Genomic DNA, 112517 nt, shown 5'->3' on the forward strand with positions numbered 1-112517 from the left:
GCCATCGCTCAACGGATAAAAGGTACTCCGGGGATAACAGGCTGATACCGCCCAAGAGTTCATATCGACGGCGGTGTTTGGCACCTCGATGTCGGCTCATCACATCCTGGGGCTGAAGTCGGTCCCAAGGGTATGGCTGTTCGCCATTTAAAGTGGTACGCGAGCTGGGTTCAGAACGTCGTGAGACAGTTCGGTCCCTATCTGCCGTGGGCGTTGGATGATTGAAGGGAGTTGCTCCTAGTACGAGAGGACCGGAGTGAACGAACCTCTGGTGTTCGGGTTGTCACGCCAGTGGCACTGCCCGGTAGCTAAGTTCGGAATCGATAACCGCTGAAAGCATCTAAGCGGGAAGCGAGCCCTGAGATGAGTCATCCCTGACCCCTTGAGGGTCCTAAAGGGCCGTTGGAGACCACAACGTTGATAGGTGGGGTGTGTAAGCGCGGCGACGTGTTGAGCTAACCCATACTAATTACCCGTGAGGCTTAACCATACAACACCCAAGAAGTGTTCTGGGCCTTGTAGCAAATACCAAGCGAACTACTAACTAATTCAGTGATAGCGACAAGCCAATAGGCAACCTCGTTACTCACGTCAGCTTTCTGGATTAAGAATTTGCCTGGCGGCCATAGCGCCGTGGAACCACCTGATCCCATGCCGAACTCAGAAGTGAAACGCGGTAGCGCCGATGGTAGTGTGGCATTCGCCATGCGAGAGTAGGACACTGCCAGGCACCCAATTAAACAGCGATGTGAAGAATCACGTCACTGGCTGCGAGGATGACACCTCAGAAGAAGCAGCAGAAAATTTAGCGAAAGCTAACCGAATGCGGAGCGGTAGTTCAGTCGGTTAGAATACCGGCCTGTCACGCCGGGGGTCGCGGGTTCGAGTCCCGTCCGCTCCGCCACTAATTTGAAGGCCTTCCCTGATGGGAAGGCCTTTTTGCTATGGGCGATTTTGTCCATAAGACCCACAGGTTTGCATACCAGAACGAACACAAAGCCCAGTCTCACGACCGGGTTTTGATGTTTTAGCCTGCTGGTGAGCTGCCGACATCCCACCACGATGACAATACCTTCCCCTGTTGGCGTTCTTGCTACTGTTTCCACCTCTGTATCGCAGCACATCCCATCTTGGCCATATTGTTCCGCTGCGAGCTGATAGAGCTTGAGGATTAAATCAGGCCATCTTGCAATGGTACGTCATCACTTCCTCTTGTTTGTGTAATCCCCTTGTTTGTTTATAGATTTATTCCATTAAAACAGTCTCTTATCAAGAATGAGCTGTTTTGCAGCAGGAATACCATACGAGGCGAACGATAATGATTATTATTTGAATTGTTGGGATGGGGTAGTTACAATGCGGGCTGATTAATAAAGTGCTTTTCAAATGAGCCTTTTTTGATGCTGCACCTGGCCGGATGCCAAGGCGTTGTAACGAATGAAGTAAGGGAATACGCCACCTTCCTACTAAAAACGTTCAGGCTAAAACATGACAACAGTGAAACCGAACAAGCTTGCCTTGCTGGTCTGCTCCCTTCTTGCGACCCAGGCCCACGCAGCCAAACAAGAGGTGATGGTCGTCACCGCTTCCGGCTTCCAGCAGAAGATTGAAGACTCTGCTGCCTCCATCTCTGTGATTACCCGTGAGCAGCTGGAGAAGCGGGCCTATCGCGATGTGACCGATGCCCTGAAGGATGTTCCCGGTGTTGTGGTGACTGGCGGTGGCAGCAGCAGTGATATCAGCATTCGCGGTATGGGATCGAAATACACCCTGATGCTGGTTGATGGCAAAAAGGTGGATAGTCGTGGTACTCGCCCCAATAGCGATGAAGCTGGTATCGAGCAGGGCTGGCTGCCGCCACTGCAGGCGATCGAGCGCATTGAGGTCGTCCGTGGTCCCATGTCATCCCGTTATGGTTCAGATGCCATGGGTGGTGTGATTAACGTGATTACCCGCAAGACCACCGGTCTGGCCTGGCAGGGGTCGGTTCACGCAGATTCGACCTTCCAGGAGAACAAGGATGCCGGTAATAGCTTCCAGACCGATGCCTATACCGCAGGTTCATTGATCGATGGCGTGTTGGGGCTGCGCTTCAATGGCCAGCTGGCTCATCGTGGCGAAGACAAATTTACCCAGGGTTTTGCCGAGCAGGAGACTCGCAGTGGCACGGCAGTGCTCAGCTTCAAGCCTGATGAGCAGAATCGCTTCGATCTGGAGGCCAGTCGCAGTCTGCAGGATCGGGATCGCACGGCCGGCAATTCGCTGGATGTCAAGGCGACAGATAGCCTCTATCGCTACGAGCGCACCAACTATGCGCTGACCCATGATGGTCAGTATGATTTCGGCTCTTCCAGCAGCTATCTGCAGCAGGAGGCCAACAGTAACCCCGTTCGCAAGATGGAGCTTACCAATACCATCGCCGATACCCATACCCAGTTTATTCTGGGGGATCATTACTTGAGTGTCGGTGGTCAGTATCGTTATGAGGATCTGCACGATCAAGGCAATGCCCTGACAGTGGCCAACCCTGCCGAGCAGCTGACCCGCTGGAGCTGGGCAATGTTTGTCGAGGATGAGTGGTCACTCACTGACAGCTTTGCCCTGACCGGAGGCGCCCGCATGGATCGGGACCAGAACTACGGCTCTCACTGGAGCCCTCGTCTCTACGGCGTCTGGCATCTGGATGATAGCTGGACGTTGAAAGGAGGCGTCTCGACCGGCTACCGCTCCCCTGACTTGCGGATGTCGGCGGCCAACTGGGGCCAGGCTACTGGCGGCCGCAGTCAGGATGGCGTACTGGTCGGCAACCCTGATCTCAAACCAGAGACCAGCGTGAGTGAAGAGATCGGCCTGCTGTGGAACGGTCATCAGGGGCTCAACGCCGGAGTGACCCTGTTCAACACCGACTTCAAGAACAAGATCTCCGAAGTGCGTCGTTGCACCAGCAAGAGCGATCCCGCCTGTACCCTCAATGGTCACAGTTATGACTTCATCAGCGATCGGGTCAACGTCGACAAGGCGAATATGCGCGGGGTCGAGGGGATGATGGATTGGGCTATCAATGAGGATTGGTCGGTCAGCTCCAGCTACACCTTCACCCAGTCCGAGCAGAAGAGTGGTCCACTGGCGGGTCATGCCCTCAACCAGAGGCCCCGCCACATGCTCAACGGTAGTGTTGACTGGCAAACCACCGAGGATCTCAGCCTCTGGTCACGGGTCAACTTCCGTGGCGAGACCTCCGAGTACCTGAGCCGGGTCAAGATGGCGGAGGGGACCCCTTCCTACACCTTCTTTGACATGGGCCTGGTCTACAAGGCCAACAAGCATCTGGATCTGACTGCCGGGGTCTACAACCTCTTCGACAAGACGGTGGATTACAGCAGCTATGGCACTGTGCTGGATGGTCGCCGTTACAACCTGGGCGTGACCTACAACTTCTGATAGGGAACCACTCATGCGGCCGCCATCTTCCGATGGCGGCCGTTTTTATTGCGTGTCCGTCAGAGGGCTATCCCTGATAGGCGGCGGCTTGCCAGGTATTGCGCCCCAGTCCCTTGGCCTGATACATGAGGGCGTCAGCCTGCCGTAGTAGCTGGTCGGCATCAGCCTCTCTCTCTGCGGCGACCCAGACTGCCCCGGTGCTGATGGAGAGGGCCACCTCGCCGCTGCTGGTGTGCAGGGTTTGCCGGTTGCTCTCCAGGCAGATACGCTCGGCCCACTCTTCTGTCTCTGCCAATGTGGCCAGCGGTAGCAGCAGGCAAAACTCTTCGCCGCCGATGCGGGCCAGCAGAGCCTCTTTGGGCAACAGGTTGGTCACAGTCGTGGCCAGCTTTTCCAGCAGCAGATCCCCGATGCCATGACCAAAGCGGTCATTGGTCTCCTTGAAGTGATCCACATCGAACAGCAACAGGGCACAGGGCTCCCCGCTTGCCAGTCGTTGCTCCATGGCGGGCATGAATGCCCGTCGGTTGAGCAGACCGGTCAGGGGGTCGGTACTGGCTTGTTTCTCCAGTCTGGCGTTGGCGCGGCTCAACTCGGTGGTACGGCTGGCAACGGCGCGGCGCAGTTGCACTATGTAGGCCACCATGATCAATGCCCCGGCCAGCAGTAGCCAGGGACCGAGATGGATGGGGTAGACGGTTTCGACATGCATCCATTTGCGGATGATCCGCTCCCGATCGCTCTCTTTGAGCTTGGCGAAGCCCTCTTCCAGCCGGTTTAGCAGGGCAAGGTCACCCTTTTTCACCGCAAAGCGGATCTGGTCGGTATAGAGGTGGCGAACCGGAATAAAGCGGGTGGGATCGTCCGAGGTATAGATGTAGAAGTTGGCGACCTGCAGATCGGCGATAAAGGCTTTTATGTCACCCCGAAAGGCCGCCGCCAGCAGGGTGTCATTGTCATTGAAGGTCTGCAGTCTGGTGCCGGGGAAGTAGCGTCTGGCGTAATACTCCTCGTAGCCACCGACTACCACACCGACCGTTTCATGGCGCAGGTAGTAGTGGACATCGGTGCCGCGCAATTCGCTCGAGAAGAAGAGCTGGGAGTCGAGCTGGGCGAGCGGCCGGCCATAGTCGAACAGTTTGTCCCGCTCCGTTGACCAGAGCAGTCCGGCGTGAACGTCCGCGTTCCCCTCATGGAGCAGATCGAGGGAGCCTTGCCAGTCGACCAGCCTGAACTCGATCTTCTGGCCGGTGACCCGGGCATATTCACGCCACAAATCGATCAGCAGGCCATCCGGCTGGCCCGACTCATTGATATAGGAGAAGGGCTGCCAGGCTTTGGAGTTGGTAATGATGATCGGCTCTTCCGGGGCTTTGGCCCAGGCAGGCAGAGCAAGGGCGAGCAGCAGGAGCCCCCACCCGATACTGACTATGACTCCTGTCTTGGAAGAGGCCATCCTTGCTCCAATCCGTTGCCGTATACCGTCCCGTGGTCATCGATTATCACCGCCTTTCTCATCGAAGAACAAGCGCTCAAATGATGAAGTTTGCATGATGCAAATGGCGCCATGACAAGGCTGGCGGATAGAGTAACTACTTACAGCGGCAGGCTGATCCGCGCCTCCAGTCCCCCCTGTGGCCGATTGAGCAGGGTCAGCTCGCCGCCGTGCTGATGGACCAGAGTGCGGGCGATGGAGAGCCCCAACCCGACACTGCCGGACTCGGTGTTGCGCGCTTCATCGAGCCGCACGAACGGCTTGAACACATCCTCCAGCCGCGCCGGATCGATCCCCGGCCCGTTATCGCAGACCCGGATCAACAGCTCCTCCTTGCGCCGCTCCAGCGACACTTCGGCGCTGCCGGCATATTTGATGGCGTTGCCGATCAGATTCTGCAGCACTCGGCGCAGGGTGTTGGCCCGACAGGCGTAGACCTCTTTGCCCTCCGCCAGACAGGTGACCGGCTGGCCGGTATCGGCATAGTCATCGCACAGGCTGACCAGCAGGCTGACCAGATCCAGCTCGCGGGTAGCCTCCTGCTGTCCCTCCTCGCGAGCAAAGCTGAGGGTGGCCGCCAGCATCTGCTCCATCTGTTGCAGGGTCTGCTGGATGCGCTCCTTGTCCTCACCATCGGCCAGAAACTCGGTGCGCAGCCGCAGGCTGGTGATGGGGGTGCGCAGATCGTGGGAGATGGCCGCCAGCATCCGGGTTCTGTCCTGCACGAAGCGGTCGAGCCGGGTGTGCATCCGGTTGAAGGCCTGAATCGATTCGCGGATCTCGGTCGGCCCCTCCTCTTTCAAGGGCTCGATATCCTCGCCCCGTCCGAGCCGCTCCGCATTGCCTGCCAGCTGCTTGAGCGGGCGGGTGGCACGGCGAAACAGCAGCACCATCAGTCCGATCACCAGACTGGCGACCAGCATCAGGTTGAAGGTAGTCTGCCACGACCAGCTGCCAGCCTCCTTGTCGACCAGCGAACTGAACTGCAGCCAGCCCCCCTGCGGCAGTTCGATGGAGCCATAGAGACGCATATCCCGCGGCGGCGGAGGGCCCTTGCGATCCCGCATCATGCGGGCATGATGTTCCCACGCCTTGCTGCGCTGAGTATCCTCTTTCAGCTCGGCGCTGATCTCGACCGTGAGGCCGGGGGGATAGTTGAGGCGCGAGCGCACCAGCTGCTCGAAGCGGGGGCTGCGGTTATCCGGTTGCAGCGGCTCGTCGGAGAGGCGCAGCAGCAGGGTCTCGCTGCGGCTCGCCTTGAGGATCTCGTCATAGAGGGACGGGGGGAGAGGGAGAGCAGCCTGACCACAGAGATGATCCGCTGCATGGCGTTGCGGCTGTTGACGAAGCCGAGCGCCTCCTCCCGATCCGTGCGGTAGATCTGGATACTGAGCAGCTGGATCAGGATCAACCCCGCCAGCGCCACCAGAATGATCTGGCCGGTCAGCCCCTTGGGCCACATCCGTGCCCATAGCCGTTTCAGTGCATTCACTACTTATACCTGCGTCACATCGGCCGAGAACATATAGCCGCCACCCCAGATGGTCTTGATCAGCTCCGGATTCTTGGGATCCCGCTCCAGCTTGCGGCGCAGGCGGCTCACCAGGGTATCGATGGCGCGATCGAAGGCTACCGCCTCGCGGCCACGGGCCAGATCCAGCAGTTGATCCCGGCTCAGCACCCGCTGCGGGCGTTCCAGAAACACCTTGAGCAGATCGAATTCGGCGGTGGAGAGGCTCAGGCCCACCCCATCCTCATCGACCAGCTCCCGGCGATTGACGTCGAGCAGCCAGCGATCGAAGCGCAGATCCCGGGTCAGGGTCTCGGCGGCGGGTTGGTTATCCGCCTGGGTGCGGCGCATCACCGCCTTGATGCGCGCCAGCAGCTCGCGCGGATTGAAAGGCTTTGCCAGATAGTCGTCGGCCCCCATCTCCAATCCGATGATGCGGTCGGTCTCTTCCCCCATGGCAGTCAGCATGATGATGGGCAGGTTCGATTTGACCCGCAGCTCGCGGCAGAGGGTCAGACCATCTTCACCCGGCATCATCAGATCCAGCACCAGCAGGTCGAACTCCCGCTCCTCCAGCAGTCGCTTCATCTCCTTGCCATCCCGGGCGCAACTGACCCGCAGGCCGTGCTGTTCCAGAAAGCGCTTCAAGAGATCGCGGATCTCGCTGTGATCGTCGACCACCAGAATGTGGGTGTTGCCCTGGTTCATGAATACCTCCCCTGCTTGGCGTTGGCACGAGTATACGAAAATCCGCCCGGCGGTTTGTGTCAAAGTGTGCCAGATCCGCACGATGCCACACTCTGCTACAAAAAAGGGCGATGCTGGCAAAGTTCAGACACCGATAGGGTGTTTACTTGAGGGCAAGGCAAGAGCGCCGAACCAGAATCATCCCTACAGGAGATAGACCATGAAAAAGCTGACCAAAACCCTGCTGACCGCTACCCTGCTCCTTGGCTTGCCGCTGGGTGCCTATGCTGCCAGTGAAGCGGCCCCCACTGGCCAGCCCGGTGCCATGGTGGATTGCCCGATGGACGGTGGTGGCATGATGGGTGGCAAACACCACGGTGGTCGCCACGACAAGATGGCCCGCATGCAGAACATGACCCCGGAGCAGATCCAGGCCAACCTGCAGCAACGTTATGATCGCATTGAAGATCCGGCCAAGAAGGCGGAATTCATCAAGAAGCTCAACGAGCGTGCCGCCGGTATGACCAAGCACGCCGAAGCGATGAAGCAGTTCGCCGAAGCGAACCAGTAACAGCTCCAGCTGTTATCAACCCAAGGGTGGCCGAGGCCACCCTTTTTGTGATCGTATCGATCCATTTTCGCTCGAATCCTTATCTTGCTGTCGCTTATGTGAGCGATGGCAAACGCGCCGTGAGCGAATTGCAAGATAATGCCCGCTCATATAACAAGCTGCAGTTAGCAGTGGCCGAAAACAGGAGAGGGTATGGGTTGGGATCTGGGGACAATCAAGGGGCGATATACCGCCGTTTTTCTGGGATTCATGGTGGCGGTCTGTGTGCTGACCGTAATCGGCATCCAGTTATGGGTCAAACCCGAGCTGCAACGGGCGGGTGAGCAGAATCTGGTGCTGCGGGTCAGCGAGATTGCGACCGACATTCGCGATCAGCTCAACGGGGTGCAGAGCCAGTCACGCAGTATCACTCAGCTGGTTGCCCAACTGCCGAGTGAGCAAATCGATGCTGTTCTCCCTGCTCTGATCGATCAATATGGCAATGCCATGGTGTTTGGTGGCGGCATCTGGCCGATGCCGGATCAGCGGGAAGCCGGTCGCATCAAGTTCAGTACCTTCTTTCATCGGGATGGTGCCAACAAGCTGATCCCCAACACCTACTGGAACTCGGCCGAGGCGCCCAACTATTTCGAGCAGCCCTGGCACAGAGCCGGGCAGCAGGCGGAGAAAGGCATGTGTGTCTGGGCGGCGGCTTACAAGGATGGTGCCAGCCAACAGCCGCGCACCAACTGTGCCATGGGGATCTATCGTGACGGTTCCCTTTACGGGGTGTCCACCATCGATGTGACGCTGGGTTTCTTCAATGATCTGGTCGCCAAAAAAGAGCAGGAGATCGGTGGTCAGGTGATGATCGTCGAGGCCGACGGCAAGATCCTCAGCAAGAATGGTCGTTTGAGCGGGGATGTGGTGCTGGGCAACCTCTCATCTCACGGGGACTATCCCTTTGCCAGCGCCATCGCTAGCCTGCTGGGGCCGGGTAATGGCGCCGCGTTGCAGCGCACTACCTTTCAGGATCTGGGTGAAGAGCAGACATTGCTGATGCAACCCATCGAAGGAACCCCCTGGCTGTTGGCGGCGGCGCTGCCGACCAGCACCCTGACCCACGACAGTCAGGAGGTGCTCAAGACGCTGGCAGCGATCCAGCTACCGCTAGTGGTGCTGCTGTTTGCGCTGATGTTGATGGCCATCAAGCAGCTGGGCTGTCGACTCGACACCCTCAAGCAGAACATCGATGCGCTCTCGGCCGGAGATGCTGATCTGACTGCCCGGATCCGGGTCAAGGGGCACGATGAGCTGGACCATATCGCTCAATCGGTGAACCGCTTTATCGCCTATCTGCAGCAGATGATGTTGCAGGTGACCGAGACCACAGAGCTGATTACTCGTGAATTGGCCCAGCTGGATCAGCAGACGGGGCAGGCCAGACGCATTCTCGGTGAGCATGCCGCCGAGACCGATCAGATAGTGACAGCCCTGACCGAGCTCAGCTCCACTGCCGACAGTGTGGCGCACCACGCGAGCGATTCCGCCAGCTTTACCGAGTCTGCCAATGGTCAGGCGATTCAGTCCCGTCAGGTAGTGGGTCAGGCCTCTGCCAGTGTGGCGGCGCTGATCGATGAAGTGGATCTTGCTGCGACCAAGGTATTGGGGATGCAGGAAGATGCTCGCCAGATCAGCAGTGTACTCAGCGTGATCGGCGATATTGCTGCCCAGACCAACCTGTTGGCACTCAACGCGGCCATCGAGGCGGCGCGGGCCGGTGAGCAGGGGCGCGGTTTTGCAGTGGTTGCTGATGAGGTGCGCGCACTGGCGGCGAGAACCCAGAATAGCACTGCCGAGGTGGGGAGCATGCTCTCCCGGTTGACGCAGGGGGTGGCCGAAGCCGTGGTGGCCATGGAGCACACCAAGCAGAGCTGTCAGGTGGCGACCGAGAATACCGAGCAGGTGACAGGCGGGCTCGACAAGATGGCGGATGCCGTGGTGCAAATAAACGATCTGGGTACCCAGATTGCGACTGCGGCAGAGGAGCAGAGCCGGGTGACTGAAGAGATCAACCGCAACATGGTCACGATCCGCGACATGGTCAATCTGCTGGTGGATAACGGTCAGAATACCGAACAGAGTTCGGCCACCCTGCTGGAGTCCAATCGCCAGCTGGTGGCGTTGGTGCATCGCTTCAAGGTGTAACAAACCGATAATGAAAGAGGGGGAGCCCGGTGCTCCCCCTCTTGCTATCTGCGCCGATACGGGTGTTCAGCCCACTCCACCGGCCGAGCGAACTTAGCCCTGAGCCTTGTCGGTCAGGTCTACTTTCTTGACGGTTTCGCCTTCGAACTTGATGACCACGTTTTTCTTGGCGGCGTCGGTATCTTTCAGCAGGGTTTTGGTGGTTTCTGCCAGCAGCGGAGAGGCCTTGTTCAGGGCATCCAGATCATAGGTCCACACTTCCAGACCGGATTCAGTCTTGGTGGTGGCAGGAGCGCCCAGCTTCTCTTTAATAGCCTGCTTGTTGGAGCCGCCTTCCTTGATATCCAGTGCCTTCTTGATGGCTTCGTTGGATGCGCTGTCCACTGCACCGGATACGGCGGTATTAGCTGCATCCTTGACGCTGCTGGTGACGCTGTCGGTCAGCGAATCCATCAGGCCGGCATTGGCAAACAGGGGCAGGGTGGTGAGGGCAACCAGCAAACTCTTTTTCATTTTCTACAGCTTCCATGGGTTCAATGAGGCGGCTATGAAATCAGCAAAGATATTGGGCGTCAAGTGAGGCATGCAATTAACATTTCTGTTAACTGGATCTCATTTCTCACCAGTCGCAAACAGTTTTGGTATCTCCCGCACCAGCCAGCTTTTGGCCTTGCCCATGGTGTCTCGCCGCCAGGCCAGCACCACCTGCAGCTGATGGCGGTACTCGGGGCTGATCACCTTGAGCCGACCGGCCCGGATGTCCTCCTCAATCCAGCTCTGTGGCATGGTGCCGACCCCGATCCCTGCCAGCAGGGCATCCCGTTTCTCCGTCATGGTGCTGACAGTGAGGCGCGGCTGCTTGTCCAGCAGGCGGTAGGTGAGAACCGGTTTGCGAAGGGCTGTGTCGGCCACCGCGATGGCGCGGTAGCGGCGCAGGGTCTCGTCGGCCAAGGGTTCGGGCTCCTGATGCAGCGGATGATCGGGATGGGCGACGTAGAGCATCACCTCGTCCTTGATCACCTGATGCTTGATGCCGGTCATCATGATGTCCGGGTTGATGGAGGAGATCAGCAGGTCGGCACGACCATCTTCCAGACACTCCCAGCTACCCGCCAGCACCTCGGCCCGCAGCCGCAGTCGGGTATCGGTCTGCTCGGCCAGCTTCTCCACCAAGGGGTAGAGGGCCTGCACCGGGACCAGCGCATCGACGGCGACTGTGATGTCGGTCTCCCAGCCACGGGCCAGCGCCCGGGTCTCTCCCACCAGATGCTCGGCTGCCTCCAGCAGCACTCGGCCGCGCTCCAGCAGCATGCGTCCCGCCGGGGTGAACTTGGTGCGGTGGCCACTGCGGTCAAACAGCATTGCATCCAGTTCGTCTTCCAGCTTCTGCACCGTATAGCTCAATGCCGAGGGCACCTTGCCCAGCTCGTCGGCCGCCGCCGCAAAGCTACCGCGGCGGTCGATGGCATCCAGCACCCGGATTGCCTCCAGGGTCAGCGCCCGTTCCTTGTTCGATTCCTTGGCCATTCCTCACCTTCAATTTTTTTGAATATGTTTGCCAGTTTATCTCGCTAACAAGTTAGGTCATGTCACTTTAATATTCAATCAACGCTTAGGCAGGAACGTCGAGCGGCCAAATATGCGGGTAGTTCCGCACTGTGACACACCAAATCGGTCTGTCTGATGTCGGTGAAAGAACAACACACTATTTGAATAACCTCTTGTATGGATGCATTGATTCTGGCCGAAAAGGCCTTGGCAATGACATATAAAACAAGAGAGTGAATGAACATGAAAAACGTAATCAAGATGCTGGCCGTTGCAGGCCTGATGACCACAGGTTTCGCCCAAGCTTCCGTACCGGCTGACTTCAATGCCATGCCCGGCGTGCTGTTTGTGAACTGGAACGCCACTGCCGCACTGGATGGCAAAGCCAATCCGATGCTGGAAGTGCGTGACGAGTCTGGCGATCTGCTGGCATCAGTCCACGCCAACCTGACTGGCACCCAGCAGGTGCGGATCCCGAGCCGTACCCAGGGCAACCTGACCGTCAGCCTGGCTGACCAGAGCAGCGAATACCGTATTCCGTTCGGTATCGGTAGCGGCAAACAGCGTTAATCAACCGTCCCGGTAGGTGAGGAGCAGACCATGATGCAATTGAGAGCCGCAGAAGCGCGGGGCAAGGCCAACTTTGGCTGGCTGGACGCGCGCCACAGTTTCTCCTTCGGTCACTACTATGACCCGGAGTGGATGGGATACTCGGTACTGCGGGTGATCAATCAGGATCTGGTTGCGCCGGGTGGCGGATTCGCCACCCACCCTCACGCCAATATGGAGATCCTCACCTGCGTGCTGCAAGGCACCATAGAGCACAAGGACAGCCTCGGCCATGCCGAGCAGATCCCGGCAGGGGATTTCCAGCTGATGAGCGCAGGCAGCGGGATCCGCCACAGTGAGTACAACCCCTCGCAGACGGATCCTCTCTCCCTGTTGCAGATCTGGATCGAGCCAAACGAGTTCGGCACGCCACCCGGGTATCAGCAGAAGAAGATCGAGTCCAGACCGGGCATGACGCTGGTGGCGTCACCGGATGGCGAGGCGGGATCGCTGCGGATCCGCCAACAGGCCCGCGTATGGCGGCTGGAGCTGGCCCCGGGCGAGACGCTCGAATGGGCACTGGCTGGCCGACACGGTTACCTGCAGATGATTTCAGGGGAGTTGACCGCCAACGGTCTGGCTGCCCGACCCGGCGACGGGGTACTCAGTCGTGATGAATACCGGTGGGAGCTGGTTGCGACCAGTGCCAGCCAAGCTCTGTTATTTGACCTACCCTGAAGCAGTCAGCGGTGATGTGACACAAACGAGGAATATGAAATGGACAAGATGAAAGATGTAGCACTGCTGGCGGGTCGTGTACTGCTGGCGCTGATGTTCGTAATGGCGGGCTGGAGCAAGATCGGCGGTTACGCAGGTACCCAGGGCTATATGGAAGCGATGGGCGTGCCGGGCTTTATGTTGCCGCTGGTGATCCTGCTTGAGCTGGGTGGTGGCCTTGCCGTCGTGCTGGGTCTCTTTACCCGCAGCCTCTCCGTGCTGCTGGCCGGTTTCACCCTGATGGCTGCCTTTATTTTCCACTATCAGCCTGCCGAACAGATGCAGATGCTGATGTTTATGAAGAACGTCTCAGTGGCCGGTGGTTTCCTGGCCCTGGCGGCGGCCGGAGCAGGGGCTTTCAGTGTGGATGCCCGTCTCGGCAAAAACTGGTAATGCCCTGAAGAGTCAAGTTTTCCAATGCCTTTTGGCCGGTGCAACTGCACCGGCTTTTTTCTGTCTGCGTTTTCCGGATAGGTGAGGTGGCGCGTCAAATCTGCGGAGCCCCTCATGGTTCAGCGGTTTGCCCGCCTGCTGGCCACAAGAGCCTTTTGCATCTTCCCCCTCGATCCCTGACAATTCCCTCTCTTGTGAAGTGACGGAAATGGCTCGCCTTTTCCCTCGCCCCCTCTCATCCACAGGCGGGAATTGCTCATGTTTACCCTCTACCACTCCAATCAGCTGGATCTGCTCAAAGAGCTGCTGGTGAGCCGCATCCGGCAGGCCCCCCTCTCTCACCCCTTCGATCGGGAGCAGATCCTGGTGCAGAGTCCGGGCATGGCCCAGTGGCTCAAGCTGGAGCTGGCCAAAGCCTTCGGCATTGCCGCCAATATCGACTTTCCGCTGCCCGCCAGCTTTATCTGGGAGATGTTCACCCGGGTGCTGGCGGATGTGCCGCGCCAGAGCCCCTACAACAAGGGATCCATGAGCTGGCAGCTGATGACCATTCTGCCTGCCTTGCTGGATCGTCCTGCTTTTGCCCCGCTCGCCGCCTATCTGGGCGGGGGAGATGAGGAGGATCCTGCCAAGGAGCCCGAGCAGGTGCGGTTGTGGCAGCTCTGCCAGAAGGTGGCGGATCTCTTTGACCAGTATCTGGTCTACCGGCCGGACTGGATCGCCCGTTGGGAAGAGGGGGAAGGATTGAGTCAGGAGCTGGCCGGGGTGAGCGGTCAGGATTGGCAGCCCGAGCTGTGGCGCGAGCTGGTGGCCCGCACCCTGGCGCTCTCTCCGAGCGGTTACCACCGCGCCAACCTCTACGAGGAGTTTATCCACGAGCTGGAGCGTACCGCCGATCTGCCGGGCAAGCTGCCGCAGCGGGTCTTCGTGTTCGGCATCTCGGCGCTGCCGCCGCGCTATGTGGAGGCGCTGCTGGCCCTCGGCAGCCGGCCGGAGGTGGAGGTGCACTTGTTCGTCACCAACCCCTGCCGCTACTACTGGGGGGATCTGCTGGATCGCAAGACCTTGGCGCGCCTCGAAAACAAGTTCAAACCCGGCACGGATATCGAGACCCTGCAGGGCCCCGCCAACCCGCTGCTCGCCTCCATGGGCAAGCTGGGGCGCGACTACCTGCATCAGCTGATGGAGCTGGAGGTGCCGCAAATCGAGGCCTTCGTCGATATCGACGAGGTGGATGGCAAGGGCAATGTCAGCCTGCTGCGCGCCATCCAGAAGGATGTGCTGGAGCTGGCCGAGCGAGGCGCCGGTCAGTTCGATCTCGACAGCAGCCATCACAAGAGCCCGATCGATCCGGCGGATGGATCCTTGCAGATCCACGCCTGCCACGGCCCGATGCGGGAACTTGAAGTGCTGCACGACCGGCTGCTGGCGCTGTTCGAACAGGATCCCACCCTCACCCCGAAAGATGTGGTGGTGATGATGCCGGATGTGAACAGCTACGGCCCCTACATTCAGGCGGTGTTTGGCGCGCGCGGTCAGATCCCGTTTGCGGTCTCGGATCGGGCGGCGAGTCAGGAGAGCCCGCTGCTGCAAAGCTTCCTCGCCCTGCTCAAGCTGCCCAACGCCCGCTTCGGGGCAGGGGAGCTGCTCGCCATTCTCGAGGTGCCCTCCGTGCTGCGCCGCTTCGAGCTGGATGACGACGAGTTCAACCAGCTGCGGGTCTGGGTGCAGGAGACCGGCATCCGCTGGGGGCTGGACGACGGTTACCCCGTCCGTTTCGATCTGCCGCCCATGTCCGGCAACAGCTGGCTGTTCGGCCTGCGCCGCATGCTGCTCGGCTTTGCCATGGGGGATGGCGAGCCGGTGGCGGGCATCCTGCCCTACGCCGATATCGAGGGTCAGCAGGGGCTGGCACTCGGCAAGCTCGCCTGGTTTGTCGATTCGCTGGCCGAGTTTTTGCCCCGCCTGCAACAGGCCCAGCCGCTGGCGGAGTGGAACGCCTGCCTGCTGGCGCTGCTGGAGCGCTTCTATCTGGCCGACGAGGATGAAGAGCGTCAGCTTCAGCTGATCCGCAGCCAGCTGGCCGAGTGGCAGACCCGGCTCGGCGAAGCCCGTTTCGAGCAGCCCATTACCGCCGATCTGCTGCAGGATTACCTCGGCAGCGTGCTGGGGGAGTCCCGCTCCAGCCAGCGCTTCCTCGCCGGTCAGGTCAACTTCTGCACCCTGATGCCGATGCGCTCCATCCCCTTCAAGCAGGTCTGCCTGCTCGGCATGAACGATGGCGTCTACCCGCGCACCCTGGCTCCCATGGGGTTCGACTTGATGGCGGTGGCCTCGCGGCGCGGGGATCGCTCCCGTCGCGATGATGACCGCTACCTCTTCCTCGAGGCGCTGCTGAGTGCCCAGCAGGGGCTCTATATCAGCTATCAGGGCTTCAGCGCGCAGGACAACAGCGACAAGGTGCCGTCGGTGCTGCTGGCGGAGCTGATCGACTATGTGCGGCAGGGCTTTGTGCTGGCGGGGGATGAGGATCTGGACGACGAAACTTCCGGCAAGCGGTTGCTCAACCACCTGATGGTGGCGCATCCGCTCACCCCCTACAGCCGCAACTACTTCTACCCGGAGGCGGGTTCGCGCCTCTTTACCTATGCCGCCGACTGGCTGCCCGCTCTCAATCCGGTGCGCGGTGCGGCCAACTTCCAGAGCGGCGAGCTGCCGCTCCCTCCCGAATGGGGCAAGGAGCAGGGGCTGGAGCTGGCGGAGCTGCTGCGCTTCTATCGCCAGCCCACCAAATATTTCCTCAACCGTCGCCTCAAGGTGTGGTTTGAGCTGAACGAAGCCAACATCGAGGACAGCGAGCCGTTCGAGCTGGATGGCCTGCAACATTATCAGCTGAAAGATCTGCTGCTCGATGCCCATCTGGCGGAAGGTGAAAGTACCGAGCGTCGCGAGCGGTTGCAGCTCACCGGCCTGTTGCCGCAAGGGTGGTTCGGCTGCCTGCTGCTGGACGATCTGGATGCCGAGATGGGCAAGCTGGCGGATCGGCTGCGGCCATGGGTTGCTGCCAATGAGTCAGAAAAGCAGGCGGTGGAGATCGATATCTCGCTGACTCAGGGCCAGCTGCAAGGGTGGATCGACACCCAGAAGGGGCGTTTGCTGGTGGTCAAACCCGGCAGCTTCAACGGCAAGGATCTGCTGCTGGGCTGGATCCAGCACCTCTGCCTCTCGTTGAGCGGCGCCCCCGGCGACACCCTGCTATTCGACGCCAAACAGAGTCTGCGGCTGCCCAAGCTCTCGGCCGACGAGGCACGGCCCAAGCTGGCGGCGCTGGTGGTGTGCTGGGCACAAGGGATGAAGCGGCCGCTGCCCTTCTTCCCCAAGACTGCATGGGAATGGCTCAAGGCGATCGAGAAGGATCCCGACAAGCCGGAGGCAGCCGAGAAGGCGGCCCTCACCCGTTTCAACGGCGGCTGGATGATCAAGGGGGAAGGGGAAGACCCTTATGTTGCCCGCTGCTTCCCCGAACTCGATGACGAGGTGCTGGGCCAGTTGCAGGCGCTGGCCCGCGAACACCTGACCCCGCTGCTCAAGACCCTGGAGGAGCTGAAATAATGGCTAACCCGCTCAATACATTGCGTTTTCCCCTCCATGGTGAACGACTGATCGAAGCCTCCGCCGGTACCGGCAAGACCTACACCATCGCCGGTCTCTACCTGCGCCTGCTGCTGGGCCACGGCCCGCTCATTGAAGAGGGGGCTGATGCCGGTCAGCCGAGCGCCCACGAGCGGCCGCTCTCGGTGACTGAAATCCTGGTGGTGACCTTTACCGAAGCGGCCACCGCCGAGCTGCGCGGGCGGATCCGCGGTCGCATCCACGAGGCTCGGCTCGCCTTTATGCGCGGCCATAGCAATGATGCCCTGCTGGCCCAACTGTTGGCAGAGGTGGCGGATCACGAGCTGGCGGCCCGTCGCCTGCTGGCTGCCGAGCGGCAGATGGACGAGGCGGCGGTCTTTACCATCCACGGCTTCTGCCAGCGGATGCTCAAGCAGAACGCCTTCGAATCGGGTGCCCTCTTCGAGACCGAATTTCTTACCGACGACAGCCAGCTCAGGCTGCAGGCGGTGAGCGACTACTGGCGATCCGAGTTCTATCCGGTGGATAAAGCCCTCGCCAGCGCGGTGCGCGCGCTCTGGCCGAGCCCCGCCGCCCTGCTGCGGGAGATGGGTAGCTGGCTCGACAACAGCGAGCTGGAGATCCACCCCGCGTTGGGGGACGAGACCCTCGCCGCCCGTCATCAGGCGGCCATGAGTCGCATCGCGGCAGTGAAGAGCGAATGGCTGGCACAGATGGACGAGATCCGCCGCCAGACCGACGGGCAAGTAAGCCGCTACACCGGCAAGAACTACGAAGGGTGGCTTGCCAAGATAAGCGACTGGGCACAGGACGAGGGCAGTGGCTACGCCATTCCCAAGGAGCTGGAACGCTTTGGCCAGACGGTGCTGGAGGAGAACCTCAAGAAGGGGGGCGCCGTGCCGACACTGCCGCTGTTCAGTCAGATAGACGAGCTGCTGGCGAGCCGCCCCGGTATTCGGGATCTGATCCTGCAACGGGCGGCCAAGGTGGTGCGTAGCCGGATGCAGGCGAGCAAGCGCCAAGCCCATCAGCTCTCGTTCGATGACCTGCTGAAAGACCTCGACGGGGCGCTTGGCTCAAGCCTTGGCGAGCGGCTCTGCGAGCGCATTCGCACCACCTACCGGGTGGCGATGATCGATGAATTTCAGGATACTGACCCCCAGCAGTACCGCATCTTCCATCGCCTTTACGGCGGCCACACAGACACGGCGCTGTTGATGATCGGTGACCCCAAGCAGGCCATCTACGGCTTTCGCGGCGCCGACATCTTTACCTACATTCAGGCGCGGCGAAATGTGAGCGCCCACTACACCCTCGGGCGCAACTGGCGCTCCAGCAGTGCGCTGGTGGGGGCGGTCAACGGCCTGTTCGAGCGGGCCAAGGATCCCTTTATCTACGAAGCGGATATCCCCTTCCTGCCGGTGGAGGCGCAGGGCAAGAGCAAGGCGCTGCTGCTCGATGGCGTCACCGCCCCTGTGCTCCACTGCTGGCAGCTGAGCGGCCAGCCCACCTTCAATCGGGGGGATTACCAGAGCAAGATGGCCCGCGCCACCGCCGCCGAGATCCACCGCCTGCTGACCCTGGCCCGCGAGGGCAAGGCGAAGATAGGCGATCAGGCGGTGAAGGCCGGGGATATCGCCGTGCTGGTGCGCACTGGCGCTGAGGGCAAGCTGGTGCAGCAGGAATTGGCGCGCCTCGCCATCGCCTCCGTCTATCTGTCGAATCGCGAGAGCGTGCTGGAGCAGGTGGAGGCGCGGGAGATTTTGTTGATTTTGCACGCCTGCCAGAACCCGAGCGAGGAGCGGAGCCTGCGGGCGGCGCTTGCGACCGGGCTGTTTGATCTGGATGCCAAGGCGCTCGATGGGCTGGCCAGCGACGAGCGGGCGTGGGAGAGCGCGGTGCAGGAGTTTATGGAGTACCGCAAGATCTGGCACCGCCGTGGTGTGCTGGCGATGCTGCGGGCCCTGCTGCACCGGCGCAATCTCGCCTCTTCGCTTTTGGCGAGCCCCTACGGCGAGCGGCGGCTGACCAACTTCCTCCATCTTGGCGAGCTACTGCAACAGGTGAGCAGCGAGCTGGATGGGGAGTACGCCCTGCTGCGCTGGCTGGGGGAGGCGGTGAGTCGCCCCAACGGGCAGGATGCGGAGCAGGTACTGCGCCTCGAATCCGAGCGGAAATTGGTGCAGATCGTCACCATCCACAAATCCAAGGGGCTGGAGTACCCGCTGGTATTCCTGCCCTTTATCTGCAGCCACAGAACCGCCGAGACCCCGCTCTATCACGAAGCGGATGAGGCGGGCAATCGCACCATTCTCGATCTGACCGGCGCCGACTCGTCGCTCGCCGAAGCGGACAGGGAGCGCCTTGCCGAAGATTTGCGGCTGCTCTATGTGGCGCTGACCCGGGGCGTTTACGCCACCTGGCTGGGACTGGCGCCGGTACGGGCGGGGGCGGGCAAGTCGGAGAAGACCGACCTGCACCACACCGCCATCGGCTACCTGCTGCAAAAGGGCGAGGAGGGGGATGCCGAAACCCTGGCGACCGCGCTGACCGAGCTGGCACAGGCGCTGCCCGGGGTGGCTGTCGGTGAGCCCTCGCTCACCCGTCCGGCCCCGCTGCCGCCAGAGGAGGAGCAGCTGGGCGAGCCGCAGGTGCGCCACTTTAGCGGTTCCCTTGAGCGGGACTGGTGGATCAGCTCCTACTCCGGGCTGGCGGCGCAGGGCCACGGTCACAGCAAGGGAGTCTTGGCCAATCCCGGCTTCGATGACGAGGTAGTCACCGAAGCAGCCGCTGCGCTGGCGGTGGAACAACCGGAAGAGGCACCCCAGCCCTCCATCTTCACCTTCCCGAAAGGGGCGCGCCCCGGCACCCTGCTGCACAGCCTGTTCGAGACCATCGACTTTCAAAGTGCCGCGGGAGAACCGTTGGCAGAGCATATCGCCACCTTGCTGGCGCAGGACGGCTTCGACGAGAGCTGGGCGCCAGTGCTGCAACAGCAGGTGGAGGCGGTGCTGGATACCCCGCTGGAGACTGGCTTTGGCGAGCCGGTGCGGCTGCGGGACTTGAGTGCCGAGCGCAAACAGGTGGAGCTGGAGTTCTTCCTGCCCATGGGGCGGGTGACGGCCCCGGCGCTGACTGCGCTCTGCCAGCAGCACGACTCGCTGTCGCGGGGCAACAAGCCGCTCAGCTTTGCCACCGTGCAGGGGATGCTCAAGGGCTTTATCGACTTGGTGTTCGAGTGGCAGGGGCGCTGGTATCTGCTCGACTACAAATCGAACCACCTCGGCATGAGCCCCGCCGATTACAGCCGTCCGGCGCTGGAGCGGGCGATGGCCGAGCACCGCTACGACCTGCAATACCAGCTCTACTCGCTGGCGCTGCACCGGCTGCTCACCCTGCGCCTGCCGGGTTACGACTTCGAGCAGCACTTTGGCGGCGTTTTCTATCTGTTCCTGCGCGGCATGCCGCAGGGGGGCATTTTCCATACCCGTCCGAGCCGTGAACTGGTGCTGGGGCTGGATAAGTTGTTTCGCGAAGGCAGTGAGCTGCCAGCAGCGGGATCCCAAGAATTGAACGAGGTAGAGGCATGAGCGGCACCATGATCAGCACCGCAGCCAGCGCAATGATGGTTGAACGGTTGAAAACACTGGCGCTGGCTGGCCGCATCCGCCAGCTGGATCTGCAATTTGCCCGGCTGGTGGCCGACCTTGGCGGCAGCCCCGAGCTGGTGCTGGGGGCTGCGCTCGCCTGCTTCGAGCTGGGGCGCGGCCATGTCTGTTTGCCGCTGGAGATGCTCATCGCCGGATCCCTGCGCCCGTTCGGGCTGGATCCCCAGCAGAGCCGGGATCTGTTGGCTGATCTGGCGGATCCTGCCCGCTGGCCCGCTCTGTTTGCGGCTAGTCCCTTGGTTGGAACCGAGCAGGATGAGGGCAACGCCCCGCGCTGGCCGCTGCGGCTGTGGCACGGTCGGCTCTATCTCACCCGTTACCACGATTTTGAACTGGGGGTAGCCCGCCATCTGCGCGCTTTGAGCGAGCGAGCGCCAGAAGAGGGGCATAAGCGGCCGGAGATTGCCCCGGCCCTGTCGCGGCTGTTTGCCCGCGACTACGGGCTGGTGTTCGCGGCGCTGCTCAAGGCCCGCCTCGCCCCCGACTTCTCTACCCGCCACTTTATCGAGAAGTATCTGGATCTGGTGTTCCCGAGCGAGGTGGATTGGCCCGCCATCGAGGCGCTGCTGGCCAGTGCGCAGGCGGCGAGCGACTTGAGCAAGCTGGATACGCTGGTGCCCGAGGCGCTCTGCTGCAACGGCCAGAAACTGGCTGCTGCCACCGCGGCAGCGCGCCCCTTTGCGGTGATCTCCGGCGGCCCCGGCACCGGCAAGACCACCACGGTCGCCAAACTGCTCGCCATTCTGGTGGAGACCGGCCTGCAAGCAGGCAAGGCCCCGGCGATCCGGCTAGTGGCCCCCACCGGCAAGGCGGCGGCGCGCCTCACCGAGAGTATCGGCTCTGCCCTGCAGGCCCTCGATCTGCCCCCCGAGTGGGTGGAGGCGATCCCCACCGAAGCGGGCACCCTGCACCGGCTGCTCGGGGTCATTCCGGGGCGCAGCCAGTTCCGCCACCACGCGGGCAACCCGCTGCACCTCGACTTGCTGGTGGTGGATGAGGCCTCCATGGTCGATTTGCCGATGATGGCGCGTCTGCTCGATGCACTGCCAAGTCACGCCCGCCTGATCCTGCTCGGCGACAAGGATCAGCTCGCCTCGGTGGAGGCGGGGGCCGTACTCGGCGATATCTGCAGCTTTATCGAACAGGGCATCAGCCCGGCGCAGGCGGACTGGCTCTCCTGCCAGACCGGCTACCGCCTGCAAGGCACGCCCGCGGGGGCTCCGGTGCGCGATAGCCTCTGTTTGCTGGCCAAGAGCTGGCGTTTTGATCAGCACTCCGGCATCGGCCAGCTGGCGCGCGCCTGCAACAGTGGCGATGCCACGGCGGTGGAATCAGTCTTGGGCGCAGGATTCGCCGATATCAGCCTGCACCCCTGGGCCGGGGAGGCTTACGACGCCCTGATTGCCCAGGGGGTGGCCGGTTACGGCAGCTATCTGAAGGCGGCCCGCGCGGGGGAATCGCCCGCCGCCGTATTCAAGGCATTCAACAGCTTCCAGATCCTCTGCGCCCTGCGCGATGGCCCGTTCGGGGTGCTGGGGTTAAACGAGCGGCTGGAACTGGCCCTGTCACGGGCTGGCCTGATTGCCCGCGATGGCGACTGGTATGCCGGTCGTCCGGTGATGGTGGTGCGCAACGACCACGGCGTTGGCCTCTACAACGGCGATATGGGGCTCTGTCTGCCCGATGAAACCGGCCGGCTCAAGGTCTGGTTTGAGCAGCCGGATGGCACCCTGCGGGCGCTTTTGCCCAGCCGCTTGCCGCCCCACGAGACGGTCTACGCCATGACAATCCACAAATCCCAGGGCTCGGAGTTTGCCCATACCGTGCTGGTACTGCCCGACAGCCCCAGCCCCCTGCTGACCCGCGAGCTGGTCTATACCGGCATCACCCGCGCCAAGGCGCGGCTCGATCTCTATGGCGATCGCGCCCTGCTGGCACAAGCAGTACGGAAAAAGACCGAGCGTTATTCCGGATTGGCGGAGAGGTTGGGGGAAGTTATATGATATATATCATCTTAAATAGAAAACTTTTATTTAAAGGAGAATGTTATGCTTAACAAAATAGTTGCTTTAGTAGTTGTTACTTTGCTTTCAGGTTGTTCAACCCAAATCGATGGGAGATATAAATCTCAAGTTGATCCAGATTATAGTTTTCTACATGATAAAGTTATGGTAGTTGCAGCATATGAAAAAGGAAATGTATTAGAAACTAAGTTTTATGTAAATAAAGTGACTAACGCCCTAAAAAGTAAAGGTTTTGTCAATGTATTTTCATATAATGAGGTGGATAAGATAAAAAAGCCGATTGAATTGGTTTTATTTGTTGATGTAAGTAAGGAAATGAGTTCATACCAATATAACAGCCCAGACTATGGCATGGTAGATAGTGGCTTTTCCACGGTAAATTGTACAGGGTTTGGTGCAACATTAAATTGTACTGAGAACAGACAGAAAACCCTTGGTGTAGTTGGTTCATCAACCAAAACAGATACAATAACAGGTTATTATTTTATCACATCATGGTTTGATATGAAGAACAAACAGAATGTCATGTTTACATTCTCTTCATCGTTTAAAGAAGGATGTTCAGATCAATCCATGTATAATTTTTTGATTCAACAGTCAATTGAACGATTGAGCTTTGATAAGCCAGAAGAGTATGATTTTTCCGTAGAAATGCCGAAAGATTATAATTGTTCAATATAAATTATTGTTTCTATAGCGTTGTCTTTTGGCTGCGCAGACTAAGCACCAACCTACACGATTGTGTAGGTTCTGGCTGAGCGTAGCGAAGCCCAACGTTTACCGCGTAATCTCTTTTTTCCTCCCCCTCATCCCCAGCCCTTCTCCCGCAAGGGGAGAAGGGAGATTGGGCTTATTTTGATATATTTCACACCACTGCTTTATCAGGCATGTGTAGGTTCGATTAGCGAAGCGTAATCGGACGATCGCGTAATTGAGTAATCGAGTATGTTGGGCTTCACAGGCTCAGCACCAACCTACCGATTGTGTAGGTTGTGGCTGAGCGTAGCGAAGCCCAGCGTTTACCGTGAAATCTCTTTTTTCCTCCCCCTCATCCCAACCCTTCTCCTCCTTTTTAATAAACGGGAGAAGGGATCAATGCCGTTACCGCTGTCCGATTACGCTTCGCTAATCGAACCTACGTGGCTGGCGATCATATTTCCGATGCCGCTTTATCCCCTCTCCCTTTGGGAGAGGGCTAGGGTGAGGGGCGCAGGTTGGCACAATGCCAATTTCGCCCGCTTTGTGAAATCCGGTAGGGTGCAATGAACGAAGTGAATTGCACCGCTGCTATTTATCTGCCAAAAGGTGTAATGCGCTGCGCTTATTACACCCTACATCGAACCAACACACGACAGGATGTCATTGCTTGAAACTTGAATTTAACACCATCGATCTGGATCGGGATTACGAGCTCTGTGTGCAGGCACGCAGGGATGCCTATTTTTGCAGCTTTCATACCCATGATGGTTTTGCCGACTTTATCGACGGCTATCGGGAGCGGATCCGCGAAAGGCTGGGGCAAGCGCAATGGCACTACCTGCATGTCTGGGCGGGTGAACAACGGGTGGGCCAGCTGGAGTTTCGCAGCTTTTCCGATGAACCCGAGACCGGCTATGTGCAGCTGATTTATCTGTTCCCTGAATATCGTGGCCGCGGGCTGGCCGCGCAGTTGCAGGCCTATATTCGCCAGCAGTTGCTGGGGGCTGGCTGCAAATGGGCGATCCTCTCCGTGAGTCGTACCAATGTGCGGGCCTTGAATCATTACCGGCGCTTTGGCTGGGTATTTCTGCGTCCCAATCCGAAACATCAGGAGACGGATTTTTATCGGCTGACTCTGGCCGAGTGACCTCTGTGATGGCCTCTGGGTATCCCCTCATTTATTCCCATCCCCCAAATGACTGAATCGTGAGTTAAATCCGGTAAATGGGGCGCGCTTGAGCCACACTTATGGCCACCCTGATTCAGCCTGCGCCGTGAGTGGCCGATAACCGGGTAAACGTTGGTGCGGTGGGGTTCTGGCTGACAGTTCTGTTGCAATATGCCAAGGTAGCGCCTCACGACAACAGCACGATTCCCCGTGGTGGCGCGGGGCGGAAGAACAAGGATAACTGCTATGGTGCAGGACAGTGACACGATCAGGATCTCGGATGTCAGCGAGGCCGTGGTGCATGGCATTCTGGAGGTGACCAGCGATGGCATCTGGGATTGGCATGCCAATACCGGTTTTGTCTATCGCAACCCCGGCTGGTACCGGATGCTGGGGTACGAGCCTCACTCCCTCGGCAATACCGTCTTCACCTGGGAGAACGTGATCCACCCCGACGATCTGGCGGCAGTGATGGCGAAGTTCGATCTCTGTCTGAGCGGCAGCGCCCACGAATATCGCGCCGAGTACCGTTGCCGCTGCCGGGATGGCAGTTACCTCTGGATTGAGGATTGTGGCCGCATCATTGAGCGCAATCCCGATGGGTCTGTGGCGCGGATGATCGGCGCCCATCGCGATATCCACGCCAGCAAGTTGTTGCTGGAACAGCTGGAGCGGCGCAATCAGTCGCTGGAGCAGCAGGTTGCCGAGCGTACCGCCGAGCTGGTGCGACTCAACGAGGCGCTGCAACAGAAAGCCGAGGAGAACCGTCTGCTGGCAGAGACCGATGCTCTGACCGGCGCCGCCAGTCGCTATCGGCTGGAGCGGGCGTTGCAGCTGGAGTGCGAGCGGGCGCGCCGCTTCCATCAGCCGTTTACGGTGATCGCCATGGATGTGGACAACTTCAAGCAGATCAACGACAGCTATGGCCACAACGCCGGGGATCAGACCCTGATCAACATAGTGGCGCTGGTGCGCCGCCATATCCGCGAGATCGATCTGCTGGCCCGTTGGGGCGGTGACGAGTTTATGGTGTTGTTGCCCAACACCGGCCGCGAGGATGCGCTGGTGGTGGCGAGCAAGTTTCAGGCATTGATGGTGAGCGAGCCCATCTGCCCCCACGCGCCCGCTACCATGAGCTTCGGGCTGGCGGAGTATCAGCAGGATGAGCAGAAGGAGAGCCTGATGGTGCGCGCCGATCGGGCGCTCTATCAGGCCAAGCAGCTGGGTAAAGACCAGATCTGCTAACGCGCAGGGCACGGAAAGAAGAGCAGTAAAAAGGGCCGCAGGTTTGAAACCTGCGGCCCTTTTGCATTGTTACTGACGCGGCGCGACTTAGAAGTGGTAGCGCAGACCCAGCTTGAAGGTATCCAGAGAGTAGTGCTCGTCACCCAGGCTCAGGGCGTTGAACTGGCGCTCGTAACCGATACCTGCAGAGAAGTGGTCGTTGAAGGCGTAGTCCAGACCTACTTCCAGATTGGGGTGTACCTTGCTCTTGGTTGCGCTCTCGTTTACCTGACCGCTGAAGCCGAGGAGGGTGGCGTTGCCGACAACTTCCACTTCGGTGCGGGTGTAGGCGATACCCGGTTTGGCATAGGCGCTGAAGCCCCAGGCCAGCGGCTGGCTCAGCTTGGCGGCCAGGCTGATGCTGCGGGTTTCGATGGTGGTGTCGGCAAAGCCGGTTGCAATCGGGGAGGTCACCCAGGTCAGCTGATCCATCTGTTGGGCGTGCAGGCCACCTTCAACGGCCAACCAGGGTTTGAAGCTGTAACCTACGATCAGGCTGCCGCCGTCGAGTTGGTCATCGATGAGCTTGGCGTCATAAACGCGCTGGAGGTCACCGTCGAGATCCATCTTGGAGGTGGTCAGATCCAGACCTGCATACCAGCCTTCGGCATGGGCGCCGCCATTCATGGCCAGAGCAAGCAGGGAGAAAGCGGCAATTTTATTAAACTTGTTCATGGATAAATAACCTTGTGTTGCGTGAACTGCGTGTGATTTATATTGCTCAATCCATGAAGATTTTTATATTTCCGTCATTGCTCTGCTTTCACAGAGGGGCCGCAGTATAGTCAGCACATTTCTGAATAACAAGAGAGTGATTTCCCCATTCTTCTAAATATTACTGGCTGCAAGCAGGGGCATTTTGTTTAATAAATGGTGTTATTAGAGTTTTAGCTTTATTGAGGTTTAAATAATTAACTGGTGAGGAAAATGACAGGCTGAGAGTTCGGTTTTAATTCTATGCGATTGATTTATATCGGCATTAAATTTTCATTCGAGCGTAGCCGTGATGAGTTGTCTAAAAATTGGCATCTCAGATGTCACTGATTGGCATCAGGTTCTTTTCGATGATTTTTTGAACGCATCACAAGGTGAAACCGTGAAAAAAAAATCTATCTTTTTGCCTGTTTTTTGCTCTTTTGAGGCTTGGGATTGTTCCCATTGAGGGTTTTGGTGGTCTTTTGAGGCTGTTTTGGCGTGGGCCATGCTACCCATCAGATACGCAGATGGGCTCTTGTGGGTGGTTTTTCATTTCTCCCGGCAGCACTCGTTGGGGTGGGCATAAGGTGTGATAAGCAGATATGAGGTGTGCGGTCTGATTAATTTTGTTTGCTTATATATACAAGCCATTTAAAAGATAGGTTTTTGGCGTTTTAAATAACTTTATTATATTCGTTTCCATATTTGGCGAAGCTTTCCAAGCAAGCCATTTAAATATATTGCATAGCAATAACACGGTATTGATGATCGTTTAGGATACCTTGCCAGAGAGATCGTGGTGGCTGGCGCATCAGTGGGCGGCGGGTGGCCGGTGACACTTCCCCTTGCCGGGGCCCTTGACCTGACCTGCGAATTCAGGGAAAAGAAAAGGGCGGTGCTATCAGCGCCGCCCAATGCCAGGAAAGAGAAAAAACCTTACGGTTTAAAAGATAAAAATTTGGAAGCAAACAATCGATTTCTCAACCAGGAAGGGTCTTGAATTCGATACGTTTCGATTATGCGCGATGTTCTATGCAGCACTAGCAAAATGTTTGCGGGTTGAAAGATATGCACTGTCTGGTGTCAGATTTTGCGACCTCATCGTTCAACTGGTCTGTCCTGATGGGCGTTGTAGGCGATTTTTTCTCTAGGCTGTTTTTTCGGTGTCAATATCTGAGCCTTGAAGGTAAAAACAGGTCAGAAGCTGACTCGGCATAACCATGCAATGAAAGTGCGATAACAAGGAAGAGTGGCATGACCTACAGCCAGACCCTGGCCAACAATATTCTCGACACCCTGAAGAAGACCCTGACCGACAAGGGGATCCGCTATCAGACCCTGGCAGAAGCCATGGGTGTCTCCATCGCGACCGTGAAACGGATGATGAACAAGCCCTCGCTGCCGTTCGATACCCTGCTGGAGATCTGCCATCTGGTGGGGCTCTCGTTCGAGGAGTTGCTGGATCGCACTCAGGACGCCCAGAGCCGCCGCGCCGTCTTCACTCAGGAGCAGGATGAGGCGTTTCACAACGAACCGGGGCTCTACGCCTTTCTCGCCAATATCTTCTGGCGCGACAAGACGCTGATCGATCTCAAGCGGGAGTACGGCCTGACCGATGCCTCCTGCTACCTCTATCTGCGCAAGCTGGAGAAGCTCGGCATTTTGCAGCTCGGTATCGACAACAGTTACCACTTCCTCATCAGCGAGCGGATCAGCTTCGAGCAGCACAGCCGCTTCGCCCGTCAGCAGGCACGGCAGGCAATGTCGGTGCTGGGGGAGTATCTGGTGGAGAACATGCACAAGTCGAACAACTATATGGCGCTCTGCCAGCTGCACCTCAACGAGGGAGAGGCGATGGCGCTGATCGACCGGATGAAGGAGTACTGGCATCAGGAGATCAAGCTCAACCGCCCCGCCATCGGCCAGCAGGAGCACGCCAAGACCTACACCATGTCGCTGCAACTGGCCGACTGCGGCTATCAGAGCTTTGACGACATGATCCCCAATATCGACAACTGATCCCGGCGGATCCTGCGGGATCCGCTCTGTTGGCTGGAGTCTAATCGGCGACCCGGGTTTGTTGCAGCTTGCCTGCGAGCGGCTGCAATGCTCGCGTATCCAGACAAATGCGGATGGCATCCGGCCGCCAGTGCTCGATATCGCAATCCACCAGACCGCCTCGCTCGTCGTAGTTGACCCGCACCAGCCGCAGCACCGCGCTCCCCTCCGCCAGATTGAGGGCGCGGGCGATGGCGCCGCGCGCCGCCGAGGGGGTGATCTCGAGACTCGCCCCACCCTGGCCTATGCCATAGCGCTGCTGATAGAGCTCGGTTAGGGAGCTGGCCAGCGGTGCGCTGGCGATATCGGGAAAGCGACTCGCCAGCAGGTGGTGGCTGACATGAAGCACCGGGCGACCGTCGATCAGCCGCTGGCGGCGGATTTCATAAAGTGGGGTGAAGGGTTCCAGCCCCATCCAGCGGCACAGCTCGCTGCTGGCAAGCTCGCTGCCGTGGGCCAGCACCCGGGTTTCGGCGGTGCGCTGCTGTTCGCCGATCCACTGGTGAAAGTGGGTGTGGATGGCGGGATCGTAGGTGAGGCGGGGTGGCGCCACAAACCAGCCGCGCCGCTCGGCCCGGTAGATAAGGCCGTCTGCTTCGAGGCTGGAGAGCGCCTCCTTGATGGTGATGCGGGTGGTGGCGAAACGCTCGCTCAGTGCCCGTTCGGCGGGCAGCTGCTGCCCGGCCCCCAATTGGCCGCTGCCGATATAGCGGCGCAGGGTCTGGCAAGTCTGTTCGCACTTGGAGGAGACGCGGCCATCGGCCATGCTCTGTTCGTTCACTCTCTGCTCGCTCAATCTCGGCTCGGTCACACTCTTGTCCCTGTTGCTTATTCAGAAGGCGGGTGGCTGGCCAATCCCTTACTGGAATAGTCCAGCCTCACTCGGGTTCAGAGTTGTAACTGCTGTGGATGACAGCGCCATGACAGGGTGATTGTCATCAAACTGCCATTAAAGCGCCCCGCCACCGTCACAATTCCCCTCTAGCATCCCTCTCGAACCTTAACTGACCTAGTCCAGAGGGATGGGATGATGAAAAGCGTGATCGCAAGTGCACTGGCCATGGTGGCCATCAGCCAACCGTTGTTTGCCACAAATAGCTATGCAGCCGAAAATATCGCGGATCTCGAAAAGGCCGCCCGCGGTGAAGGCCAGCTCCACAGCATCGGCATGCCCGACAGCTGGGCCAACTGGAAGGATACCTGGCAGCAGCTGGGCAGCATCTACGGCATCAAGCATCAGGATACCGACATGAGCTCGGCGCAGGAGATCGCCAAGTTCGCCGCCGAGAAGGCCAACGCCACCGCCGATATCGGAGATGTGGGCGGCGCCTTCGGTCCGGTTGCGGTCAAGCAGGGGGTCACCCAGCCCTACAAACCCTCCACCTGGGCCGATATTCCCAACTGGGCCAAGGACGCCGACGGTCACTGGATGCTGGCCTATACCGGCACCATCGCCTTCCTGATCAACAAGGATCTGGTCAAGGCCGCCCCCACCAGCTGGCAGTCCCTGCTGGGTGGCGACTACAAGGTGACCCTGGGTGATGTGGGCGTAGCCTCCCAGGCCAACAACGGTGTGCTGGCGGCGGCCTATGCCACCGGCGGCAGCGAGAAGAATCTGAAACCTGCACTGGAGCTGTTCGGTCAGCTGGCCAAACAGGGTCGTCTCTCCCTGAACGATCCCACCATCGCCAACATCGAGAAGGGCGAGGTAGAAGTCGGTGTGCTGTGGGATTTCAACGCATTGAACTACCGCGACCAGATCGACCCCAAGAAGTTTGATGTGGTGATCCCGAGTGACGGCTCCGTCATCGCCGGTTACACCACCATCATCAACAAGTGGGCCAAGAACCCCAACGCCGCCAAACTGGCGCGGGAATACATCCTCTCCGATGCCGGTCAAATCAACCTGGCCCGCGGCTACGCTCGCCCGATCCGCAGCAACGTGACTTTGCCGGATGATGTGAAGGCCAAGCTGCTGCCAGCCGAGCAGTATGCCAATGCCAAGCCGGTTCAGGATCACGCCGCCTGGGAGCAGAGCTCCAAAGCCCTGCCGCGCCAGTGGCAAGAAACCGTCATGATCAACATGCAGTAAGGGAATCCAGTGCAACACAAGGTGATAGTGGTACTTGTGGATGGTCTGGCAGCCGAGGTAGCCCACACCATGGGCTACCTCGGTGGCATGGTGGAGGCGGGGCGGGGCCTGCATACGACCCTGAATGCTGCCCTGCCGTCTCTCTCCCGACCCCTCTACGAGTGCATCCTGACCGGCGTGCCGCCGGTGGTGAGCGGCATCACCCACAACGGGGTGAGTCGCCTCAGTCTGCATGACTCCATCTTCCATCTGGCCCGCGCCGCGGGTAAACGCACCGCAGCGGCGGCCTACCATTGGGTGAGCGAACTCTACAACCGCAGCCCATGGCTGGCTGCCCGTGATCGCTTTACTCACGACGAGCTGCTGCCGATCCAGCACGGCTGCTTCTACTGGGATGACAACTATCCCGACAGCCATCTGCTGATGGATGGCGAGTGGCTGCGCAGCCAGTACGATCCCGATTTTCTGCTGATCCACCCGATGGGGGTGGACGATGTGGGCCACAAGTTTGGCCTCGATTCCCGCCAGTACCGCAATCAGGCGCGCCGCATGGACAGCCTGCTGGCCGATCTGCTGCCCCAGTGGCTGGTGGAGGGATATCAGGTGGTGATCACCTCGGATCACGGCATGAACAACGATCTGAGCCACGGCGGCACCCTGCCGGAAGAGCGCACCGTGCCACTCTGGCTGTTTGGCGATGCCTTTATCGAGCGCTGGCCGGATGGGGTAGTGATCGCCCAGACCCAGCTCTGCGCCCTGATGGCCGATCTGCTGGGCATCCCCCACGACAAGCCGGCTGCGCCACCGCTGCTCAAGGCGGCCTTTATGCGCGAGGTGCACTGATGATGCCTGCCACCACCGAGATCCTCGCGGATCGACCCGTGGCAACCAAGCAGAAGGTGCGCCGCCACTGGCTGCCCGCATTGGTATTGCTGCCGTTTATCCTCTTGATGATCCTATTCCAGCTCGCCCCCATGGTGTGGGTGCTGGTGGGCAGCTTTCAGACCCCCGATGGCTGGGGCCTCGACTACTACCGGGAGATTTTGAGCTCCCCCTTCTACCTGCAATCGTTCGGCAACTCGTTGCGCATTGCCGGTATCGCCAGTCTGGCGGGGCTTGTCATCGGCACCCTCGGGGCGGCGGCGCTGCGCCACAGTGGCGAGCGGGTCAAGCAGCTGCTGCTGGCTTTCGTCACCATGACCGGCAACTTCAGCGGAGTGCCGCTGGCATTCGCCTTTATCATCATTCTCGGCATCAATGGTGCTGTGACCCTGCTGCTGAAATCATGGGGATTGATCGACGGCTTCAACCTCTACTCGGGTAGCGGCCTTATCCTCATCTACACCTACTTCCAGATCCCGCTCGCCCTGCTGCTGCTCTACCCGGCGTTCGATGCGCTGCAGGATGAGTGGCCGCAAGCGGCCGCGTTGCTGGGGGCGAGCAAGGGGCAGTATGTGTGGCATGTAGCGCTGCCGGTGCTGACGCCTGCGCTGCTCGGCACCCTGATCATCCTGTTTGCCAACGCGGTGGGGGCTTATGCCTCCGCCTACGCCCTCACCACCGGCAACTTCAATCTGGTGACCATCCGGGTGGCCAGTCTGGTCTCCGGCGATATCTTCCTCGAGCCCAATATGGCGGCGGCGCTGGCGGTGATCCTGATGGTGCTGCTGGGGGTGGTGACGGCCGCCAACCAGTGGCTGCTGAAAAAGAGCTATGTGAACAAGGGGCAATCCCATGCATGATTTGACGCCGCGCTGGCCCAAGTGGGTGCTGGGTGGGCTGGTCGCCACCCTGCTGCTACCGCTGCTGGCTACCTTTCTCTACTCCATCTCCACCCGCTGGGGGGCGACCCTGCTGCCGGACGGCTTCACCCTCGACTGGTATCTCAAGCTGTGGGGCGACCCGCGTTTTCTGGCTGCATTTGGCCGCAGCCTCCTGGTCTGCTTCGCCACCCTGCTGCTGGGGACCGTGGTGCTGGTACCGACCGTGCTGGTGGTGGCCTACTACTTCCCAAAGCTGGATCCCTGGATGAACCTGTTGATCCTGCTCCCCTTCGCGGTGCCACCTGTGGTCTCGTCAGTGGGGCTGCTGCAGATCTACGCCGATGGCATTCTGCCCATCATCGGCACGCCGTGGATCCTGATCGGTACCTGGTTCACAGTGGTGCTCCCCTTTATGTATCGGGCGCTGGCCAACAGCCTGCAAGGGGTACCGCTCAGGGATTTGATGGATGCCGCCCATCTGCTGGGGGCAAGTAGTCGGCGCGCCTTTCTGTTGGTGGTGATCCCCTGCCTGCGCAAGGGATTGCTGGCGGCGCTGTTTCTCTCTCTCTCCTTCCTGCTCGGCGAGTTCGTGTTTGCCAACATGCTGGTGGGCACCCGCTACGAGACCCTGCAGGTTTACCTCTACAACATGCGCGCCACTTCTGGCCACTTCACCAGTGCGCTGGTGATGAGCTACTTCCTGCTGACCCTGCTGCTCACTTGGGCGGCCAACAGATTTCATCGGTGATCCAAGATGTTTCATTTAGAAGTCAATCAGTTGCATAAATCCTACGGCGAGACCCCGGTGTTCGAGGGGATCGAATTCGGCATCCGCAAGGGGGAGCTGGTGACCCTGCTCGGCCCCTCCGGCTGCGGCAAGTCGACCCTGCTGCGGGCGCTGGCCGGGCTCACTCCGGTGGATGGCGGTCAGGTGCGGGTGGCCGGTGAGGACATCACCTGGCAGGCGCCCCAGAAGCGGGGCATCGGCATGGTGTTCCAGAGCTATGCGCTGTTCCCCAATATGACGGTGTGGGACAACGTCGCCTTCGGCCTCAAGATGAAGCCCCAGCCGGGGCGCGAGCTATCGACCAGCGTGAAAGAGGCACTGGCGCTGGTGGAGCTGACCGGCTTCGAGCGCCGCTATCCGGCCGAGCTCTCCGGCGGTCAGCGCCAGCGGGTGGCACTGGCGCGCGCCCTGGTGGTGCGGCCACGTATCCTGCTGCTGGACGAGCCGCTCTCGGCGCTGGATGCCCGCATCCGCCGCAGCCTGCGCCAGCAGATCCGCGAGATCCAGCAGCGCCTCGAGCTCACCACCATCTTCGTGACCCACGATCAGGAGGAGGCGCTCACCCTGTCGGATCGGATCTTCCTGATGAACAAGGGATCCATCGTCCAGAGCGGCACGCCGGAGCAGATCTACACCCGTCCCGCCAGCGAGTTTGTGGCGAGCTTTATCGGCAACTACAACCTGCTGAACGCAGAGCAGGGCAAGTCCCTGTTCGGCCCCCGTTTTCAGGGCAAGCTGGCGCTGCGGCCGGAGTCCATCACCCTGCTGCCCGCCGGGGCGACCAGCAGCGAACCCAGCCTGCCCGGCATCATTCGTCAGCAGCAGTTGCTCGGCAACGTGATCCGCTATCAGGTGGAGTGCGAGGCGGGGCTGTTGACGGTGGATTGCCTCAACCGCTGTGCCGGCGATCTGCTGTCGGTCGGCAGCGCCGTGACCCTGGTGGTGGCCCGGGATCAACTCTGTGAGGTAGCATGACGCCTCGTTTCATTTTCGTTGTTATCGCAAGGAGCCCTCATGGCACTGGCACTGTTTGATCTGGACGAGACCCTGATTGCCGGGGATTGCGCCAGCCTCTGGCTGGAGTACATGGTGGCCGGGGAGCTGGCCCCGGCGGGCATGGTGGCCGAGGAGCAGGGGATGATGTCCCTCTACCATCAGGGCAAGATGGACATGCATCAGTACATGGCCTTCACCCTGCAGCCGCTGGCGGGCAAGTCGCGCCAGTGGCTGGAGCAGCAGTGCCACCACTTCGCCGAGCAGGTGCTGCGCGAGCGCCTCTACCCGGAGGGGTTGGCGCGCATCGAGTGGCACCGCCAGCGTGGTGACGAGCTGGTACTGATCTCCGCCTCCGGCGAGCATCTGGTGGCCCCCATGGCGAAGATGCTGGGGATGGATCACTGCGTCGCCATCCTGCTCGATGAGGAGGAGGGGATGCTGACCGGCCAGACCCGCGGCACCCTCAGCTTTCGCGAAGGCAAGGTGGCCCGCATCAACCAGCTCTTTGCAGGCAGGGACCATCTCTGGCAGGGGAGCTTTGGCTACAGCGATTCCCACAACGATCTGCCCATGCTGCGGGCAGTGAGCCATCCTCATGCGGTCAATCCGGCCCCCGCGCTCCGTCAGTGCGCCTCGGAGCTGGGCTGGCCGGTGTGGGAGTGGCAGCGCTGAGTCGTGCGCCACACAGGCTTAACGTGCGGCAAGGAGCACGATAAACAAAGAGAGAGGCAGGAGCCTCTCTCTTTGTTTTTGCTGACAGCGTTGTGGTTGATGTTGGCGGTGGTGGCTACCCCTCGTTGGTTTGTTGCCGGGGCTCGCCAAAGGCGGGAATGTCCTCCTCGGCACTCTGGTGAGGGGTGTGGCGCAGCGGGAAGCAGATACGGTTTTTCCCCTCCCGCTTGGCCTGATAGACCCCCTTGTCGGCCAGCTCCACCAGCTCTTTGGCCGAGAGCCCGGAGCGGCTGAAGGCCACCCCGCCGCTGATAGTGATAGTGAGATCGGGTTCGCGCCACTCCAGCTGCTCCACCCCGAGCCGGAACGCTTCCAGCAGGGAGGGGAGCATCGGCTGCTCTTCGCCGTAACGGAAGATCAGCACCAGCTCCTCGCCGCCATAGCGGCAGAACCAGCCCCACTCGTGGAACAGATTCATGCCCAGCTTGCTCACCCGCTTGAGCACCACATCCCCCGCCTGATGGCCGTGGGTATCGTTGACTCGCTTGAAATCATCCAGATCGAACATCACCACCCCGAAGGGAGCGCCACTGTTGAGCTGCTTCTGCAGGCACTCGTCGAAGAAGCGACGATTGTAGAGCCCGGTGAGCTTGTCCTGATTGGCTTGCAGCCGGATCTGGGCAAAGTCCTGGCTGGCGGCATCCATCTCTTCATAGACCTTGGCCAGCTCCAGCATGCGGCGGCCGTTGTAGGCGATACCGCCGGAGCGGCTGGCGCGGATCAGCAGGGTGATCTCCCCCAGCATGCGGCGGAAGTAACGGGACCAGAGCAGGGCCAGCAGCAGATAGAGAATGCAGGCGACGGCAATCATCAGCTGCACGTTGATGGAGACGCTGTCGATCACCTGTTGCATGCTGGCAGTCGGCTCGACGCTGAGCAGGATCCAGCGCTGCTCGGGGATGCGGTAGTAGGAGACCATCAGGCCGCTGGCATCATCGAGGAAAAAGCCCTGCGGCTGTTGCATCCGGGCCAGCCAGTCGGGGTGGGCGAGGGGTTTGAATACCCGTTCGCGATCCGGATGGGCCAGCACCAGCCCGTCATGGTTGAGCAGGAGCTGATAGCCATTACCCAGATGGTGACTCTGAGCATGCCGACTGTTTAGCCAGCTGGCGAGGGGGGTGAGCTGGGTATCCAGCGAGAGTACGCCAACCCGCTTGCCGTCAGGATCTTTAATTACCCGAGCCAGCGCCATGGTGAGAGTGCCCAAGGTGTAGTCGTAATAAGGATCAGTCCAGACAATCTGTCCGGGATGGCTGGCGGCCAGCAGATACCAGGGGCGGGTTCTGGGATCGAACTTCTCGTCGGCCTGCCAGGATGGGTGGATCAGCATCTTGCGATGCTCGGTGCCCACGTAGACGTAATCGAGCTCCATCACCTTGTGATAGGCCTGCCACTGTTGCAGGTAGCGCTCGCCGTTGCGGATCTCCGGACCGCTGAAATCCCGATAATTTACCTGCTGATAAATGAGCGTAAACTGGCGTTTGAGGGTCGCCAGATAGGGTTCTATCAGGGTATGGAAATACTGGGTGTTGCGAGCAATCAGATATTGTTGCTGCTCGTGGCGCAGGGTGCGCTCCATATGCAGGTAGTAGATGCTGCCGAGCAGCAACACAGGGATAAAGAGCAAGAGGAAGCCCAGCCGCATGCGGGTGATCAAAGACCAAGTGTTCTTGGGCTTGGCGGGGGACATGAACAGATCCTTTTCGTCTCGGGTGACACCAGCATATATGATGCTGTGCGGCTCGTCTAAAGGCAGAAAATGAGATGTTTCCGATGCTGAACCACACTCTGCTCTCAATGATTCATTATGGCAGCATAGCGGTGCTGATCCTTGCCCTCTGTGTCGAGTATCTGATCTTTCGGCGCGGCCTGAACATGCTGCGAGTGCGCCGCCTGCTGCTGGCAGATGGGGTGGCGGCGCTGGCGCTCTTCTCCATCTTTGCGACCGGGTGTCTGCTGGCCCTCGAGCATGCCAGCTCGGTGGCAGAGATCTTTGCCCATCCTTCCCACGGCCTCAAGATGGGGCTGTTTCTGCTGATTGTCGGCTCCCTCGTTTATCCCAGCCGCCTCTTCTATCGCTGGCGTCGCGCCCTGCGTCTGGGCAAGGCGCCGATGATCTCCATCCAGCAGCACTTCCGGGTGGTGTGGATCCTGCGGGGCAATCTGCTACTGATTGCCCTGTTGGCCGTGTTCACCAAGTCCTCGCTGCTGTAACACTCGCGGTGCTCAAAAGCAGTGCAAGGCAGAGCGTTGAGAGCGAGAGCGAAGACAAAGAGTGGAGACAAGAGGATAGGGAGGCGGGTATCTTGGATCAGATAACCCGTCACGCGCCGATTTAAGGAAGAATCGCCATGCGCTCCAATCTGATGTTGCTGATGGCTGCCACCATCTGGGGTATGGGCTTTGTCGCCCAGCGCCTCGGGATGGAGCACATGGGGCCCTATACCTTCAATGGCCTGCGCTTTCTGCTCGGCGCCCTCTCCCTGCTGCCGCTGCTCTGGTGGCTCAAATCCCGACAACCTGTTGCCGTCGCGGGTGACCATCGCCAGCTGCTGATCGGTGGTGTGCTGGCCGGGCTGGTGCTGTTCTGTGCCGCCTCCCTGCAGCAGGTGGGGCTGCTCTATACCACTGCCGCCAAGGCCGGTTTTATCACCGGGCTCTACATCATTCTGGTGCCGGTACTGGGGCTGCTGCTGCGCCACAAGAGCGGCCTCAATACCTGGATTGGTGCCCTGATTGCTCTGACGGGACTCTATGTGTTGAGCGTCACCGACGAGTTCACCATCGGCTTTGGCGATCTGTTGCAGGTAGTTGGTGCCCTGTTCTGGGCTGTGCATCTGCTGCTGGTGGATCACTACTCCAACCGGGTTGCCCCCATCAAGCTGGCTGGAGTGCAGTTCGTAGTCTGCGGCCTGCTCAGCCTCGCCACTGCTTTTGTTATCGAAACCCCGACTGTTAGCGGCGCCGTGGCCGGTTGGCAGGCGCTGCTCTATGCCGGGCTGGTGTCGGTCGGGGTGGGTTATACCCTGCAGGTGGTAGGGCAGCGGGGTGCTCATCCGGCCCACGCCGCCATCATCCTCAGTCTGGAGACCGTCTTTGCCGCCGTGGGTGGCGTATTGTTGCTGGATGAAACGCTGGACGAGCGCGCCATCGCCGGTTGCGCCCTGATGTTGGCGGGAATGCTTATCTCCCAGATCAGGCTGCGCTGGTGGTGGAAGTCGCGCCGCGACAAGTTGCCTGCGACCAAGTAAACCGCAGCCCGCTGCATAACAAAAACGCCCCGACAGTCGGGGCGTTTTGCATGATGGCGATTCGGATCAGGGGCGCTGATCCAGCTCGCGCTCCAGCTCCATGGCCTTCTGACGGGCCGGATGGGTGTTGAGGCGTTCCCAGTAGGCTTGCAGGTGCGGGAAGTGGGCCAGCTGACCGCTTTGCGCCAGCAGATCCACCAGGAAGGAGTTCATGATGTCGGCGCCGGAGAGGCGATCCCCCACCAGATAGTGGCGATTCGCCAGTACCTCATTGAGGTAGCCCAGCACCTTGGCACACTCCGCCTTGGCGTAGTCCGGCAGGAAGCGCATCGGGCTGCCATCCTTGCGCACGAACATGTCTAGCAGCAGCGGCAGAATGCCGGAGCTCTCGGCAAAGTGAAGCCACTGCAGGTATTCGGGATACTCCGGGCTATCTGGTGCCGGTGCCAGCCGATCAGCGGCATAGCGGACAATCAGGTACTCGGTGATGGCGCCCGATTCCGCCAGCACCCGGCCGTCGAACTCGATGACCGGCGATTTGCCGAGGGGGTGGATGGCTTTTAGTTCGGGCGGTGCCAGAAAGGTGGTGGCATCGCGCTGATACGCCTTGATCTCATAGGGCTGGCCCAGCTCTTCGAGCAGCCAGATGATGCGTTGGGAGCGGGATTTGTTCAGGTGGTGCAGGACTATCATAACGACCTCGATTCGGTGGCAGGATGGGGTATACGAGCGGACGAGGGGGCGGTTCACCGGTAGTAAAAAAAGAGCGGGCTGATGCCCGCTCCCTCGTTGACTGACTCAGGCCTCCAGCGCCTGATCCAGATCCGCCAGTATGTCCTCGATCGCCTCGATCCCCACCGACAGCCGGATCATCTCCGGTTTCACCCCGGCCTTGGCCTGCTCTTCTTCGCTCAACTGGCGATGAGTGGTGGAGGCGGGGTGGCAGGCCAGCGACTTGGCATCGCCGATGTTGACCAGCCGCTTGAAGATCTTCAACGCATCGTAGAAACGTACGCCGGCTTCATAACCATCCTTCAGGCCGAACGAGAGAATCGCCGAGGGGCGACCTGCCATGTACTTCTCCGCCAGCAGATAGTGGGGGTGACCCGGCAGACCGGCATAGCTGACCCATGCCACCTTGGGGTGATGCTTGAGGTGGTTGGCGACCCGCAGGGCGTTGTCGACGTGGCGCTCCATGCGCAGGCTGAGGGTCTCCAACCCCTGCAGCAACAGGAAGGCGTTCATCGGCGCCAGTGCTGCGCCGGTATTGCGCAGCGGCACTGTGCGTACCCGCCCGATAAAGGCGGCCGGGCCAAAGGCCTCGGTATAGACCACCCCGTGGTAGGAGGGTTCGGGTTTGGTCAGCTGGGGGAAGCGCTCGGCGTGATCCGCCCAGGGGAACTTGCCCGAGTCGACCACCACGCCGCCCAGCGAGTTGCCGTGGCCGCCGACATATTTGGTCAGGCTGTGGACCACGATGTCGGCACCGTGTTCGATGGGCTTGCACAAGACCGGCGTGGCGACCGTGTTGTCGACGATGAGCGGCACGCCGCGGGCATGGGCTGCCTTGGCCAGTGCGGCCAGATCGACGATGTTGCCCGCCGGGTTGCCGATGCTCTCGCAGTAGACCGCCTTGGTCTTGTCGTCGATCAGGGCGGCGATGGCTTCGGCACTGTCATCCTTGGCAAAGCGCACCTCGACCCCGAAATTCGGCAGCATGTGGGCGAACAAGGTGTAGGTGCCACCATAGAGCTGGGGTGTGGAGACAATGTTGTCACCGGCGGCGGTCAGCGCCTGAATGGCGTAGGTGATGGCGGCGGAACCTGCCGAGACCACCAGCGCGGCGATCCCCCCTTCCAGCGCGGCCATCCGCTGCTCCAGCACATCATTGGTGGGGTTCATGATGCGGGTGTAGATGTTGCCCGGCACCGCCAGATTGAACAGATCCGCCCCGTGCTGGGCGCTCTCGAACTCGTAGGCCACCGTCTGGTAGATGGGCACGGCGACCGCCTTGGTGGTGGGGTCGCTGGAAAAGCCGTGGTGCAAGGCCAGGGTCGCATCTTTCATCACACACTCCTTGTTGGATGTTGCTTGTCGCAGTTATAGATGGATAGACGTCCAATCTATCAGGCTCGTGGCCGATGTAAACAGCAAGATCCGGCAAAGCAGTGTCTCCCGCAGGGGATGCGTGTCCCGAGTGGTTGGCATGGCCCTCATTCAGAGGCGACGGCGATACTCCTTGTCATCGATCTGGTTCATATCCCACTGCATCAGGCGGTTGAGCTGCTGCATGGGATCCTCGATGAGCGGCAAGGGGCGTGGCAGGATCCGCTTGAAGTAACGGCGCAAGGTCTGCTGGATCCGGTTCGGTTTGATGGGGTTGGCGTGGCTCATGATGGTGCTCCTGTGCAGTGGTTCTCACGTTCATCAGCAGTATTGAGCTAAAATGCGGAAGTAAAAACTGATGACTTATAGCAACAGGATTTCCTCTTTTATGCCGACCGGTCGCCTCTATCAGCAATTTCAACGACTCGCCCAGCTGCTTGGCTGCGATGAGCGGGAGATCAGCCTCGCCGAGGTGGCGGATCTGCTCTGCTGCACCCCGCGCAACGCCCGCCTGCTGCTGCGGCGGATGCAGGATCAGGGCTGGCTCAGCTGGTCGGCGGAAGCGGGTCGGGGGCGGCGCTCCCGGCTCACCCTGCTCGATAGTCAGGAGAGCCTGACCCGGCGCCGCTTGCGGGATCTGCTCAGTCAGGGCCAGCTGGCGCAGGCGGTGCGGTTGGCCGAGGATCGCCTCGATCTGCTCACTCCGTTGCTGATCGAACAGCTCGGTCAGGCCACCCGCGAGGGGCGCCAGATCCTGCGGGTGCCCTACTACCGGCCGTTGCCGCAGTTGCTGCCCACCGGCCCGATGCGCCGCTCCGAAATTCACCTGAGCCGCCAGATCTTCAACGGCCTCACCCGGCGAAATGAGGAAAATGGGGAAATCGAAGGGGATCTGGCTCACCACTGGGAGTGTCTGGGCCCCTGTCACTGGCGTTTCTACCTGCGCCCGGCGGTGCGTTTTCACCACGGTCGCGAGCTGGTGGTGGAGGATGTGATGGAGAGTCTGTTGGCCCTGCGGGATCGCCCGCTGTTCGCCCATCTGGATCGGCTGGAGAGCCCCTGGCCGCGCACGCTGGATCTCTATCTCGACAGTCCGGATCCCTGGCTGCCCCACCTGCTGGCCGAACCGGTTGCGACCATTTTGCCACGGGAGCTCAAGGGGGAGACGGGCTTTGCCCTGCAACCTGTGGGCACCGGCCCTTACCGGGTGGCCGCCAACGATCCCCTGCATCTTTGCCTTGCGGCGTTTGACGACTACTTCGGCCTGCGCGCCCTGCTCGACGAGATCGATATCTGGATGCTGCCGGAGCTGGCGGAGCGACTGGAGACCCACCTGCAGCTGGGGCGCGACAGCCCTGAGCTCGGTACTATGCGCGGCGAGTCGGAGCTGGAGTCGGGCTGCTACTTCCTGCTGCAGGACGATCGTTCCGGATCCTTGCGGGATCCCGCCCTGCGCCAGTGGCTCGGCCAGCTGCTCAATCCGGTGGCCCTGATGGGGCGGGTCGCCCCCGAGTTGCAACGGGGCTGGACCAGCGCCCTCGGCCTGCTTCCTCACTGGCGCGAAGCGTTGCCCGCGCCCTTGCCCACACCTGCGCAGTTGCCGGGGAGACTGGTGCTCGCCTGCTTCAACCAGCATCTGGAGTTCAACGAGTGCGCCAACGCCATGAGCAGCCTGCTGGCCGAACAGGGGATCAGGCTCGAGGTGCGCACCCTCGATTACGGTCGCTGGGTGAGTGGCGAGGATGAAGACGTGGATCTCTGGCTCGGCACCCTCAACCTCGAACATGCCGGCCCCTTTGCCCCCTACGTCTGGTTGCAGGGCACCCCGTTGCTGCGCAAGGTGTGGAGCAGTCAGCATGAGTTGTGGCAAGGGTTGATGCAGTGGCGCGCCAGCGGTGAGGAGCCTGGCCCCCGCGCCCTGCTGGCAACGGTGCAGCAGCAGAGCTGGTTTGTGCCGCTGTTTCACCACTGGCTGGAGCTGGAGAGCCGGATCGGCGTGCACGGGGTGCGGATGACAGCGCTCGGCTGGTTCGATTTTCGCAGCGCCTGGCTGCGGCCCGAGCCGCCCCATCAGCCCGCAGAGGCGCCATAGTTCGTCCAATTTCTGTCGCGGCCGACGAGTGCTCCGTGGCCGCTTGCGTGAAAGATCCGTAAATCGGCCGCTGCTGCACAGTTTGTGTCACGCCTCTGTGCCATGCTGTTTCAGGTTATGGACAGCAGAGCAAATGAGGAAAACGATGAGCAACAATTCAGACAGTTCCGCAGGAAAATGCCCGGTCATGCACGGGGGAACCACCTCCGTCGAGACGTCCAGAATGGAGTGGTGGCCGAAGAGCCTCAACCTCGACATTCTTCACCAACACGATACCAAGACCAATCCGCTGGGGGCCGGTTTCAACTATCGGGAAGCCTTGAAGGGGCTCGATATGGCGGCCCTCAAGCAGGATGTGACCGCCCTGATGACCGACAGTCAGGAGTGGTGGCCCGCCGACTGGGGCCACTACGGCGGCCTGATGATCCGCATGGCCTGGCACTCGGCCGGGACTTACCGCATCGCCGATGGCCGCGGCGGCGGTGGCAGCGGCAACCAGCGCTTTGCCCCTCTCAACTCCTGGCCGGATAACGCTAACCTCGACAAGGCCCGTCGCCTGCTGTGGCCCATCAAGAAGAAGTACGGCAACAAGATCAGCTGGGCCGATTTGATCATTCTGGCGGGCACCGTGGCTTATGAGTCCATGGGGCTCAAGACCTTCGGCTTCGCCTTTGGCCGCGAGGATATCTGGCATCCGGAGAAGGATATCTACTGGGGATCGGAGAAAGAGTGGCTGGCGCCCAGCGGCAAGCCGGGCGGTCGTTACTCCGGCGAGCGGGATCTGGAAAACCCGCTGGCGGCGGTGATGATGGGGCTTATCTACGTCAACCCGGAAGGGGTGGATGGCCAGCCCGATCCGCTGAAAACCGCGCAAGATATGCGAGTCACCTTCGCCCGCATGGCGATGGATGATGAAGAGACGGTAGCGCTGACCGCCGGTGGCCACACCGTCGGCAAGGCTCACGGCAACGGCGATGCCAAACAGCTTGGGCCCGAGCCGGAAGGGGCCAGCCTCGAGGAGCAGGGGCTCGGCTGGATTAACCACCACAACCGCGGCATCGGCCGCAACACTGTGACCAGCGGCATCGAAGGGGCCTGGACCACCCACCCGACCCAATGGGACAACGGCTACTTCGAGCTGCTGTTCAAGTACGACTGGTGGTTGCAAAAATCACCGGCGGGGGCCCATCAGTGGGAACCGATCAATATCGCCGAAGAGGATATGCCGGTGGATGTGGAGGATCCGTCGATCCGCTGCAAACCCATGATGACGGATGCCGATATGGCGCTCAAATTCGATCCCGAGTATCGCAAGATTGCCGAGCGCTTCCGCGATGACCCGGCGGCCTTCTCCGACGCCTTTGCCCGCGCCTGGTTCAAGCTGACCCACAGGGATATGGGGCCGAAGAGCCGCTATGTCGGCCCCTATGTGCCGACAGAAGATCTGATCTGGCAGGATCCGGTGCCTGCCGGACGTGCCGATTATGACGTGGCGACGGTGAAGGCCAGGATCGCCGCCAGCAGCCTCTCCATCAGCGAGCGGGTGAGTACCGCCTGGGATAGCGCCCGTACCTTCCGTGGCTCTGATAAGCGGGGCGGTGCCAACGGCGCCCGCATCCGGCTGGCACCGCAGAAGGATTGGCCGGGCAACGAACCGGCGAGGCTGGCGAAGGTGCTGGCGGTCTATGACAAGCTGGCGGCCGAGTGTGGCGTCAGCGTCGCGGATCTCATCGTGCTGGGGGGCAACCTCGCCATCGAGCAGGCTGCGCAGGCCGCCGGAGTGACGGTGAGCGTGCCGTTTGCGCCGGGCCGGGGAGACGCCACTCAGGCCCAGACCGATGTGGCCTCGTTCGAGGTGTTGGAGCCGCTGGCCGATGGCTTCCGCAACTGGCTCAAGCAGGACTATGTGGTAACGGCGGAGGAGCTGCTGCTGGATCGCGCCCAGCTGATGGGGCTCACCGCCTGCGAGATGACGGCGCTGGTCGGCGGGATGCGGGTGCTCGGCACCAACCACGGCGCTACCGGGCACGGAGTCTTTACCGATCGGGTCGGGGTACTCAGCAACGACTTCTTCGTTAACCTGACCGACATGGGCTACCAGTGGCTGCCGAAAGCGAGCAATCTCTACGAGATCCGCGATCGCCGCAGCGGCGCCCTGAAATGGACGGCCACCCGGGTGGATCTGGTGTTCGGCTCTAACTCGGTGTTGCGCGCCTATGCCGAGGTCTATGCCCAGGATGACAACAAGGAGAAGTTTGTCTGTGACTTCATCACCGCCTGGAACAAGGTGATGAATGCGGATCGCTTCGATCTGCTCGGCTAGTCCCCAAGCCGTTTGGTTATCTGCACCAGCCCCACACAGCCAAGATGTGCGGGGCTTTTTACTGCCCGCTTTTCTGTGCAGCCCTACAATCCGCCGCGCTGCGACACCCGCTGGCCGGTCGCGCAGGGCCGTGGGCATCCCTGTGCTTGGGCCAGCAGTATCATGTAACATGCTGATCCGCTGGTGATGCCCGGCGGCCACCCATTGGCCACTGATGTCCCATGAACGGACAAGGACAGAAACAAAGAGACAAGGAGTCAACCCATGCTGGAAATGCAGATCCAACCCCGCTTTCAGGAGACGGATGCCCTCGGCCATATCAACAATACGGTGCCGGCGGTCTGGTTCGAATCGGCGCGGGATCCCCTGTTCCGGATCTTCTCCCCCGATCTGGATGTGCATAACTGGCATCTGATCATCGCGGGCTACACAGTGCAGTTCAAACGGGAGCTGTTCTACGGCCAGCCGGTCACCATCAAGACCGGCGTACGCCGCATCGGCACCAGCTCATTTACGGTCTGGCAGGAGGCCTGGCAGGGCGGCGAACTGGCCGTCACCGCCGAAACGACCCTGATCCATTTTGACTACCGGGCCCGCCAATCCCTGCCCCTGAGCGATGCTCACCGGGAAGGACTGCGGGCCTGGCTGACAGAGAGTTAACCACGGGCCGGATGGCCCATCACAGGAGTGTTATGTACAACTCAATGCGCAACACAGCGATCGCGCTGACCCTGGGATTCTGCTCCCTCCCTTCTCTGGCCGCTTCTCTCGCCGAGCAGTTTACCCTGATGGAGAAGGGGGCCGAGAGCGCCCTCGATACCCGTCAATTCAGCCATGACGGCGTCGATATCAAGGCCTGGATCGATGGCGCCCCCGTTATCATCGCCGTGCCCATCATGAACGAGCTGGGCAAGCTGGAAGGGGAGAGCCGCTACTACTTCAAGGGCGGCAAGCTGTTCGGGGTCAAAGAGCCCGCCGCCCAGTTCGCCTTTGACGACAGCGGCAAGCTGACCCAATGGCTGGACGAGAAGGGGCAGCCCGCCGAGTTCGTCAGCAAGATGAGCATGCAGCAGCGTCAGGAGTGGCTCACCAAGCGAGCCGCCGAGTTGAGCAAGCTGTTTGTGGTGAGCGCGACCGAACAGAAGGCGGCCAAGGGGGGCGTCAAGCTGAAGGGGGCGGATCTCGCTCACTGGCTCTGCAACGGCAAACTGATGGATCTCGCCCACGGCGACAAGGTGATCTTCGAGCAGGATAAGCTGAAGATTGGCGAGCAGGGGATCGAAGGGGAGGTCTCTCTGCGTCAGGAGAAGGGGTGGCAGGAGCTGAGCCTCAAGTGCGAGGTGCAGGGCACTCAGGTGACCCGCCTCACCTGGCAGCCGCTGCCGGGGGCCAACAAGCCGCAATAAGCGCAATAGCAAGGGGGCCCATCACGGGCCCCCTTCTCATTCGGTGTGTGGCTCCCCCAGCTTGAGCCGGGTGAGTGCCTCGACCCGGCGCCACTGTCCTGGCTCGAACCAGCGTGCCAGCAGTTCCTGCTGCTGTTCGGCCCGGGCCTCGTTCGGCAGTTGTCTGAGCTCGGCCAGAAAGCCGCTGAGCTGCTCCTCGAACCCTTGCCGGTTCTGCTCCAGCTGGCGCATCCGATCCACCGCTTCCGGCCCCCCCGTCTCCAGCAGCAGAGCCTCCCGTTTGGCTGGCTCCATCTGCGCCAGCTCTTGCAACTCCTCAAGCAGGCGGCTGTTGGCCTCCGCCTCGCGAAACCAGCCCGGTTGCTCCGCCAGCCAGAGATCCAACTCGCTGGCCAGCTGCGACTTGTCGCTGTCTCTTGCCTCCGCCAGCGCCCTGCGGCGCAGGGTCAGCTGCTCCATCAGTCGATCCTCGGCAAACAGCTGGGCCTGCTCCGCCGGGGTAAAGCTCTGCTGGCGCAGCTGCTCCCGCTCGTCAAACAGGATCTGCAGGCTGGCGAGGGAGATCTCGGTGGGCACCGTCAGGCTGCTCTGGGCGGAGACAAAGGTGCGATAGCGCGCCTGCAGGGCATCGGCGGTCTCCTGCTCGGGATCGTGCGGGTGGCTCTGTGCATGCTGGCTGGCTTGAGCGGGGGATGAGTCTGCCGTCGGTGCCGTGGGCCAGAGCAACACCCCGCCAAGCAGCAGGGTGATGGCGCAGGGCACGACGAGCAGGGTGGCTATCTTCATAGTCCCAGCTCCTTGAGACGGTTGGCATGCTGGCGATAGAGGGTGACCGGATCGGTCTCGAACAGATGGTGGATGCCGAAGGACTGGTTCACTTCGTCCAGATGGTTCATCCGGTAGTCGGTGCCGATCACCTTGCCGAGGTGGCTGCTGCAGACCCCGACCAGTCCGTCATTGGGCTCCTTGAAGAAGGCGCCGGTCAGCGCCAGCGCCGGATCCACCGGATCCAGCAGATTGGTCAGGTTGCCGCGCCCGCTCCAGGAGAAGTAGTAGACGCCGTTGCTGGCCTGCATCGGCCCCTCGCCGCAATAGCGGCTGGGCAGCCCCTCCGGGTAGCGCTGGTTGAACTGGCTGGCCCCCTTGCTGGTGAGGGCATCGAGGGCGGCGACCGGATCTGCGGCAGCTGGCTTCCCCCCGAGAGCAGTGAAATCATGCCGGAGAGGGCGTGGGCCGCGGCGGCAGCCAGCTTCTCGGCGGCGCTGCCGGGGGCGGCATTGGCCCGCACCAGATCGGCAATCTCAGAACCGTAGTTGACGCCGCCGACGCTGGTGGCGGAGGCGACCAGCTCGGGGGCGACCGAGGCGACATAGCGGATGGTAGGGCCGCCGTGGGAGTGGCCGATCAGGTTGACCTTCTCGGCGCCGGTGGCAGCCAGCAGCAGCTCAACCTGGGCGAGTAGCTGCTCCCCCCGTTGTTCCGAACTGGCGGTGGCCGATACCTGAGCCACGTAGACTTTGGCACCATCCCGGCTCAGGGCCTGGGGAATGCCGTAGAAGTAATCGACCCCGAGCAGCTTGTCGAAACCGAACAGGCCGTGCACCAGCACTATGGGGTAGCGGGTCTGGGTGTATCCGCTGGCGTGTGCCAGCATGGGCAGGGTGCAGAGCAGCACCAGAAGCCATCTCTTCATCATCAGCATCCTTGTTGATTCGTGAGGAACAGATTGTGTGGCGTACTCCATGTTCGCCGGTGCCAGTATGGTGGCTGCTGACGGGAGAGGCTGTGAGGGGGATCGCAACTCGGGAGTCAAAAGGGATTCAAGGGGCGGGCAGGGAGGCTGTGCTCCCCGCCCTGTGGCTTATTGCCACTCCACCAGGTGATACTGCTTCTTGCCCCGGCGCAGCAGCAGGTAGCGACCAAACAGCCGATCAGTGGCGCTCAGCTGATCATCTTGCTTGAGCACACCATTGAGACTGATGGCGCCCGCCGCCAGCAGCTCGCGGGCGATGCGTTTGGAGTTAGCCAGACCGCAGCTGATCAGCAGGCTGACCAGATCCGTCTCGCCGTTGACGGTGCTGCTCGGCATACCATCCTGCGCCAGCTGGGCCAGATCGCTCTCGCCGAGGCGAGCCACATTGCCGCTAAACAGCAGCTCGCTGATGCGCTGCACCGCCGCCAGCGCCGCCTTGCCGTGCACCAGCTCGGTCAGCTCGTTCGCCAACACCTGCTGGGCCTGCTTGCGCCCCTGCCGCTTGGCGTCTTCCGCCTCCAGTGCATCAATCTCGCTCAGCGACATAAAGCTGTAGTAGCGCAGGAAGCGGTAGACATCCTCATCCGCGGTGCCGAGCCAGAACTGGTAGAAGGCGTAAGGGGAGGTGAGCGCCGGATCGAGCCAGACCGCGCCCCCTTCGGTCTTGCCGAACTTGGTGCCGTCTGCCTTGGTGATAAGGGGCAGGGTCATGCCGTGTACCTGCGCCTGATGGAGGCGACGGGTCAGATCCATGCCGCTGGTGATATTGCCCCACTGGTCATTGCCGCCAATCTGCAGGGTGCAGCCGAGCCGCTGGTGCAGCACTGCAAAATCGTAGGATTGCAGCAGAGCGTAGGAGAACTCGGTGAACGAGATGCCCTGATCCGGACGGGCCAGCCGCTGGCGCACCGATTCCCGCGCCAGCATGGCATTGACCGAGAAGTGCTTGCCGATATCCCGCAGAAAATCGAGGGCGGACATCTGCCCCATCCAGTCGCCATTGTTGACCAGTTGCGGGGCCGACAGGCCCTCATCGGCGGGCAGCAGCGCCCTTATTTGGGCAGACAGGCTGGCGACCCAACCCTGCACGGTATCGGCACTGTTGAGGCTGCGCTCGGTCGCCTTGAAGCTGGGATCGCCGATAAGGCCGGTCGCCCCGCCCACCAGAGCCACCGGGGTGTGGCCCGCCAGTTGGAAGCGGCGCAGCATCAAGAGCGGCACCAGATGACCGATATGCAGGCTGCCGGCAGTGGGATCGAACCCGCAATAGACGGTGCGCGGGGTGGCAAGATGATCGGCCAGGGCCGCGGGGTCGGAATTCTGGGCCACAAGGCCGCGCTCAGTCAGCTCATCGAGCAGGTGGGGGTTGATCATGGGTGCTCCAACAACAGGGGGAAAAGCCGTCATCCTCGCCGTTCTGGCTGGTGGCAGATATGTCCCCTGAGGGACAGTTTTGCCACTCTCGTGCTAGCATGCAGCCATAGCGGGGAATCGCTCCCCGTCACCGGAAACGAGCCACCATGACCCAGCCATTCACCACAGATGCCTTGACCCGCCGCATGACCGAGGTGGTCGATGCCCTGCACAGCAGCGCCTTTCCGGCGGCGCTGGTGCGGCTGATCCAGCAACAGGTGGTGTTTGATTGCGCCCTGCTGCTCGGGGTGGGGCTGCGCCCCGTCTACCTCTACGACAACCTCAACCATCAGCGTGCTCTGTTGTTTGACCGCTACCTCACCAGCCACTTCAGTCAGGATCCCTTTATGCAGGCGCTGGAGCAGGGCTTGCCTGCCGGCGTCTGGACGCTGGCGCAGGTCTCCCAAGGGCGGCTCGATCCCGAATATCGCCACCACTTCTATCAGGCCACCGGCTGGCAGGAGGAGGTGGGGCTGATCCTGCCGGTGCGGGACGGGCTGACGCTGATGCTGTTTCTGGGGCGACTCGACAAGCGCAGTACCCTCAGCCGTGACGAGCAGGCAAGGCTGGAGCAGCTGTTCCCGCTGGTGCATTCGCTCTGTCGTCAGCAGTGGCGGCAGAGTCAGCCACTTCTGGCCCAGAGCACTGCGCAGCCAGACAGCGCCAGCCTCCGGAGTGCGGTGGAGCAGGCTATGTCGAGTGTCGGGGGGGATCGGCTTACCCGGCGCGAGCGGCAGGTGGCGGAGTTGCTGCTGCAGGGGCTGGATACCGAGGCGATTGCCGCGGAGCTCGGGATTGGCAGCGGTACGGTGAAGAATCACCGCAAGCACCTCTACGGCAAGTTGCGGCTCGGCTCGCGGGCCGAGCTGTTCAATCTCTTTCTGAACCACCTCATTACGGCTCCGGTGGAGGCATCACAGGCATCATCGGCGGGAGATAGAGAGGGCCCGCCATAGGGCGGGCCGGGGTTACTCGAGACGCGGGAGGGTGGGAGTGGTTTCGGGCAGGATACTGAGCAACTGGTAGCGCTTCATCAGCTGCTTGTATTCATCCCCCTGTCTGACCTTGTCCAGCGCCTGTTGCAGGCGGGCAACCTGTTGCTTGTTTGCCCTCAGGTTGAAGGCGAAGCAGTTATCCTGCTCTTCAATAATCGCGACGGTGACAAAATCCTCGCTGGGGAAACCCAGCTCCTTGGCCTGATGGCGCAGCATCACCTCGTTGCCCGCCACCAGATCGGTGCGTGCCATGATGAGCTGGCGCACCACCTGATCCATGCGCTCTACCGACATCATATTGCCCGGGCTGATCCCGCGGTTGAGCAGCAACTGCTCCCCGACATCCGCCTGCATCACACCAATCTGCAGCTTGGCGAGATCCGCTTTGCTGGCCACTTTGGGGGCATCCTGCTTGCGGCCGACCAGCGCGACCCTGGAGTGGCTGATGGGGCAGACCCAGAGGAAGTGGGGATCCCGCTCCTTGGTATGCGCTGTGGTAAAGAGCACTGCCTCTTGCTGCTGGGTCAGCAGATACCAGCCGCGGGCCCAGGGCAGAAAGTGGATGGGTTGCTCCGGCTCCCCCATTTCGCGCCACATCAGGCGCAGCAACTCGACCGCTAACCCCACAGGCTGACCATTTTTATCCTGGCCATTGAGTGGCATGTTCTGCTCCGAATAGTAGATAAGTGCCGGAGCAGGGAGCGCGATAAACAGGGCGAGAGAAGCGAGAGCAGGGAGCAGACGACGCATGATGTACTCCTTGTGCGGGTAGTTACCTAACAGTCTATGTGGCCTTTTCCATAACGTCATGATCCGGTAGCGGGATAAAAAACAGGCCACCTTGCGGTGGCCTGTCGGTTTATTTGAGCAGGGCTTCCATCTCCGCCTCTGCCTTGGCGCGAGCCTTGGCCTCCGCCGCTCTGGCGGCATCGGCGACGCTCTCTCCGGCCGTATGGGATGCGGCACTGACGGCCTGCCGGGCTGGTTCTGCAACGGCCTTGGTTGCCTCTTGCGTCGCGGTTGCTGCGGCACTGCTGACTGCCTGTTTGGCAGGAGCTGTAACAGCCTTGGTGGCCTCTTGCGTCGCGGTTGCAGCGGCGCTGTTGACGGCTTGCTTGGCAGGAGCGGCAATAGCCTTGGTGGCTTCTTGGGTCATGGTCGCAGCGGCGTTGCTGACGGCCTGTTTGGCAGGAGCGGCAACGGCTTTGGTGGCTTCTTGGGTCGCGGCCGCAGCGGCACTATTGACTGCTTCCTTGGCAGGAATGGCAACGGCTTTGGCCGCTTCTTGCGTCGCGGTTGCAGCGGCGCTGCTGACGGCTTGCTTGGCAGGAGCAGCAACGGCCTTGGTAGCTTCTTGCGCCGCGGTGGCGGTGGTGCTGCTCACCGCCTGTTTGGCGGGGGCAGTGACTGCGGTGGTTGCAGTGCGGGTAAGTGCGGTCGTGCTTTGGCTCACCGCTTGAGTTGCCTGTCCTGTGACGTTGGCGGCTGCACCGCTGATGGCCTGGCTGGCGCTGTTGGTCAGCGAGCCGGTGACGCCGCTGGTCACTGTGCCCAGAGCGCTGCCAAGGGAGAAGGGGGAGGCGCCACTCTGACTGGTCGCCGCCCCAGTCAGGGCATTGGCCGCCGGGGTGAGCTGGCTGGTGGGGGTCTGCCAGCCCTGCATGGCGGTTGGCCATGTCGGTGCCGTGCCCGCCAGATTTTCGCCGAAGGTCAGGGTGGAGCCATCCCCTTTTTGCAGCAATACAGACATCTGGTTGGTTTGCGAGTTCCACACCATCCCCGCCTGCTTGGCGATATCCGGCACCGGCGCATACTCGGAGACCACATAGAAAAGCGGCCCCTCCTGCTGTAACTTGTCGGCAGTCTTGAGCAACTGCATGGTGCTGTCGTAGTTGGGGCCAAGGATGGCGGTCATCCGATCCTTGATCAGGGGTTGTTCGAACAGATTGACCTCGTTCGGGTCAAAGCCGACCAGCGGCTTGAGCAGGGCCCACATCAGCTGGCTGGTGGGGCTCATCATCAGCAATGGGGCAACGCAGGCGGACAACATCAGGCTCAGACAGGCCGCCTGAAGCAACGGCATGATACGCATTGGGATAATATCCAAATAACGATTTGATAAGTAAGGTTATATTTTGTCAGGACGTGACAAATTCACCGGAAGTTTGCGCGTGGCAGTGAGAGACTGCCCGCAGGCGCTGGCAGGCTACCATATTGGTTCCACAATGCCAGCAGGCAGTATGATTGTCAGTCAAGTAAACCCCGGGGCTGGTCGATTCTTCGAGAGTGCTCCCCATCGCAACAGGATCCCTCTCATGAAAAATGTACTGCTCTGCCTGCTGGCCTCCCTTTGGCTCGCCCCCGCTCTGGCCGCGCCCAAAACCACTGTGGTGGGTGAATCTGCCAGTCCCGAGCTGGTGTTGCCGCTGGGCTCATTGCCCGAGCGGGTCTGCTGGTTTGCGGATCAGAAATATTCCGAAGGGGCCCGCATTCTGCAGGGAGATATCTGGCTGGAGTGCGGCCCGCAGAACGACCTCGAGAGCAATGGCCCGATGGTCTGGCGCTCTCCTGCGGTGGTGTTGCCTGCCACCCGTGGTGCGAAAGATCAGAAGACGATTTCCGTGGGTCAGTGAGGCTTTTCTTGATCCAGCTAAAGACATGGACGTGATCCCTGTCGCATAATGCAGCTCCTTTCTTCTCTTGGCTGGAACCTAAGAAATGGCTCGTCGCTCTTCCAATGCACAACGTCGTCGCAGTAGCTGGTGGTACAAACGCCTGTTGGCAAGGGAGCGGGAAGAGCGCGAAGCGCGTTCCGTCCGGGATTGATACAGCAGTGAAAACAGAGCCTTGGGCTCTGTTTTTTTTATTTATCAAATACCGTCATGACGAGAACGGGGGCCATCAGGCCCCCGTTTTGTTTTTGCAGATCTTGCCTGCCTGCGACTTAGCGCTGCAGGGCGGCCAGTGCCAGTTCGACCCGTTTGGCGTACTCGGGGTCGGCCTGCTCGAAGTGTTTGAGCTGGGCCGCGACGATGGCGTCATCCTCCACATTGATAAGGGAGCGGGCCAGGTTGGCGGCGAGCCGTGAACGCTGCCCCTCGTCCATGATGCGGAACAGGTTACCCGGCTGGCTGTAGTAGTCGCTGTCGTAGTCACGGAAGTCGTAGTGCAGGGCGGCCCCTTCCAGACTCAGCGCCGGTTCGTGCTGTTCGCTCGGCTGCTGGGTACCGAAACGGTTTGGCTGATAGTTGGGGCTGGCGCCGCCATTGCTGTCCGCCCGCATGGCACCGTCACGATGGGCACCGTGATGGAACGGGCAGCGCGGGGCGTTGACCGGCAGCAGACCGTGGTTGACGCCAAGGCGATAGCGCTGGGTGTCACCGTAGGAGAAGAGTCGCCCTTGCAACATGCGATCCGGCGAGAAGCCGATACCGGGCACCACGTTGGCCGGGGTAAAGGCGGCCTGCTCCACATGGGCGAAGTAGTTGTCCGGGTTCTGGTTGAGCTCCAGCACGCCCACCGGGATCAGCGGGTAGTCGCTGTGCGGCCACACCTTGGTCAGGTCGAACGGGTGGATGTTGTAAGTCTGGGCTTCGGCCTCTGGCATCACCTGCACATAGACCTTCCAGCGCGGGAAGTCGCCCCGCTCGATGGCATTGAACAGATCCGCCTGACTGGTCTCCCGATCCTGCCCGACGGCGGTGGCGGCCTCTTCGTCGGTGTAGAAGCTGTGGCCCTGCTCGGTCTTGAAGTGGAACTTGACCCAGAAGCGCTCGTTGGCATCGTTGATAAAGCTGAAGGTGTGGCTGCCGTAGCCGTTCATCTCCCGCAGGCTCTTGGGGATGCCGCGATCGCTGAACAGTATGGTGACCTGATGCAGGGATTCCGGATGGCGTGACCAGAAGTCCCAGGCTGCGGTGGCGCTGCGCAGGTTGGTGCGCGGATCCCGCTTCTGGGTGTGGATGAAGTCAGGGAATTTCAGCGGATCGCGGATGAAAAAGACCGGGGTGTTGTTACCCACCAGATCCCAGTTGCCCTGCTCGGTATAGAACTTGAGGGCGAAGCCGCGCACATCGCGTTCGGCATCGGCGGCGCCTTTCTCACCGGCCACGGTGGAGAAGCGCAGGAAGACCGGGGTCTGCTTGCCGATGGCGCTGAACAGATCGGCCTTGCTGAACGCTCTGATGTCGTGGGTCACGGTAAAGGTGCCGTAGGCGCCCGAGCCCTTAGCGTGAACCACCCGCTCGGGAATGCGCTCGCGGTCGAAGTGGGCGAGTTTCTCCATCAACCAGATATCTTGCATCAGGATGGGGCCGCGCGGACCGGCGGTGAGGCTGTTGTTGTTGTCGACGACGGGGGCGCCGTTGGCGCTGTGCAGGGTCTTGTCAGTCATGGCTTCTCTCCTTGTTGATATGGGGTCAGCCTACGGATCTGCGCCGTGCTCGGCCAATGGGCCTTTCCTCGTCCTTTGATAGGCAAGACAAATGGGTGTGGGTAGGGGATGTGTAACCGCGCCGGATATTGCATGATGGTGGCTTCGAGAAGGAGCTTCATATGCAGATTACTATCCGTCATGCCGAACCCGCCGATGCCCCCGCCTTGCGGGATCTATACGCCATGCCCAATGCCCAGGCGGGCACTTTGCACCTGCCTATGCCACCCCTTAGCCAGTGGCAGAAGCGGTTGGAGAGCGACAGCGTGGTGGCACTGGTCGCCGAGGTTGACGGCCTGCTGGTAGGCCAGCTATCGCTGCTGGTTGAGCCTAATCCGAGACGCAAGCATGTGGCCGGTATTGGCATGGGAGTGCGGGATGACTGGGCAGGCAAGGGGGTTGGCTCTGCCCTGATGGCCGCGGCGCTGGATCTGGCCGATAACTGGCTCAACCTGCACCGGATTGAGCTGACCGTCTATACCGACAATGAGGCCGCACAGGCGCTTTATCGCAAGTTCGGTTTTACCGAGGAGGGGCGAGCCCGTGACTATGCCTTCCGCCAGGGGCGTTATGTGGATGCGCTCTATATGGCCAGAGTCGCGGGGGGCGCCAGTCGCTAACGGTATGGTCGATTATCAGGCCAGATTGCGCCCGGTGATCCGGGCGCTGGAGCAGAATCCCGATCTCTCCATTGAAACGCTGGCAAGCAGTGCCTGCTTGTCTTTCTACCATTTTCACCGGGTGTTTACGGCTGTGGCGGGGGAGACGCCCGGGGAGATGTGTCGTCGTCTGCGCATCCAGCGGGCTGCTTGGCAGCTCTGCTATACCGATGCCAGTGTCACGGCCATTGCGTTGTGGGCGGGGCTCGCCAGCTCCCAGGCGTTTGCCAAGGTATTTCGCCGTTACTATGGTTACACGCCGGGAGAGTTTCGCCGCGACAAGAGCAAGAATGGACACTTGATGAGCAAGGATGGACACGCACTTGTGCTGCCTAATCCTTATGCTGAGGGTCACTCATCAGCAAGGAGCAATACCATGAAAACCATCGAGATGGACGCCCGCACTCTGGCTTATATGCGTGTCACCGGCCCCTATGGCGAGGGGTATGGTCCCGTTTGTAGTCAGCTGCATCAGTGGGCCAGCGCCCGCGGTCTGGAAGGTGGGGAGTGGATCTTCATCTATCACGATAACCCCGAGGTGACTCCGCCAGCCCAGTGTCGCACTGACATCGGGGTGACGGTGCCTGCGGGGACGGTGGGGATGGGTGCGGTCGAGATCCAGATTATTCCCGCCGGTCGTTACGCCCAGTCCCGTTATCTTATTACCGACCGCAGTCAGTATGGCCCGCGTTGGCAGGAGCATATCGGCGACATCGTTGCTGCCGGGCTGGAGTTTGGCAATGGTCCCTGCTTCGAGCTTTATCACAGCATGAGCGATGATCCTGTGCAGGACGATGTCAGCTTTTGCTCCAGCCTCAAGGGGTAGGACGCAGCAAGACGGAAGGGATGGTACAGAACGTCGCGCAGAAACGAGAGAGCCGGACAGTGTCCGGCTCTTTTGCATCTGGCGGATAGGGCGGCGGTTAGCGCTGGAACCCCTTCTGGGCGAACTTGGGACGGGCGTTCATGATCTGTTCCACCTGCTCGTCGCTCATCTTGCCGCGCGACAGCCCCAGCACCTTGTAGGTGAGCAGCGGTCGGGCGGGCAGGGCGATCATCAGGGCGCGGATCTGGTTCTCGTCATCCTTCTCCCGGGTCGGCTTGCCGTAGGCGTAGGTGAGGACGCCGGCATCCATCAGGTTTTTGACGGCGGGCTCGGTGATCGGCAAGTTTATGACGCTTTTACGCTGCAGCACGAACTCGCGCAGCACCGCCTTCTCGTTGAAGTCGAGGAAGCCGATCATCTGGGCCAGCTGGTCCTGCTGACGGCGCGCCTGCCACTCTTCGCATGCCCACTCCCAGGCGATCAGGAAGCCCTGACTGCAGAAGTAGGAGATGGCGATCAGCATACCGACCCCCAGCCAGGCCGCATGATCCGCAGCCCACTGGCTGACGGCCCCTTTCATAAGCCCGGCCGGAAACAGCAGAATGATGCTGCAGCAGAGCAACAACCAGACCATCAGCCAATTGAGGCGGTTCAGTTGATAGAAATGTTGGATCCACCGTTTCATTGTTCATCCTTCCCAAACTGTTGTGGATAGTGAACTACCTAGAGCAATCAGTGTGCCAACAGCGCAATAGCGGTGGGGAGGAGGGGCTGGCGAGGTTACATTCCCTTACAACTTATTGAATGAGTTGTCATTAATTTGCCTTGTGAGGCGGCGGTCGAGTTGCTAAAACGTCCCCTCAGTCATTGGGGAGTAGCAACCCGCCCGCATTCCGGGCCGGGCCCATGTCAACACTCTTGGATCCTCGCATCCATGGCATGGGCGGCGATAGGCACTATCGCTCTGCAAGACCTTTGGCCTCGATATGCACGCCAGCCGGGCGAGCCATGTCGGGTCCATCGGTTATTCTGCTCGCCTGGCGGTATCTATTATGTTGATTACCCTGCTGTTATTTCTCGTCTCTGCGGTCACCATCTACCTTGCCTGCGAATATTTCGTCAATGGCATCGAGTGGACCGGCCACCACTTCAAACTCTCCCAAAGCGCCACCGGCTCCCTGCTGGCGGCACTGGGTACTGCGCTGCCCGAGTGTATCGTGACCCTGACCGCCCTGCTGATGGGCAACACGACCGCCCAGCAGGAGATCGGCATTGGCGCCGCCCTTGGCGGGCCGCTGGTGTTGGCGACCATCGGCTATGCGGCAGTCGGCCTCACCCTTCTGCTTTGCATGGGGCGTACCGAACGGGCCATCGATGGCGAGGTGCAGCGCGAGATTGGGCGGGATCAGCGCTGGTTTATCGGCATCTTTCTGGTGGCGACCGCGCTGGGGCTGGTCGCCTTCACCGGCAAGAGCTGGCTGGCCCCGCTCTTCCTGCTGGTCTACTTCGTCTATGTAAGGCGCGAGCTGAAACAGAGTGACAGCCACGAAGTCGAATTGCCGGAGCCCCTCAAATTGGCACCCGATGCCGGGATCCCGCCCCTTGGCAAGGTGTTGCTGCAGACGTTGGCTGCGCTGGTGGTGGTAGCGCTGGCGGCCCAGCTGTTTGTCCATCAGCTGGAGAGCATGGGCGAGCTGTTTGGCCTCTCTCCGGTGCTGGCGGCCCTGCTGCTGAGTCCGGTGGCGACCGAGATGCCGGAGCTGATGAACGTGCTGATCTGGGTGCGGCAGGGCAAGAACCGGCTGGCGCTGGCCAATATCTCCGGGGCCATGATGATCCAGGGCACCATCCCCAAGGCGTTCTGTCTGCTCTTCACCCCCTGGCTGCTGGATGGCGCCATGATGGCCTCCTCGCTGGTGACGCTGCTGGCGGTGGGGTTGCTCTGGTGGGGGTTCAGAAAGGGAGTGATGACCGCCGGGCGGTTGGCGCTGGTGGGCTTGCTCTATCTCGGTTTCTGCGGCTGGCTGCTGGTGAGCTGAAACGGGAAGCGCGGATATGAAAAAGCCCCCTTGGCAGGGGGCTTTGTTGTATCGGTTGGGGCGGTGCTTACAGCGCGGCGATTTCGGCCTGCTGGGCTTCCAGCTTGGTCAGCTGGAGACGGTAATCTTCCAGCTTCTCGCGTTCTTTGGCGATGACCGCTTCCGGTGCCTTGGCGACGAAGGCTTCGTTGCCGAGTTTGCCTTCGATACGGCCGCACTCGCCCACCAGACGGGCAACCTCTTTGGCCAGACGGGCCAGTTCGGCATCCTTGTCGATGAGACCGGCCATCGGGATCATCAGCTCGGTGGCACCGATCAGCTTCTTCACTGACAGCGGGGCGGTTTCACCGTCCGCCAGTACGCGGATAGACTCCAGACGGGCCAGCGACTTGAGGAAGGCCTCGTTGTCGGCGGCGCGCTGGGCATCCTTGGCATCGCACTGGAGCAGCACGTTGAGGGGCACGCTCGGTGCCACGTTCATCTCGGCGCGGATGTTGCGGATGCTGACGATGAACTCCTTCACCCACTCCTGATCCGCCATCGCTGCTTCGTCCACCTTGGCGGCGTCGAACTCCGGGAAGGCCTGAATCATGATGGTGTCGGCGTGTACGCCAGCCAGCGGCGCGACCGATTTCCAGATGGTCTCGGTGATGAACGGGATGATCGGGTGCGCCAGACGCAGCAGGGTTTCCAGCACAGTCACCAGGGTATGGCGGGCAGCGCGCTGCTCGGCCTCGGAGCCCTTGGTCAGCACCGGCTTGGTCAGCTCCAGATACCAGTCACAGAACTGGTTCCAGATAAATTCGTACAGCACGCCAGCCGCGATGTCGAAGCGGTAGGTATCGAGGGCGGTACGGAAGTCACGGATGGCCACTTGCAGCTGGGACTGGATCCAGCGATCCGCCAGACTGAACTGCATCTCGCCGCCGTTGAAGCCACAATCCTGATCTTCGGTGTTCATCAGCACATAGCGGGAGGCGTTCCACAGCTTGTTGCAGAAGTTGTTGTAGCCGTCCAGGCGCTTCATGTCCCAGTTGATGTCACGACCGGTAGAGGCCAGCGCTGCCAGAGTGAAGCGCAGGGCGTCGGTACCGTGGGCATCGATCCCTTCCGGGAACTGCTTGGCGGTACGCTTGGCAATCTTCTCGGCCATCTGCGGCTGCATCATGTTGCCGGTGCGCTTCTCCAGCAGATCTTCCAGCGAGATGCCGTCGATCATGTCGAGGGGGTCCAGCACGTTGCCCTTGGACTTGGACATCTTCTGGCCCTCTTCGTCACGGATAAGGCCAGTGATGTAGACGGTCTTGAACGGGACTTGCGGCTGGCCGTTTTCGTCCTTGATGAAGTGCATGGTCATCATGATCATCCGGGCAATCCAGAAGAAGATGATGTCGAAGCCGCTCATCAGCACGTCGGTCGGGTGGAAGGTCTTGAGTGCCTCGGTGTTGTTCGGCCAGCCCAGGGTGGAGAAGGTCCACAGGGCGGAGCTGAACCAGGTGTCGAGCACGTCTTCGTCCTGACGCAGTACGGTTACGGCCGGGATGCTGTGCTTGGCGCGCACTTCATCTTCGCTGCGGCCCACGTAGACATTGCCGGCGTCGTCATACCATGCCGGGATGCGGTGACCCCACCACAGCTGACGGGAGACGCACCAGTCCTGAATGTCACGCATCCAGGAGAAGTACATGTTTTCGTACTGCTTCGGCACGAACTGGATGCGGCCATCTTCCACCGCCTCGATGGCGGTCTTGGCCATCGGTGCCACGCGCACGTACCACTGGTCGGTCAGCATCGGCTCGATGGGCACGCCACCGCGATCGCCGTACGGCTGTTGCAGTATGTGATCCTTGATCTCGTCCAGCAGACCCAGCTCTTCCAGCTTGGCCAGAATCGCCTTGCGGGCGGCGAAGCGCTCCAGACCGGCGAACTCGGCCGGCAGGGCTGCGTCATAGGCAGTGCTCGGGTTGCCGTTGGTATCGACAACTTCAGCCTCGGCACGCACGTGGGCATCCAGAGTGAAGATGTTGATCATCGGCAGGCTGTGGCGCTTGCCCACTTCGTTATCGTTGAAGTCGTGGGCCGGGGTGATCTTCACACAACCGGTGCCCTTCTCCATGTCGGCGTGTTCGTCAGCAACGATGGGGATCAGGCGGTTCACCAGTGGCAGCAGGATATGCTGGCCGATCAGCGCCTTGTAGCGCGGATCTTCCGGGTTCACGGCCACGGCGGTATCGCCCAGCATGGTCTCCGGACGGGTGGTGGCGACGATCAGGTAATCTTTGCCTTCGGCAGTCTTGGCGCCATTGGCCAGCGGGTAGCGAAGGTGCCACATGTGGCCCTTGATCTCGCGGTTCTCCACTTCCAGATCGGAGATGGCGGTGTTGAGTTTCGGATCCCAGTTCACCAGACGCTTGCCGCGGTACATCAGGCCATCTTCGTAAAGACGAACAAACACTTCCTGCACGGCGGCGGAGAGACCCTCATCCATGGTGAAGCGCTCGCGCTCCCAATCCACGGAGTCGCCCAGACGGCGCATCTGGCGGGTGATGGTGCCACCGGACTCTTCCTTCCACTGCCAAATCTTGTCGATGAAGGCATCACGGCCGTAATCGTGGCGAGTTTTGCCCTCTTCTGCGGCGATCTTGCGTTCAACCACCATCTGGGTGGCGATACCGGCGTGGTCGGTACCAGCCTGCCACAGGGTGTTCTTGCCCTGCATGCGGTTGTAGCGGATCAGGGTATCCATCAGGGTTTGCTGGAAGGCGTGACCCATGTGCAGGCTGCCGGTGACGTTCGGCGGCGGGATCATGATGCAGAAGGAGTCTTTGCTGGTGTCGCCGTGGGGCTTGAAGTAACCCTGGGCTTCCCAGTGCTGATAGAGCGCCTGTTCGATGGCGTTGTGATTAAAAGTCTTGTCCATGGTCTCGCCGTAATCTGGATGGATGGAGTCTGGTGTTGATTCTTTATGGATCAATTGGTTGCAGTCAGGGCTGCGCCGGATCCGGTGCGGCAAGGACGGGCTGGTCCCTCATCTCGAGGGCATGGCCTGCCTGGCGATAGTGCTTGTAGCGCTCGCGAGCTTGCTGCTTTTGTGTTTCGTCAGTGGGGACAAAATCTACCACTTGAGCGAAGTGTCCTGCAAACAAAGGTGTCGCAGTGGCCAGATTGATGAGGCGGGCGTAGCGCCGTTTCGGCGGCTGATAGCCGATCTCCACCGGAGCCATGCCGCTTTCGCCTTGCAGCTGGTGCGGCACGAAGCGCTCCGGCGGCAGTTGCCACAACAGCTCGTCCAGACGCAGAGCCTGGGCCTCATCGTTGCAGAACAGGTAGATATGGCCCGCGCCCCACGACTCGGCCGCAAGAGTGCAGGCCAGTCGCTCGACCGCAGAGGCCTGCGCGTCATCCTGTTCGCTCATCAGGTAAAAGGTCACTTGGCTCATCAGGTTGATCCCGTTTTGCGGTGACGGACTGTTGACCGCCTCATGAGGCTGACGGGGCGTTTCCCGTCCGCAGCTCACTGATTCAAGAATGAAACAAGGAAGAGGCGGGCCTCTTCCTTGTGGTTCAGGGTAACGCCAACCCTTCCGATGCAGCCATCGGCAGGGGCCGGAGAGTTACTCTTTCTCTTCGATATCCACGCCAGCCCGGTTCAGCAGGAACTGGGTCAGCAGGGGCACCGGACGACCGGTAGAGCCTTTATCCTTGCCACTCTTCCAGGCGGTCCCGGCGATATCCAGGTGGGCCCAGTTGTACTTCTTGGTGAAGCGTGACAGGAAGGCGGCCGCGGTGATGGTGCCGGCCGGACGACCGCCGATGTTGGCCATGTCGGCGAACGGGCTGTCGATCTGCTCCTGATACTCGTCAAACAGCGGCAGACGCCATGCGCGATCACCCGCCTGTTCGGAGGCGTTGAGCAGCTCGTGGGCCAGCGGGTTGTGGTTGGCCAGCAGACCCGAGGTGTGGTGACCCAGCGCGATGACGCAGGCACCGGTCAGGGTCGCCACGTCGATCACGGTTTCCGGGTCGAAGCGGTCGACATAGGTCAGCGCATCACACAGTACCAGACGACCTTCCGCATCGGTGTTGAGCACTTCGATGGTCTGGCCGGACATGGAGGTGAGGATGTCACCCGGGCGATAGGCGTTGCCACCCGGCATGTTCTCGCAGCCTGCCAGCACGCCGATGACGTTGATCGGCAGTTGCAGCTGGGCCAGCGCATGCATGGTACCGAGCACGGAGGCGGCGCCACCCATGTCGTACTTCATCTCGTCCATGCCGTCGGCCGGTTTGATGGAGATGCCGCCGGAGTCAAAGGTCAGACCCTTGCCGACCAGCACGATGGGCTTGGCATCCGGATGACCCTTGTATTCGATGATGGCCATCATGGCTTCGTTGTCGGAGCCGCGGGCCACAGCCAGATAGGAGTTCATGCCGAGTTCGGCCATCTCCTGCTCGCCCACCACCTTGGTGGTGATGTTGTCGTAGGCATCGGCCAGACGACGGGCCTGGGAGGCCAGATAGGCCGGGTTGCAGACATTGGGCGGCATGTTCGCCACGTCGCGGCAGACCCGCACACCCTTGGCCACGGCCAGACCGTGAGCGATGGCTTTTTCACCAATGGTCAGTTCCCGACGCGTCGGCACGTTGAATACCAGCTTGCGCAGCGGGCGACGTGGCTCGGCCTTGTTGGTCTTGAACTGATCGAAGCTGTAGAGGCCCGCCTTGGTGGTTTCTACCGCCTGGCGCACCTTCCAATAGGTATCCCGACCCTTGACGTGCAGCTCGGTGAGGAAGCAGACCGCTTCCATGGAGCCGGTTTCGTTCAGGGTGGTGATGGTCTTGTTGATGATCTGCTTGTACTGGCGTTCGTCGAGTTCCCGCTCCTTGCCGCATCCGACCAGCAGTACGCGCTCGCTGAGCACGCCCGGTACTTGATGCAGCAGCAGCATTTGGCCTGGTTTCCCTTCCAGGTCGCCACGGCGCAGCAGCGAACTGATATAGCCATCGCTGATCTTGTCCAGTTGTTCGGCAACCGGAGAGAGGCGACGAGGCTCAAATACGCCGACTACGACGCAGGCGCTCCGTTGCTTCTCTGGACTGCCACTCTTTACACTGAACTCCATGGAATCTCCTACATCCTAAAGACAAAAGGCACCTTTTATTGAATAATGCGGTGCTTGTTGGGGTATCAGAGGCGGAGCGAACAGCCACAGGCTCCGCAGTTCAAACTGGTAAAAATCCAATATACGGCCCTATTTTTCAGGCATTCGACTAAAAACACAAGTTTACTTGGGAATGACTGTGATCGTTTTCCGATATTTGTTCAGGGAAACCCTGAAAACCCAGCTGGCAGTGTTATTCGTATTGCTGCTTATCTTTGTCAGCCAACAATTTATCAAGATCATCGGTGACGCCGCCGATGGCGAGGTGCCGACACGTCTGGTCTCCACCCTGCTGCTGCTCAACTTGCCCAATATGGCGTTGTTGATGCTGCCTATCAGTCTCTTTTTAGCCATTTTGTTTGCCCATGGTCGCCTCTACGCCGAAAGCGAGATGACGGTGATGCATGCGGTCGGCTTCAGCCACCGTTTCGTGATGCGCAGCGCCATGTTGCTGGCCTTGCTGACGGCGGTGGTTGCGGCGTTCAACACCGGCTGGATCGCCCCGCAGGCCAAGGAGCGCGAGTATCAGGTGATCGACGAGTTCAAGGCGGATCCGGGTATCTCCTTCCTGCAGGCGGGCCGCTTTATGGAGCTCGACAAGGGGCGTCTGGTTGCCTATATCCAGGATTTGAACGACAACGGCTCAAAACTGCAAAAGATCTTCGTGCTGCAGCGGGCGGAGGGGAACAATCCTCCCTCGGTGGTGGTGGCGAGCGAAGGGGTGGTGACGGTCGATGAGAACGGTCTGCAGTGGCTGACTCTGATGGATGGTTCCCGCTACGAAGGGAACTTCTCCGGCAAACAGTTCCAGATCTCCGATTTTCGCGAATATGGTCTGGTGATCCGCCAGCAAGAGATGGAGCGTTCCAACCGCAAGGCAGCGGCCAAGCCGACCATGGAACTGTTCGGTACCCAGGACAACGCCATGATGGCGGAATTGCAGTGGCGTATCTCGCTGCCCCTCTCTATTCCGGTGCTCACCCTTCTGGTGGTGCCGCTGGCGCGGGTCAATCCCCGTCAGGGGCGCTACGCCAAGCTGTTGCCGGCCATCATGCTCTATCTCTCCTACTTCCTGCTGCTCAGCGCCGCCCGTTCGGCCATCGACAGCGGTCGGCTACCCTACTGGCCGGGGATGTTCCTGGTGCCGCTCGGTTACCTGCTGTTTATCGGCCTGCCCCTCAATCTGCAGGGCACCAGCTGGTGGAACGGGGTGAAAGGGCGCTATTTCAACAGAAAATCAGCATGATGCTGCAACATAGGAACTTCTGCTGATGTTTGGCATTCTCGATAGGTATATCGGTCGGGTCATCTTTATGTCGATCCTGCTGTGTGAAATCACGCTCGTTGGTCTGGCGGGGCTCATCAAGTATGTGGAGCAGCTCAAGTCGGTCGGTGACGGCAACTACGACATGATCAACGCCCTCTACTATGTGCTGCTCTCCATGCCCAAGGAGGCGGTGCTCTTCTTCCCGCTGGCGGCGCTGCTGGGTGGCCTGATTGGCCTGGGTCAGCTGGCGACCAGCTCCGAGCTGGTGGTGATGCAGGCGGCGGGTCGCTCCAAGATCAGTATTGTAATGGCGGCGCTCAAGACGGCGATCCCGCTGATGATCATGGTGGGGCTGATGGGGGAATATGTGGCCCCCATCGCCAAGCGAATGGCCGATGACATCAAGGCGGGCGCGCTGTCCGAAGGTCGTCTGACGGTTTCCGCCTACGGGGTGTGGGCTCGCGATGGCAACAACTTCGTCAATATCAACGGGGTGCGTAACGATGGCGCCCTCACCGGCATCACCCTCTATCGCTTCACCCCCGAGCGCAAGCTGGTCGATGTGGTGCAGGCGCAGGAGGGGGTGTTCGAGCGCCACCACTGGCTGCTCAAGCAGACCCAGGTTACCCGCTTCGACGACCCGGCGCAGATCCGCAGCGAACAGCATGACAAGATGGAGTGGAGCTCGGAGCTGACGCCCAAGCAGCTGGGGGTGGTGAGTATCGACCCTGAGAACCTCTCGGTCTCCGGTCTGCTCGACTACATCGGCTATCTCGATGCCAACAAGCAGGATGCCGGTCGCTACAAGCTGGAGATGTGGCGCAAATTACTGTCACCGCTCTCGGTGGTGGCGATGATCCTGCTGGCCTCCTCCTTCATCTTCGGCCCGCTACGCTCGGTGAGCATGGGCGCGCGGATGCTGATGGGGATCATGACCGGCTTCGCCGTCTATGTGAGTGATCGGGTGTTTGGTCCCATCAGTCTGGTCTATGCGGTACCGCCGATTCTGGCGGCTATTGCGCCCAGCCTGCTGTTTGGCGGCATCTCCTTCTACATCCTCAGCCGCAAGCAGTAATCCGCACGAGGTTATGAGGAAATGCAAAGAGGGCACCTGTTGGTGCCCTCTTTCGTTATTGCATTGATCCGGGATTACTTGTTAAGCAATTCCAGATTTGCCTCTTTGCTCAGCACGATCACTTCGCACTCGGCCCAGATATCCTGAAACGCCCGCGGGCGCTGGCGGTTGAACAGGCACATCAGGTTGCCCAGACCAAAGGCGGCAGTGGCGAGACGGATCAGCGCCTGGGTAACGCGGATGTGGCTGCCATCTTCGTTCTGAATGCGCAGCCGCCAGGCGCGCATGCCGACGGTCTGGCCAGCGCGGGTCCAGAACCAGGTGTAGAAACCACAGATGACGAAGGCGAGCCACAGGGTGTAGATCAGGCTTAGGTGGTGGCGGGTCAGCAACCAGACGGTATCTTCACCCGCCGGTACGCTGGCCATGCCGGTGACCAGCAACAGCTTGGCGACACCCATGCCGATAAAGCCGGCGATGATCAGCAGCGAAGTCACCACCAGCGCATCATAGATCAGGGCGCCGAGGCGACGCAGCAGACCCGCTGACGGGTATGGCTGAGTGGCGGGAGAGGGGGATTTTTGTTGGACTTTTTTAGGCTTGGCCATCGTTTTTATTCCATTAAGATGATGGCGGCATTCTATGTAACTGGCCCCGCATCGGCAATGCGTTGAATAAATGAACAAACGGGAGTGTTCAATCGAAAAACACCTTGCATGGCATCGCGCCATTCGTATAATCCCTCGCAGTTGCCCGGGTGGCGAAATCGGTAGACGCAGCGGATTCAAAATCCGCCGGTGAATAACCGTGTCGGTTCGAGTCCGACCCCGGGCACCATATTACAATTTCATGCCGTATCACGGCAGACCTGAAACCCGCATAGCTTAAGGCTCTGCGGGTTTTTTGTTATGTCTTGTCGTATCATTTGGTCTCATAGCATACCCCAAATACTGGGGGCCTTTCTGGGGGCTCAATGTTAAGCCACCAAAATTTAGGCCCCCAACTGTGGGCCAACTGTTAACCTGCAAGGCTGCTAGCTCGATGCTTCCGCCACAATCTGCAGTAACTTAGGCCCCCATCATTTGATATGGAGGCCCCCAGATGCCTTTAGATAACATAACAGTCAAGCAGGCTATATGGAGTGGCAAGCCGAGCGGCGACAAGCTAACGGATGAAAAGGGCATGTTCCTGCTGGTTAACAAGTCCGGCAAGTATTGGAAACTCAAGTATCGTCATGCGGGAAAAGAGAAGAAGCTCGCCCTAGGTGTCTATCCCGATGTGTCCCTGAAAGAAGCGCGAGCTAAGCGGGATGATGCCCGCCGCCTGATCGCCGAAGGGTATGACCCCAGTCTTGTCCGTAAGCAAGAGAAGATCGCCAATAGGCTTGCCAGTGAGAACAGCTTTGAGGCTCTGGCTCGGGAATGGCACCATAGCCAACTTGCCATTTGGAGCTCTGGCCACGCCACCCGAGTAATAGAGTCGTTGGAGGCGGATGCTTTTCCTGAGCTGGGATTAGTCCCTGTCACAGAACTGACGGCCCCTATGATGCTGGATACCTTGCGTAAGGTGGAAAAGAGGGGGGCAACGGAGACAGCAGGAAGGATATTACAGCGGTTTAGTGCCATCATGCGTTATGCCATCCAGACTGGGCGAGCCAAGTACAATCCGGCCCAAGATCTTAAAGGGGCCCTAAAAGCCACCAAGCAGGAGCACAGACCGGCCTTACCCCGAGTGGAGCTGCCTGAGTTTTACCGCCGCCTAGCAGTTGAACCACTGAACCCTGCGACCCGCCTTGCCTTCCATTTGCTGATGCTGACCATGACCCGCCCCGGTGAGGTGCGCTTTGCCCGCTGGGCAGAGTTTGACCTGGATCGGGCGGAGTGGCGGATCCCTGCTGAGCGGATGAAGATGCGAGCCCCCCATATCGTTCCTCTCTCTCGCCAAGCGCTAGCCGTGCTTGATGAGCTGCGCCAACTTACAGGACATTGTGAACTGCTATTCCCGAGCGAGCGCAGCCTGACCAAGCCTATTAGCGAGAACACCCTGAGCTATGCCATGGGGCGTATGGGCTATGCAGGCATTGCTACGCCGCACGGGTTCAGGGCGCTGGCCTCCACCACCTTGTAGTGGTCTAATCATCCCGGACACCATTTTAGGTGGTACAGTCGCCACCATGACCTGAGGTGTTCAATGACAAGATTACGTCGCTCATTTACTGCCGAATTCAAACTCGAAGCTGCATCCCTGGTGCTCGACCAGGGATATTCTGTCCCTGAAGCCAGCCGTTCACTGGATGTCGGTGAAACCGTGCTCCGTCGCTGGGTTCAGCAACTGCAATCCGAACGAACTGGCACAACCCCAATCGGCAAAGCACTGACTCCGGAGCAGCAAAAAATTCAGGAGCTGGAAGCCCGTATCAACCGGCTCGAACGTGAAAAGGACATTCTAAAAAAGGCTACTGCTCTCTTGATGGCGGACGAGTTCACACGTACGCGCTGATAGACCGATTAAGGGAGCAAGCCCCCATCACCTTGGTCTGCTGCGCTTTCGATGTTCCCACCTCCTGTTTTTACGATTATCTGGCCCGTAGGCGGGCGATTAACCGTGAGCGCATGCAACAGCGCTCTGAGTTGCGCCGGTTGTTCAAAGCGAGCAGGGATTCGGCTGGCAGCCGCGCCTTGATGTCGATGATGCGGGAGTTGGGGTATCAGATTGGTCGATTCAAAGTACGTAACCTGATGAAGGAAGCCGGGCTGGTATCCAAACAGCCGGGCGCACACCGCTATAAGGTGGCACAGTCTGAACGACCGGACATTCCCAATCTGCTGGCCCGCGAATTTGATGTCCAGCAACCCAATCAGGTGTGGTGTGGCGATATCACCTACGTCTGGGCAGGTGGTCGTTGGCATTACCTGGCAGCGGTGCTTGACCTGCACACCCGGCGGGTCGTGGGCTGGGCGATGTCAGATAAACCAGATGCAGAGCTTGCCATCAAAGCACTTGAGATGGCGTATCAGCAACGAGGTTGTCCGTCAGGCGTGCTGTTTCACTCTGACCAGGGCAGCCAATATGGCAGCGGGGCATTTCGGCAACGACTGTGGCGCTATCGCATGACCCAGAGTATGAGTCGGCGTGGCAACTGCTGGGATAACGCCCCGATGGAACGGTTGTTCAGAAGCCTGAAGTCAGAGTGGCTCCCGGCTATGGGATATATGAACTTGCGAGAGGCGAAGCGGGATATCAGTTACTACCTGATGGATTACTACAACTGGCGGCGTCCACATCAACACAATGACGGGATACCGCCAGCAAAAGCCGAAGAACGGCCTAACCAAGTGTCCGGATTTAGTTGACCACTACACCTTGAACGAGGAAGGGTTTGATCCTGATGTGATAGAGCGTCAGCTCGCACATGCAGAACGCAATAAGGTGCGGGCGGCCTACCATCGTGCCGAGTACCTGGACGACCGCCGCAAGTTGCTGCAGTGGCTGGCAGATTTTTATGAATCCCAGCAGGGTGGCAACGTGCGCCCAGTGAATCTTACATCAGTGGACTAACAACATTGAAAGGTGGCTCGATGACAACAACTCAGAATAAGCGGAACATTCTGAAACAACTTGAATACTGTAGATTAGATAGGGCTGCAGAGTTGCTAGGTTGCGATGTTTCAGATCTCATCCACTTTGGGGCTACTGAGAGAGTAGCAATATATTTATATTTAAAAGACAACCCTACAGCTTTGGTTTATTTTCCAAAAATAACAGATTCTTTTCCTCAGCATCAAGACTTATGTGAGAAAGGAATATTTACATTTGACCTTAATACATCCATGCGCCCTTTTGGCTTTGGAACAATAGAAAGTGATGATGATGGGAATATTATTTGTTTTGAATCTGAATCTGAGTTCAAAGCCGAGCTTTATGGACTTTGGCAGTTACCACCTTATATAGTGACTGACATTGAAAATGACATGCTTCCGGATATGGAATACCTTCTTATACGAGTGTCGGCTGTAACCAGTGATGGTGATTTTGCATATGCTGACTTGAAAGAGTGGGGGTTCCGCCCCACAGTTCATGACTGTTATCTTAAGAATGTCGATCTAATTCGGATAGATGAATGCTTTACCAATAACGGTAACACTAAACCTTTGCTAAGGATTAGTAAGTCAGCTAGCGAGCAAGAGGCACAATCTAGACCTCCGAAAGAAATTAAACCTAATGGTGTTGCAGAACGCCATGCAGTAAATCGTGAGATTATATTAGCTGCTGCGATCTATGCAAAGAGAACTTGGCCTGACGAATGTGGTACCACAGCGAAAGAGTGGGCGGCCACAATATTAAATCATGAGCATGTATTGTTCAGTGAAACAAATAGTGGTAAAGCCATATTGGCAGACCAGCAGATAGAGCGGATATTAGGCGCTGCTATGAATTCTGGTCGCCCTCACAAGAGCAAATGATTATACGAATTTCATGTTGGCTCGATTATACGTTGTTTAATGTAAGGGGGGTGATGTTTACCTGATGTTAGGTAAGTTGAATGATGTTTACCTAATGTTAGGTCGATTTATTGACACTTACCTTACATCAGGTAGGCCGATTAATGCTTACCTGATGTAAGGTATGGCCAACCTATCATCGATACGACCTCAACTTGTGTTTGAATACCCTTAACACGTTAAAACAATAAGGGAGTATTCAAGATATGTCGATGAACGAAGCCCATGCAACTAACCAGCATATATTACCAATGGGAGGTTATATCAGAGCTAAAGCATTAGCTCCTCTGCTGGGGATCTCCGTTGTGACCCTGTGGCGCTGGTCTGCCTCTGGCAAGATCCCTAAGCCTGTGAAGCTAAGTGAGCGAGTGACCGCATGGTGGATGGAAGATGTGCGCAACTGGATGAATACTCGTAATAATGGACAAGCAACATAGGGGCAGAGACTTTGAGTGTTCAATCTGCCGGGCTGCATGGTCTCTTTTTAATGAGGTGCTGAAAGCAAGGCTATAAGTTGAAACTGTAAAGAAGCCATGGCATTAGAAAAGGAGAAATATCATGGCAATGAAGGTCTATCGAATCAACGATGTTGTAGAAGGATGTGTGTTATCCAAAATAACCATATATCGACTAATGAACAATGGGCTGTTCCCGAAGTCAATCAAGTTGACTGGAAGAAGCTCTGTTGGATGGCGAAGATCAGATGTCGACCATTTGGTATCAACAGTTGGTTCTGAAGCTGAGGCTAGATATGAATAGACTATCTATCCGCAGAGATCTTTGTAATCTCATGGAATCGCCTGATGATACAATAATTGAGACTGAGAAACGGATTACACTTCTTCTTAAAACTGGTAATGAAAAGCATCAACAAATAGCTTGGAAGTTATGGTCTTGCTTAGAAGAGGACGATCATGATTGTAACTCTCTAGCATGCAAGCAGTGCACTAGAACTAAGAGAATGAAAGTCATCGAGTCAGTATTACCTAAGGTTATTGGTAATAACTATCGGTTTGTCACTGTGATCCTTTATCATGATGTATTGGCGAAGAGTGAGTTACATGCGCTAAAACCGCAGAAGTTGAAAGAGCAACTCTATCGGGATCTCAAGAAAGTAGGAATCACAAGTCCAGTATATGGAGCATTGGAAGTCGACTTTAATGAAGGAGAACAAGTATGGCTACCACACTTTCATCTTCTTGTTGAAGCAGATGAGGACAAGATGAAGTCGCTGAAGGCAAAGCTTAAACGTCGGCATAATATTGATTTATGGAATGGTAAGACACCTAGGCCCGTGAAAGAAGACCCCATCCGAGATGCTATCAGGCAGGTAAGTTATGTGTACAAGTTCATGTGGCAATCAACTCCACCCATAAGCGGGGATAAGCGAAGGGGGACGCTTGAAGTCTATTGTGCAGCATTAACTTACCTTGATTCATTGCGTATTGAGACCTTGCTAGTTGAGCATGGTGTCAGAAGGGGAAAGTAAGGAATGGCTATCTGATGTGGTTTAAGCATGTATATTATGTGTATGCACTACTGTCTACTGAGTTAAGGTAATAACACTACAGTGAAGGGTGAGAGGTAAGGGGGGGGGGCGAAAGTAGTGCTTCCTCTTACCTCACTGGTTTGGTTAACTTGCAAAATATTAGATATAGAGGTTATCGTGTGTGAACCAATCATGATTACGTCAAGCACCCTTCAGTCACTAAAATGAAGTGTACTCTGATTTACGTCGAATTTTTCCAGTGCGGGCGGCGTCTCTGGGAATGTCACACGTGAACAGAACTCCCGACGGACTTTCTCTATCTTCTTGATCATTGAATCGTAATAGTTTTCCCAAGCCCGAATCACAGCAATATTTTGCTTCTTGTACATTTCACACTGAGCTCTACCTAGACGTGCCGCTTCACTGTTGACCCGTTTCATAAAGTCAGTTTCGTCTTGTTTTAATTTCTCTTCCTTAGCTCGGAGGTCAGCAGTCTTCAAGAGCAGTAAGGAGTGTGAGCCATTTAACTTCACGTCACGCATTTTAAGTTCATGCTCACGATTATCCAGATCAGCACTTAAACCTTTTAACCGCGTAACCGTTCACCGGGACGGTGTTGACAGCACCAACTCCTCCGGGAACGGGTAGTCGGTTTTCTCGATGCAGGACCTGACAACTGCCCTCAGCCACTCCTGCGGGCAGCGGCCCAATCGCTTGGCCGTCTCCACCAACGATAGGATACGCTGCCTGAACTGCTCGCCTCGATGCGACCAGACGCCATAGCTTCCCTTGCGCCACAGCACATAGCCACGCAGCGCCCGCTCCGCTTCATTGTTGGTCAGCGCTATCTCGTCGTTTTCCATAAAACGCCATAGCATCTCATCGTCCTTGAGCAGTAACTGGCAGCGCCCACGGTAGCGCTTGGAACACAGTACACTGCCCCGCTCCAGCTGCCTTCGCCAGCTTTGCCGACATCGCTGCAACCTTCGCTGGTACTGCTCCCGGCTTAAGCAGCCTTGTTCATAGCCATGCCGGGTTCTGAACACCGTGTCAGCCAGCAGTACCAGCCGGGCTCCGATAGGCTGGTTGACGGCGTCGCTACTCTCGGCAATCGCCGCCACGTTGCGCAGCACATGCGCCCAGCACAGTTGGCGCTGGGCGCTGTCGATGAAGCGGTATCCCGCATACTGGTCGGTCACCAGCACCCCATCAAGCTCACTGCCCAGCAACCGCTTCGCTGCCTCCTGACCGCGGCCAAACGCCGTCATGAAGCAGACCGCGACCTTGCTCAGGGCCAGCCACATCCAGCGTCGCTCACCGCCCCGCTGGTGCCGGGTTTCATCGGCATGGATGATGGCGGCAGACTGCACTTGCTGTTTGATGGCTTGGTGGGTCGGGGTGAGCATGGCGCTGACCCGGCCTTGCGCTTCACTGATGGCGCCTCGGCTAAAGCTCAAACCGAAGTGCTGCTTGAGCTGCTGCTGTATCTTGCTGATGCTCTGGTGGAACTGACCACTCTGCAAAGCGATATAGCTCAGCAGATTAGCCCCCATCTGGCTGTGGCTCACCGTATCGGGCAGGGCTGCTTCACTGGTGGTGACGCACCCACGGCAGGTGCCCCGATACAGCTGATGCTCTGTCACCACATAGCTGACCTCGGGCAGGTCAAACACCTGATGAACCCGGTAGGGCTTGTCATGGGACACCACCTGCTCACCACAGCAGGCGCACTGCCGGGCAGGATAGTGTGGTATTGCCGTCAGTCGGTCGTCCTCAGGATGACGTTCACGCCGCTGCCCCTTGTGGCCAGGCTGGGCACCACGAGCCTTGCCGGAAGCGGGGCGCTTGCGCGCAGGCGGGGTCCCCGAGCCATCAGTGGAGGGGGGCTTGGAGGAGTTATTGCTGTTTTGGTTGAGGCGGTCTTCAAGCTCGGCGATGCGCGCCATCAGCTTGTAAATCAGCTCGTTGGCTTGCTCGAGGGTCAGCGGCAGGCCGGGTGGTGGCGTAATGGGTTTGCTCATGACGTGATGGTGCCAAGCTGGCGGGATCAGGCAAGGGGCAACAGTGGATCAAGGGATGATCGTCTCACTTTTTCCTGTCAATGCCATCTGGGTGAACAGTTACTTAACCGCAACTGTACTTCCTTATCCAACTCTGCCATTCGCTTCTCTACGGCCCTCTCCGCTTTTTTCAAAGCCGCTTCCCGAATGGATAGCTGATCTAGCAGTTGAAGACGGGAGGCATTGAGCGCAAGCAGTTCCTTTTGCGATTGCGTTTCCTTCTCTACCTCAAACAGGCGATCTTCCGCCTCTTCGATACGTCGCTCTAGGCCAGCCATCAGCGTTCTTTTGTTAGCAATCACAGCATCCATCTGCGTGAGCTCTGGCTGATAACCAGCGACCTGAGCTTCGTAGCGCTTAACTTGTTGTACTAGCTCCTGTACTTGATCTTTCAGTTTCCTGCTTTGTTCAATCAAACTGCGGATAGTCCGACGTTCTTGCTGTTGGAAGGCCTCAGCGATTGGCCCTACTGGCGCAGCTGTAAGCAACTTCTTCGGGCAATGGGCAAGGTAGGCACGCACGGAGTCCTTTGAAAGCACCTCGACATCTAACGAAAACTTACTGAAATCAAGCTCAATACAGGTCGCATTGATGCGTCGCAGATACTTCACTTTCGCTTCGTCACAGAAGTGGGTGACCGCGATTTCAATCAGGATTTTTTCACCTTTCACATAGCCGATCACATCGGGGATCCGGCTGCCTTCCGGGAACTCCAACTTCACAGTATCGAACGCCAAAAGCTCCTGCCTTGGGCTGGTGAAGCCGATTGGCAAACTCAACTGCATATCCTCGGCCAAAACTTCCTTCGCCATAATGTGGAGATCCGTCTCAGGCATCCAATGGCATTCCCGGACATTGGCATACGGTACATCCGACAAGGGGGTGGGTTGGTAATCCCCCCATTTTTTGGAGCACTCAAAAGTAGAGGTCATGCGGCCTGTGCCAAGCGCTGTTTCGGCGTGTAGCCGCCCAGCGCCATATTGGGCCGCTCATGGTTATAAACCCACAGCCAGTTCGTGGCAAATTCCTGTAACTCATTCAGTGACTCAAACAGGTAATGGCCCAACCAGTCGTAACGCACAGTGCGGTTAAATCGCTCTATGTAGGCATTCTGCTGCGGGTTGCCTGACTGGATATACCTCAGCGCAATCCTCTTCTGCTGCGCCCATTGCTTGAGCTCTTCGCTGATGTATTCCGGACCATTATCACAGCGGATTGCGGCTGGTTTGCCCCGCCACTCGATGACCTGCTCCAGCACCCGTTTGACTCGCGAGGCAGGCAAGGAAAAATCCACCTCGATGCACAGTGCTTCGCGATTGAAGTCATCGATCACATTAAACAACCGCACCGAACGACCATCGCTGAGCTGGTCATGCATAAAGTCCATCGACCAACAGTGATTCGGTTGGTCAGGGACTGCCAACGGCTCCGGCTTGGCGCGTACTAGCCGCTTCTTGGGTTTTATCCGCAGATTGAGCTCTAGCGCCCGATAGATCCGGTAGACCCGCTTGTGGTTCCAGCCAAAGCCTTTGACGTTACGCAGGTACAGGAAGCACAGTCCGAAACCCCAGTTGCGCTGGTTGGCGGTGAGGCGCAGTAGCCAGTCGGCAATCTCCTGGTTTTCATCAGCCAGCACGGGCTGATAACGGTAGCAACCCTCGCTCACCTTGAACACCTGGCAAGCCAGACGGATAGAAATGGCGTAATGAGCCACAGCCTTGGTCGCCATCTCCCTGCGGGCAGATGGCGTCACCACTTTTTTGCCATCGCCTCGGAGATGATCTCAGCCTTTAGGCGCTCCTCGGCATACATCTTCTTAAGGCGACGATTTTCCTCTTCCAGCTCTTTGAGGCGCGCCATGAGAGAGGCATCCATGCCACCGAATTTGGAGCGCCACTTGTAGAAGGTGGCGGAGCTGATGCCATGCTCACGGCAGAGCTCAGGGACGGGTGAACCAGACTCGGCCTGCTTGAGGATGGCGATGATCTGTGCATCGCTAAAGCGTGATGTTTTCATGTAGAACCTCCTGCGTTCAAGATACGAGAAAATTCTACTTATGAGCACCTCAGTTTTTCGGGGGGATTACCGGTTCGTGAGCAAAATGATGCCGATTGACTTCACCTTTCTTTGCAACAAGCGGTTCATTGCAGTCTATGCAAGTACACCCACACGCCTTACCGCTAGGTACATCCTCAATCGACACAATTCCTTTTGAAGCATCAAAAGCGCGGCTCATTTTGACTGGCATTGGCACTGACCTTCTTGTGAAAGATGTCTCAATTATCCCGTGAGTCTTATTGCAGGGCCAGATCCAACTGCAATGTATTCGGGTGTTGGATACGTGGTTTGTGTCATAACGTTTCATCCCAGTACAAGTGATTTGGGGGCCTTTATGGGGGCTCAAACACTATTACATAAACATTAAAGTGATTAAAATCATAATCTTATGCATCAAATTCGAGAGAGACCCCGGCACCATCAAATTCATGACGAAAGGCCATCAGCAATGATGGCCTTTTGTTTTTTTGCGTTTCTGCGCTTTTGGGGCGTTACTGTTGAGCTGGCAGTACTTCCCGTTACCTCTTGGTATCCCTTCTCTTTTCCTGCTCTCCATTATTTCCTTTTCTTGATGTGGCCGCTGACGGCATCACCGCCAGCGGCCTGCTTCTATGGCGTTTTTTTTCCAAACCTTGCTGCATCAGAACATGGTTGCCGTGCTATCCCAGCAGGGCAAACAGCAGGGTCCCGAGGGTACCTGCGAGCGTCAGCACGATGATGGCACTGGGTGTGCCGTGCAGCTTGGTCCACATAAACAGGCTGGTGAGGGCCAGCAGCAGCAGGGCCAGGGCGGCGATATCGCCAAACAGCTGCCAGCCGAGGCCGGTACCCATGCCGCGGTGCAGCCGGTTGAGGCTGGCGGCAAAGTTGGCCAGTTGCAGGTCGGTACGTACCAGCAGGGTACCCTCAACATAGCTGGCGGCCACGCTCTGGCTGAGGGTGACGCCGCGCATCTCCCACTTGGCGGGCAGGGTGAGCGGGCCGTTCGGGGTGGGCAGGGTCTGGGCCGGGGTGATCATGGTTCGTCCGTCGGCAAAGGTATCGGGATAGCGCTGTTGCAGCAGGCTTTTCAGCTGCTCCGGGCTGGCGAGTGGCGCCTTGAGCACTATCTCTTCACTCGATTTGTCAGTGTGGGGGCCGGGAATGGGCAACACGGCACGGTGTTGCAGCCAGAGGCCGGTGATGCCGTACATCAGCATCAGGGCGAGGGTAAAAAAACCGGCCCAGGCATGGAGGCGGCGTACCCATTTGTTGTTGTGAAGGGGAACTCTTCTGCGTTTCATCGTGGTTGCTTCATAAAAAACTGGCCAGCAAGGGCTGGCCAGTCGGGGTGGTTGTCACAGAGATCAGAAACGGTAGGTACCGGTCAGGCTCAGCTGACGGGGCGTACCCGGCATGATCTGGGTGGCACTGGTGGCGCTGACGAAGTACTCGTGGTCGGTCAGGTTTTCGGCGCTCAGCTCGGCTTCCCACTGCTGCCAGCGATAACCGGCGCGCGCATCGAAGCGGGCGTAACCGGGCAGTGTGGTGGTGTTGGCGTTGTCGGCGAAGCGATCGCCCACCGCCGTCACGCCGGTTTCACCGAACCAGCCCTGCTCGCCACTCTTGTAGCCGAGATAGAACTGGCCATTCTGACGGGAGACGTTCATCGGGCGTTTGCCCTGCAGATCCGCATCCGCCTTGACCTGCTCCGCATCCTGAATGGCGAAGCCGCCACGCAGGTAGATCTCGTCGGTCAGCTCGGCGCGGGCGCTTAGCTCGACCCCTTCGGTGCGCTGCAGGCCGGTGAGGATCACCTTGGTGGGATCCAGCGGATCCTTGGTGCGCTTGTTGTACATCTCCAGTCGATAGAGGGAGAGAGTGGTCGCCAGCTTGCCGTTCAGCCAGTCACTCTTCACCCCACCTTCGTAGAGGCGGGTGTGCTGGGGTTCCAGCCCGTTGTTCTTGTCACCCGGGGTGATGCCGATCAGCTCGCCGCCCACCGGAGTGAAGGTCTTGCTGTAGGAGGTGTAGAAGGCGTGATCCTCGAGGGGATTCCACACCAGACCAAGGCGCGGACTCAGGCTGTTGACCGAGACGCTCTCCTCCTTGTTGAGGTCGTAGCGGCGACTGGTGACGGTGAAGTCGTCACGGCGCAGCCCGCCCACCAGATGCCAGTCACCCAGGCTGAGCTGATCCTGCAGATAGAGGCCATTGCCGCGCACCTTGTGTTTGGCGTCGCTGGAGAGCTTCATGGCGCCATTGTAGGTAGGCAGTGAGCCGGGGTCGTAGAGGTTGCCAGACGGGATGGCGGTGGCGTTCTGGTAGAGCTTGGGTGTGCGCTCCTGCCAGTTCTGCTCGAAGCCGACCAGCAGGCGATGTTCCACCGGGCCGGTCTGGAACAGACCTTCGGCCTCGGTGTTGCTGATCAGGTTCTTCGCTTTCAGATCCTGCTGCCAGCGGGAGCGGGTCACCTGATCCCCTTTGACGCTGGTGACATAGGTGTTGTCAAACTGGCTGTCGAGGGTGGAGTACCCGAGCTGCTGGCGCAACTGCCACTGATCGTTGATATCCCAGGAGAGGCGGGAGCGGGTGGATTGCGCCACGTCATCGATGAAGTCGCGGCTGGTATCGCTGTAGACATACTCTCGCGGCACATCGGCCGGACGGCCATTGACCCCGGGAATGCCGCGATCCGGGGTGCGGTCATGTTCGTTGCGCTCGTACTGCACCAACCAGTTTAGGTTGTCGCTGATCTCCCAGTTGGCGGAAGGGGCCAGCAGGGTGCGCTTGCTCTTCACGCCGTTGCGGAAGCTATCTTTGTCCTCTTGCGCCATGTTGAGGCGCAGTTGCACCTGCTCACTCGCCTCGCCATTGAGGTCGGCAGCCAGCCGCTGACTGTCAAAACTGCCGACCCGGGCGGTGACGCTGGACTCCTGCCCTTTCTGTGGCTTCTTGCTGACCCGGTTGACGATGCCCCCCGTGCTGCCGCGGCCGTAGAGCACGGCGGCCGGGCCCTTGAGCACTTCTACCCGCTCGATGTTGCCGAGATCCCGGGTGTACTGCATGTCGTCGCGGAACCCGTCGAGATAGAAGTCGTTGCTGGCGCTGAAGCCGCGGATGTTGACCCCGTCGAAGCGGGTATCACCGCTGGCGTTGACCCCGGGAATGCCGCTCAGGGCTTCACTCAGCGTCGGTTGGCCGAAGGCGGTCAGCTCGCTGACCTTGACGCTGTCGATGGTCTGGGGCACCAGCTTGGCTGGCGTATTGGTACGGGTTGCGGTGGCAACTTCCTGATGCTGGGATCGTTTGCCAACCACTGTCATGGTTTCATCGGCGGCCTGGGCAGTGAAGCCGGTGCCCAGCAGTGCCAGCGAGACCAGCGTTCTGCGAAAGTGAGGGTGCTGCATATTCAATATTGACTCTTTGGATGTCGACCTGACGGCTCGAACATATTGATTTAATTATAATTAGCCTGACCCGCTTAAGCGGGATGCCAATGATATTGATTTTCATTTGTCTGGCAAGGTGAAAATGGAGGGGGCTTTGGGTGCGTGTTGTGTGGTCGGCAGAGCTCGGCTGAAAAGCAGAGCCATTACAGCAAACCGCGAGAACGAAGCGAGGGAAAAGGGCGTAGCGGAAGAAAAAGGTGCGAAATATGAAGCGATATCCGGCCCGATAGGACGGGCCGGATATCGGACTCAGCGAGTGCTCAGCAGTCGGCGGGTGAGGGGGATAGTCGCCAGCAGGCGATAGACCAGCAGAGACGATCCCAGCAGCAGCGGCACCTTGGCGATCTCCCACAGGATGGATGCGGCCTGCGGGCCAAACACGAAGAGCCAGACCACCAGCATCATGTGCAGGCAGTAGATCCCGAGCACTTTGGGGGCCTGACGTTCAAGCCAGCTGCCCTTGCCCCACTCGGGGTTGGCCAGCAGCAGTCCAAACAGGCCGAGAGCCCAGGGAAGGGAGCCGAGCAGGAAGTCGTGGCGGGTGAGCGGCACTGCGGCAAAGTGCTGCAGCGCCCAGGCTTCACAGCCATAGAGCACCACGCCCGCCAGCAGCAATTGCCAGCCGGTGCGGGCATCGGGCTGCCACTGACGCTGGCGCAGCAGGGCCCCGAGCGCCACAAACAGCAGGGAGAAGAAGGGGCCGTTACGGGTGAGCAGTGGCCACTCGGCGCCCAGCAGCGGCTTGGCATAGGAGCCCCCCAGCAGCGCCAGCAGGTAGAGGCCAAGACCCAGCCAGATGGCGAGTGATGGTCTGCCAAGCCGGTAACAGAGTGCCAGCAGGGCCACCGCCATGACCAGGGCTGGCAGGAACCAGAGGTGGATCATGCCGCCCACCAGCCAGCCATTGAGGGGGTCGCCGAGCTGGAATTGCCACTGCCCGCGCAGGGAGGCCAGATAGCCTTGCTGTACAGCATCCAGCGGATTGAACGGCACCAGCAGGTAGACCAGACTCCATACCAGCCAGAGCAGCAGCAAGGGGCGGCAGTAGCGCCAGGCAACGGTCAGCGGCGCTTCGTGGCTCAGTCTCGGTTGCAGAAAGTAACCGGCACAAAGGAAAAACAGCGGCACGGCAAAGCGGCATGACTGGTTGATGGTGCCGCTCAGCCAGAGCCAGGATCCACTTCCCCACAGGGTGGGATTGAAGGGATGGGCGAAGGGGGATACGTGAATGGTCATCACGGCCAGAATGGCCAGTACCCGCCCGCACTCGATACTGGAAATACGCATGGTGGCTCGTCGTTACAGGGGTTGTGATGGCACGCTAAAATTCTTACTGCTAGGTTACAACCAATTGATTCTATTAGTGTGAATCACACTGTTGAGTAGTTACGTTTTGTAACGGGATGGCGGAAGGTGTTACCTGTAGCGGGAACTAGATCCCATTTTTTGGGCGCGCTCATGCAGATAAAAAAAGCGAGGCAGGTGCCTCGCTTGGTTGGGGATCTCGATCTTACTGGTGAGTCAGCATGCTGCTCTGGTTGGCTGCAAGGGTGGTTCTGCCCGAGCTCTCCAGCCAGGTTTTGATCCGCTTGGCATCGGCGACCCGATCGTTGGTGGTCTCGGCATTGAGCAGCACCATGATCACCGGCTCACGATTGACCTTGGTGCCCAGCACCAGACAGCGGCCCGCTTCGCGGATATAGCCGGTCTTGGAGAGGGTGAACTCCCATTGCCCTTCGCGGATCAACCGGTTGGAGTTGAGGTAGTGCAGCTGACGCTTGTTGGTACGCACATAGCTCTGCTCGTCGGTGGAGTACTGGCGGATCAGCGGATAGGAGGCCGCTGCGGCGGCGAGTTTGGCGAGATCCTGCGCGGTGGAGACATTGCGCGGGTTGAGCCCTGTGCTGTCGGCGTAGCGGGTATTCCACATCCCCAGCATGCGGGCCTTGGCATTCATCGCCTCGACGAAGGCACGCTGGCCGCCGGGATAGTGGCGGGCCAGCGCCGAGGCGGCGCGGTTTTCAGAGGACATCAGGGCGATATGGAGCATTTCGGCGCGGCTGAGCCTGGAGCCGATGGCCAGGCGCGAGCCGGTTCCCTTGATGCGGTCGATGTCGGCATTGGTCACGGTGAGCATTTCGTTGAGGCGCAGGTTGGCATCCAGCACCACCAGCGCCGTCATCAGCTTGGTGAGTGAGGCGATGGGCATTACCCGGTTGCCGTTGCGCTCGGAGATCACCTCGCCGGTTCTGTGGTTGGCCACCACGAAAGCGGCCGAACTGAGGTTGGGCACATCCCGTCGCTCGAGAAAGCCGCTGCTGCTCTTGCTGCTGGCGGAAAAGGGGTTGGCATGGGCACTGTCCATAGTGGCCGGCAGCATTACTGCGCCAAGCAACAGGGGAAGGAGGGAACGCATCATCATGATCAGCTCTACCGGACGAAATACAGGGATATCTCGCTAAGTTATATGTCGTGAACTGGCGCTTCACAATCATTCTCACCTTGATATTGATAATTTACGGCGTTGAGCGTGCTTTGACGGCGAGGAGAGCGTAAAAGAGGTCTCCATGGAGTCTTTTTTTACATTGAAACTATGGGCTGGTCGTGATGGCGAGCGGAAGCCTGCGCTAAAAAAATCGGGACCAGAACGGTCCCGATTGGCATGCAGCATTGCTTGCCGTTTAGTGGGTATCTTCCTGCTTGATCTTGAAGCGCATGGCGATCACCACGAACAGCAGCGGGCCAATGATGGTCCAGACGCCGGTGGAGATATCGCCAGAGATAAAGGGGGCGACCACGGTAAAGACGTTGCCGAAGGCGACCAGGATCAGGCTGATGATGGTAGCCAGCAGCACCGAGCCCGAGCTCTTGAAGAAGATCAGGTCCTTGCCCAGCGCCGGGTTGTTGCGATAGCGATACCAGGCGTAGATGAGGAACATGTAGGGCAGGGTCATGCCGACGTTGGTCATGGTGATGATCAGCTCGTAGAGGGCGGCGGCCCCTTCCGGGTTGATCAGGGTAAAGATGGATTTGGCGGCAATGAACAGACAGACCACCCAGGCTTGCACCTTGAGGGCTTCAATGCGCACGCCATTCTCGTTCTCGCGCTGGAAACGCTCCGGCCAGAAGTAGCTCGGGGTGCCGGTGATGAACTGGCGCAGCGGCGCGTAGGAGAGGGCGATAAAGGCACCCAGATAGCTCAGGAACATGCCCAATCCGGCAAAGCGCATGAAGATCTGCCCCAACCACTCGCCACCGAGATGGCGCCCCAGCTCCAGCATGATGATGAAGAGGGCGGAGAGAGAGGTGATCCCCTCGGCCGGGAAGTCGCTCCAGCGCATGATGGAGCCGACCGCCAGAAAGCCGATGATGTAGCAGAGCACGATAAAGGCGCCGGAGAGGAAGATGCCGCGCTTGAGGTCGCGCTCCGGATCTTCCAGCTCGTCAGCCACCCCGGCCATCGCCTCGACCCCGCCGTAGGCGAAGATGGCGAACACCATAAAGCCGAGGAAGGGGATGATGTCGTTGAATGCGGCATTGGGAGAGGCTGCCAGTGATGCCTGGGTGAGGGGCTCCTGCAGTGTCATGCCGCTCACCGCGAAGGTGAAGACGCCACCGACCAGCAGCAACACGTTGAGTGCCACCACGGAGAGACCGCCGATGGCCGCCACTTTGGCGAAGCGGGCGCTACCCAGGGTGATGAGCTTGGTGACGGTGGCAACCAGCGCGATGGCGACCACACCCAGAATAAAGGGGCCAAAGTCGATGCCGGTACCCAGGGTGACCGGGATGACGGTGATGTCGCGGCCAAACAGCATGAAGGAGAGGGGCACCCACATAGAGAGCGCCTTGCCAAACATCCAGATGACGTAGGAGGCGAACCACATGGTCAGCCCGATAAAGGCGAATCGGGTCGAGACCGAGTGGCGCATCCAGGTAAAGATGCCGCCCGCCTCTTTGCGAAAACCGGTGCCGAATTCGATCATCATCAAAATGAACGGGATGAAGAAAAACAGACCGCCGATCACGAACATCGGAATGGCGGCATATCCCATTCGGTAAAAACCGATCCCGATATTAGTGACGCCAAATACCGATGTTAATATCATCAATATAAAGGCGCCCAACTTCAGCTTTTTTGCTGACATATTAAAAACTCCCTGATGGTGCTGGATTTAAAATAATCAAAAATTAAACGGACGAAACCGGACCCATTAATAACGCGGTAGCGCCATGCCATCCTGCTGTGGCGGGCGCGATCAGGTCATCTCTGACCGGGCTGGCTTACCCGTCAGGCGGTTAATGAATGTATGGGCGGAGCGGCATGGTCTGTGCCATGCGCGGTATTGGTCAGCGTTGCCGAAAATTAACTGTGAACGATTTTATCATTAATGCTGCTGGGCAGGTAAGTTTCCCGAATGAAGCTGTGGTTGAAATAAACAGACCTGCCAGTTAATTGATACGTTGCGGATGTAAACATTTACGCCCGGGCCGACACTTATTTTCATTATTGGTATTCGGCATATTTGGCGGAGTGAATTACGCCATCCTGCCTGATAAATACGCACCAATGGCGACAGCGCTTATCCTCCCAGCCGGGTCAGCAGCACGCCGCCGGTAATAATGGCCGCCGCCGTCAGCCGCATGCGCCCGAGCGGCTCTTTCAGCAGCCAGACAGAGAGCAGCATGGCAAACAGCACACTGCTTTCGCGCAGAGCCGCGACCACGCCAATGGGGGCTTGGGTCATGGCCCAGATAACAATCCCGTAAGCGAGCAGTGACATGGCACCTCCTGCAATTCCCGCCATCGCATGGCGACGGATCTGGCGCCATGCGTTGCGTTTCTGGTGGACGAGCAACACCAGCAGCATCGCCAACCCGGTACAGGCAAAGAGCCAGAGGGTGTAGCGTACCGGTTCACCCCCTGCGCGGGCGCCGGCTCCATCCGAGAGGGTATAGGTCGCCGTGAACATGGCCGTGATCAGTGCTGCCCGAACCGCTTTGCTGTCAAGGCGCTGCTGCCCGCCTCGCCAGGCCATCAGCAAGACCCCCATGATCAGCACGCAGGCGCCGATGATGCCGCCGTAACCGGGGTAGTCCCCCAGCAGCAGGGCACTTAACACCATGGCAAGCAGCGGGGCACTGCCACGGGCCAGCGGATAGATCTGGCCAAAATCGCCCTGATTGTAGGCATGGCTGAGAAACAGGCAGTAACCGATATGGAGCAGGACTGAGAGGCCGAGCCAGGGCAGCTCGGCAGCAGAGGGAAGCCCCATGGGCAGCAGCGCCACGGCGGCGATAAGCCCTGAGAAGATCGCCACCAGTGACACGCCCACCAGCCGCTCTTCGCCAATCTTGACCAGCGCATTCCAGCTGGCGTGAAGCAGGGCTGCCAGCAGAACGGCAAAAAAGACGGTGGTACTCATGGGAAAGGGCTCTCGGGCGATGGGGGTCAACAGCATACCCGCCCGGAGCCTGATTGGCCGAGATCTTTATCAAGGCTTCGGCTTTTCGGGGCTCGCCTCCTGCGTGGTGGCGTTACCCAGTTGCCCCAGCACCAGTTTGGGATGGGGGTCGGTCTGCAGCGGAATATCCTGCAACTCTGTTCCCTGCTGATGGCGATGGATGATCCCGGCGGCCATCTTGCCCAGCGCCTCGTAGCTGCTGATGGTGCCAACGCTGCAGCCGTGTTCGACGAACAGCTCGGCACTGCAGATGGTAGGGATGGCAGCTTCGTTGAGCGCATTCAGCAGGCGGGGGGCGATGGAGAGCAGATAGCTGTCTGCGGCCAGAAAGACGATGTCGTTTTTGGCATCCTGTTGCAGCCGCTTCAGTTCGTTGTCCAGCCGCCGTGGGTCAGGGGCCATTCGCCAGGTGACCATCTGCCACTGATAGCGTTTCGCTTCATTGAGCAGCATATCGGCCACCAGCAGGGTGTTCTGCTCACGGGGGTTGAAGGGTAGCAGCAGCCGTTTTCCGGTGGCCAGATGCTCGCTGGCGTTGGCCAGTTGCAGTGCCATCGGCACCATGTTGCTTACCCCGGCCACCATGCTGTTCTGGGCTTTATCTTCCGAGAGGATATCTGCCCCGACCGGATCGGAGACCACATTGAAAATCAGAGGTTTGCGGTTGGCCACCAGACTCTTGGTCATGGTGGTGGCGGTGGTGCCAAAGGTGTAGATGTAGTCGTATTCGGCCAGTTTCGGCAGCATCTGCTGGCGCAGCATGGTTGCCAGCGCCGTACGATCCTGAGCGGCGTTATAGGTGGTGATGGTGGCCTGATAGCCAAGGCGGGTCAGCTCTGCCCGAAAGCCCGCTTCGGCTGAGGTTTCACCGCGCCACAGCACCATGGCGATAGAGAGGGCGTGAGCGGGAAGAGCCAGCAGCAACAGCAGGACGAAAGGCAGCCTGACCATGATCATCTCTCCGGCGATACATCTACTATTGAGCCTAGGCCACTTTCTCCGGTCGTGAGTGACGCCCAGCAAAAAGCGCGATGGCAAGCCATCGCGCTTTGGGGACCCGCAAAACCGTGATTAGAAGTCGTAGCGGGCAGCCAGCTGGAAGTCATCCTTGTTGGCAGTCGCTTTGCCGGCAACGCTGTCCAGATTGTTGATGCGGTACTCGCCAATCACCCGCAGGTTCTTGTTGAATTTGTACTGGGCACCCAGGGTGTAGTAGTCAATGGCATCGGTTTTCTTGCCGCCAGTGACTTCCTGCTCCTGTTTGTTCCACAGGGCCATCAGACCGAAGCCGTTTTCGAAGTTGTAGCCCAGCGCGGCTTCCCAGCCGGTATGGTCGGTGCCACTTTGGACAAAGTCAGAGCCATCGGCATAGCTCAGAGCCGCATAGGCCGCCTTGTTGTCGAACTTGGCAGAGATCAGCCACAGTTTGGCGTCTTCGGTATTCTTTTCCTGACGTTGGCCAACGTTGTAGGCGGTACCCAAAGACAGATTGAACGGGAAAGTGTAAGCCACGGCTGCACCATAGGCTGGGTCAGCTGCGGAGGTCTTGTTGCTGCTTTTGTCTTCTTCTTGGCCACCATCAAATTTGTAGCTGGCATCAAACTGGAAGCCGTTGAACAGGCCGGAATACTTCAACACGGAACCAGCGCGGTTGGTGGCGAAGGTGTCAGTCTTGGCGCCCAGCGCTTCGTTGCCGTAGCCGTCGGAGAGGGAGACATCAGTCCAGTCGGCCAGGAAGCCCGGGGCCCCTTTCTGGCGACCGAAGGTCACGGTGCCCCAGTCAGCGCCGACACCGGCAAAGGCCAGACGGGTGCGCAGGTTGTCTGTGCTTCCATCTTTACCCAAGGTCTTTTCGCTGTCGTTGATATACATCTGCACTTCGTACTGGGCCAGCGCCTTCAGGCCGTTCTGGATCTGGGTCTCGGCCTTGGCGCCGAAGCGGACAAACTGGTTGGCCCCTTGCTTGGCGCTGTAATCCTTGGTGCCATTGATAGTATTCGGGTTTGTTGTATCGACCCCTTCCTTCTTGTCACCGAAGAATTGACCGGCGTAGATACGGCCATAGAGATCCAGCATGGAGGTGTCATTTTTGTACACTTCAACGGCTTGAGCCTGGAAGGCTGCGGTGAGAGCCAGTGCCACTACAGTCAGCTTTTTCATCTTAATCCCTTGTGGTGTTGCAAGCTTTTGTTTTGAAAACGGGGTCATGCTAGGCAGCGGGGATGACAGCGGGGTGACAGTTGGATGAAGAGTCGATGGCAATTGGGTTGCAATTGGATGAATTGGCTACATTCTTGCTCGCAGCGGCTACTTTTGTGCGCAAAGGTTTGCCCTTGTGGTAGAATGCCGCCCGTTTTCGAGCTCCATAGGTTGGATATGCGATGAGACGTGAACTGGCAATCGAGTTTTCCCGAGTGACGGAAGCGGCTGCACTGGCTGGCTACAAGTGGCTCGGACGTGGTGACAAGAATATCGCTGATGGGGCGGCCGTAGCGGCCATGCGCCACATTCTCAACCAGATCGAGATCGATGGTGAGATTGTGATCGGCGAAGGTGAAATTGATGAAGCGCCGATGCTCTATATCGGCGAGAAGGTCGGTACCGGACACGGCGACGCGGTGGATATCGCGGTCGATCCCATCGAGGGTACCCGCATGACCGCCATGGGGCAGGCCAACGCGCTGGCGGTGCTGGCGGTGGGCGACAAGGGTTCTTTCCTGAAAGCGCCTGACATGTACATGGAAAAGCTGATCGTCGGGCCCAAGGCCAAAGGCGCCATCGACCTGGATCAGGCTCTCGAGCTGAACCTGAAGTCCGTGGCCAAGGCGCTGGGCAAGCCGCTCTCCCGTCTGACCGTCATTACCCTGGCCAAGCCGCGTCATGACAAGGCAATCAAGGAGATGCAGGGTTTGGGCGTGCGGGTGTTCGCCATTCCTGATGGTGACGTTGCCGCCTCCATCCTCACCTGTCTGCCGGACAGCGAAGTCGACATGCTGTATGGCATCGGCGGCGCACCGGAAGGGGTGATCTCCGCGGCGGTGATCCGCGCGTTGGATGGCGACATGCAGGCCCGTCTGGTGCCGCGTCACCGCGTCAAAGGCGACAGCCCGGAAGTGCGTGCGCTGGGCGAGCAGGAAATTGCCCGCTGCGAAGCGCTGGGCATCGATGTCAACAAGGTGCTCAAGCTGGAAGACATGGCGAAGAATGACAACGTCATCTTCTCCGCTACCGGCATCACCAAGGGTGATCTGCTGGATGGCATCACCAGCGATGGCGTGATGGCGACCACCGAGACTCTGTTGATCCGTGGTAAATCCCGTACCATTCGTCGTATCAAGTCGATCCATTACCTGGAACGCAAAGACAGCGTGGTACGCGATATCATCCTGTGATGATGGCTCGCTGAACCGGCTGTGTTGTCTGAAGCCCGATCGCCCGTGCGGTCGGGCTTTTTGTTGTGTGCCAGCTACGTTTGTGCCGCCGCTTCGGCTATGGTGGCTCAGACCATCCCAAAGGAGTGGAGTCTATGGAGTGTCGTAGCGGCTGCGCTGCCTGCTGCATCGCCCCCAGTATCAGCAGTGCCATTCCCGGTATGCCAGATGGCAAACCGGCTGGCATCCCCTGTATCCAGCTCGATAGCGCCCTTGGCTGCAAGATCTTCGGTCAACCGGAGCGGCCGGCGGTGTGCGGCGGTTTTCGCCCCATGATGGATGTGTGCGGCAGCCACCGTGCCGAGGCTATCTGGCTGATCGGCGAGCTGGAGCGGCTCACCACCTGACGAGGGCAGGGCGAAGAGATAAAAAAGAGGCCGCATCATGCGGCCTCTCGCGTTTCTGTTTGCCGGGGATCAGACTCCCGCCAGTTCCAGTGCCTGACGATAGTACTCGTTGGCCTTGTTGGTGAGGCGGCGTTTGTCCATCAGCTGGCCGAGAGCGTGATAGGCGGCGGCGCTCGGCGCCCGCTCCACCTCCTGCTCCAGCAGCTTCTGGGCATCGTCCAGCTGACCGGCCAGCAGATAGAGCTGGGCCAGTGCGGTGTCCACCTCCGGTTGCCCCTGCTGTTTTTGCAGCAGCGTCAGCAGCGGCTGGTAGCTGTCGAGTTTCAGCTTGGGCAGGCGAGCCAGCAGCTGCGGCATCGGCTGTTTGCGCAGCGCTTCCTGCCACAGGGTGGCGGCTTCGCCGTCGGCACCCAGCTGGCGCAGCAGATCGCCGTAGCAGGCCAGTAGTTCTGGCTCGAGGCGCAGCTTGCGCGGCAGATCCTGCCATACCGCCTTGAGGGTCTCGAGGCTGCTGGCAGCCTGTTGCAGACGACCACACCAGGCCTGTTGCAGCAGATCTTCTTCCTGTTTCGGGGTCAGCTTGCCCACCTTGTGCAGGCTGGGGATAAGGTCGCACAGAGCGCTCCAGTCCTGACGGGCCAGATGCACCTGGCGCAGCTGATCCAGCACCATGGGGTGGCGCGGGTTGAGGGCGTAGACCGACTCCAGCATCGCCAGCGCGGTATCGTACTGGCCCTGCTCGATCTGCAACTGGGTCTGGGTCAGGGTGAGCGCCAGCTCGGCCTTGGGATTCTCCTCCTGCGCTTTTTGCAGGTATTGATCCCGGCGCGCATCGTCACCACGGGCCTGTGCCGCCTTGGCGGCGCTCAGGTAGTTGAGCAGCGGGGTGTCGCTGTTGCTGGCCCCCTTGATCATCAGCTTTTCAGCCTGACTGTAGTGCCCTTCGGCCATTGCCAGGGTGGCGGCGACGGTCTGTTGATTGGCCTTGCGGCGGCGGCGCGAGCCGTACCAGCCGAGGGTCTTGCGGCGCAGGCCGAATACCCGACCCAGCAGCCACTCGACGATCAGCAGGGCGCCGTAGAACAGCACGGCCAGGATCACCGCGCTGGTGACGGAGGATTCGATGGTGTAATTGCCAAGAGCAATCAGCACATAGCCCTTGTTACCGGAGGCTTGCGGGCCAAAGATCAGCCCTGCGACCATCACGGCAACCAGAATGATTATACGGATCATGGTGCCCTCCTCAGCTGCTGGCCAGAATGCGTTGCAGGCGTTCGGTCAGCACCTGCTCCAGCATGGCCTGGGTCTTGAACTGGGCCGGATAGTCGATCTGGATCTGCTCACCCTTGAGCTTGTCGATCTCGCCCTGCATGTAGCGGGTGGCGCTGTTGTCGGTGTCGAAATACTGGGTCAGCCAGCGCTGGGCCTTGTCCAGGCTGTCTTCGTAGAGCGCCTGCTGCTCGCGATAGACGGAGAGCTGGGCCTGCAACAGCTTGGTCTTGAGGTTTTCACGCAGGAAGATCTCCTGTTGCGGCGAGAGCAGCGCCTCGACCGCGCCATCGCGGCGACGGATGGTGACGAAGTTCTCGGTGAACTTGACCCAGTTTTTCTTCAGGTTGCTCTCCCACTCGTCGGGATTGGTGCTGACCGCTTGATCCGGCTCGGCCTTGGCTTCCGGCATGCTGACGGTGGAGAGGGGCAGCAGCTCGATCTGGTCGGACAGCGCCGCCAGCTTGAGGGTCAGCCCCTCGCGGTCGATGCGCGGCATCCCCTTGAGCTTGGCGATATCTTCGGCCAGTGCCTTGCGGATCGGCATCAGGCTGGGGTCGTTGAGGGCGGCGATCCGCTCGTCGGCATTGCCGAGCAGGGTGATGGCGGAGACAAGGTCATGCTCCAGCCACAGTTTGCGGCCCCCCATTCGTACCAGATACTCGGATTCGGCCAGCATCCAGTCGTTGGGGCGCTTGTCATTCAGGTCCAGTACCCGGTTCTGCAGACCCTGCATCTCCCCCTGCAGCCGTTGCTGGGTTTGATCCAGCGCGGCCAGCTGCTCGGCATCCTTGCTGCTGGTCTGGTCGATCTTGCTCAGGGCGCTCGCCAGCTGCTGCTTGAGCTGGGCCAGTTCAGCCTGCTGGGCCACGGCATTCTTGTGACCGTGCAGATAGAGACCGCCGGTCAGGCCAAGGGCCAGCAGGATGGCAACCCCTCCCAGTATGGCACCGGAGCGGCTCTTGCTGCCATTGACCGCAGCGGTCGGCTGGGGTTTTACCTGGGATTTGTTGTTCTGTCATTCCATCTTCCTCAGTTCCAGTGCGGCCGTCAGGGCCTGGTTGGATGCACCTTGGGCAATCGTGATATGGATAAAGCCCGCTGCGCTGGCCATCTCGGCCACGCGCGGGCTGGGGACCACCAGCAGGCGGCCAAAAAGCCAGGGCCGCTGGTGGTCGGGAATCAGCTCCAGCAGCCTTTGCAGCAGTTCACCACTGGTAATGAGCAGGCTGTCCAGCCCAGCTGCCTGCCAGTGGCGGGTCAATGTCTCCCCGTCTAGCTCGGGGTAGTGGCGCTCATAGGCCGCACAATAGTGCACCAGAGCACCGCGTGAGGCCAGTGTGCTGGCGATGAGATCCCGCCCGCCATTACCGCGCAGGATCAGTACCCGTTTGCCTGCGACCTGCTGCAGGGCGGGCAGGGCCAGCAGCCCTTCGCTACGCGGGTCATCCGGGCAACTTGCCGTGATGCCGATGGCTGCAAACGCATCTGCGCTGGCCTGACCCACCGCAAAGTACTCAATATGTGGCCAGGTCTGACCAGTTTGCAACAGAAAATCGTGTGCAAAATGAACGGCATGGATGCTGACCGCGATAACGATATCGGCGCTGTGCAACAGGTCGGGCAAGCGGGGGAGTTCACTGCCCGCCACGGTTTCCAGCAGCGGGCAGCAGAGTGGTGCATGGCCGTGCTGGCGCAGCAACTGCACCAGCTCGGCGGCCTGGGCGGCCGGACGCACCACCAGCGGGGTCATGCGCGGTAGACCTCGGCCAGGATCTCGTCGGCACCAGCGGCCAGCAGGCGCTGGGCCAGCTGTTCGCCGAGGGCCTCACCATCGGCCAGCGGGCCGCGGATCTCGTCACGGATTACCTGGCTGCCATCCGGGCTGCCCACCAGACCGCGCAGCCAGATCTGCTCGCCTTCGACCAGTGCGTAGGCACCGATAGGCACCTGACATCCCCCTTGCAGAGCGCGGTTCATGGCTCGCTCGGTCAACACCCTGGCGCGGGTCTCGGCGTGCTCCAGCGGCGCCAGCAGAGCGTGCAGCTCAGTATCGTCGAGGCGGCATTCGATGCCGACAGCCCCCTGACCGTTGGCGGGCAGACTCTGCTCCGGTTCGATAAAGGCGGTGATGCGGTGCGCCATCTCCAGTCGTTTCAGACCGGCGGCGGCGAGGATGATGGCGTCATACTCACCGGCATCCAGCTTGGCGAGGCGGGTGTTGACGTTGCCACGCAGGTCGCGGATCACCAGGTCGGGGCGCGCGGCGCGCAGCTGGCACTGGCGACGCAGGCTGGAGGTGCCGACCACGGCCCCTTGCGGCAGTTCGGCAATGGCCTTGAAACGGTTGGAAACGAAGGCATCACGGGGATCTTCCCGCTCGCAGATGGTGTGCAGGCCGAGCCCCTCGGGGAACTCCACCGGCACGTCTTTCATGGAGTGAACGGCGATATCGGCCCGTCCTTCCAGCATGGCGGTCTCCAGCTCCTTGACGAACAATCCCTTGCCACCGACTTTGGCCAGCGGGGTATCGAGGATCTTGTCACCCTGAGTGCTCATGGGCACCAGTTCGACCTGCAACTGCGGGTGCAGGGCTTCGAGCCGGTCTTTGACAAAGTTGGCCTGCCACAGGGCCAGAGGGCTCTTGCGAGTGGCAATTTTCAGGGTTCGGGCTGCCATATCAATCAGTTGTTTCATTTTTAGAAGGAAATCGATATTACCACCCTTTGCCCGGGCTTTCATGGCGGAGCCGGCAAAAGCGGGGCCAAGCTCAAAAATGCATGCTGAAAATGATTTTCATTAAGCAAGTGGTGTTGATTAATTCATTGAATGTATTGGAATTTAATGATTTCCCCTGATACTTGATGTGGTCATACCAGAAATAATCTGGCGTTTAGCTGAAGGCTTGTTTACCACCGCTGTTTGCATTGTTAACATGATCACACTTTTTTGACGTATCCCCCTTTTGGTGCGTCATTTTCACTTAGGTGATAGGCAGGGCATTGCAGGAACACATCGATACGCTGGTTGCGCGTTATGACGACATTACCCGTCTCAAGACGCAACGGGCGTTAGGCCTCATGAGTCGCTATGGGCAGCAGGTATTCCAACTGCTGCCTGTCATGCTGCACTTCAATCATCCCCTGCTGCCCGGTTATGTCTCCGGTGATGTCCCTCATGGCATCTGGAGCTTCAGTGCCACCGCCGAGCAGCAAGCCTTTATCGATGACCTCTGCCGCAACGCCAACTGCCAGAGTGGTCTGGCAACCCATGATCGAGCCATTCAGGGGCTCTACTCCATGGGCAGCACCTCCTCCATCGGTCAATGCTGTCACTCCGATCTCGATATCTGGGTCTGCCACGTGGCCGGTTTGTCGCAGGAGCGGCTCGATCTGCTGGAGCTGAAGTGCCAGCAACTCTCCAAGTGGGCCGAACAGCGCGGGGTCGATCTCAACTTCTTCCTGATCCCGGAAGACAAGTTCCGCCAGACCAACGATGCCCAGATGCAGGGGGAGAGCTGCGGCAGTGCCCAGCACCTGCTGCTGCTCGACGAGTTCTACCGCAGTGCCATGCGTATCGCGGGCAAACGCTTGATCTGGTATCTGGTGCCCACCGAGTGTGATGATCACTACGATGAGTATGTGAACGAGCTGTTCGAGAGCGGCAAGCTCAAGCAGGATGACTGGCTCGATCTCGGCAGTTTTGACCGTATTCCGGCCGAAGAGTATTTCGGTTCCGCCCTGTGGCAGCTCTACAAGGGGATCGACTCCCCCTACAAGGCGGTGCTCAAGTCGGTGCTGATGGAAGCCTACTCCCACGAGTATCCCAATACCCGCCTGCTGTCGATGATTGGTCGCGACTGGTTCCAGCACAACGAGGGGATGCACTACCGGCTCGACAACTACTGTCTGATGCTGGACAAGGTGACCAACTACCTCAAGTCCATCGGCGACATGGCGCGGCTCGATCTGGTGCGCCGCTGCTTCTACCTCAAGGTGTGCGACGGTCTCAGCCATCCCAAGGATGATCACTCCCCCGAGTGGCGTCGCGAGCTGATGAGCCAGCTGGTTTCCTACTGGGGCTGGAGTCAGGACAAACTCTATCAGCTCGATCATCGCCACGAGTGGAAGATCGAAGAGGTGAAGATCGCCCACGCCGAGCTGCTGGAAGCTTTGATGCAGAGCTACCGCAACCTGATCCAGTTCGCCCGCCGCAACAACATCAGCGAGTCGATCAACCCGGAAGATATCGGCATTCTGTCGCGCAAACTCTACGCCGCGTTCGAGAGCCTGCCGGGCAAGGTGCAGCGCATCAACCTCAAGATCGCGCCGGATCTGAGCGAGCCGGATCTCAGCTTCGTGCAGGTGCCTCACGGTCGCCTCAACCGCGCCGGCTGGTATCTCTACAAGCATTCGCTGGAGCCGGTGGACATCATTGGCCGCGCGCCGCTGGAGTTCAACGGCTACATCAGCAAGCTGGTCTCCTGGGCCTACTTCAACGATCTGCTGACCCCCCAGTCGCGGGTGCACCTGTTCAATCAGGGTTCGGATCTGCACATCGACAATCTGCACCAGTTCTGCCGCGATCTCTCCGGCTGCTTCCCCGAGAAGTACCCGCTGGCCACCAACCTGGCCCTCAGCCGGCCGTGCGAGATCCGTCAGCTCTCCATCTTCCTCAATCTGGAGATGGACCCGACCAGCCATTGGGTCGGTCAGGTGATCGAGTTTGACGCCAATACCGTGGATGTCTTCTCGTTTGGTCGCAATCAGGAGTGTCTGGTCGGCTCGGTGGATCTGGTCTATCGCAACTCCTGGAGCGAGATCCGCACCCTGCACTTCCAGGGGGATGAAGCTGTAGTCGATGCCCTCACCACCATCCTCGGCAAGATGCATCAGGATGCCGCCGCCCCCGAGATGATCGAGGTGTTCTGCTACAGCCAGCACTTCCGCTCTCTGGTGCGCTCCCGCTTCCAGACTCTGGTGGCAGAGTGTATCGACCTGCGCCTTGCCCGCGACAAGCAGCAGTTGGTCAAGACCATGGCCCTTGGCCGCGAGAAGTACGGCATCTTCTTCGAGCGGCGCGGGGTGTCGGTGAAGAAGCTGGAAAACGCCATCGATTTTTACCGTCACATCTCCCACAACAAGCTGGATCACCTGCCGCTGCGGCTCGACAAGACCCACAGCCAACATCTGCCGAGCATCGTCGATGCCTACGCCAGCGAAGGTTTGGTGCAGTTTTTCTTCGATACCCGTGATGCGGGCACCAACATCTATATCCTCGATGAGGCGAACCGGGTGGAGATCTACCAGCACTTTGCCGGCAACAAGGATGAGCTGGTGGCGGGGGTCAACCGCTTCTACACCTCCAATCACGAGCGGTTCAGCGATGATGGGCAGTTCATCAACTTCAACCTGCCCCAGTACTACGAGATAGTACAAGTGAATGGCGAGCTGGATGTGATCCCCTATCGCAGTCAGGGCACTCTGCGCGAACAGGTGCCGCCCGCTCGGGAAGTGGGCTGACCCGCCAGTTGGAATCGTCATAAAAAACGGCCTGCAGATGCAGGCCGTTTGCTTTTGCGGTTGCTCAGGCGCCGAGGCGGGCCAGCAGCCAGTTGCGAATGTCGCCGAGCTGAGGACGGCAGATCTCGTGACGCATCGGGTACTCGTGCCACTCGGGGGCGAGTCCGGCGCTTTCCAGCAGGTTCTTGGCATCCCAACCGAGCGACAGGCTCACCACATCGTCATAGATGCCGTGCATGTAGCAGATGGGCAGGGTGCGAGCGGCCTCGCTCATCTCGCCGAGCAATTTGTCGGGGGCGGCCAGATAGGTGGACATGCAGAGCAGGCCCGCCAGCTGTGCCTGATAGCGCAGCGCGGTGAAGGAGGCAATCACCCCGCCCTGAGAGAAGCCTGCCAGCACGATATGCTCGGGGGCAAACCCGTCGGCCACCAGCTGATCGAGCAATGCGGCAATCTGGTCGGCCGATTCCCGCACATGGGACTCCACGGCACGCTCGGCGGGATCCTCGAAGCTCTTTATGTCGTACCAGCCGCGCATCTTGTAGCCCATGTTGATGGTGATGGGGCGCTCGGGGGCATCCGGTAGCAGGTGACGCACCGGTAGCTCGGCGGGCAGGTCCAGCGCGTCCACCAGCGGGGCGAGACCAGCGCCGGAATCACCCAGCCCGTGTAGCCAGATCACCGCATGACGGGCGCCCTGCGGGTGCTGGTCAATCATGGGAACACCACCTCTTCACCCGCCTGGGCGGTGCAGGATTGGCTCAGCAGCGCCTTGAGCTCGTGGCCGAAGCGGTTGTCGATCCAGGTGTCACCCTGCAGTTCGAAGTGGAAGCCGTTCTCGCGGGTGGCGACCCAAATCTGGTGCAGCGGCTCCTGCTTGTTGATGATGACCTTGGTCTTGTTCTCGAAAGAGAGGGTCAATACGCCGCCGTTGCGTTCGCAGTCGATATCCGGATACCCCTCGTCGAGAGTGTCTTCCACATATTGGAAAAAGGCGTCGGTCAGGGCGTGATACTCGTGATCCTTCATCGGTTTATCCTGTTGCTTTTAACAATGTGAGTGCGATTATAGAGGGCCAAAAATTTTTTCGCAGCGAACCATTATGATCACCCAGTTCACCAAGTGTCTGCTTGCCACTCTTCTGTCCCTCGGGTTGGCCGCGTGCGGTCTGAAGGGGCCGCTCTATATGCCGCCCCCCGAGCAGCCACAGAGCCAGAGTACACCGCAAGCAGCACCGCCTGCGACCACTGAGGCTGCCACCGAGGCCGCGCCGCACTAATGCCGCACCCATTCTAGGAAGGAACCGCCCCCTTGGATCACTTTAACTACGACGCCGACGGCCAGCTTCAGGCCGAGCAAACCTCGCTGCAACAGCTTGCCGAGCAGTACGGTACCCCGCTTTACGTCTACTCCCGTGCGACCCTAGAGCGCCACTGGCACGCCTTCGACAAGGCCGCTGGCGATATTCCCCATCTAATCTGCTATGCGGTGAAGGCCAACTCCAACCTGGCGTTGCTCAACCTGCTGGCCCGACTGGGCTCGGGGTTTGACATCGTCTCCGGTGGCGAGCTGTCGCGGGTACTGGCGGCGGGCGGTGATCCGGCCAAGGTGGTCTTCTCCGGCGTGGCCAAGAGCGAAGCGGAGATGCGCCTTGCGCTGGATAAAGAGATCCTCTGTTTCAATCTGGAGTCGGAAGCAGAGCTGGAGCGTCTCAATCGGGTGGCGGGCAGCATGGGCAAAAAGGCTCGCGTCTCGGTGCGGGTCAATCCGGATATCGATGCCGGTACCCACCCCTATATCTCCACCGGCCTCAAGCAGAACAAGTTCGGCATTCCCATCGAGCTGGCGCCAGCCATCTATCGCAAGGCGGCCGCGATGGCGAACATCGAGATCGTCGGGGTGGATTGCCATATCGGCTCGCAACTCACTGAATTGAATCCCTTTATGGAGGCGGCTGACAAGCTGCTGCGGCTGATCGACGGTCTGGCGGCGGAAGGCATTCATATCCATCATCTGGACGTGGGGGGTGGCCTTGGGGTCAACTATGGTTCCGAGCAGCCACCCCATCCGACCGAGTATGCCGAAGCGCTCAAGCAGAAGCTGGCGGGCCGGGATCTGACCCTGCTGTTCGAGCCGGGCCGCGCCATCGTCGCCAATGCCGGCGTGCTGCTGACCCGGGTTGAGTATCTGAAACCGGGCGAGACCCGCAACTTCGCGCTGATCGATGCCGGCATGAACGACATGCTGCGTCCTTCGCTCTACGGCGCCTGGATGAACATCATCGAGGTGGATAGCCGTGCCGGTCATGCTCCCGCGCTCTATGACGTGGTGGGCCCGGTGTGCGAGACCGGCGACTTCCTCGGCAAGGAGCGCACCCTGGCCATTGCCGAGGGCTCCCTGCTGGCGGTGCGTTCGGCCGGAGCCTACGGCTTTACCATGTCATCCAACTACAACACCCGTCCCCGTGCCGCCGAAGTGCTGGTGGATGGTGCCGAGGCGCACCTGATCCGCGAGCGTGAGCAGTTGGCCGATCTCTGGCGCGGTGAGCACCTGCTGCCCTGATGCAGTAGATAGAGATGACAGAATTTTACAGCCCTGACAGCACAGGAGTGCGCGATGTGTACAGATTGTTCCAGGATGCTTGGGGCTGTGGCCAATGACTTCATAGTGGTTGATGGTGAGTATTTACAGCCCTAACAGCACAGGAATGCACGATGTTGACAGATTGTTCCAAGATGCATGGGGCTTTGGACAACGACTTCATGGTGTTTAGCGACCCTTGGTTCGGTGAATTTTTACAGCCCTAACAGCACAGGAATGCACGATGTTGATAGATTTTTCCAAGATGCATGGCTTGGGCAACGACTTCATGGTGGTGGATGGCGTCACCCAGAAGGTATTTTTCAGCAATGACGTCATCAAGAAGCTGGCAGATCGCCACTTCGGGATCGGCTTTGACCAGCTGCTGCTGGTGGAGCCGCCCTATGACCCTGAACTCGACTTTCACTATCGCATTTTCAATGCCGATGGCAGCGAGGTGGAGCAGTGCGGCAACGGTGCCCGCTGTTTTGCCCGTTTCGTGCGTCTCAAGGGGCTGATCAATCGGGATCGCATCGCGGTCAGTACCGCCCGGGGTCGCATCGTGTTGCAGCTGGAGGGGGAGAATCAGGTCACGGTCAACATGGGTGTTCCCCAGTTTGAGCCGGGCAAGATCCCGTTCCGGGCCCAGAAGGCAGAGAAAACCTATCTGTTGCGGGCGCAGGAGCATACCGTGATGTGTGGCGTGGTCTCCATGGGCAATCCCCACTGCGTCATCGAAGTGCCTTCGGTCGCCGATGCGCCGGTCGAGACGCTCGGTGCCATCATGGAGCGCCACGAGCGTTTTCCCGAGCGGGTCAACGTCGGCTTCATGGAGATGGTCAATGCTACCGAGATCAAACTGCGTGTATTCGAGCGGGGCTGTGGCGAGACCCTGGCCTGCGGCACCGGTGCCTGTGCGGCGGCGGTGATTGGCATCAGTCAGGGCAAGCTCAAGGAGCGGGTCACCGTCAGCCTGCCGGGCGGCAAGCTGACCATCGCCTGGAAGGGGCCGGGCCAGCCGGTCTATATGACAGGCCCCGCCGAGCATGTGTTTGACGGCCAGATAGAGGTTTAGCCGATAAAGGTTCAGGTACGGGGGGCGTTGGCCCCCTTTGCCCATGATGTCGGGGCAGCGAGCCCCATTTCTCTGATGGATCAACCAATTTATGAGCGAACTCAAACGGCAGGAGCAATCGGTGGATGAAGCCACTGTGCTGGAGTACCTGGCCCGTTATCCCGAGTTTTTCCAACGCCATGCCGCCGTGCTGGACCGGATCCGCATTCCCCATGAACGCAAAGGGTCGGTCTCGCTGGTCGAGCGCCAGCTGGAGCGTCAGCGCGAGCGGATCGAACAGCTGGAGCAGGAGATCACCGAATTGATGGGGATCGCCAGCGAGAACGAACGGATCTTCCGGGTCTATGCCGATCTCTACGGCGAGCTGTACGGTTGCCAGACCCTGTTCGAAGTGAGTGCCGTGATGGGCAAGGCCTTTGTCCAGCGGCTGCGCCTGACCGGGTTGCGGCTCTGGCTCAACCCCAAGAAGTTTGCCCTGAGCGGGCCCGAGCAGCGCTTTCTGGCACAGGGCAAGCAGCTCGAATCCCTGCTGGGTCAGCGTCTGCCGGGGCAGGATTACTACTTTGGCCGCCTGAGCCAGAGCGAGAAGCAGGCGCTGTTTGGCCACGATGTGCTGGTCAACTCGGTGGCCCTGATGCGGCTCGGCGATCTCGGTGTGCTGGCCTTCGCCAGCTCGGATCCCGGCCACTTTACTCCCCACAACGATACCCTGCTGCTGGGCCAACTGGGGCGCCTGCTGCAACTGCGTCTGCCCGAGTTGACTCATGGCTAGAACACCGGCCAGGGCGCCCGCCAAAGCTCCCGTCGTCACACCGCCACTGCCCGCGGCACTGGCGGACGAGCTGGCAGCCTTTATCGAATACCTGAGGGTCGAGCGTCAGCTCAGCCCTCATACCCGCAATAACTATCAAGCCCATCTGGAGGCGATGACCGCCGAGCTGGTAGCCCTCGGGCTCACTGACTGGGGTCGGCTCGAGGCAAGCCAGGTGCGCACTCTGGTGACCCGGATGCACAAGGCGGGCCTTGCTCCACGTTCCCTGTCCACCAAGGTCTCTGCCCTGCGCAGCTTTTGCGACTGGCAGGTGCGGCAGGGGCGGCTGACCGCCAATCCGGCCCGTGGCATCGTCACCCCCAAACAGGGGCGACCGCTGCCGAAAAACCTCGATGTGGACGAGATGCACCAACTGCTCAACATCACCGACGAGCAGGATCCGCTGGCGGTGCGGGATCGCGCCATTATGGAGCTGATGTACTCTTCAGGGCTGCGTCTGGCCGAGCTGGTGGGGATCAATCTGGTGGATCTGAAGCTCGACGACCGTCAGCTCAAGGTGACTGGCAAGGGCTCGCGGGAGCGGGTGCTGCCCATCGGCCGGATGGCGGTCGAGTGGTTGCAGAAGTGGCTCAAGGTGCGCCCGCTGCTGGCCGGGGACGAGAGCGAGGCGCTGTTTGTCTCCAGCCGCAAGCAGCGGCTGTCGGCCCGTTCGGTGCAAGCCCGCCTCGATGGCTGGGGCAATAAGCAAGCGCTCAACGCCCACGTCCATCCCCACAAGCTGCGCCACAGCTTCGCCACCCATATGCTGGAGTCCTCCGGCGATCTGCGGGCAGTGCAGGAGCTGCTGGGCCATGCCGACCTCTCTACCACCCAGATCTATACCCACCTCGACTTCCAGCATCTGGCCAAGGTTTACGACAGCGCCCACCCCAGGGCCAAGCGTGACCCGGATGCGCAGGACGATGAATAACGGGCCATGAGCCCCCGTTGCAGAGGAGAGTCCATGCACTTCTATCGCCGCTGGCAGCCGGTTGCTGCCATCTCGTTTGACCTCGATGACACCCTCTATGACAACGGCCCTGCCATCGTGCGTGCCGAGCAGTGGATGCTGAGCCATCTACGCAGCGAATATCTGGCCACCGCCATGCTCGACAAGCCACGCTGGCTGGAGTTAAAACGCGCCGTGTTGCTGGCCAACCCCGAGCTGCGCCACGATGTCAGCCTGGCGCGCCAGCAGACCATCCGTACCGCGATGGTCGAGGGGGGGATGGCCGACCAGCAGGCCAGTCGTGAGGCGGAGCAGGTGTTTGCTGCGTTTCTGGCTGAGCGCTCGAAGATCGAGGTGAGCGAGTCCACTCATCAGCTGCTGGCCAGATTGGCCGAACGCTACCCGCTGGTGGTCATCACCAACGGCAATCTGGATCTGGCGCAGGCAGGGCTGGATCGCTACTTCACGCTGGTCTGCAAGGCGGGGGCGGGCGCCAGAATGAAACCGGCACCGGATATGTTTGAGCAGACCCGCAGCGCCCTCAAGCTGCCAGCGGAGCGGATCCTCCATGTGGGGGATCATCCCGAGACCGATGTGCTGGGTGCCCGCTTGCATGGCTTTCGCGCCGCCTGGCTCAACGAACGGCAGCAACCGTGGCAACAGCTGCAACTGTTGCCGGACGTGGAGCTGACTGCACTGGAGGAGCTGGCCGAGCTGCTGCTCTGATGGCGCTGGCGGGTGGCCCGGCTCAGGCGGTAATGGCTGTCAGCGAATAGCGATATATGGCAAGGGATTACGACCGCTATTTTCGGCAAATCAGCCCGAGCAGGGTGTAGCGGTCGCGCTGGTTGACGCGGCAGTAGCTGATGCCGACGGGTAACGCCTGCTGCAGGGTGATGGCGCTGTTCTGATAGCGGCAGACCAGATAGAGCGGGCGCAGGCTGCTATCGAGCTGGCTCCAGTAGTGGATCTCGTCGCTGTCGCCATTATCCGGTTTGAGTTGGGCCAGTTCGGCAGGATCTCCGTCGAACAGGGCCAGCTTATCGAGCCGGTGGCTGAGGGCTTCGTCCGGTTTGCCATCGTCATTGCGGGTGAACGCCTGCCAGCCCTGCTGCGGGGTCAGCAGCTGCTGGCGAGTCTCGATGGTGGTGGGACAATCAAATTGCAGGCTGGCGGCAAGGGCCAGGGTGGTCAGTAACATGGCTGCGGTTCTCTCTTCATGTCCTCAATACGATGCCATGCTACGTCATCTTCCGCCGAACAGCTTCATCAGTTTATCAAGCAGATCAAGCTGTTGTGGTGGTTGCTTCATGGCTTCCGCCTCCCGCTCCAGCAGCGCCCGCTGCTCCTGCTGGCGGTCGCTCAGCACCCGGTAGAGGGGCTCGACCAGCGCCTCGCGCTGCATCACCAACTCCTGAAACATTGCCTGATTGATGCGATAGGTTTCGACGGTGGCCACCGCCCGTACCGTGAAGGAGCTGGGCTCGCCGGTGAGCAGGCTCAGTTCGCCAAAGAAGTCTCCCGCGTTGAGCGTACCAAGCTTCAGCTCTCGCCCTTCGACATTGACCACCATCTCGGCTTCCCCTTTGACCAGCACGAACAGCCAGCTGGAGACATCTCCCTGCTCCAGCATGATGTCGCCGCTGACGAAGGGGGCGAACTTCACCTGATCGGCCAGCTGGAGCAGCTCGTTCTCCTGCAACATGGCAAACAGCGGCAGCTTGCGCAGGGTATCGGTTCGTTCGGCGGTGTGGCGCTTGTGGCGGGCATCCAGATGCTGCTTCTCCTTGGCCATAAAGACGTTGAAGATCGGCGGGGTGAGGCGGCGATCGTTACGGCGCAGGGCTGCATCGATCAGGCTGCGCACCATGGAGTCGGTCGGATCGTCGCGAGCCAGGTCAGTGAGCCAGTAGCGCACCGCATAGCGGGCGATGCCCCCCTCGACATTCATCAGCAGGCAGTCCGGTTGCGGATGCTTGGCAACGCAGGGGAGCTTGGTCTCCCGCAGGGATTTCTCGATCAGCGCGATGATCTGGGTCGGCAAGGTATCCAGGGTCAGATCGAACCAGACCCAGCGCCGCCACTGTAAGGGTTCGCCACGGCGGCGCCCGAGCACGGTGAAGCGCTGTTTGAGCAGGTGGCTGTTGGGGATGACGACTGTCTCCCAGTTGCGGGTCTCGATGGTGGTGGCGCGCCAGTTGATCTCCACCACCCGGCCCTGGGTGGTGTCGACTTGCAGCCAGTCACCGATGGCGATGGAGTTGTCGAGCTGAATGGAGACCCCGGCCAGCAGGTTGCCCAGGGTGTCCTGCATGGCGAAGGCGATGACCGCAGTGATCACCGCCGAGGTGGTGACTATCTCCCCGAGCGCCATGCCTGAAGCGTAGAGGCGAAACAGACCCCAGCCGATATAGCCGATGGTGATGACGATATCGGCGATGATCCGCGGGATCCGAACATGGCAGAGGGGGAGCAGAAATTCGAACAGCAGGATCCCCCATATCTTGACCAGTATCAGGCCAGCCAGCAGGGTGGAGATCTCGATCAGCAATTGATGGGGCAGCGGTAGTTTGAACCAGCCCCCCTCCAGCTGGATCAGCAGGATCACCACCGCGCTTATCATCACGAAACTGAGCTCGGAGAGCAGCTCCCGTCGCTGTCCCGGACGGCGCCAGAAGTGGATCAGCATCAGGGAGAGGGTGAGCAGAGTCCAGAACGGGTGTTCGCCAATCCAGATCAGCGTCGGTAGCGCGGTGAGGTTTTCGCCAGCCATAGCAGCACCTTATTGTGGTTTTATTTCCAGCATAGCTGCTGCGGCGCGGGGAAATGGTGCGTTGGGGCGGCAATTTATTTATCCTGTGCAGAACCGGGCAAAGGAGTGCGATTGAGTGAAATTTTCAAAGAAAATCATCTGTTTGATGGCCCTGTTGCCATTGGCTGGCTGCGACCTGCTGGCCGAGAAGTATCGGGTCGAATTCCGGGATGGCTCCTGGCGTGAAATAGCCATTACCCCCTTCTCCAGCGAGGCGCGCTGGCGCGAGGGGTGTGCCACCGGCGAGGTGCTGAGCGACATGAAGGTGCCCATCAAGCGGGGTGATACGGTCAATGGCCGCGAGCAGTTGCTGATCGGCGGCGAGAAGTTCGAGCTGGATGACAACAACCTCTACCGCAGCAACGGCATGGTGTTTGGCCATTCGCCTGACCATATCCAGCGCGGGCTCAAAGGGATGGATATCTGCCGTACGCTGCGCCCCGAGCGGGGTGGACTGCCCAAGCTCAAGGCGCGCGGGTTTGGCGACTGAATCGATGAGGGATTACCTCGCTGCCATCAATGCACAGCGTTGGCGGCAGGCATCGCCAAAGGCTTGAAAGATCTTGATGGAGTGGGGGTTTTCATTGGCTTTCCACTCCGGATGCCACTGCACTGCCAGCAAAAAGGGTGACAGTGCGGGAGCATGAAGTGCCTCTATCAGCCCATCTTCGGCGTGGGCCAACGGCTTCAGACCCTTCCCCAACCGGTTGATGCCCTGCCCATGCAGGGAGTTGACCGGAATCTGTTCTTCCCCCATCAGTTCGGCAAACCAGCTGCCGGGCAGCAGTTTGATCTGATGGCTCGGCCCATACTGCTCGTCGACCGGATCGTCGGCATCCTCCCGGTGATCGTCATAACCCGGCTCGTTATAGACCTTCTGATGGATGTCTCCCCCCAGCGCCACATTGATCTCCTGCATGCCGCGGCAGATACCGAGGATCGGCAAGCCACGGGCGAGCGCTCCCTTGATGAGGGGCAGATCGAACAGGTCGCGATCCCTGTCCTGCTGTTTCTCCGGGGTGAGGTTCTCCTGACCGTAGAGGGCTGGATCGATATTGGAACCGGCTCCGCTCAGATAGACCCCATCGGCGAGATCCAGATACTGCTCCAGATCGGTGGTGCCGCAGCAGGTGGGCACCAGCAGCGGGACGCAGCCGCTTATCTCCACCAGCGGCATGATGTATTTGTGGGTCATCACCTGATAGGCGTGGCCGTTGCGGGGCTGGGCGCCCATGGTCATCAGTACGACAGGTTTACGGGGAGCGGGAGGCAGGGGATTTGGCATAGGGCACCTTGATTATCCTTGGCGTTGAAGTCTCATCCTTCGCCTTGGGCAGGCCCTTGCAAACCGTCAGGGCAAGGGCATGCCTCAAGGCATGGTCATGGGATCCCGCGTCGGGCCGGGTGGCAGAATCGTTGGTCAGCCTGGGCAGCGACAGCCTGGATCCTCTCTTCAGTCTGCCAAGGCTGTTCAATATGTCAAACAAAATGATACCAAATTGTTAATGTGTCTGTTTTGGTCTGCTCTGAAGCGGCGATTTAACGGGGTTGTTGAGATGGGCCGTTATGGCTGGGGTAGCAAAGTGGTGGATATATTAAACGCGCAGGGATGTGGAGAGGAAAAGGCATCAATAGAAGCACGCCTCCCCGAGGGGAGGCGTGTTTCGGGGATCACAGCAGGTCTTCGATCTCGCCGCGCAGATACTGGTACATCTCGCGGTAGGCGACCGGCGGCTTGTTTAGCTCCCGCTCCTTGTTGGCGGAACGGATCAGCTGGCGCAGCTTCTGGCGATCCAGCTCGTGGAACTGGGACATCAGCTCGTTGAGGGCGCTGTCACCTTCGGTGATCAGGCGCTCGCGCCACTGCTCCAGCCGATGCAGGCGGGCATTCACGGTGGAGTGACGGTTCTTGATGATGGAGAGCGCTTCGGCAATCGGCTCGATATCGCGGCTGCGCATCAGGCGGCCGATGAACTGCAGATGGCGACGGAAGGACTCATCCTTCTTCGGCTTGAGTTTGCGACCCAGCTCGACAGCTTCTGCAAGCTCTTCATCCAACGGGATTTTTTCCAGCTCGCTGTGGCTGAGGGAGACGATCTCTTCCCCCATTTTCTGCAATGCTTCGGCATCGCGCTTGAGCTGGCTCTTGCTGGGGCCCCAGTCTTCGAACTCGTTGTCGTCTTGATATTGACTCATCGGTCTCTTGATTCCTGTCATTCACGTTTGGCAGATATGTTACCAGCTTCTCCCGCTGGGCGCAGGGGTCTGATATGCTTACCCCCCTTTCCTTCTTTCATACAGATGTGAGTTATGGATCAGCAAGACCAAATCCGCCAGGATCAAGCCCATCTCGAGGCCGTGGTTGCCGAAGCCCTGGAGATAGCCAAAGGACTGGGCGCCTCGCTGGCCGAAGTCTCCATCAGCAAGCAGACCGGGTTGTCGGTGAACACCCGGGGTTGTGAACTGGAAAGCATTGAATTCAATAAGGATGGCGCCCTCGGCATCGCTGTCTATCGCGATGGTTGCAAGGGATCTTCCTCGACCACCGATCTGAGCAAACCCGCCATTCGTGCCGCCGTTGAAGCGGCCATCGAGATTGCCCGCCACACCTCGGCCGATGATTGCGCCGGTCTGGCGGACGCCGAGCTGCTGGCTTGGGATGCCCCCGACCTGCAACTGTGCCACCAAATCGAACTGGATCCCCAGCGCGGGATCGAGCTGGCTATCGAGTGCGAACGGCTGGCGCTTGGTCGCGATGCCCGCATCAAGCACTCCGACGGCGCCGGTTTCTCCAGCCATCTAGGCATCAAGGTCTATGGCAACAGCCACGGCTTCGTCAAAGGTTATGCGGCGTCGCGCAACTCCCTGAGCTGTGTGCTGATCGGCGAGCAGGATGGCGACATGCAACGGGATTACGGCTACTCCTCCAGCCGTACCCTCGACGGGCTCTGGAGCCCGCAGCGCATTGCCGACGAGGCTGTGGAGCGTACCGTCTCCCGCCTCGGTGCCCGCAAGATCTCTACCCGTCACGCGCCTGTGCTGTTCCACCCTGACACAGCCTCCGGTCTGTGGGGCCATCTGGTGATGGCCATCAGCGGTGGCAACCTCTATCGCAAGTCGAGCTTCCTGCTCGACAAATTGGGCAAGCAGATCCTGCCCGAGTGGCTCACCATTCAGGAGTTCCCCCACCTGCTGGGCGGGCTTGCCAGTACCCCGTTCGATGGGGAAGGGGTGCGCACGCGAGATATGGACATAGTGCGCAATGGCGAGCTGATGAGCTGGCTGCTTACCTCCTACTCCGCTCGCAAGCTGGGGTTGACCACCACGGGTCACGCCGGTGGCATCCACAACTGGCAGGTTTCCAATACCGGCCAGGATTTTCAGGGCATGCTGAAAGAGATGGGCACCGGTCTGCTGGTGACCGAGTTGATGGGGCAGGGGGTCAATATCGTCAATGGTGACTACTCCCGCGGTGCTGCCGGTTTCTGGGTCGAGAATGGCGAGATAGCCTATCCGGTCGAGGAGATCACCATCGCCGGCAATCTGGCCGAGATGTTCAGCCATATCGTGGCGGTAGGTCGTGACGAGGATGAGCGATCCAGTCTCAAGACCGGCTCGGTGCTGGTAGAGAATATGAAGCTGGCGGGTCACTGATCCCGGTTTCAACAGAACCGAAACCATGAAAAAGGCCCCCTCGCCAACGCGAGGGGGCCTTTTTATCGGCCAGCGATCAGGGGGCTATCAGCCCTTGATGCGCTCGATGCGGCCACCCAGACCCTGCAGCTTCTGCTCGATGTCTTCGTAGCCACGGTCGATGTGATAGATACGGTCGACGATGGTGGAACCTTCGGCCACGAAGCCGGCCAGTACCAGACTGGCGGAGGCGCGCAGATCGGTCGCCATCACCTGGGCACCCTTGAGTTGCTCGGTGTCACGGCAGATGGCCACATTGCCCTGCAGTTCGATGTCTGCGCCCATCCGTACCAGTTCGGGAACGTGCATGAAGCGGTTCTCGAAGATGGTCTCGGTGACCATGCCGGTGCCTTTGGCGACGGCGTTCAGCACAGTGAACTGTGCCTGCATGTCGGTCGGGAATGCAGGGTAGGGGGCAGTCTTGATGGTAACCGGCTTGAGCGTGCGGCCAGTCATGTCGAGGGTTATCCAGTCTTCACCCTTCTCAATCAGGGCGCCAGCCTCTTCCAGCTTGACCAGTACCGCTTCCAGCAGAGTCGGGTCGGTCTTGCGGCAGGTGATCTTGCCGCCGGTGACCGCTGCACCCACCAGGAAGGTACCGGTTTCGATGCGATCAGGCTGCACGCTGTAGTTGCCGCCGTGCAGACGCTCGACACCGTCGATGGTCAGGGTGTCGGTGCCCGCCCCCTGGATCTTGGCACCCAGGGTATTGAGGAAGTTGGCCAGATCGACCACTTCCGGCTCGCGCGCGGCGTTTTCGATCACAGTGCGGCCATCAGCCAGGGTGGCGGCCATCATCAGGTTTTCGGTACCGGTCACGGAGACCATATCCATCAGGATGTGAGCGCCTTTCAGGCGACCATCGACACGGGCCTTGATGTAACCATCTTCGATGGTGATCTTGGCGCCCATCAGCTCCAGGCCGTGGACGTGCAGGTTGACCGGACGGGCTCCGATGGCGCAACCGCCTGGCAGGGAGACATCAGCGGCGCCGAAACGGGCGGCCAGCGGGCCCAGCGCCAGAATGGAGGCGCGCATGGTCTTCACCAGCTCGTAGGGAGCGACGTGGTTGTTCACCGCACCGGTCAGCACGGTGACGTTGCCGTTGACCTTGGTGGTCGCGCCCAGCATCTCCAGCAGCTTGATGGTGGTGCCCACATCTTTCAGGCGCGGCACGTTGGAGAGGTGTACCTCTTCATCACAGAGCAGGGTCGCGAACAGGATCGGCAGCGCGGCGTTTTTGGCGCCGGAGATGGTCACTTCGCCGTTGAGAGTACAACGACCATCGATTTTGAATTTGTCCATTTTTACTTCGTTACCAAATCAGGAGGGCAATAGGAATTTACGTTCGCGTTTCCACTCGGCGTCGGTGAACGCCTTGATGGAGAGGGCGTGAATGGCGTTGCTGGCGATCTTGTCCATCAGCGGGGCATAGATGGCCTGCTGCTTCTTGACCCGGCTCATGCCGTCAAACATGTCACCGACGGCGATCACTTGGTAGTGACTACCGTCCCCTTTGACATGGACTTCGGACAATGGCAGAGCCTCAAGGAGTATCGCTTCAATTTCAGAGACTTGCATTATGCGTCCTCAGTTGTGAGCGGGGTTGACTGAAACAGCCCGGCCACCCCGTAGAGGTTGGCCAGGGTATAGAAATCACTGGAGGCGCCCACCAGTTGCGGTGTGGCGCCTCGCGCTAATACGGCTTTGGCCCATTTGACCAGCAGGGCCAGTCCGGCAGAGTCGAGGGTGGTGACGCAGCCGAGCTCAAGCTGGTCGTCCTGCCACCATTCGGCGCGGCGTTGCCACAGGTCATTGACCTGTGGCGCCTGCAGCTCACCGCTGAGAGTCATGGTTTCAACACCAGCGGCTTGGCGTTGTGTTCGCGCAACTGGGCGATCACCGCATCGATGCCGTTCTGGCGGATCAAACCGCCGAGCTCGCTCTGTTTGGCGGAGAGCAGGCTGATCCCCTCGGCTACCATGTCAAAGGCTTTCCACTCGCCGGTCTTGTTGTTCTTGCGCAGCTTGAACTCGAGGAAGATGTCCGGCTTGCCGGCCTCTTTCACGCTGACGTTGACGGCGGTGATGTTGCCGCTGGGAGCTTTGCCCGGCTCGACCTTGACGGTCTGCTTGTCAAAATGGGCCAGCGCATCGGCGTAGGAGCTCACCATGTACTCGGTGAACACCTCGACGAAGGCATTGCGCTGCGCTTCGGTAGTCTCTTTAATCTGGTTGCCAAGCACCTTGTAGGCGGCGAAGCGGTTGTCCACATAGGGCAGCAGCTCTTCGCGGATGATCACCCGCAGGTGATCCGGATTGCTCTTCACCTGGGCCTGATCGGCTTTCAGGCGGGCAAAGGTCTGCTTGGCAGCCTGATCCACCAGCGCGTTGGGGTCGGTGGCATCGACTGCGGCCTGGGCAGACAGGGAAAAGAGCATGCTGGTCATCAGGCCCAGCAGCAGGGCGATTTTCTTGAACATGGTTACTCCTTCTTGCTGTCTGACTTGCTGTCGGAGGATTGGCTGTAAAGGAACTTGCCAATCAGATCTTCCAGCACGATGGCGGATTTGGTGTCTTCAATCAGGTCGCCATCCTTGAGCATCTCGGTGCCCATCTCCTCATCGCTGAAGCCGGGGGCCAGACCGATGTACTGCTCGCCGAGCAGACCGGAGGTGAGGATGGAGAGGGAACTGGTATCGGCGAACTCGCCAGCGCTCTTTTGCATCATCAGGGTGACTTCGGGCACCTGGGTTTTCGGGTCCAGTACGATGTCGCTGACCCGACCGACCACCACGCCGCCGACCTTGACCGGCGACCGGACTTTCAGGCCGCCGATATTATCGAAATGCGCGCGCAGGGTATAGGTTTCTCCTTCCGGTTTGAAGCTCAAACCGGCCACTTGCAGGGCCAGTGCCAGAATGGCACCGATGCCAGCCAGCATGAAGGTGCCGACCAGGAATTCTACTTTGCTGAACTTCATCTTTACCTTATCCAAACATGACTGCAGTGAGTATAAAATCCAGGCCGAGCACGGCGAGGGATGAGTGGACCACGGTTCGGGTCGTGGCCTGACTGATCCCGGCCGAGGTCGGCTTGGCATCATAGCCGTTAAAGAGCGCAATCCAGGTGACCACCAGGGCGAAAATCAGGCTCTTGATGGCGCCCTGCATGATGTCTTCATGCCAGTCGACGGAGGCCTGCATGGCAGACCAGAAGCCCCCTTCGTCCACGCCGAGCCAGTCCACACCAACCAGCTTGCCGCCGAAGATGCCGATCAGGCTGAACATAAAGGCCAGCAGCGGCATGCTGATGACGCCAGCCCAGAAGCGGGGGGCAACCACCCGGCGCAGTGGGTCGACCGCCATCATCTCTAGGCTTGAAAGTTGCTCGGTGGCCTTCATCAGGCCGATTTCAGCGGTCAGGGCCGAACCGGCACGGCCGGCAAACAGCAGCGCCGTGACCACAGGACCCAGCTCCCGCAGCAGGGAGAGGGAGACCAGCGGCCCCAGGCTCTGCTCGGCGCCGAAATCCTTCAATACGTTGTAACCCTGCAGCGAGAGCACCATGCCGATGAACAGGCCGGAGACCAGAATGATGGCCACCGACTGTACGCCCACCACATACAACTGCTGGACAAGCAGCGGGAAGTGCTTGCGCGGTTCGGGTTTGCCCGCCAGCGCATGGAACAACATGATAGTGGCGCGACCGACGGAGCTGATAAACCGCACTCCGACCCGCCCCAGCTTGCTTATTTGACTTATCAACATCAGAGATCCTGTAGCAGATCGCCTGCCGGAAAATGAAACGGAACAGGACCATCGGGCAATCCTTTGAGGAACTGCTCGACTTCGGGATTGTGCTCCTCGCGCAGCTGATCCGGCGTGCCGTGCGCCACCACCTTGCGATTGGCAATGATGTAGGCGTAATCGGCGATGCTCAGCACCTCTTTCACATCGTGGGTGACGATGACTGAGGTGATACCGAGGGCATCGTTCAGCTCCTTGATCAGCTTGACCAGCACCGCCATGGTGATGGGATCCTGCCCGACAAACGGCTCGTCATACATGATGAGGTCAGGATCGAGCGCAATTGCCCGTGCCAGCGCCGCCCGGCGCGCCATGCCGCCGGAGAGCTCGGAGGGCATCAGTTTCGCTGCGCCGCGCAAGCCCACCGCCTGCAGCTTCATCATGACGATGGTGTGGATCAGCTCCTCCGGCAGGCCGGAGTGCTCCCGTAGCGGGAAGGCCACGTTGTCGTAGACCGTCATGCCGGTAAACAGGGCGCCGCTCTGGAACAGCATGCTCATCCGCTTGCGCACTTCATAGAGGCGCGAACGGGAGAGGGTGGGGATATCTTCCCCGTCAAACAGAATGTGACCGGACTCCGGCTTGAGCTGGCCACCGATCAGCCGCAGCAGGGTGGTTTTACCGATGCCGCTCGGGCCCATGACGGCGGTTACCTTGCCACGAGGAATGGTCAGGTTGATCCCGTCATACAACAGCCGATCTCCGTGACTGAAGGTCAGATCGGAGATGGTGATCAGGTCATTGTTCAAACAATTGTCCATCCGGTGTAAATGAGGTGCGAATTTTATGGGGTAGTCTAGGTCTAAGCAACAGCAAGGAACAACTATTGAACAGGCTGCAAGCCCATTTGCACGACAGTTTTCTGTAACAAAGTGCGTCATCGAGAGCGGGACTTGCCATCCGATTCGCTTATCCGGGCAGACTTTTTTATAATCCCGCAGCTAATTTCGGCCCGGAGCTGTGTCTTTATGTCTGTAAAGCCTGAGAAAGTGTCTGAACTGTTCGATTTTCGTCGCAGTGCCCGCGCGGTGCTGGACACAGAAAAGCAAGCCATTGATGGACTCTATCAGTATCTGAACGACGCCTTCGACAAGGCGTGCGAGATGGTGCTGCGCTGCGGTGGCAAGATAGTGGTCACCGGCATGGGCAAATCGGGCCATATCGGCAGCAAGATCGCCGCCACCCTCGCCAGCACCGGCACCCCGGCCTTCTTCCTTCACCCGGGAGAAGCGAGTCACGGCGATCTGGGGATGATCTCCAGTGGCGACCTTATTATCGCCATCTCCAACTCCGGCGAGAGTGACGAAATCCTGGCACTGCTGCCGGTACTCAAGCGCCGCGGCATTCCGCTCATCTGCATGACTGGCAATCCCGCCTCCACCATGGCCAAAGAGGCCAACGTGCATCTGTGCATCAAGGTGGAGAAAGAGGCCTGCCCGCTGGGTCTGGCACCCACTTCCAGCACCACGGCAACCTTAGTCATGGGCGATGCCCTGGCGGTCGCCCTGCTGGAAGCACGCGGTTTTACCGCCGATGACTTCGCCCTCTCTCACCCGGGCGGTTCCCTTGGCAAGCGTCTGTTGCTGCGGGTCGGCGACCTGATGCACTGCGGTGAGCTGTTGCCCCGGGTGGGGATAGATGCCACCATCAGCCAGGCG

General features: G+C 59.7%; 101 protein-coding genes, 2 tRNA genes, 2 rRNA genes, 3 pseudogenes and 1 riboswitch (2 of these 109 running past the window's edge). Of the genes and pseudogenes, 56 read left to right on the forward strand and 52 right to left on the reverse strand.

Going from position 1 to position 112517, the window contains the following annotated elements:
* The 4 genes from ACTG19_RS14200 to ACTG19_RS14215 all read left to right on the forward strand — a co-directional run.
* Positions 1-490: ribosomal RNA gene (locus tag ACTG19_RS14200) — 23S ribosomal RNA — on the forward strand (it extends 2400 nt beyond the left edge of the window).
* Positions 491-615: 125 nt separating this feature from the next.
* Positions 616-730, forward strand: a 5S ribosomal RNA gene (gene rrf, locus ACTG19_RS14205).
* Positions 731-827: 97 nt separating this feature from the next.
* Positions 828-904 (forward strand) — tRNA-Asp (locus ACTG19_RS14210).
* Between the two features lie 584 nt (positions 905-1488).
* Entirely contained in the window at positions 1489-3441 is a 1953-nt protein-coding gene (locus ACTG19_RS14215) for a ligand-gated channel protein (protein ID WP_263718884.1), read from the forward strand.
* A gap of 67 nt (positions 3442-3508) precedes the next feature.
* On the opposite strand, the gene ACTG19_RS14220 is transcribed toward ACTG19_RS14215, so the two are convergent.
* The 3 genes and pseudogenes from ACTG19_RS14220 to ACTG19_RS14230 form a co-directional block, all read right to left on the reverse strand.
* On the reverse strand, positions 3509-4897 hold the full coding sequence (locus ACTG19_RS14220) for a transporter substrate-binding domain-containing diguanylate cyclase (RefSeq protein WP_439989184.1): 1389 nt from the start codon (positions 4895-4897) through the stop codon (positions 3509-3511).
* A gap of 140 nt (positions 4898-5037) precedes the next feature.
* Positions 5038-6398, reverse strand: a pseudogene (locus ACTG19_RS14225) (ATP-binding protein).
* A 33-nt stretch (positions 6399-6431) separates the two neighbouring features.
* Positions 6432-7154, reverse strand: coding sequence for a response regulator (locus ACTG19_RS14230; RefSeq protein WP_042052907.1), 723 nt, complete (start codon positions 7152-7154; stop codon positions 6432-6434).
* A gap of 199 nt (positions 7155-7353) precedes the next feature.
* Here ACTG19_RS14230 and ACTG19_RS14235 point away from each other — a divergent pair, with 199 nt between their 5' ends.
* The gene (locus ACTG19_RS14235; RefSeq protein ID WP_421320671.1) at positions 7354-7704 is read left to right on the forward strand and encodes a hypothetical protein; all 351 of its coding nucleotides are present in this window, start codon (positions 7354-7356) and stop codon (positions 7702-7704) included.
* Positions 7705-7896: 192 nt separating this feature from the next.
* Positions 7897-9891: a methyl-accepting chemotaxis protein gene (locus ACTG19_RS14240; protein WP_439989185.1), complete on the forward strand. Its 1995-nt coding sequence runs from the start codon at positions 7897-7899 to the stop codon at positions 9889-9891.
* Positions 9892-9984: 93 nt separating this feature from the next.
* Here the strand turns inward: ACTG19_RS14240 and ACTG19_RS14245 are convergent, their stop codons facing one another.
* Entirely contained in the window at positions 9985-10404 is a 420-nt protein-coding gene (locus ACTG19_RS14245) for a hypothetical protein (protein WP_236287766.1), read from the reverse strand.
* Between the two features lie 99 nt (positions 10405-10503).
* Positions 10504-11418 (reverse strand): LysR family transcriptional regulator, encoded by a 915-nt coding sequence (locus ACTG19_RS14250; RefSeq protein WP_043821788.1) that lies wholly within the window; start codon positions 11416-11418, stop codon positions 10504-10506.
* A 258-nt stretch (positions 11419-11676) separates the two neighbouring features.
* On the opposite strand from ACTG19_RS14250, the gene ACTG19_RS14255 reads away from it, so the two are divergent.
* The 9 genes from ACTG19_RS14255 (at position 11677) to ACTG19_RS14295 (ending at position 25595) form a co-directional block, all read left to right on the forward strand.
* Positions 11677-12009: a hypothetical protein gene (locus ACTG19_RS14255; protein WP_041202176.1), complete on the forward strand. Its 333-nt coding sequence runs from the start codon at positions 11677-11679 to the stop codon at positions 12007-12009.
* Between the two features lie 30 nt (positions 12010-12039).
* On the forward strand, positions 12040-12726 hold the full coding sequence (locus ACTG19_RS14260; protein ID WP_439989187.1) for a pirin family protein: 687 nt from the start codon (positions 12040-12042) through the stop codon (positions 12724-12726).
* 39 nt (positions 12727-12765) lie between these two features.
* On the forward strand, positions 12766-13158 hold the full coding sequence (locus tag ACTG19_RS14265; RefSeq protein ID WP_005336513.1) for a DoxX family protein: 393 nt from the start codon (positions 12766-12768) through the stop codon (positions 13156-13158).
* 258 nt (positions 13159-13416) lie between these two features.
* A complete protein-coding gene (gene recC, locus ACTG19_RS14270) occupies positions 13417-16770 on the forward strand; it encodes an exodeoxyribonuclease V subunit gamma (protein ID WP_439989188.1) in 3354 nt (1117 codons plus the stop codon).
* On the forward strand, positions 16770-20381 hold the full coding sequence (gene recB, locus ACTG19_RS14275) for an exodeoxyribonuclease V subunit beta (protein WP_439989189.1): 3612 nt from the start codon (positions 16770-16772) through the stop codon (positions 20379-20381). The genes recC and recB overlap by 1 nt, the downstream gene beginning before the upstream one ends.
* On the forward strand, positions 20378-22462 hold the full coding sequence (recD, locus tag ACTG19_RS14280; protein WP_439989190.1) for an exodeoxyribonuclease V subunit alpha: 2085 nt from the start codon (positions 20378-20380) through the stop codon (positions 22460-22462). The genes recB and recD overlap by 4 nt, the downstream gene beginning before the upstream one ends.
* Positions 22463-22507: 45 nt before the next feature.
* Positions 22508-23164, forward strand: coding sequence for a hypothetical protein (locus tag ACTG19_RS14285; protein ID WP_439989191.1), 657 nt, complete (start codon positions 22508-22510; stop codon positions 23162-23164).
* 685 nt (positions 23165-23849) lie between these two features.
* On the forward strand, positions 23850-24329 hold the full coding sequence (locus ACTG19_RS14290; protein WP_429077561.1) for a GNAT family N-acetyltransferase: 480 nt from the start codon (positions 23850-23852) through the stop codon (positions 24327-24329).
* Between the two features lie 267 nt (positions 24330-24596).
* Positions 24597-25595: a sensor domain-containing diguanylate cyclase gene (locus ACTG19_RS14295; protein ID WP_257686490.1), complete on the forward strand. Its 999-nt coding sequence runs from the start codon at positions 24597-24599 to the stop codon at positions 25593-25595.
* Positions 25596-25682: 87 nt separating this feature from the next.
* Here ACTG19_RS14295 and ACTG19_RS14300 read toward each other — a convergent pair whose 3' ends face one another.
* Positions 25683-26309: a porin family protein gene (locus tag ACTG19_RS14300; RefSeq protein ID WP_323927820.1), complete on the reverse strand. Its 627-nt coding sequence runs from the start codon at positions 26307-26309 to the stop codon at positions 25683-25685.
* A gap of 820 nt (positions 26310-27129) precedes the next feature.
* Here ACTG19_RS14300 and ACTG19_RS14305 point away from each other — a divergent pair.
* Positions 27130-27330, forward strand: a complete 201-nt coding sequence (locus tag ACTG19_RS14305) for a hypothetical protein (RefSeq protein ID WP_139126133.1) — start codon at positions 27130-27132, stop codon at positions 27328-27330.
* A gap of 254 nt (positions 27331-27584) precedes the next feature.
* A complete protein-coding gene (locus ACTG19_RS14310) occupies positions 27585-28349 on the forward strand; it encodes a helix-turn-helix domain-containing protein (RefSeq protein WP_005336490.1) in 765 nt (254 codons plus the stop codon).
* 40 nt (positions 28350-28389) lie between these two features.
* On the opposite strand, the gene ACTG19_RS14315 is transcribed toward ACTG19_RS14310, so the two are convergent.
* Positions 28390-29154 (reverse strand): UTRA domain-containing protein, encoded by a 765-nt coding sequence (locus tag ACTG19_RS14315; protein WP_439989604.1) that lies wholly within the window; start codon positions 29152-29154, stop codon positions 28390-28392.
* Positions 29155-29418: 264 nt separating this feature from the next.
* Between ACTG19_RS14315 and ACTG19_RS14320 the strand changes: the two genes are divergently transcribed.
* Genes ACTG19_RS14320 through ACTG19_RS14345 form a run of 6 tightly spaced genes read left to right on the forward strand, consistent with a single transcriptional unit; the run spans position 29419 to position 34698 of the window.
* On the forward strand, positions 29419-30480 hold the full coding sequence (locus tag ACTG19_RS14320; RefSeq protein ID WP_005355254.1) for an ABC transporter substrate-binding protein: 1062 nt from the start codon (positions 29419-29421) through the stop codon (positions 30478-30480).
* 9 nt (positions 30481-30489) lie between these two features.
* Complete coding sequence (locus tag ACTG19_RS14325; RefSeq protein WP_069528476.1) at positions 30490-31323, forward strand: alkaline phosphatase family protein; 834 nt, start codon at positions 30490-30492, stop codon at positions 31321-31323.
* Positions 31323-32222, forward strand: coding sequence for an ABC transporter permease (locus tag ACTG19_RS14330; RefSeq protein WP_439989192.1), 900 nt, complete (start codon positions 31323-31325; stop codon positions 32220-32222). The genes ACTG19_RS14325 and ACTG19_RS14330 overlap by 1 nt, the downstream gene beginning before the upstream one ends.
* Positions 32215-32991 (forward strand): ABC transporter permease, encoded by a 777-nt coding sequence (locus ACTG19_RS14335; RefSeq protein ID WP_421300734.1) that lies wholly within the window; start codon positions 32215-32217, stop codon positions 32989-32991. The genes ACTG19_RS14330 and ACTG19_RS14335 overlap by 8 nt, the downstream gene beginning before the upstream one ends.
* Before the next feature lie 6 nt (positions 32992-32997).
* A complete protein-coding gene (locus ACTG19_RS14340; protein ID WP_439974655.1) occupies positions 32998-34005 on the forward strand; it encodes an ABC transporter ATP-binding protein in 1008 nt (335 codons plus the stop codon).
* Between the two features lie 39 nt (positions 34006-34044).
* Positions 34045-34698 (forward strand): HAD family hydrolase, encoded by a 654-nt coding sequence (locus tag ACTG19_RS14345; RefSeq protein WP_252656328.1) that lies wholly within the window; start codon positions 34045-34047, stop codon positions 34696-34698.
* A 115-nt stretch (positions 34699-34813) separates the two neighbouring features.
* Here the strand turns inward: ACTG19_RS14345 and ACTG19_RS14350 are convergent, their stop codons facing one another.
* Positions 34814-36448, reverse strand: coding sequence for a sensor domain-containing diguanylate cyclase (locus tag ACTG19_RS14350; RefSeq protein WP_139442752.1), 1635 nt, complete (start codon positions 36446-36448; stop codon positions 34814-34816).
* Between the two features lie 83 nt (positions 36449-36531).
* On the opposite strand from ACTG19_RS14350, the gene ACTG19_RS14355 reads away from it, so the two are divergent.
* Both ACTG19_RS14355 and ACTG19_RS14360 read left to right on the forward strand, forming a co-directional pair.
* Positions 36532-36972 carry a DUF2214 family protein gene (locus ACTG19_RS14355; RefSeq protein WP_047438803.1) on the forward strand — a complete coding sequence of 147 codons (441 nt, stop codon included), beginning with the start codon at positions 36532-36534 and terminating at the stop codon, positions 36970-36972.
* Between the two features lie 137 nt (positions 36973-37109).
* Complete coding sequence (locus ACTG19_RS14360) at positions 37110-38009, forward strand: DMT family transporter (RefSeq protein WP_439989193.1); 900 nt, start codon at positions 37110-37112, stop codon at positions 38007-38009.
* Positions 38010-38075: 66 nt separating this feature from the next.
* Here the strand turns inward: ACTG19_RS14360 and ACTG19_RS14365 are convergent, their stop codons facing one another.
* From ACTG19_RS14365 to ACTG19_RS14375, 3 genes are all read right to left on the reverse strand, one after another.
* Positions 38076-38702, reverse strand: coding sequence for a glutathione S-transferase family protein (locus tag ACTG19_RS14365; RefSeq protein ID WP_162628443.1), 627 nt, complete (start codon positions 38700-38702; stop codon positions 38076-38078).
* Between the two features lie 105 nt (positions 38703-38807).
* Positions 38808-40076, reverse strand: coding sequence for an O-acetylhomoserine aminocarboxypropyltransferase/cysteine synthase family protein (locus ACTG19_RS14370; RefSeq protein WP_113740225.1), 1269 nt, complete (start codon positions 40074-40076; stop codon positions 38808-38810).
* Positions 40077-40226: 150 nt separating this feature from the next.
* The gene (locus ACTG19_RS14375) at positions 40227-40403 is read right to left on the reverse strand and encodes a hypothetical protein (RefSeq protein ID WP_005355239.1); all 177 of its coding nucleotides are present in this window, start codon (positions 40401-40403) and stop codon (positions 40227-40229) included.
* A 100-nt stretch (positions 40404-40503) separates the two neighbouring features.
* Here ACTG19_RS14375 and sgrR point away from each other — a divergent pair, with 100 nt between their 5' ends.
* The 4 genes from sgrR to ACTG19_RS14395 all read left to right on the forward strand — a co-directional run bounded on the left by sgrR (position 40504) and on the right by ACTG19_RS14395 (position 45936).
* A complete protein-coding gene (gene sgrR, locus ACTG19_RS14380; protein WP_162628444.1) occupies positions 40504-42207 on the forward strand; it encodes an HTH-type transcriptional regulator SgrR in 1704 nt (567 codons plus the stop codon).
* 145 nt (positions 42208-42352) lie between these two features.
* The gene (gene katG / locus ACTG19_RS14385; protein ID WP_113740227.1) at positions 42353-44530 is read left to right on the forward strand and encodes a catalase/peroxidase HPI; all 2178 of its coding nucleotides are present in this window, start codon (positions 42353-42355) and stop codon (positions 44528-44530) included.
* A 264-nt stretch (positions 44531-44794) separates the two neighbouring features.
* Positions 44795-45190: an acyl-CoA thioesterase gene (locus ACTG19_RS14390; RefSeq protein ID WP_005336457.1), complete on the forward strand. Its 396-nt coding sequence runs from the start codon at positions 44795-44797 to the stop codon at positions 45188-45190.
* A 44-nt stretch (positions 45191-45234) separates the two neighbouring features.
* The gene (locus ACTG19_RS14395) at positions 45235-45936 is read left to right on the forward strand and encodes a hypothetical protein (protein WP_113740287.1); all 702 of its coding nucleotides are present in this window, start codon (positions 45235-45237) and stop codon (positions 45934-45936) included.
* Between the two features lie 36 nt (positions 45937-45972).
* Here the strand turns inward: ACTG19_RS14395 and ACTG19_RS14400 are convergent, their stop codons facing one another.
* From ACTG19_RS14400 to tyrS, 3 genes and pseudogenes are all read right to left on the reverse strand, one after another.
* Complete coding sequence (locus tag ACTG19_RS14400; protein WP_113740228.1) at positions 45973-46722, reverse strand: lipase secretion chaperone; 750 nt, start codon at positions 46720-46722, stop codon at positions 45973-45975.
* Positions 46719-47629, reverse strand: a pseudogene (locus ACTG19_RS14405) (lipase family alpha/beta hydrolase). Before ACTG19_RS14405 ends, ACTG19_RS14400 begins: the two are co-directional and overlap by 4 nt.
* Positions 47630-47797: 168 nt before the next feature.
* Positions 47798-49063, reverse strand: a complete 1266-nt coding sequence (gene tyrS, locus ACTG19_RS14410; protein ID WP_113740229.1) for a tyrosine--tRNA ligase — start codon at positions 49061-49063, stop codon at positions 47798-47800.
* Positions 49064-49209: 146 nt separating this feature from the next.
* Here tyrS and ACTG19_RS14415 point away from each other — a divergent pair, with 146 nt between their 5' ends.
* Positions 49210-50058, forward strand: a complete 849-nt coding sequence (locus ACTG19_RS14415; protein WP_439989194.1) for a helix-turn-helix domain-containing protein — start codon at positions 49210-49212, stop codon at positions 50056-50058.
* A 12-nt stretch (positions 50059-50070) separates the two neighbouring features.
* Here the strand turns inward: ACTG19_RS14415 and ACTG19_RS14420 are convergent, their stop codons facing one another.
* Both ACTG19_RS14420 and ACTG19_RS14425 read right to left on the reverse strand, forming a co-directional pair.
* Positions 50071-50847, reverse strand: coding sequence for a substrate-binding periplasmic protein (locus ACTG19_RS14420; RefSeq protein WP_257686502.1), 777 nt, complete (start codon positions 50845-50847; stop codon positions 50071-50073).
* Between the two features lie 109 nt (positions 50848-50956).
* A complete protein-coding gene (locus ACTG19_RS14425) occupies positions 50957-52189 on the reverse strand; it encodes a hypothetical protein (protein WP_164535862.1) in 1233 nt (410 codons plus the stop codon).
* 223 nt (positions 52190-52412) lie between these two features.
* Between ACTG19_RS14425 and ACTG19_RS14430 the strand changes: the two genes are divergently transcribed.
* On the forward strand, positions 52413-52730 hold the full coding sequence (locus ACTG19_RS14430) for a DUF1496 domain-containing protein (protein ID WP_439989195.1): 318 nt from the start codon (positions 52413-52415) through the stop codon (positions 52728-52730).
* Between the two features lie 311 nt (positions 52731-53041).
* Here the strand turns inward: ACTG19_RS14430 and ACTG19_RS14435 are convergent, their stop codons facing one another.
* Positions 53042-54490: a catalase gene (locus tag ACTG19_RS14435; protein WP_005336438.1), complete on the reverse strand. Its 1449-nt coding sequence runs from the start codon at positions 54488-54490 to the stop codon at positions 53042-53044.
* 161 nt (positions 54491-54651) lie between these two features.
* On the opposite strand from ACTG19_RS14435, the gene ACTG19_RS14440 reads away from it, so the two are divergent.
* Together ACTG19_RS14440 and ACTG19_RS14445 are read left to right on the forward strand one after the other, a co-directional pair.
* Positions 54652-55149 carry a GNAT family N-acetyltransferase gene (locus tag ACTG19_RS14440; protein WP_113740233.1) on the forward strand — a complete coding sequence of 166 codons (498 nt, stop codon included), beginning with the start codon at positions 54652-54654 and terminating at the stop codon, positions 55147-55149.
* 4 nt (positions 55150-55153) lie between these two features.
* Positions 55154-56014 carry an AraC family transcriptional regulator gene (locus tag ACTG19_RS14445; RefSeq protein WP_113740234.1) on the forward strand — a complete coding sequence of 287 codons (861 nt, stop codon included), beginning with the start codon at positions 55154-55156 and terminating at the stop codon, positions 56012-56014.
* A gap of 97 nt (positions 56015-56111) precedes the next feature.
* Here ACTG19_RS14445 and ACTG19_RS14450 read toward each other — a convergent pair whose 3' ends face one another.
* Entirely contained in the window at positions 56112-56699 is a 588-nt protein-coding gene (locus ACTG19_RS14450) for a superinfection exclusion B family protein (RefSeq protein WP_005336432.1), read from the reverse strand.
* Positions 56700-56871: 172 nt separating this feature from the next.
* Positions 56872-56979: riboswitch (yybP-ykoY riboswitch) on the forward strand.
* 87 nt (positions 56980-57066) lie between these two features.
* On the opposite strand from ACTG19_RS14450, the gene ACTG19_RS14455 reads away from it, so the two are divergent.
* Positions 57067-58053 carry a sodium:calcium antiporter gene (locus ACTG19_RS14455; RefSeq protein ID WP_162628445.1) on the forward strand — a complete coding sequence of 329 codons (987 nt, stop codon included), beginning with the start codon at positions 57067-57069 and terminating at the stop codon, positions 58051-58053.
* Positions 58054-58120: 67 nt separating this feature from the next.
* Here the strand turns inward: ACTG19_RS14455 and ACTG19_RS14460 are convergent, their stop codons facing one another.
* The 3 genes from ACTG19_RS14460 to pepA form a co-directional block, all read right to left on the reverse strand.
* Entirely contained in the window at positions 58121-60973 is a 2853-nt protein-coding gene (locus ACTG19_RS14460) for a valine--tRNA ligase (protein WP_439989196.1), read from the reverse strand.
* 64 nt (positions 60974-61037) lie between these two features.
* Entirely contained in the window at positions 61038-61493 is a 456-nt protein-coding gene (locus ACTG19_RS14465) for a DNA polymerase III subunit chi (RefSeq protein WP_150995509.1), read from the reverse strand.
* 174 nt (positions 61494-61667) lie between these two features.
* Positions 61668-63176 (reverse strand): leucyl aminopeptidase, encoded by a 1509-nt coding sequence (gene pepA, locus ACTG19_RS14470; protein ID WP_005336423.1) that lies wholly within the window; start codon positions 63174-63176, stop codon positions 61668-61670.
* Positions 63177-63348: 172 nt separating this feature from the next.
* Here pepA and lptF point away from each other — a divergent pair, with 172 nt between their 5' ends.
* Both lptF and lptG read left to right on the forward strand, forming a co-directional pair.
* Positions 63349-64461: an LPS export ABC transporter permease LptF gene (lptF, locus tag ACTG19_RS14475; RefSeq protein ID WP_162515121.1), complete on the forward strand. Its 1113-nt coding sequence runs from the start codon at positions 63349-63351 to the stop codon at positions 64459-64461.
* Between the two features lie 25 nt (positions 64462-64486).
* On the forward strand, positions 64487-65557 hold the full coding sequence (gene lptG, locus ACTG19_RS14480; protein WP_439989197.1) for an LPS export ABC transporter permease LptG: 1071 nt from the start codon (positions 64487-64489) through the stop codon (positions 65555-65557).
* A gap of 74 nt (positions 65558-65631) precedes the next feature.
* Here lptG and ACTG19_RS14485 read toward each other — a convergent pair whose 3' ends face one another.
* Positions 65632-66165: an RDD family protein gene (locus ACTG19_RS14485; RefSeq protein ID WP_162628446.1), complete on the reverse strand. Its 534-nt coding sequence runs from the start codon at positions 66163-66165 to the stop codon at positions 65632-65634.
* A 143-nt stretch (positions 66166-66308) separates the two neighbouring features.
* Here ACTG19_RS14485 and ACTG19_RS14490 point away from each other — a divergent pair.
* From ACTG19_RS14490 to ACTG19_RS14525, 8 genes are all read left to right on the forward strand, one after another.
* Positions 66309-66394, forward strand: a tRNA-Leu gene (locus ACTG19_RS14490).
* A gap of 264 nt (positions 66395-66658) precedes the next feature.
* Entirely contained in the window at positions 66659-67684 is a 1026-nt protein-coding gene (locus ACTG19_RS14495; RefSeq protein WP_439989198.1) for a tyrosine-type recombinase/integrase, read from the forward strand.
* Between the two features lie 63 nt (positions 67685-67747).
* Positions 67748-68910, forward strand: a protein-coding gene (locus tag ACTG19_RS14500; protein ID WP_439988875.1) for an IS3 family transposase whose coding sequence is annotated in 2 segments (ribosomal slippage) — positions 67748-68003 and positions 68003-68910 — 1164 coding nt in all. Because the reading frame shifts where the segments join, the coding sequence is not laid out codon by codon here.
* A gap of 10 nt (positions 68911-68920) precedes the next feature.
* On the forward strand, positions 68921-69115 hold the full coding sequence (locus tag ACTG19_RS14505; RefSeq protein WP_439989199.1) for a hypothetical protein: 195 nt from the start codon (positions 68921-68923) through the stop codon (positions 69113-69115).
* Positions 69116-69135: 20 nt separating this feature from the next.
* Positions 69136-70020, forward strand: coding sequence for a hypothetical protein (locus tag ACTG19_RS14510; protein ID WP_439989200.1), 885 nt, complete (start codon positions 69136-69138; stop codon positions 70018-70020).
* A gap of 251 nt (positions 70021-70271) precedes the next feature.
* A complete protein-coding gene (locus tag ACTG19_RS14515) occupies positions 70272-70496 on the forward strand; it encodes a helix-turn-helix transcriptional regulator (protein ID WP_174531735.1) in 225 nt (74 codons plus the stop codon).
* Between the two features lie 127 nt (positions 70497-70623).
* Complete coding sequence (locus ACTG19_RS14520; protein WP_407704210.1) at positions 70624-70818, forward strand: helix-turn-helix transcriptional regulator; 195 nt, start codon at positions 70624-70626, stop codon at positions 70816-70818.
* Positions 70819-71020: 202 nt separating this feature from the next.
* Complete coding sequence (locus ACTG19_RS14525) at positions 71021-71548, forward strand: hypothetical protein (RefSeq protein ID WP_439989201.1); 528 nt, start codon at positions 71021-71023, stop codon at positions 71546-71548.
* 212 nt (positions 71549-71760) lie between these two features.
* On the opposite strand, the gene ACTG19_RS14530 is transcribed toward ACTG19_RS14525, so the two are convergent.
* The 13 genes from ACTG19_RS14530 to ACTG19_RS14590 form a co-directional block, all read right to left on the reverse strand.
* Positions 71761-72090, reverse strand: a complete 330-nt coding sequence (locus ACTG19_RS14530; RefSeq protein ID WP_439989202.1) for a hypothetical protein — start codon at positions 72088-72090, stop codon at positions 71761-71763.
* A 60-nt stretch (positions 72091-72150) separates the two neighbouring features.
* The gene (locus ACTG19_RS14535; RefSeq protein WP_004576012.1) at positions 72151-73569 is read right to left on the reverse strand and encodes an IS66-like element ISAs21 family transposase; all 1419 of its coding nucleotides are present in this window, start codon (positions 73567-73569) and stop codon (positions 72151-72153) included.
* Between the two features lie 77 nt (positions 73570-73646).
* A complete protein-coding gene (locus tag ACTG19_RS14540; protein WP_439989203.1) occupies positions 73647-74420 on the reverse strand; it encodes a hypothetical protein in 774 nt (257 codons plus the stop codon).
* Positions 74421-74536: 116 nt separating this feature from the next.
* Positions 74537-75624 (reverse strand): IS3-like element ISAs22 family transposase gene (locus ACTG19_RS14545; protein ID WP_439988879.1). Its coding sequence is split into 2 segments (ribosomal slippage): positions 74537-75372 and positions 75372-75624, totalling 1089 coding nucleotides; the frame shifts between segments, so codons are not numbered across the junction.
* 49 nt (positions 75625-75673) lie between these two features.
* A complete protein-coding gene (locus tag ACTG19_RS14550; protein WP_439989204.1) occupies positions 75674-75973 on the reverse strand; it encodes a competence protein CoiA family protein in 300 nt (99 codons plus the stop codon).
* Positions 75974-76325: 352 nt separating this feature from the next.
* Positions 76326-76991, reverse strand: a complete 666-nt coding sequence (locus tag ACTG19_RS14555; RefSeq protein WP_439989605.1) for a PepSY-associated TM helix domain-containing protein — start codon at positions 76989-76991, stop codon at positions 76326-76328.
* A 21-nt stretch (positions 76992-77012) separates the two neighbouring features.
* Positions 77013-79055: a TonB-dependent receptor gene (locus ACTG19_RS14560; protein WP_111899793.1), complete on the reverse strand. Its 2043-nt coding sequence runs from the start codon at positions 79053-79055 to the stop codon at positions 77013-77015.
* Between the two features lie 291 nt (positions 79056-79346).
* Entirely contained in the window at positions 79347-80384 is a 1038-nt protein-coding gene (locus ACTG19_RS14565; protein ID WP_439989205.1) for an acyltransferase, read from the reverse strand.
* A gap of 223 nt (positions 80385-80607) precedes the next feature.
* Complete coding sequence (gene pbpG / locus ACTG19_RS14570; RefSeq protein WP_005336410.1) at positions 80608-81519, reverse strand: D-alanyl-D-alanine endopeptidase; 912 nt, start codon at positions 81517-81519, stop codon at positions 80608-80610.
* A 259-nt stretch (positions 81520-81778) separates the two neighbouring features.
* Positions 81779-83245 carry a glutamate/gamma-aminobutyrate family transporter YjeM gene (gene yjeM, locus ACTG19_RS14575; RefSeq protein ID WP_439989206.1) on the reverse strand — a complete coding sequence of 489 codons (1467 nt, stop codon included), beginning with the start codon at positions 83243-83245 and terminating at the stop codon, positions 81779-81781.
* A gap of 435 nt (positions 83246-83680) precedes the next feature.
* Positions 83681-84559: an EamA family transporter gene (locus tag ACTG19_RS14580; RefSeq protein ID WP_439989207.1), complete on the reverse strand. Its 879-nt coding sequence runs from the start codon at positions 84557-84559 to the stop codon at positions 83681-83683.
* Between the two features lie 33 nt (positions 84560-84592).
* Positions 84593-85513: an ABC transporter substrate-binding protein gene (locus ACTG19_RS14585; protein WP_201990623.1), complete on the reverse strand. Its 921-nt coding sequence runs from the start codon at positions 85511-85513 to the stop codon at positions 84593-84595.
* Positions 85514-85633: 120 nt separating this feature from the next.
* Positions 85634-86722 (reverse strand): porin, encoded by a 1089-nt coding sequence (locus ACTG19_RS14590; protein ID WP_113740242.1) that lies wholly within the window; start codon positions 86720-86722, stop codon positions 85634-85636.
* 221 nt (positions 86723-86943) lie between these two features.
* Between ACTG19_RS14590 and glpX the strand changes: the two genes are divergently transcribed.
* Entirely contained in the window at positions 86944-87954 is a 1011-nt protein-coding gene (gene glpX / locus ACTG19_RS14595) for a class II fructose-bisphosphatase (RefSeq protein ID WP_005336386.1), read from the forward strand.
* 134 nt (positions 87955-88088) lie between these two features.
* Positions 88089-88340 (forward strand): YkgJ family cysteine cluster protein, encoded by a 252-nt coding sequence (locus ACTG19_RS14600; protein WP_182938413.1) that lies wholly within the window; start codon positions 88089-88091, stop codon positions 88338-88340.
* 69 nt (positions 88341-88409) lie between these two features.
* On the opposite strand, the gene ACTG19_RS14605 is transcribed toward ACTG19_RS14600, so the two are convergent.
* From ACTG19_RS14605 to hemC, 4 genes and pseudogenes are all read right to left on the reverse strand, one after another.
* Entirely contained in the window at positions 88410-89573 is a 1164-nt protein-coding gene (locus ACTG19_RS14605) for a heme biosynthesis HemY N-terminal domain-containing protein (RefSeq protein ID WP_113740243.1), read from the reverse strand.
* Between the two features lie 10 nt (positions 89574-89583).
* Positions 89584-90631 (reverse strand): annotated as a pseudogene (locus ACTG19_RS14610) (uroporphyrinogen-III C-methyltransferase).
* Positions 90628-91362, reverse strand: a complete 735-nt coding sequence (locus ACTG19_RS14615) for a uroporphyrinogen-III synthase (protein WP_113740245.1) — start codon at positions 91360-91362, stop codon at positions 90628-90630. Before ACTG19_RS14615 ends, ACTG19_RS14610 begins: the two are co-directional and overlap by 4 nt.
* Positions 91359-92288, reverse strand: coding sequence for a hydroxymethylbilane synthase (gene hemC, locus ACTG19_RS14620; RefSeq protein WP_136501663.1), 930 nt, complete (start codon positions 92286-92288; stop codon positions 91359-91361). The genes ACTG19_RS14615 and hemC overlap by 4 nt, the downstream gene beginning before the upstream one ends.
* 323 nt (positions 92289-92611) lie before the next feature.
* On the opposite strand from hemC, the gene ACTG19_RS14625 reads away from it, so the two are divergent.
* Positions 92612-95131, forward strand: coding sequence for a class I adenylate cyclase (locus ACTG19_RS14625; protein WP_439989208.1), 2520 nt, complete (start codon positions 92612-92614; stop codon positions 95129-95131).
* A gap of 64 nt (positions 95132-95195) precedes the next feature.
* Here the strand turns inward: ACTG19_RS14625 and ACTG19_RS14630 are convergent, their stop codons facing one another.
* Both ACTG19_RS14630 and cyaY read right to left on the reverse strand, forming a co-directional pair.
* Positions 95196-95849, reverse strand: a complete 654-nt coding sequence (locus ACTG19_RS14630) for an alpha/beta hydrolase (protein ID WP_439989209.1) — start codon at positions 95847-95849, stop codon at positions 95196-95198.
* The gene (cyaY, locus tag ACTG19_RS14635; RefSeq protein WP_069554181.1) at positions 95846-96160 is read right to left on the reverse strand and encodes an iron donor protein CyaY; all 315 of its coding nucleotides are present in this window, start codon (positions 96158-96160) and stop codon (positions 95846-95848) included. The genes ACTG19_RS14630 and cyaY overlap by 4 nt, the downstream gene beginning before the upstream one ends.
* Positions 96161-96233: 73 nt before the next feature.
* Here cyaY and lptM point away from each other — a divergent pair, with 73 nt between their 5' ends.
* The 6 genes from lptM to ACTG19_RS14665 all read left to right on the forward strand — a co-directional run bounded on the left by lptM (position 96234) and on the right by ACTG19_RS14665 (position 101272).
* A complete protein-coding gene (gene lptM / locus ACTG19_RS14640) occupies positions 96234-96410 on the forward strand; it encodes an LPS translocon maturation chaperone LptM (protein ID WP_019444858.1) in 177 nt (58 codons plus the stop codon).
* A gap of 32 nt (positions 96411-96442) precedes the next feature.
* Positions 96443-97693, forward strand: a complete 1251-nt coding sequence (lysA, locus tag ACTG19_RS14645) for a diaminopimelate decarboxylase (protein WP_064335261.1) — start codon at positions 96443-96445, stop codon at positions 97691-97693.
* Between the two features lie 262 nt (positions 97694-97955).
* The gene (gene dapF, locus ACTG19_RS14650; RefSeq protein WP_005336371.1) at positions 97956-98786 is read left to right on the forward strand and encodes a diaminopimelate epimerase; all 831 of its coding nucleotides are present in this window, start codon (positions 97956-97958) and stop codon (positions 98784-98786) included.
* Between the two features lie 91 nt (positions 98787-98877).
* Positions 98878-99558, forward strand: coding sequence for a DUF484 family protein (locus ACTG19_RS14655; protein ID WP_005336370.1), 681 nt, complete (start codon positions 98878-98880; stop codon positions 99556-99558).
* Positions 99551-100528, forward strand: coding sequence for a tyrosine recombinase XerC (gene xerC / locus ACTG19_RS14660; RefSeq protein WP_227341541.1), 978 nt, complete (start codon positions 99551-99553; stop codon positions 100526-100528). The genes ACTG19_RS14655 and xerC overlap by 8 nt, the downstream gene beginning before the upstream one ends.
* 33 nt (positions 100529-100561) lie before the next feature.
* Complete coding sequence (locus tag ACTG19_RS14665; protein ID WP_128834400.1) at positions 100562-101272, forward strand: HAD-IA family hydrolase; 711 nt, start codon at positions 100562-100564, stop codon at positions 101270-101272.
* A gap of 76 nt (positions 101273-101348) precedes the next feature.
* Here the strand turns inward: ACTG19_RS14665 and ACTG19_RS14670 are convergent, their stop codons facing one another.
* Positions 101349-101747 carry an STY0301 family protein gene (locus ACTG19_RS14670; protein WP_439989210.1) on the reverse strand — a complete coding sequence of 133 codons (399 nt, stop codon included), beginning with the start codon at positions 101745-101747 and terminating at the stop codon, positions 101349-101351.
* Positions 101748-101792: 45 nt separating this feature from the next.
* Complete coding sequence (locus tag ACTG19_RS14675; protein WP_005356684.1) at positions 101793-103319, reverse strand: cyclic nucleotide-binding domain-containing protein; 1527 nt, start codon at positions 103317-103319, stop codon at positions 101793-101795.
* A gap of 145 nt (positions 103320-103464) precedes the next feature.
* On the opposite strand from ACTG19_RS14675, the gene ACTG19_RS14680 reads away from it, so the two are divergent.
* Positions 103465-103848, forward strand: coding sequence for a hypothetical protein (locus ACTG19_RS14680; RefSeq protein WP_040069030.1), 384 nt, complete (start codon positions 103465-103467; stop codon positions 103846-103848).
* A gap of 12 nt (positions 103849-103860) precedes the next feature.
* Here ACTG19_RS14680 and ACTG19_RS14685 read toward each other — a convergent pair whose 3' ends face one another.
* Both ACTG19_RS14685 and yjgA read right to left on the reverse strand, forming a co-directional pair.
* On the reverse strand, positions 103861-104643 hold the full coding sequence (locus tag ACTG19_RS14685) for a gamma-glutamyl-gamma-aminobutyrate hydrolase family protein (RefSeq protein WP_042053482.1): 783 nt from the start codon (positions 104641-104643) through the stop codon (positions 103861-103863).
* 386 nt (positions 104644-105029) lie between these two features.
* A complete protein-coding gene (gene yjgA, locus ACTG19_RS14690) occupies positions 105030-105554 on the reverse strand; it encodes a ribosome biogenesis factor YjgA (protein ID WP_005336359.1) in 525 nt (174 codons plus the stop codon).
* A gap of 114 nt (positions 105555-105668) precedes the next feature.
* On the opposite strand from yjgA, the gene pmbA reads away from it, so the two are divergent.
* Complete coding sequence (pmbA, locus tag ACTG19_RS14695; protein WP_058057516.1) at positions 105669-107012, forward strand: metalloprotease PmbA; 1344 nt, start codon at positions 105669-105671, stop codon at positions 107010-107012.
* A gap of 87 nt (positions 107013-107099) precedes the next feature.
* Here pmbA and murA read toward each other — a convergent pair whose 3' ends face one another.
* The 7 genes from murA to mlaF are packed head-to-tail and all read right to left on the reverse strand — an operon-like array spanning position 107100 to position 111620.
* Positions 107100-108356, reverse strand: a complete 1257-nt coding sequence (murA, locus tag ACTG19_RS14700; RefSeq protein WP_005336355.1) for a UDP-N-acetylglucosamine 1-carboxyvinyltransferase — start codon at positions 108354-108356, stop codon at positions 107100-107102.
* An 18-nt stretch (positions 108357-108374) separates the two neighbouring features.
* The gene (gene ibaG, locus ACTG19_RS14705) at positions 108375-108632 is read right to left on the reverse strand and encodes a BolA family iron metabolism protein IbaG (RefSeq protein ID WP_005306001.1); all 258 of its coding nucleotides are present in this window, start codon (positions 108630-108632) and stop codon (positions 108375-108377) included.
* Positions 108632-108904, reverse strand: a complete 273-nt coding sequence (locus ACTG19_RS14710) for an STAS domain-containing protein (protein WP_439989211.1) — start codon at positions 108902-108904, stop codon at positions 108632-108634. Before ACTG19_RS14710 ends, ibaG begins: the two co-directional genes overlap by 1 nt.
* On the reverse strand, positions 108901-109533 hold the full coding sequence (locus ACTG19_RS14715) for an MlaC/ttg2D family ABC transporter substrate-binding protein (RefSeq protein ID WP_005336350.1): 633 nt from the start codon (positions 109531-109533) through the stop codon (positions 108901-108903). The genes ACTG19_RS14710 and ACTG19_RS14715 overlap by 4 nt, the downstream gene beginning before the upstream one ends.
* A 2-nt stretch (positions 109534-109535) precedes the next feature.
* Positions 109536-110033, reverse strand: a complete 498-nt coding sequence (mlaD, locus tag ACTG19_RS14720) for an outer membrane lipid asymmetry maintenance protein MlaD (protein ID WP_005336348.1) — start codon at positions 110031-110033, stop codon at positions 109536-109538.
* 7 nt (positions 110034-110040) lie between these two features.
* Positions 110041-110820, reverse strand: a complete 780-nt coding sequence (mlaE, locus tag ACTG19_RS14725; RefSeq protein ID WP_005336345.1) for a lipid asymmetry maintenance ABC transporter permease subunit MlaE — start codon at positions 110818-110820, stop codon at positions 110041-110043.
* Positions 110820-111620, reverse strand: coding sequence for a phospholipid ABC transporter ATP-binding protein MlaF (gene mlaF, locus ACTG19_RS14730; protein ID WP_005336343.1), 801 nt, complete (start codon positions 111618-111620; stop codon positions 110820-110822). Before mlaF ends, mlaE begins: the two co-directional genes overlap by 1 nt.
* 207 nt (positions 111621-111827) lie before the next feature.
* On the opposite strand from mlaF, the gene ACTG19_RS14735 reads away from it, so the two are divergent.
* On the forward strand, positions 111828-112517 hold the 5' portion of the coding sequence (locus ACTG19_RS14735) for a KpsF/GutQ family sugar-phosphate isomerase (RefSeq protein WP_113740249.1). It continues 306 nt past the right edge of the window; 690 of the gene's 996 nt are visible here — the first part of the coding sequence; the start codon lies at positions 111828-111830; its stop codon lies off the right edge, out of view.

It is taken from the genome of Aeromonas sp. 3P (assembly GCF_051919745.1).
Lineage (GTDB): Bacteria > Pseudomonadota > Gammaproteobacteria > Enterobacterales > Aeromonadaceae > Aeromonas > Aeromonas veronii.

What these genes read in the sequence shown, in the direction of transcription:
- ACTG19_RS14590 (WP_113740242.1), bottom strand. Translation starts at nt 86,722, where the DNA reads ATGAAAAAGCTGACTGTAGTGGCACTGGCTCTCACCGCAGCCTTCCAG.
- ACTG19_RS14615 (WP_113740245.1), bottom strand. Translation starts at nt 91,362, where the DNA reads ATGACCCCGCTGGTGGTGCGTCCGGCCGCCCAGGCCGCCGAGCTGGTG.
- ACTG19_RS14250 (WP_043821788.1), bottom strand. Translation starts at nt 11,418, where the DNA reads ATGGCCAAGGAATCGAACAAGGAACGGGCGCTGACCCTGGAGGCAATC.
- ACTG19_RS14445 (WP_113740234.1), top strand. Translation starts at nt 55,154, where the DNA reads ATGGTCGATTATCAGGCCAGATTGCGCCCGGTGATCCGGGCGCTGGAG.
- lptM (WP_019444858.1), top strand. Translation starts at nt 96,234, where the DNA reads ATGATCACCCAGTTCACCAAGTGTCTGCTTGCCACTCTTCTGTCCCTC.
- ACTG19_RS14295 (WP_257686490.1), top strand. Translation starts at nt 24,597, where the DNA reads ATGGTGCAGGACAGTGACACGATCAGGATCTCGGATGTCAGCGAGGCC.
- ACTG19_RS14320 (WP_005355254.1), top strand. Translation starts at nt 29,419, where the DNA reads ATGAAAAGCGTGATCGCAAGTGCACTGGCCATGGTGGCCATCAGCCAA.
- ACTG19_RS14340 (WP_439974655.1), top strand. Translation starts at nt 32,998, where the DNA reads ATGTTTCATTTAGAAGTCAATCAGTTGCATAAATCCTACGGCGAGACC.
- ACTG19_RS14515 (WP_174531735.1), top strand. Translation starts at nt 70,272, where the DNA reads ATGAACGAAGCCCATGCAACTAACCAGCATATATTACCAATGGGAGGT.
- ACTG19_RS14565 (WP_439989205.1), bottom strand. Translation starts at nt 80,384, where the DNA reads ATGCGTATTTCCAGTATCGAGTGCGGGCGGGTACTGGCCATTCTGGCC.
- ACTG19_RS14260 (WP_439989187.1), top strand. Translation starts at nt 12,040, where the DNA reads ATGATGCAATTGAGAGCCGCAGAAGCGCGGGGCAAGGCCAACTTTGGC.
- ACTG19_RS14550 (WP_439989204.1), bottom strand. Translation starts at nt 75,973, where the DNA reads ATGAAACGTTATGACACAAACCACGTATCCAACACCCGAATACATTGC.
- ACTG19_RS14235 (WP_421320671.1), top strand. Translation starts at nt 7,354, where the DNA reads ATGAAAAAGCTGACCAAAACCCTGCTGACCGCTACCCTGCTCCTTGGC.
- murA (WP_005336355.1), bottom strand. Translation starts at nt 108,356, where the DNA reads ATGGACAAATTCAAAATCGATGGTCGTTGTACTCTCAACGGCGAAGTG.
- ACTG19_RS14560 (WP_111899793.1), bottom strand. Translation starts at nt 79,055, where the DNA reads ATGCAGCACCCTCACTTTCGCAGAACGCTGGTCTCGCTGGCACTGCTG.
- ACTG19_RS14400 (WP_113740228.1), bottom strand. Translation starts at nt 46,722, where the DNA reads ATGAAGATAGCCACCCTGCTCGTCGTGCCCTGCGCCATCACCCTGCTG.
- ACTG19_RS14240 (WP_439989185.1), top strand. Translation starts at nt 7,897, where the DNA reads ATGGGTTGGGATCTGGGGACAATCAAGGGGCGATATACCGCCGTTTTT.
- ACTG19_RS14710 (WP_439989211.1), bottom strand. Translation starts at nt 108,904, where the DNA reads ATGACTCTCAGCGGTGAGCTGCAGGCGCCACAGGTCAATGACCTGTGG.
- pmbA (WP_058057516.1), top strand. Translation starts at nt 105,669, where the DNA reads ATGGATCAGCAAGACCAAATCCGCCAGGATCAAGCCCATCTCGAGGCC.
- ACTG19_RS14365 (WP_162628443.1), bottom strand. Translation starts at nt 38,702, where the DNA reads ATGATAGTCCTGCACCACCTGAACAAATCCCGCTCCCAACGCATCATC.
- ACTG19_RS14230 (WP_042052907.1), bottom strand. Translation starts at nt 7,154, where the DNA reads ATGAACCAGGGCAACACCCACATTCTGGTGGTCGACGATCACAGCGAG.
- ACTG19_RS14630 (WP_439989209.1), bottom strand. Translation starts at nt 95,849, where the DNA reads ATGATTGACCAGCACCCGCAGGGCGCCCGTCATGCGGTGATCTGGCTA.
- yjeM (WP_439989206.1), bottom strand. Translation starts at nt 83,245, where the DNA reads ATGTCAGCAAAAAAGCTGAAGTTGGGCGCCTTTATATTGATGATATTA.
- ACTG19_RS14440 (WP_113740233.1), top strand. Translation starts at nt 54,652, where the DNA reads ATGCAGATTACTATCCGTCATGCCGAACCCGCCGATGCCCCCGCCTTG.
- ACTG19_RS14220 (WP_439989184.1), bottom strand. Translation starts at nt 4,897, where the DNA reads ATGGCCTCTTCCAAGACAGGAGTCATAGTCAGTATCGGGTGGGGGCTC.
- lptG (WP_439989197.1), top strand. Translation starts at nt 64,487, where the DNA reads ATGTTTGGCATTCTCGATAGGTATATCGGTCGGGTCATCTTTATGTCG.
- recB (WP_439989189.1), top strand. Translation starts at nt 16,770, where the DNA reads ATGGCTAACCCGCTCAATACATTGCGTTTTCCCCTCCATGGTGAACGA.
- sgrR (WP_162628444.1), top strand. Translation starts at nt 40,504, where the DNA reads ATGCCGACCGGTCGCCTCTATCAGCAATTTCAACGACTCGCCCAGCTG.
- ACTG19_RS14435 (WP_005336438.1), bottom strand. Translation starts at nt 54,490, where the DNA reads ATGACTGACAAGACCCTGCACAGCGCCAACGGCGCCCCCGTCGTCGAC.
- ACTG19_RS14460 (WP_439989196.1), bottom strand. Translation starts at nt 60,973, where the DNA reads ATGGACAAGACTTTTAATCACAACGCCATCGAACAGGCGCTCTATCAG.
- ACTG19_RS14685 (WP_042053482.1), bottom strand. Translation starts at nt 104,643, where the DNA reads ATGCCAAATCCCCTGCCTCCCGCTCCCCGTAAACCTGTCGTACTGATG.
- ACTG19_RS14665 (WP_128834400.1), top strand. Translation starts at nt 100,562, where the DNA reads ATGCACTTCTATCGCCGCTGGCAGCCGGTTGCTGCCATCTCGTTTGAC.
- ACTG19_RS14430 (WP_439989195.1), top strand. Translation starts at nt 52,413, where the DNA reads ATGAAAAATGTACTGCTCTGCCTGCTGGCCTCCCTTTGGCTCGCCCCC.
- ACTG19_RS14420 (WP_257686502.1), bottom strand. Translation starts at nt 50,847, where the DNA reads ATGCGTCGTCTGCTCCCTGCTCTCGCTTCTCTCGCCCTGTTTATCGCG.
- pbpG (WP_005336410.1), bottom strand. Translation starts at nt 81,519, where the DNA reads ATGATGATGCGTTCCCTCCTTCCCCTGTTGCTTGGCGCAGTAATGCTG.
- glpX (WP_005336386.1), top strand. Translation starts at nt 86,944, where the DNA reads ATGAGACGTGAACTGGCAATCGAGTTTTCCCGAGTGACGGAAGCGGCT.
- ACTG19_RS14520 (WP_407704210.1), top strand. Translation starts at nt 70,624, where the DNA reads ATGAAGGTCTATCGAATCAACGATGTTGTAGAAGGATGTGTGTTATCC.
- mlaD (WP_005336348.1), bottom strand. Translation starts at nt 110,033, where the DNA reads ATGAAGTTCAGCAAAGTAGAATTCCTGGTCGGCACCTTCATGCTGGCT.
- katG (WP_113740227.1), top strand. Translation starts at nt 42,353, where the DNA reads ATGAGCAACAATTCAGACAGTTCCGCAGGAAAATGCCCGGTCATGCAC.
- ACTG19_RS14510 (WP_439989200.1), top strand. Translation starts at nt 69,136, where the DNA reads ATGACAACAACTCAGAATAAGCGGAACATTCTGAAACAACTTGAATAC.
- yjgA (WP_005336359.1), bottom strand. Translation starts at nt 105,554, where the DNA reads ATGAGTCAATATCAAGACGACAACGAGTTCGAAGACTGGGGCCCCAGC.
- ACTG19_RS14360 (WP_439989193.1), top strand. Translation starts at nt 37,110, where the DNA reads ATGCGCTCCAATCTGATGTTGCTGATGGCTGCCACCATCTGGGGTATG.
- ACTG19_RS14390 (WP_005336457.1), top strand. Translation starts at nt 44,795, where the DNA reads ATGCTGGAAATGCAGATCCAACCCCGCTTTCAGGAGACGGATGCCCTC.
- ACTG19_RS14680 (WP_040069030.1), top strand. Translation starts at nt 103,465, where the DNA reads ATGGCCCTGTTGCCATTGGCTGGCTGCGACCTGCTGGCCGAGAAGTAT.
- xerC (WP_227341541.1), top strand. Translation starts at nt 99,551, where the DNA reads ATGGCTAGAACACCGGCCAGGGCGCCCGCCAAAGCTCCCGTCGTCACA.
- ACTG19_RS14495 (WP_439989198.1), top strand. Translation starts at nt 66,659, where the DNA reads ATGCCTTTAGATAACATAACAGTCAAGCAGGCTATATGGAGTGGCAAG.
- ACTG19_RS14300 (WP_323927820.1), bottom strand. Translation starts at nt 26,309, where the DNA reads ATGAACAAGTTTAATAAAATTGCCGCTTTCTCCCTGCTTGCTCTGGCC.
- ibaG (WP_005306001.1), bottom strand. Translation starts at nt 108,632, where the DNA reads ATGCAAGTCTCTGAAATTGAAGCGATACTCCTTGAGGCTCTGCCATTG.
- ACTG19_RS14285 (WP_439989191.1), top strand. Translation starts at nt 22,508, where the DNA reads ATGCTTAACAAAATAGTTGCTTTAGTAGTTGTTACTTTGCTTTCAGGT.
- ACTG19_RS14465 (WP_150995509.1), bottom strand. Translation starts at nt 61,493, where the DNA reads ATGAGCCAAGTGACCTTTTACCTGATGAGCGAACAGGATGACGCGCAG.
- ACTG19_RS14215 (WP_263718884.1), top strand. Translation starts at nt 1,489, where the DNA reads ATGACAACAGTGAAACCGAACAAGCTTGCCTTGCTGGTCTGCTCCCTT.
- ACTG19_RS14245 (WP_236287766.1), bottom strand. Translation starts at nt 10,404, where the DNA reads ATGAAAAAGAGTTTGCTGGTTGCCCTCACCACCCTGCCCCTGTTTGCC.
- dapF (WP_005336371.1), top strand. Translation starts at nt 97,956, where the DNA reads ATGTTGATAGATTTTTCCAAGATGCATGGCTTGGGCAACGACTTCATG.
- ACTG19_RS14310 (WP_005336490.1), top strand. Translation starts at nt 27,585, where the DNA reads ATGACCTACAGCCAGACCCTGGCCAACAATATTCTCGACACCCTGAAG.
- ACTG19_RS14350 (WP_139442752.1), bottom strand. Translation starts at nt 36,448, where the DNA reads ATGTCCCCCGCCAAGCCCAAGAACACTTGGTCTTTGATCACCCGCATG.
- tyrS (WP_113740229.1), bottom strand. Translation starts at nt 49,063, where the DNA reads ATGATCAACCCCCACCTGCTCGATGAGCTGACTGAGCGCGGCCTTGTG.
- ACTG19_RS14540 (WP_439989203.1), bottom strand. Translation starts at nt 74,420, where the DNA reads ATGGCGAAGGAAGTTTTGGCCGAGGATATGCAGTTGAGTTTGCCAATC.
- ACTG19_RS14585 (WP_201990623.1), bottom strand. Translation starts at nt 85,513, where the DNA reads ATGGTCAGGCTGCCTTTCGTCCTGCTGTTGCTGCTGGCTCTTCCCGCT.
- ACTG19_RS14375 (WP_005355239.1), bottom strand. Translation starts at nt 40,403, where the DNA reads ATGAGCCACGCCAACCCCATCAAACCGAACCGGATCCAGCAGACCTTG.
- recC (WP_439989188.1), top strand. Translation starts at nt 13,417, where the DNA reads ATGTTTACCCTCTACCACTCCAATCAGCTGGATCTGCTCAAAGAGCTG.
- ACTG19_RS14670 (WP_439989210.1), bottom strand. Translation starts at nt 101,747, where the DNA reads ATGTTACTGACCACCCTGGCCCTTGCCGCCAGCCTGCAATTTGATTGT.
- ACTG19_RS14415 (WP_439989194.1), top strand. Translation starts at nt 49,210, where the DNA reads ATGACCCAGCCATTCACCACAGATGCCTTGACCCGCCGCATGACCGAG.
- ACTG19_RS14330 (WP_439989192.1), top strand. Translation starts at nt 31,323, where the DNA reads ATGATGCCTGCCACCACCGAGATCCTCGCGGATCGACCCGTGGCAACC.
- ACTG19_RS14425 (WP_164535862.1), bottom strand. Translation starts at nt 52,189, where the DNA reads ATGCGTATCATGCCGTTGCTTCAGGCGGCCTGTCTGAGCCTGATGTTG.
- ACTG19_RS14605 (WP_113740243.1), bottom strand. Translation starts at nt 89,573, where the DNA reads ATGATCCGTATAATCATTCTGGTTGCCGTGATGGTCGCAGGGCTGATC.
- ACTG19_RS14525 (WP_439989201.1), top strand. Translation starts at nt 71,021, where the DNA reads ATGAAAGTCATCGAGTCAGTATTACCTAAGGTTATTGGTAATAACTAT.
- ACTG19_RS14315 (WP_439989604.1), bottom strand. Translation starts at nt 29,154, where the DNA reads ATGGCCGATGGCCGCGTCTCCTCCAAGTGCGAACAGACTTGCCAGACC.
- cyaY (WP_069554181.1), bottom strand. Translation starts at nt 96,160, where the DNA reads ATGAAGGATCACGAGTATCACGCCCTGACCGACGCCTTTTTCCAATAT.
- ACTG19_RS14355 (WP_047438803.1), top strand. Translation starts at nt 36,532, where the DNA reads ATGCTGAACCACACTCTGCTCTCAATGATTCATTATGGCAGCATAGCG.
- ACTG19_RS14675 (WP_005356684.1), bottom strand. Translation starts at nt 103,319, where the DNA reads ATGGCTGGCGAAAACCTCACCGCGCTACCGACGCTGATCTGGATTGGC.
- ACTG19_RS14715 (WP_005336350.1), bottom strand. Translation starts at nt 109,533, where the DNA reads ATGTTCAAGAAAATCGCCCTGCTGCTGGGCCTGATGACCAGCATGCTC.
- recD (WP_439989190.1), top strand. Translation starts at nt 20,378, where the DNA reads ATGAGCGGCACCATGATCAGCACCGCAGCCAGCGCAATGATGGTTGAA.
- ACTG19_RS14530 (WP_439989202.1), bottom strand. Translation starts at nt 72,090, where the DNA reads ATGCGTGACGTGAAGTTAAATGGCTCACACTCCTTACTGCTCTTGAAG.
- ACTG19_RS14265 (WP_005336513.1), top strand. Translation starts at nt 12,766, where the DNA reads ATGGACAAGATGAAAGATGTAGCACTGCTGGCGGGTCGTGTACTGCTG.
- hemC (WP_136501663.1), bottom strand. Translation starts at nt 92,288, where the DNA reads ATGGCAGCCCGAACCCTGAAAATTGCCACTCGCAAGAGCCCTCTGGCC.
- ACTG19_RS14485 (WP_162628446.1), bottom strand. Translation starts at nt 66,165, where the DNA reads ATGGCCAAGCCTAAAAAAGTCCAACAAAAATCCCCCTCTCCCGCCACT.
- pepA (WP_005336423.1), bottom strand. Translation starts at nt 63,176, where the DNA reads ATGGAGTTCAGTGTAAAGAGTGGCAGTCCAGAGAAGCAACGGAGCGCC.
- mlaE (WP_005336345.1), bottom strand. Translation starts at nt 110,820, where the DNA reads ATGTTGATAAGTCAAATAAGCAAGCTGGGGCGGGTCGGAGTGCGGTTT.
- ACTG19_RS14345 (WP_252656328.1), top strand. Translation starts at nt 34,045, where the DNA reads ATGGCACTGGCACTGTTTGATCTGGACGAGACCCTGATTGCCGGGGAT.
- ACTG19_RS14455 (WP_162628445.1), top strand. Translation starts at nt 57,067, where the DNA reads ATGTTGATTACCCTGCTGTTATTTCTCGTCTCTGCGGTCACCATCTAC.
- ACTG19_RS14450 (WP_005336432.1), bottom strand. Translation starts at nt 56,699, where the DNA reads ATGAAACGGTGGATCCAACATTTCTATCAACTGAACCGCCTCAATTGG.
- ACTG19_RS14535 (WP_004576012.1), bottom strand. Translation starts at nt 73,569, where the DNA reads ATGAGCAAACCCATTACGCCACCACCCGGCCTGCCGCTGACCCTCGAG.
- mlaF (WP_005336343.1), bottom strand. Translation starts at nt 111,620, where the DNA reads ATGGACAATTGTTTGAACAATGACCTGATCACCATCTCCGATCTGACC.
- ACTG19_RS14655 (WP_005336370.1), top strand. Translation starts at nt 98,878, where the DNA reads ATGAGCGAACTCAAACGGCAGGAGCAATCGGTGGATGAAGCCACTGTG.
- lptF (WP_162515121.1), top strand. Translation starts at nt 63,349, where the DNA reads ATGACTGTGATCGTTTTCCGATATTTGTTCAGGGAAACCCTGAAAACC.
- ACTG19_RS14600 (WP_182938413.1), top strand. Translation starts at nt 88,089, where the DNA reads ATGGAGTGTCGTAGCGGCTGCGCTGCCTGCTGCATCGCCCCCAGTATC.
- ACTG19_RS14370 (WP_113740225.1), bottom strand. Translation starts at nt 40,076, where the DNA reads ATGAAAGATGCGACCCTGGCCTTGCACCACGGCTTTTCCAGCGACCCC.
- ACTG19_RS14580 (WP_439989207.1), bottom strand. Translation starts at nt 84,559, where the DNA reads ATGCTGTTGACCCCCATCGCCCGAGAGCCCTTTCCCATGAGTACCACC.
- ACTG19_RS14335 (WP_421300734.1), top strand. Translation starts at nt 32,215, where the DNA reads ATGCATGATTTGACGCCGCGCTGGCCCAAGTGGGTGCTGGGTGGGCTG.
- ACTG19_RS14395 (WP_113740287.1), top strand. Translation starts at nt 45,235, where the DNA reads ATGCGCAACACAGCGATCGCGCTGACCCTGGGATTCTGCTCCCTCCCT.
- ACTG19_RS14255 (WP_041202176.1), top strand. Translation starts at nt 11,677, where the DNA reads ATGAACATGAAAAACGTAATCAAGATGCTGGCCGTTGCAGGCCTGATG.